Annotated in this window: 84 protein-coding genes, 2 pseudogenes and 1 riboswitch; of the genes and pseudogenes, 46 read left to right on the top strand and 40 right to left on the bottom strand. The window is 71.9% G+C overall.

Annotation, left to right across the window (positions count from 1 at the left end):
* The first annotated feature begins 174 nt into the window (after positions 1-174).
* From ACIP37_RS30785 to ACIP37_RS30770, 4 genes and pseudogenes are all read left to right on the top strand, one after another.
* Positions 175-1,026, top strand: coding sequence for a class II aldolase/adducin family protein (locus ACIP37_RS30785; RefSeq protein WP_363588931.1), 852 nt, complete (start codon positions 175-177; stop codon positions 1,024-1,026).
* A 127-nt stretch (positions 1,027-1,153) separates the two neighbouring features.
* Positions 1,154-2,143: pseudogene (speB, locus tag ACIP37_RS30780) on the top strand (agmatinase); the annotation flags it as partial.
* 95 nt (positions 2,144-2,238) lie between these two features.
* Positions 2,239-3,867 (top strand): thiamine pyrophosphate-binding protein, encoded by a 1,629-nt coding sequence (locus tag ACIP37_RS30775; protein ID WP_363588929.1) that lies wholly within the window; start codon positions 2,239-2,241, stop codon positions 3,865-3,867.
* 130 nt (positions 3,868-3,997) lie between these two features.
* Positions 3,998-4,612 carry a TetR/AcrR family transcriptional regulator gene (locus tag ACIP37_RS30770; RefSeq protein ID WP_400808715.1) on the top strand — a complete coding sequence of 205 codons (615 nt, stop codon included), beginning with the start codon at positions 3,998-4,000 and terminating at the stop codon, positions 4,610-4,612.
* Between the two features lie 91 nt (positions 4,613-4,703).
* On the opposite strand, the gene ACIP37_RS30765 is transcribed toward ACIP37_RS30770, so the two are convergent.
* Entirely contained in the window at positions 4,704-4,934 is a 231-nt protein-coding gene (locus tag ACIP37_RS30765; RefSeq protein WP_363587255.1) for a ferredoxin, read from the bottom strand.
* Positions 4,931-6,139, bottom strand: coding sequence for a cytochrome P450 (locus ACIP37_RS30760; protein WP_363587254.1), 1,209 nt, complete (start codon positions 6,137-6,139; stop codon positions 4,931-4,933). The genes ACIP37_RS30765 and ACIP37_RS30760 overlap by 4 nt, the downstream gene beginning before the upstream one ends.
* Before the next feature lie 390 nt (positions 6,140-6,529).
* Between ACIP37_RS30760 and ACIP37_RS30755 the strand changes: the two genes are divergently transcribed.
* Positions 6,530-7,579, top strand: a complete 1,050-nt coding sequence (locus ACIP37_RS30755; RefSeq protein WP_400808713.1) for a polyprenyl synthetase family protein — start codon at positions 6,530-6,532, stop codon at positions 7,577-7,579.
* Here ACIP37_RS30755 and ACIP37_RS30750 read toward each other — a convergent pair.
* The 4 genes from ACIP37_RS30750 to ACIP37_RS30735 all read right to left on the bottom strand — a co-directional run bounded on the left by ACIP37_RS30750 (position 7,563) and on the right by ACIP37_RS30735 (position 11,837).
* A complete protein-coding gene (locus tag ACIP37_RS30750; protein ID WP_400808710.1) occupies positions 7,563-9,272 on the bottom strand; it encodes an FAD-dependent oxidoreductase in 1,710 nt (569 codons plus the stop codon). The genes ACIP37_RS30755 and ACIP37_RS30750 overlap by 17 nt on opposite strands.
* A 231-nt stretch (positions 9,273-9,503) precedes the next feature.
* On the bottom strand, positions 9,504-10,247 hold the full coding sequence (locus tag ACIP37_RS30745) for a hypothetical protein (RefSeq protein WP_400808708.1): 744 nt from the start codon (positions 10,245-10,247) through the stop codon (positions 9,504-9,506).
* Positions 10,248-10,278: 31 nt separating this feature from the next.
* A complete protein-coding gene (locus ACIP37_RS30740) occupies positions 10,279-10,515 on the bottom strand; it encodes a hypothetical protein (RefSeq protein WP_400808706.1) in 237 nt (78 codons plus the stop codon).
* A 158-nt stretch (positions 10,516-10,673) separates the two neighbouring features.
* Positions 10,674-11,837, bottom strand: coding sequence for a protein-L-isoaspartate O-methyltransferase (locus ACIP37_RS30735; protein WP_400808703.1), 1,164 nt, complete (start codon positions 11,835-11,837; stop codon positions 10,674-10,676).
* Between the two features lie 1,317 nt (positions 11,838-13,154).
* Here ACIP37_RS30735 and ACIP37_RS30730 point away from each other — a divergent pair.
* Complete coding sequence (locus tag ACIP37_RS30730) at positions 13,155-14,816, top strand: hypothetical protein (RefSeq protein ID WP_400808701.1); 1,662 nt, start codon at positions 13,155-13,157, stop codon at positions 14,814-14,816.
* Between the two features lie 569 nt (positions 14,817-15,385).
* On the opposite strand, the gene ACIP37_RS30725 is transcribed toward ACIP37_RS30730, so the two are convergent.
* From ACIP37_RS30725 to ACIP37_RS30705, 5 genes are all read right to left on the bottom strand, one after another.
* On the bottom strand, positions 15,386-15,922 hold the full coding sequence (locus ACIP37_RS30725; RefSeq protein WP_363587247.1) for a nitroreductase/quinone reductase family protein: 537 nt from the start codon (positions 15,920-15,922) through the stop codon (positions 15,386-15,388).
* Positions 15,923-16,126: 204 nt separating this feature from the next.
* A complete protein-coding gene (locus tag ACIP37_RS30720; protein WP_363587246.1) occupies positions 16,127-17,323 on the bottom strand; it encodes an ABC transporter permease in 1,197 nt (398 codons plus the stop codon).
* A complete protein-coding gene (locus tag ACIP37_RS30715; RefSeq protein WP_400808694.1) occupies positions 17,320-18,030 on the bottom strand; it encodes an ABC transporter ATP-binding protein in 711 nt (236 codons plus the stop codon). The genes ACIP37_RS30720 and ACIP37_RS30715 overlap by 4 nt, the downstream gene beginning before the upstream one ends.
* Positions 18,027-19,118, bottom strand: coding sequence for an efflux RND transporter periplasmic adaptor subunit (locus ACIP37_RS30710; RefSeq protein ID WP_400808692.1), 1,092 nt, complete (start codon positions 19,116-19,118; stop codon positions 18,027-18,029). The genes ACIP37_RS30715 and ACIP37_RS30710 overlap by 4 nt, the downstream gene beginning before the upstream one ends.
* Complete coding sequence (locus tag ACIP37_RS30705; protein WP_400844834.1) at positions 19,108-19,599, bottom strand: hypothetical protein; 492 nt, start codon at positions 19,597-19,599, stop codon at positions 19,108-19,110. The genes ACIP37_RS30710 and ACIP37_RS30705 overlap by 11 nt, the downstream gene beginning before the upstream one ends.
* Positions 19,600-19,758: 159 nt before the next feature.
* On the opposite strand from ACIP37_RS30705, the gene ACIP37_RS30700 reads away from it, so the two are divergent.
* The 5 genes from ACIP37_RS30700 (at position 19,759) to ACIP37_RS30680 (ending at position 24,748) form a co-directional block, all read left to right on the top strand.
* Positions 19,759-20,424: a response regulator transcription factor gene (locus ACIP37_RS30700; protein WP_363620603.1), complete on the top strand. Its 666-nt coding sequence runs from the start codon at positions 19,759-19,761 to the stop codon at positions 20,422-20,424.
* Positions 20,425-20,513: 89 nt separating this feature from the next.
* Positions 20,514-21,686: an ATP-binding protein gene (locus ACIP37_RS30695; RefSeq protein ID WP_363587256.1), complete on the top strand. Its 1,173-nt coding sequence runs from the start codon at positions 20,514-20,516 to the stop codon at positions 21,684-21,686.
* 277 nt (positions 21,687-21,963) lie between these two features.
* Positions 21,964-22,659: a response regulator gene (locus ACIP37_RS30690; RefSeq protein WP_400808688.1), complete on the top strand. Its 696-nt coding sequence runs from the start codon at positions 21,964-21,966 to the stop codon at positions 22,657-22,659.
* On the top strand, positions 22,656-24,266 hold the full coding sequence (locus ACIP37_RS30685) for a sensor histidine kinase (RefSeq protein WP_400808685.1): 1,611 nt from the start codon (positions 22,656-22,658) through the stop codon (positions 24,264-24,266). Before ACIP37_RS30690 ends, ACIP37_RS30685 begins: the two co-directional genes overlap by 4 nt.
* On the top strand, positions 24,263-24,748 hold the full coding sequence (locus tag ACIP37_RS30680; RefSeq protein WP_400808683.1) for a GerMN domain-containing protein: 486 nt from the start codon (positions 24,263-24,265) through the stop codon (positions 24,746-24,748). The genes ACIP37_RS30685 and ACIP37_RS30680 overlap by 4 nt, the downstream gene beginning before the upstream one ends.
* 206 nt (positions 24,749-24,954) lie before the next feature.
* On the opposite strand, the gene ACIP37_RS30675 is transcribed toward ACIP37_RS30680, so the two are convergent.
* The 6 genes from ACIP37_RS30675 to ACIP37_RS30650 all read right to left on the bottom strand — a co-directional run bounded on the left by ACIP37_RS30675 (position 24,955) and on the right by ACIP37_RS30650 (position 32,087).
* Positions 24,955-26,235 (bottom strand): acyltransferase family protein, encoded by a 1,281-nt coding sequence (locus ACIP37_RS30675; protein ID WP_400808735.1) that lies wholly within the window; start codon positions 26,233-26,235, stop codon positions 24,955-24,957.
* Positions 26,236-26,248: 13 nt separating this feature from the next.
* A complete protein-coding gene (locus ACIP37_RS30670; protein ID WP_400808682.1) occupies positions 26,249-27,106 on the bottom strand; it encodes an SGNH/GDSL hydrolase family protein in 858 nt (285 codons plus the stop codon).
* A 353-nt stretch (positions 27,107-27,459) separates the two neighbouring features.
* On the bottom strand, positions 27,460-27,834 hold the full coding sequence (locus tag ACIP37_RS30665) for a transglycosylase SLT domain-containing protein (protein WP_363587236.1): 375 nt from the start codon (positions 27,832-27,834) through the stop codon (positions 27,460-27,462).
* Between the two features lie 735 nt (positions 27,835-28,569).
* The gene (locus ACIP37_RS30660) at positions 28,570-29,061 is read right to left on the bottom strand and encodes a signal peptide protein (protein WP_400808679.1); all 492 of its coding nucleotides are present in this window, start codon (positions 29,059-29,061) and stop codon (positions 28,570-28,572) included.
* Positions 29,062-29,655: 594 nt separating this feature from the next.
* Positions 29,656-30,576: a recombinase family protein gene (locus ACIP37_RS30655; RefSeq protein ID WP_400808676.1), complete on the bottom strand. Its 921-nt coding sequence runs from the start codon at positions 30,574-30,576 to the stop codon at positions 29,656-29,658.
* A gap of 392 nt (positions 30,577-30,968) precedes the next feature.
* Positions 30,969-32,087 (bottom strand): FAD-dependent oxidoreductase, encoded by a 1,119-nt coding sequence (locus ACIP37_RS30650; RefSeq protein ID WP_400808673.1) that lies wholly within the window; start codon positions 32,085-32,087, stop codon positions 30,969-30,971.
* 53 nt (positions 32,088-32,140) lie between these two features.
* Here ACIP37_RS30650 and ACIP37_RS30645 point away from each other — a divergent pair, with 53 nt between their 5' ends.
* Complete coding sequence (locus ACIP37_RS30645) at positions 32,141-32,833, top strand: TetR/AcrR family transcriptional regulator (RefSeq protein WP_363587232.1); 693 nt, start codon at positions 32,141-32,143, stop codon at positions 32,831-32,833.
* Between the two features lie 82 nt (positions 32,834-32,915).
* Here ACIP37_RS30645 and ACIP37_RS30640 read toward each other — a convergent pair whose 3' ends face one another.
* Positions 32,916-33,827, bottom strand: a complete 912-nt coding sequence (locus ACIP37_RS30640) for a Tn3 family transposase (protein WP_363587231.1) — start codon at positions 33,825-33,827, stop codon at positions 32,916-32,918.
* 79 nt (positions 33,828-33,906) lie between these two features.
* Positions 33,907-34,446: a hypothetical protein gene (locus tag ACIP37_RS30635; protein WP_363620614.1), complete on the bottom strand. Its 540-nt coding sequence runs from the start codon at positions 34,444-34,446 to the stop codon at positions 33,907-33,909.
* 300 nt (positions 34,447-34,746) lie between these two features.
* Here ACIP37_RS30635 and ACIP37_RS30630 point away from each other — a divergent pair, with 300 nt between their 5' ends.
* The 4 genes from ACIP37_RS30630 to ACIP37_RS30615 all read left to right on the top strand — a co-directional run bounded on the left by ACIP37_RS30630 (position 34,747) and on the right by ACIP37_RS30615 (position 38,638).
* Positions 34,747-36,516, top strand: a complete 1,770-nt coding sequence (locus tag ACIP37_RS30630; RefSeq protein ID WP_400808670.1) for an MOSC domain-containing protein — start codon at positions 34,747-34,749, stop codon at positions 36,514-36,516.
* Positions 36,517-36,708: 192 nt separating this feature from the next.
* A complete protein-coding gene (locus tag ACIP37_RS30625; RefSeq protein ID WP_400808668.1) occupies positions 36,709-37,404 on the top strand; it encodes a type 1 glutamine amidotransferase domain-containing protein in 696 nt (231 codons plus the stop codon).
* A gap of 85 nt (positions 37,405-37,489) precedes the next feature.
* Positions 37,490-37,870: a nuclear transport factor 2 family protein gene (locus tag ACIP37_RS30620; RefSeq protein WP_400808666.1), complete on the top strand. Its 381-nt coding sequence runs from the start codon at positions 37,490-37,492 to the stop codon at positions 37,868-37,870.
* Positions 37,871-38,230: 360 nt separating this feature from the next.
* Positions 38,231-38,638, top strand: a complete 408-nt coding sequence (locus tag ACIP37_RS30615) for a hypothetical protein (protein ID WP_400808664.1) — start codon at positions 38,231-38,233, stop codon at positions 38,636-38,638.
* Between the two features lie 91 nt (positions 38,639-38,729).
* Here the strand turns inward: ACIP37_RS30615 and ACIP37_RS30610 are convergent, their stop codons facing one another.
* A complete protein-coding gene (locus tag ACIP37_RS30610; protein WP_400808663.1) occupies positions 38,730-41,021 on the bottom strand; it encodes a hypothetical protein in 2,292 nt (763 codons plus the stop codon).
* A gap of 443 nt (positions 41,022-41,464) precedes the next feature.
* A complete protein-coding gene (locus tag ACIP37_RS30605) occupies positions 41,465-41,941 on the bottom strand; it encodes a GNAT family N-acetyltransferase (RefSeq protein ID WP_400808661.1) in 477 nt (158 codons plus the stop codon).
* A gap of 124 nt (positions 41,942-42,065) precedes the next feature.
* Between ACIP37_RS30605 and ACIP37_RS30600 the strand changes: the two genes are divergently transcribed.
* Together ACIP37_RS30600 and ACIP37_RS30595 are read left to right on the top strand one after the other, a co-directional pair.
* Positions 42,066-42,806, top strand: coding sequence for a winged helix-turn-helix domain-containing protein (locus ACIP37_RS30600; protein WP_363620630.1), 741 nt, complete (start codon positions 42,066-42,068; stop codon positions 42,804-42,806).
* Positions 42,807-43,572: 766 nt separating this feature from the next.
* Entirely contained in the window at positions 43,573-44,478 is a 906-nt protein-coding gene (locus tag ACIP37_RS30595) for a peptidase (protein ID WP_363587220.1), read from the top strand.
* Between the two features lie 303 nt (positions 44,479-44,781).
* On the opposite strand, the gene ACIP37_RS30590 is transcribed toward ACIP37_RS30595, so the two are convergent.
* The 6 genes from ACIP37_RS30590 to ACIP37_RS30565 form a co-directional block, all read right to left on the bottom strand.
* Positions 44,782-45,321: a GNAT family N-acetyltransferase gene (locus ACIP37_RS30590; protein ID WP_400808659.1), complete on the bottom strand. Its 540-nt coding sequence runs from the start codon at positions 45,319-45,321 to the stop codon at positions 44,782-44,784.
* Positions 45,322-45,689: 368 nt separating this feature from the next.
* Positions 45,690-47,828 carry a hypothetical protein gene (locus tag ACIP37_RS30585; RefSeq protein ID WP_400808657.1) on the bottom strand — a complete coding sequence of 713 codons (2,139 nt, stop codon included), beginning with the start codon at positions 47,826-47,828 and terminating at the stop codon, positions 45,690-45,692.
* A 205-nt stretch (positions 47,829-48,033) separates the two neighbouring features.
* A complete protein-coding gene (locus ACIP37_RS30580) occupies positions 48,034-48,420 on the bottom strand; it encodes a hypothetical protein (RefSeq protein ID WP_363587217.1) in 387 nt (128 codons plus the stop codon).
* 214 nt (positions 48,421-48,634) lie between these two features.
* Positions 48,635-50,023, bottom strand: coding sequence for a hypothetical protein (locus ACIP37_RS30575; protein WP_400808655.1), 1,389 nt, complete (start codon positions 50,021-50,023; stop codon positions 48,635-48,637).
* Positions 50,024-50,247: 224 nt separating this feature from the next.
* A complete protein-coding gene (locus tag ACIP37_RS30570) occupies positions 50,248-51,090 on the bottom strand; it encodes a siderophore-interacting protein (RefSeq protein WP_363587215.1) in 843 nt (280 codons plus the stop codon).
* A 403-nt stretch (positions 51,091-51,493) separates the two neighbouring features.
* Positions 51,494-51,988: a hypothetical protein gene (locus ACIP37_RS30565; RefSeq protein ID WP_363587214.1), complete on the bottom strand. Its 495-nt coding sequence runs from the start codon at positions 51,986-51,988 to the stop codon at positions 51,494-51,496.
* A 164-nt stretch (positions 51,989-52,152) separates the two neighbouring features.
* On the opposite strand from ACIP37_RS30565, the pseudogene ACIP37_RS30560 reads away from it, so the two are divergent.
* A pseudogene (locus ACIP37_RS30560) lies at positions 52,153-52,350 on the top strand (STAS domain-containing protein); the annotation flags it as partial.
* Positions 52,351-52,413: 63 nt separating this feature from the next.
* Here the strand turns inward: ACIP37_RS30560 and tkt are convergent.
* Entirely contained in the window at positions 52,414-54,642 is a 2,229-nt protein-coding gene (tkt, locus tag ACIP37_RS30555) for a transketolase (RefSeq protein ID WP_400808652.1), read from the bottom strand.
* Between the two features lie 549 nt (positions 54,643-55,191).
* Positions 55,192-55,397, top strand: a riboswitch (cobalamin riboswitch).
* A 121-nt stretch (positions 55,398-55,518) separates the two neighbouring features.
* On the opposite strand from tkt, the gene ACIP37_RS30550 reads away from it, so the two are divergent.
* The 5 genes from ACIP37_RS30550 to ACIP37_RS30530 are packed head-to-tail and all read left to right on the top strand — an operon-like array spanning position 55,519 to position 59,247.
* Entirely contained in the window at positions 55,519-56,463 is a 945-nt protein-coding gene (locus ACIP37_RS30550) for an ABC transporter substrate-binding protein (protein ID WP_400844831.1), read from the top strand.
* Positions 56,460-57,539 carry an iron chelate uptake ABC transporter family permease subunit gene (locus ACIP37_RS30545; RefSeq protein ID WP_363620648.1) on the top strand — a complete coding sequence of 360 codons (1,080 nt, stop codon included), beginning with the start codon at positions 56,460-56,462 and terminating at the stop codon, positions 57,537-57,539. Before ACIP37_RS30550 ends, ACIP37_RS30545 begins: the two co-directional genes overlap by 4 nt.
* A 41-nt stretch (positions 57,540-57,580) precedes the next feature.
* Entirely contained in the window at positions 57,581-58,354 is a 774-nt protein-coding gene (locus ACIP37_RS30540) for an ABC transporter ATP-binding protein (protein WP_363587966.1), read from the top strand.
* Positions 58,351-59,094, top strand: coding sequence for a (2Fe-2S) ferredoxin domain-containing protein (locus tag ACIP37_RS30535; RefSeq protein ID WP_363587964.1), 744 nt, complete (start codon positions 58,351-58,353; stop codon positions 59,092-59,094). Before ACIP37_RS30540 ends, ACIP37_RS30535 begins: the two co-directional genes overlap by 4 nt.
* A 21-nt stretch (positions 59,095-59,115) precedes the next feature.
* Complete coding sequence (locus tag ACIP37_RS30530; protein ID WP_400808645.1) at positions 59,116-59,247, top strand: hypothetical protein; 132 nt, start codon at positions 59,116-59,118, stop codon at positions 59,245-59,247.
* A 139-nt stretch (positions 59,248-59,386) separates the two neighbouring features.
* On the opposite strand, the gene ACIP37_RS30525 is transcribed toward ACIP37_RS30530, so the two are convergent.
* The 3 genes from ACIP37_RS30525 to ACIP37_RS30515 form a co-directional block, all read right to left on the bottom strand.
* Positions 59,387-60,112, bottom strand: a complete 726-nt coding sequence (locus ACIP37_RS30525; protein ID WP_400808642.1) for an alpha/beta fold hydrolase — start codon at positions 60,110-60,112, stop codon at positions 59,387-59,389.
* 216 nt (positions 60,113-60,328) lie between these two features.
* Positions 60,329-60,496, bottom strand: coding sequence for a hypothetical protein (locus ACIP37_RS30520; protein WP_363633178.1), 168 nt, complete (start codon positions 60,494-60,496; stop codon positions 60,329-60,331).
* A gap of 204 nt (positions 60,497-60,700) precedes the next feature.
* On the bottom strand, positions 60,701-61,330 hold the full coding sequence (locus ACIP37_RS30515; RefSeq protein ID WP_400844826.1) for a hypothetical protein: 630 nt from the start codon (positions 61,328-61,330) through the stop codon (positions 60,701-60,703).
* A 529-nt stretch (positions 61,331-61,859) separates the two neighbouring features.
* Between ACIP37_RS30515 and ACIP37_RS30510 the strand changes: the two genes are divergently transcribed.
* Positions 61,860-63,035 carry a protein-L-isoaspartate O-methyltransferase gene (locus ACIP37_RS30510; RefSeq protein WP_400844823.1) on the top strand — a complete coding sequence of 392 codons (1,176 nt, stop codon included), beginning with the start codon at positions 61,860-61,862 and terminating at the stop codon, positions 63,033-63,035.
* Positions 63,036-63,064: 29 nt separating this feature from the next.
* Here the strand turns inward: ACIP37_RS30510 and ACIP37_RS30505 are convergent, their stop codons facing one another.
* Positions 63,065-63,280: a hypothetical protein gene (locus tag ACIP37_RS30505; protein ID WP_363587952.1), complete on the bottom strand. Its 216-nt coding sequence runs from the start codon at positions 63,278-63,280 to the stop codon at positions 63,065-63,067.
* Between the two features lie 257 nt (positions 63,281-63,537).
* Between ACIP37_RS30505 and ACIP37_RS30500 the strand changes: the two genes are divergently transcribed.
* Positions 63,538-64,239 (top strand): hypothetical protein, encoded by a 702-nt coding sequence (locus ACIP37_RS30500; RefSeq protein WP_400808635.1) that lies wholly within the window; start codon positions 63,538-63,540, stop codon positions 64,237-64,239.
* Between the two features lie 270 nt (positions 64,240-64,509).
* Here the strand turns inward: ACIP37_RS30500 and ACIP37_RS30495 are convergent, their stop codons facing one another.
* Positions 64,510-65,562, bottom strand: a complete 1,053-nt coding sequence (locus ACIP37_RS30495) for an ATP-binding cassette domain-containing protein (protein ID WP_363633166.1) — start codon at positions 65,560-65,562, stop codon at positions 64,510-64,512.
* A gap of 363 nt (positions 65,563-65,925) precedes the next feature.
* Here ACIP37_RS30495 and ACIP37_RS30490 point away from each other — a divergent pair, with 363 nt between their 5' ends.
* The 4 genes from ACIP37_RS30490 (at position 65,926) to ACIP37_RS30475 (ending at position 72,145) form a co-directional block, all read left to right on the top strand.
* On the top strand, positions 65,926-66,369 hold the full coding sequence (locus tag ACIP37_RS30490) for a pyridoxamine 5'-phosphate oxidase family protein (RefSeq protein ID WP_363587946.1): 444 nt from the start codon (positions 65,926-65,928) through the stop codon (positions 66,367-66,369).
* A 44-nt stretch (positions 66,370-66,413) separates the two neighbouring features.
* Positions 66,414-69,500: an amino acid adenylation domain-containing protein gene (locus ACIP37_RS30485; protein WP_400808633.1), complete on the top strand. Its 3,087-nt coding sequence runs from the start codon at positions 66,414-66,416 to the stop codon at positions 69,498-69,500.
* Complete coding sequence (locus tag ACIP37_RS30480) at positions 69,497-70,735, top strand: cytochrome P450 (RefSeq protein ID WP_363587942.1); 1,239 nt, start codon at positions 69,497-69,499, stop codon at positions 70,733-70,735. The genes ACIP37_RS30485 and ACIP37_RS30480 overlap by 4 nt, the downstream gene beginning before the upstream one ends.
* 102 nt (positions 70,736-70,837) lie before the next feature.
* Positions 70,838-72,145: a cytochrome P450 gene (locus ACIP37_RS30475; protein ID WP_400808631.1), complete on the top strand. Its 1,308-nt coding sequence runs from the start codon at positions 70,838-70,840 to the stop codon at positions 72,143-72,145.
* A 273-nt stretch (positions 72,146-72,418) separates the two neighbouring features.
* Here the strand turns inward: ACIP37_RS30475 and ACIP37_RS30470 are convergent, their stop codons facing one another.
* Entirely contained in the window at positions 72,419-73,030 is a 612-nt protein-coding gene (locus tag ACIP37_RS30470) for a TetR/AcrR family transcriptional regulator (RefSeq protein WP_400808629.1), read from the bottom strand.
* 138 nt (positions 73,031-73,168) lie between these two features.
* Here ACIP37_RS30470 and ACIP37_RS30465 point away from each other — a divergent pair, with 138 nt between their 5' ends.
* The 5 genes from ACIP37_RS30465 to ACIP37_RS30445 all read left to right on the top strand — a co-directional run bounded on the left by ACIP37_RS30465 (position 73,169) and on the right by ACIP37_RS30445 (position 77,568).
* The gene (locus ACIP37_RS30465; RefSeq protein WP_400808627.1) at positions 73,169-74,350 is read left to right on the top strand and encodes an FAD-dependent monooxygenase; all 1,182 of its coding nucleotides are present in this window, start codon (positions 73,169-73,171) and stop codon (positions 74,348-74,350) included.
* A gap of 55 nt (positions 74,351-74,405) precedes the next feature.
* Positions 74,406-74,780, top strand: coding sequence for a transposase family protein (locus ACIP37_RS30460; protein WP_400808625.1), 375 nt, complete (start codon positions 74,406-74,408; stop codon positions 74,778-74,780).
* A gap of 96 nt (positions 74,781-74,876) precedes the next feature.
* Complete coding sequence (locus tag ACIP37_RS30455; protein WP_400808623.1) at positions 74,877-75,530, top strand: hypothetical protein; 654 nt, start codon at positions 74,877-74,879, stop codon at positions 75,528-75,530.
* Positions 75,416-76,084, top strand: coding sequence for an ATP-binding protein (locus tag ACIP37_RS30450; protein ID WP_400808732.1), 669 nt, complete (start codon positions 75,416-75,418; stop codon positions 76,082-76,084). The genes ACIP37_RS30455 and ACIP37_RS30450 overlap by 115 nt, the downstream gene beginning before the upstream one ends.
* Before the next feature lie 266 nt (positions 76,085-76,350).
* Complete coding sequence (locus tag ACIP37_RS30445; protein ID WP_363633516.1) at positions 76,351-77,568, top strand: alpha/beta hydrolase; 1,218 nt, start codon at positions 76,351-76,353, stop codon at positions 77,566-77,568.
* Positions 77,569-77,596: 28 nt separating this feature from the next.
* Here the strand turns inward: ACIP37_RS30445 and ACIP37_RS30440 are convergent, their stop codons facing one another.
* Positions 77,597-77,749 (bottom strand): hypothetical protein, encoded by a 153-nt coding sequence (locus tag ACIP37_RS30440; protein ID WP_363587930.1) that lies wholly within the window; start codon positions 77,747-77,749, stop codon positions 77,597-77,599.
* 178 nt (positions 77,750-77,927) lie between these two features.
* Between ACIP37_RS30440 and ACIP37_RS30435 the strand changes: the two genes are divergently transcribed.
* Together ACIP37_RS30435 and ACIP37_RS30430 are read left to right on the top strand one after the other, a co-directional pair.
* Positions 77,928-79,175, top strand: coding sequence for a sensor histidine kinase (locus tag ACIP37_RS30435; protein ID WP_400808619.1), 1,248 nt, complete (start codon positions 77,928-77,930; stop codon positions 79,173-79,175).
* A complete protein-coding gene (locus tag ACIP37_RS30430; protein WP_400808616.1) occupies positions 79,163-79,813 on the top strand; it encodes a response regulator in 651 nt (216 codons plus the stop codon). The genes ACIP37_RS30435 and ACIP37_RS30430 overlap by 13 nt, the downstream gene beginning before the upstream one ends.
* A gap of 410 nt (positions 79,814-80,223) precedes the next feature.
* On the opposite strand, the gene ACIP37_RS30425 is transcribed toward ACIP37_RS30430, so the two are convergent.
* Positions 80,224-82,506, bottom strand: coding sequence for a DPP IV N-terminal domain-containing protein (locus tag ACIP37_RS30425; protein ID WP_400808613.1), 2,283 nt, complete (start codon positions 82,504-82,506; stop codon positions 80,224-80,226).
* 89 nt (positions 82,507-82,595) lie between these two features.
* Here ACIP37_RS30425 and ACIP37_RS30420 point away from each other — a divergent pair, with 89 nt between their 5' ends.
* On the top strand, positions 82,596-83,264 hold the full coding sequence (locus ACIP37_RS30420) for a TetR/AcrR family transcriptional regulator (RefSeq protein ID WP_363587922.1): 669 nt from the start codon (positions 82,596-82,598) through the stop codon (positions 83,262-83,264).
* Positions 83,265-83,726: 462 nt separating this feature from the next.
* Here the strand turns inward: ACIP37_RS30420 and ACIP37_RS30415 are convergent, their stop codons facing one another.
* Together ACIP37_RS30415 and ACIP37_RS30410 are read right to left on the bottom strand one after the other, a co-directional pair.
* Positions 83,727-83,957, bottom strand: a complete 231-nt coding sequence (locus ACIP37_RS30415) for a hypothetical protein (protein ID WP_400808610.1) — start codon at positions 83,955-83,957, stop codon at positions 83,727-83,729.
* Position 83,958: 1 nt separating this feature from the next.
* Positions 83,959-84,225, bottom strand: a complete 267-nt coding sequence (locus tag ACIP37_RS30410) for a helix-turn-helix domain-containing protein (RefSeq protein WP_400808607.1) — start codon at positions 84,223-84,225, stop codon at positions 83,959-83,961.
* Between the two features lie 187 nt (positions 84,226-84,412).
* Between ACIP37_RS30410 and ACIP37_RS30405 the strand changes: the two genes are divergently transcribed.
* Positions 84,413-84,958 carry an NUDIX hydrolase gene (locus tag ACIP37_RS30405; protein ID WP_400808604.1) on the top strand — a complete coding sequence of 182 codons (546 nt, stop codon included), beginning with the start codon at positions 84,413-84,415 and terminating at the stop codon, positions 84,956-84,958.
* Positions 84,959-85,028: 70 nt separating this feature from the next.
* Entirely contained in the window at positions 85,029-85,283 is a 255-nt protein-coding gene (locus ACIP37_RS30400) for a hypothetical protein (RefSeq protein WP_400808602.1), read from the top strand.
* Between the two features lie 247 nt (positions 85,284-85,530).
* On the opposite strand, the gene ACIP37_RS30395 is transcribed toward ACIP37_RS30400, so the two are convergent.
* Positions 85,531-85,947 carry an ML domain-containing protein gene (locus ACIP37_RS30395; protein WP_363587912.1) on the bottom strand — a complete coding sequence of 139 codons (417 nt, stop codon included), beginning with the start codon at positions 85,945-85,947 and terminating at the stop codon, positions 85,531-85,533.
* A gap of 596 nt (positions 85,948-86,543) precedes the next feature.
* Here ACIP37_RS30395 and ACIP37_RS30390 point away from each other — a divergent pair.
* From ACIP37_RS30390 to ACIP37_RS30380, 3 genes are all read left to right on the top strand, one after another.
* Positions 86,544-87,176 (top strand): RNA polymerase sigma factor, encoded by a 633-nt coding sequence (locus ACIP37_RS30390; RefSeq protein ID WP_363587910.1) that lies wholly within the window; start codon positions 86,544-86,546, stop codon positions 87,174-87,176.
* The gene (locus ACIP37_RS30385) at positions 87,173-88,000 is read left to right on the top strand and encodes a hypothetical protein (RefSeq protein WP_400808598.1); all 828 of its coding nucleotides are present in this window, start codon (positions 87,173-87,175) and stop codon (positions 87,998-88,000) included. Before ACIP37_RS30390 ends, ACIP37_RS30385 begins: the two co-directional genes overlap by 4 nt.
* A 415-nt stretch (positions 88,001-88,415) precedes the next feature.
* On the top strand, positions 88,416-89,894 hold the full coding sequence (locus tag ACIP37_RS30380) for a purine-cytosine permease family protein (RefSeq protein ID WP_400808595.1): 1,479 nt from the start codon (positions 88,416-88,418) through the stop codon (positions 89,892-89,894).
* A 145-nt stretch (positions 89,895-90,039) separates the two neighbouring features.
* Here the strand turns inward: ACIP37_RS30380 and ACIP37_RS30375 are convergent, their stop codons facing one another.
* On the bottom strand, positions 90,040-90,630 hold the full coding sequence (locus ACIP37_RS30375; protein ID WP_363587904.1) for a helix-turn-helix domain-containing protein: 591 nt from the start codon (positions 90,628-90,630) through the stop codon (positions 90,040-90,042).
* A gap of 181 nt (positions 90,631-90,811) precedes the next feature.
* Here ACIP37_RS30375 and ACIP37_RS30370 point away from each other — a divergent pair, with 181 nt between their 5' ends.
* The 3 genes from ACIP37_RS30370 (at position 90,812) to ACIP37_RS30360 (ending at position 93,679) form a co-directional block, all read left to right on the top strand.
* Positions 90,812-91,543 carry an SDR family oxidoreductase gene (locus ACIP37_RS30370; RefSeq protein WP_363587902.1) on the top strand — a complete coding sequence of 244 codons (732 nt, stop codon included), beginning with the start codon at positions 90,812-90,814 and terminating at the stop codon, positions 91,541-91,543.
* A gap of 92 nt (positions 91,544-91,635) precedes the next feature.
* Positions 91,636-92,562 (top strand): LysR family transcriptional regulator, encoded by a 927-nt coding sequence (locus tag ACIP37_RS30365; RefSeq protein WP_363587900.1) that lies wholly within the window; start codon positions 91,636-91,638, stop codon positions 92,560-92,562.
* Between the two features lie 205 nt (positions 92,563-92,767).
* Positions 92,768-93,679, top strand: a complete 912-nt coding sequence (locus ACIP37_RS30360; protein ID WP_363620711.1) for an MBL fold metallo-hydrolase — start codon at positions 92,768-92,770, stop codon at positions 93,677-93,679.
* Positions 93,680-93,860: the final 181 nt, after the last annotated feature.

The following is a 93,860-nucleotide window of genomic DNA, read 5'->3' as shown; positions in this document are numbered from 1 at the left end:
CACCGCGACTACGAGGAACTGCCGGACCGGTCACGCTCGATGATCCACTGGGCCATGGTCAACTCCATGACCAACCGCCTGACCGCCAGTCCCGACAAAATCGGGCAATACCTCCGCCCGAAACCTCTCGCAGCAGCCTAAATCGGTATCGAACACCCTCTGAGAGGAAGCCTCATGGGCCTGCCCACCGCACCGACCGTCCCGACCGCACCGACCGTCACGTCCGGACCACCCGCCCCGCTCGGACCGTCCGGACCGTCCGGACCGACGGTGCCGCCCGCACCGACCGAGGCCCGGTTGCGCCGCGAACTCGCCGCCGTGTACCGGCTGGTCGCCCACTTCCGGATGACCGACCTGATCTTCACCCACATCTCGGTCCGCGTCCCCGGCCCCGAGCAGCACTTCCTGATCAACCCGTACGGCCTGCTGTTCGAGGAGATCACCGCCTCCGACCTGGTCAAGATCGACCTGGCCGGGAACCCGGTGGAGCCGACCCCCCATCCGGTCAACCCGGCCGGCTTCGTGATCCACAGCGCCGTCCACGCGGCCCGCCAGGACGCCCACTGCGTGCTGCACACGCACACCCGGGCGGGCTGCGCGGTCGCCGCCCAGCGGGACGGGCTGCTGCCCCTCAACCAGATCTCGATGGAGTTCCACGACCGGGTCGGCTACCACGACTACGAGGGCGTCGCGCTCAACCTGGCCGAGCAGGAGCGACTGGTCGCCGACCTCGGCGGGCACCCGGCACTGATCCTGCGCAACCACGGCCTGCTGACCGTCGGCCGCACCCCGGGCGAGGCCTTCCTGCGGATGTACTACCTGGACAAGGCGTGCGAGATCCAGATCGCCGCCCAGGCCGGCGGCGGCCCGCTCGTCCTGCCGTCCCGCGAGACCGCCGAGCTCACCGCCCGCCAGCTGACCGGCCAGGAGCACGGATCCGACCTCCAGGACGACCGGGCCGCCGAACTGGCCTGGGCCGCCCTCCTGCGCCTCGCCGACCGGATCGCCCCCGACCACGCGAACTGACCCCGTCGACCCGGCGCAACCCCCGCCCGCCGACGCCCCGACGCCGACGCCCCGCCCGCGGCTCCCCGACGCCGACTCCCCGACAACGCCCCGACAGCGCCCCGCCCGACCGACTCCAGGAGCTGCCATGAGCACCGCCCCCGACCCCCACGCCCCCCACAGCCCCCTCGGCCCCACCGACTCCTCCCGCGTACCGCGCTACGCCGGGCCCGCCACCTTCGCCCGCCTGCCCCGGATCGACCAGGTCCCGCGCGCGGACATCGCGGTCGTCGGCGTGCCCTTCGACACCGGCGTCTCCTACCGGCCCGGCGCCCGCTTCGGCGGCAACGCGATCCGCGAGGCCAGCCGGCTGCTGCGCCCCTACAACCCGGCCCAGGGCGCCTCGCCGTTCGCACTCGCGCAGGTCGCCGACGCCGGGGACATCGCCGCCAATCCGTTCGACATCCACGAGGCGGTCGACACCGTCGAGGCAGCCGCCGGCGAACTGCTGGACACCGGCGCCCGGCTGATGACCCTCGGCGGCGACCACACCATCGCGCTCCCGCTGCTGCGCGCCGTGGCCCGTCGACACGGGCCGGTCGCGCTGCTGCACTTCGACGCCCACCTGGACACCTGGGACACCTACTTCGGCGCCGAGTACACCCACGGCACACCGTTCCGCCGGGCCGTCGAGGAGGGAATCCTGGACACCTCCGCCCTCTCCCACGTCGGCACCCGCGGGCCGCTCTACGGCAAGCAGGACCTCACCGACGACGAGAAGCTCGGCTTCGGCATCGTCACCTCCGCCGACGTCCTGCGGCGCGGCGTGGACGAGGTCGCCCAGCAACTGCGCGAGCGGGTCGGCGACCGCCCCCTGTACATCTCCATCGACATCGACGTGCTCGACCCGGCGCACGCCCCCGGCACCGGCACCCCCGAGGCCGGCGGACTCACCTCGCGCGAGCTGCTGGAGATCCTGCGCGGCCTGAGCGGCTGCCACCTGGTCTCCGCCGACGTGGTCGAGGTCGCACCCGCCTACGACCACGCCGAGATCACCGCCGTGGCCGCCTCGCACACCGCCTACGAGCTGACGACGTTGATGGCCCGCCAGATCGCGAGCGAACGGACGGAGCAGGATCCGCGAGCCGGTGCGGGCGGCCGCACCGACGGACGCCCGGCCAGCCGCGCCGACGCCCGTACGGAGTCCCACGACGCCACCGGCGAGGTGCGCGCATGACGCACCTCCGCAACGGCGGCGACCTGGTGGTCGAGTCACTCGCCACCCTCGGCGCCCGCTGCGTCTTCGGCCTGCCCGGCCAGCACGCCCTCGGCCTGTTCGACGCGCTGCGCCGCTCCGACCTGCGTTACGTGGGACTGCGGGTGGAGAACAACGCCGGCTTCGCCGCCGACGGCTACGCCCGCACCGCCGGGACGGTCGCCCCGCTGTTCCTGTCCACCGGGCCCGGCGCGCTCACCTCGCTGGCCGCGCTCCAGGAGGCCGCCGCCGCCTCGGTGCCGGTGCTCGCCGTCTCCAGCCAGATCCCCTCGGCCGGACTGGGTGGACGGCGGCGCGGCTACCTGCACGAACTCGTCGACCAGCAGGCCAGCTTCCGCGACGTGGTGAAGTCCGTGCACACCGCCCGCACCCCCGCACAGATCCCCTCCGCGCTGGCCGCCGCCTGGGAGTCGGCGCTGAGCGCGCCGTACGGGCCGGTGTGGGTGGAGATCCCGCAGGACGTCCTGCTCGCGCCGGTGACCGTACCCCCGGTCACCGGGCTGCGCGCCGAACCCCGGCCGCCGGTCCCCCGCCCGGAGCTGGTCGCCGAGGCCGCGGTGCTGCTGGCCGAGGCCGAACGCCCGGTGATCCTGGCCGGAGGCGGCGTGGTCCGGGCCGGAGCCAGTGACGAACTGCTGCGGCTGGCCGAGCTGTTGCGGGCCCCGGTGGCCTGCACCTTCGGCGCCAAGGGGGCCTTCCCCTGGGAGCACCCGCTGTCGCTGCGGTCCTGGCTGGAGGACCGCCACACCACCGACCTGCTGGAGGACGCCGACGTCCTGCTCGTCGTCGGCTCCGGCCTGGGCGAACTGTCCAGCAACTACCACACCCTGGCGCCGCGCGGCCGGATCATCCAGATCGAGGCCGACGCGGGCAAGCTGGAGGCCAACCACCCGGCCTTCGGCATCCACGCCGACGCCCGCCTCGCCCTGGCCGCCCTCTCCGACTCGGTACCGGCCGCCACAGCGGACGGACGGGCCGAGGCGGTGACCGCCGAACTGCTCAAGCGCGTCCAGGAGCGGATCGACGGCCAGGGGCTGGAACTCGAACAGGACTTGCTGGCATCCGTTCGCCACGCGCTACCGGACGACTCCCCGGTCTTCTTCGACATGACGATCCTCGGCTACTGGGCCTGGTCCGCCTTCGACGCCCGCCGCCCCGGAGCGATGCACTCCGCCCAGGGCGCCGGCGGCCTCGGCTACGGCTACCCCGCCGCACTGGGCGCCGCCGTGGCCACGGGCGGCCGCCCGGTCCTCGCCGTCTCCGGCGACGGCGGCGCGATGTACTCGCTCGCCGAACTCGCCACCGCCCGCCAACTCGGCCTCAACGTCACCTGGCTGATCATCGACGACGGCGGCTACGGCATCCTGCGCGAGTACATGACGGGCGCCTTCGGCGAGGCCACCGCCACCGAACTGGCCCGCCCGGACTTCGTCCGCCTGGCCGAGTCCTTCGGCGTCCCGGCCGCCTTCACCACGCCCGACGACCTCGCACGGGACCTGGCCGCCGCACTCGCCGCCCCGGGCCCCAACGTGCTGGTCCTGCCCGCCCTGCTGCGGATGTTCGCACCCACCCACCTGGACGCCTGAACCACGGGGGGAGCGCGACGGCCCGGCCTTGCCCGCGCCCGGCGCGCTCCCCCCCGTCGACCTGATCGCACACCACCACGCGCCCCGGCCGTCCGACGCCGTTGCGCCGCCCCTTGGATAGGCTGCCGCAATGGCCCTCGACTCCCCCCGGCTACTGCGCGCCGACGCCGCCCGCAACGCGGAAAAGATCATCCGGGCAGCCCGGGAGGTCTTCACCGAACAAGGCCCCGACGCCCTCCTCGACGACGTGGCCCGCCGGGCCGGCGTCGGAGCCGCCACACTCTTCCGCCGTTTCCCCGACAAGGCCGCGCTCCTGCGAGCCGTACTCGACGAGCGCTTCGGCGAGAACGTCCGCCCCGTCATCCAGGCTGCCGCCCACGACCCCGACCCCGCCTCCGGACTGGCCCGCGTGCTGGAAGCGGCACTGGAATCGGTGGCCGGCGACTACAACGTCCTCGCCGCCGCCCGCTCCGCCGGCGTACTGACCCCGGCGACCGGACAGGAGTTCTTCGCCGCCCTCGACGCCCTCCTGGCACGCGGTCAGCACACAGGCGCGATCCGCGCCGACCTCGTACCCGACGACCTCCACCGCATCGTCGTCATGCTGGTCTCCGTGCTGTGGACGATGGAACCCCGCGAGGACGGCTGGCGCCGCTACCTGGCCCTCGTCCTCGACGGCCTCACCCCCACCGGGGCCCGCCCGCTGCCCTGCCCCGCCCCCGCACTGCACACCCGCACACCCTGACACCGAGGCGGATGCCGGCCACCCTCGCGCGGTGGGGGCGGCCGACACCACCGACCGCTAGACCTGTCCGGTCGATCCTGCCGGAGAGGGCCTAGCGCGCCGGGTGCACCCGGATCGCCGAGGCCGGGCACATGGCGGCTGCCTCGCGGGCCAGTTCCGCCGCCCGTGCGCCGGGCTCGGCAACGAGCACGAAGACCTGCCCGTCCTCGTCCTGGTCGAACACCAGCGGCGCGGTCACCGCGCACTGCCCCGACGACACGCACCGCGAGGTGTCCGCCTCCACCCGCGCGACCGGCCGCTCGCGAGGCTGCTCCCCGTTCACCACAGGACCGGAACCTCGCTGAGGCCGCCCGCCAGCCGTTCGGCGTGGTCGCGCAGGCTCCGCGCGTCCACCGCCAGCCGCAGGCCGGGGAAGCGCCGGAACAGCGCGGTCAGCGCGACCTGCATCTCGGTGCGTGCCAGCACGTTGCCGATGCAGTAGTGACCACCGTGCCCGAAGGCCAGGTGCGCGTTGGGGGAACGCGACGGGTCGAAGGTGTCCGGCTCCTCGAACACCCGCCCGTCCCGGTTCGCGGCGTTGATCGCCACCAGCACCGCCTCGCCCCGCGCGATCGCGGTCCCCGCGACGGTGACGTCCTCGCGGGCGTAGCGGGTCAGGCCCAGGCCACCGGGCGAGGCCATCCGCAGGACCTCCTCCACGGTGGCGCGGGCCAGCGTCTCGGGCTCGGCGGCGAAGCGGTCCCGCCGGCCGGTGTCGCTCAGCAGGAACAGGACTCCCAGGTCGATCCGGGCCGACGTCGTCTCGTGGCCCGCGAACAGCAGCCCCACCGCCAGCCGGGTCATCTCCCCCTCGGTGAACGAGGGGTCCTCCGCCTGCACGGCCAGGATGTCGCTGATCACGTCCTGTCCCGGCTTCTTCCGCTTCTCCTCGGCGATGCCGGCCACGTACGCCTCGAACTCGGCCATGGCCGCGGCGCCGTCGGCCCCGCCGTACAGCGCGGCGATCCGCTCCGACCAGCCGCGCAGCAGGCCCCGGTCCGCGACCGGCACACCCAGCAGCTCGCAGATCACCATCACCGGCAACGGGAACGACAGGTGGTCGTGCAGGTTGACGGCGCGTTCCGGCTCCCGTGAGCGCTCCTCCTCCATCGCGTCCAGGCAGGATGCGGCGAGCTCCCCGATCCGCTCGCCCAGCCGGCGCATCCGCGGCGCGCTGAACGCGGGCGCCAGCATCCGCCGCATCCGCGTGTGCTCGCGGTCCTCCTCCTCGGGCGTGGGGGCGGGGCGCGTGTGCAGCGCCGACTCCGAGATCCTCGGCGCGCCCTCGGAATCGGGGCGCAGCCGGGAGAACCGGGCGTCGCTCAGAACCTCCCGGGCCTCCTCGTAGCGGGTCACCAGCCAGGCCGGGTCGCCAGCGGGTGTCGTCACCCTCGTGATCGGACCTTCCTCGCGCAGACGCGCGAACAGCGGCGCCAGGTCCAGGGCGTCGGGGCGCTCGAAGGGTAACTGCGGTGCGGGGGCGGTCATGGTGGTCTCCTCACCGGCCAAAGGCCACAAGAGCAGCGAACGCTTGGCAGAACCGCCCTCTCCTGCACGTCCGGACCAGGGCGGATGAGCGGCGTCCCGGCCCAACAAGTGAGAGTCAGCTCTCTCTTCTCTCGGGAGCGTAACACCGTCGGCACGCACAGTCAGCCACCCGGCGAAATCAGCCCGTCCGGTGACCGGGCGGGGCCCCGGCTCGGTGAAGAACACCTGCGGCACGGCCCCCTCGGGGCATCAGCCGCGCCCGCACGCCGTCCGCTTCTGCCGGTCCTCGGCCGATCGCAGGACCGCCGGGCCACGCGGTCGCGTAGGCTCGCCCGGGTGCCGCGAAGGTGTGGGGCGGCGGCCGGGTCGGGAGGCAGGGGGTGGCGGGTGTTGTCGGATCGCGCGCGGGCCGAATCGGTCCTCAAGGACGCGGCTGCCACCTGTGAGGCGCACCTGCGGCGCTGGGTCGGACAGTTGGAGGGCGCGGTCGGGCAGGTGGCGGCCTACCAGTTCGGATGGACCCGCGACGGATCCCCTCACCGGCGGCACGGCGGCAAGAACGTTCGAGCGGCCCTGGCACTGGGCTGCGCCCGGGCGGTGGGAGGGGACCCGCAGCGGGCGGTGCCCGCCGCCGTGGTGGTGGAGATGGTGCACAACCTGTCGCTGCTGTACGACGACGTCCTGGACGGCGACGCGCTCCGTCGCCACCGGGCCTCCGCCTGGGAGGTGTTCGGGCCGGGCGCGGCGACCCGGTCGGCCGACGCACTGCTGATGCTGGCGTTCGAGGTGCTCGCAGGCCCCGACGGCGAAGCATTCGCCGGTGAAGCCGTCGCCGGTGAAGCGTCGACGGCCCTGCTGGACACGCTCATCCAGCTCGCGGTCGGTGAGAGCCTGGACGTGCTGTTCGAGGCCGCGCCCCGCGTCGAGCTGTCCGAGTGCCTGGAGATGGTGTCGGGCAAGACGGCGTCGCTGATCTCCTGCGCCTGTCGGCTGGGCGCCCTCTACGGCGGCGGCGGGCCGGCGCAGGTCGAGACCCTGGCCGCGTTCGGACACGACCTGGGCATGGCGTTCCAGCTGGTGGACGACCTGCTGGGGATCTGGGGCGACGAAGCGGTCACGGGCAAACCGGTCTTCGCGGACCTGCGGGCCCGCAAGCTCTCGGTGCCGGTGGTGGCCGCGATGGCCTCGAACACCGCGGCGGGCGACGAACTGGCCCGCCGCTACGCGCTGTCGGCCGGCCCTGGCCGGGCCGGGGAGGCGGAGCTGGCCCGGCTGGTGGAGGAGGCCGGCGGCCGGCGCTGGACGGTGGAGCGCGCCGCCGAGCACGCGGACGGGGCCCGACGCCGTCTGCGGAGCCTCGCCGACGGCCCCGGCGCGGTGGCCGGTGCCGTCGCCGACCTCGACGCGCTCTGCGAACTGATCGTCAACCGGTCGCACTGAACCGGTCGCCCCCGGCGCGGGAGGACCAGGGCGCCGGGGTGTCGAGGATGTGCGCACGACCCTGCCGGTAGAGCGCGGCGTCCACCTCCTTCAGGCGGCGCAGTTCCTGCGGCTCGTACAGGGCATGGACCACGGCCGGCTCGGCCCCGTGCCCGGCGGCCTCCAGCAGCGCGTTCGCCGCCGCCCGGCCGCTCTGGTTCGCGCCCTCCATGGTGGCCAGGTTCACCGGGCAGCGGACGAAGTCCCCGGCCATGAACAGGTTCACCGCGGCCGTCCGCGCCCGCGGGCGCAGCGTCCACGAGCCGGTGGTGTTGATCAGCAGGGCCTCGTCGTTGGTGGCGGGACCGGGGCCGTCGAGGTTCTTGACGGCCGGGTCCAGGTGCCAGGAGTGGAGCAGGCCGTCGTGGAGGGTCCGGCGGCGGCCGTCGTTGAGGGCGTCGGCGAGCTGGGCCCAGACCTCGGCGACGACCTCGGCCCGGGTGCAGTCGCGGGCCGGCTTGCCGTAGAGGATTCCGGGGGTGTCCCAGGAGGAGATGTCGACCGACAGGCAGTCGGCCACCGTCCCGTCGCCGTAGGTGGCGCGGAAGTCGGTGTCCCAGAACTGCGCCTGGCTGATGGAGGTCAGGGCCCACGGGGAGTCCTGGTAGATGACGTGGCCGCGGGTGATCGGGGTGGGCTCGGTGAGGTAGAACTGCAGGCCGACCATCCAGTCGGTGCGCAGGTCCGCCGTCTTCTTCAGCTCCGGGTCCGCCTCGGTCAGGCCGCGCTCCAGCAGCGTCCCGATCCGGTCGACCGGGAGCGCGCACACGTACCAGTCGGCGGCCGCTTCCCGCCGCCGGCCGCCCGGGCCGCGCAGGACGGCGCCGGCGACAGCGCGGCCCCGCACCGTCAGGCGCTCCACCTGCCAACCGAGTTCGAGCCGCACCCCCAGCCGCTCCAGGTGCCGCACCCAGGGGTCGATCCAGGCGGTGCTGGTCGGGGCGTTCAGGACCCGGTCGGCGGCCTGGGCCTCGCCCCGGCCGAGGAAGCCGTAACCGAAGGCCTCCAGGAACCCCCCGACGGTGTGCGCGCTGCACACCTCCGCCCTGGCCGCCACGACCGTACGGGTCGCCCCGACGACGCACACCTTCCGGTACTCCTCGGAGGCGCCGTCGGCGGCGGTGAAGTCCCACCACGACATCTGCTCCCACTGCCCAAGCCGCCGCTGCGCGCTGCTGGTCATGTAGACGAGCAGCCGGTTGGCGAAGTACAGCAGTTCCTCGTTCAGCTCTCCCCCGGCGCCCAGCTTCATGCCCCGGGCCCGCAGGATCTGCAGGGGCGTCCTCGGACCGGCGGCCAGGGACACGTCGGAGACCGTCTCCCCGATCCTCCCCGACCGGGCGGACAGCATCTGCGGTGCCTCCCGCAGGTTGCCTTCCACGCCCGAGGGCGATCCCGGGAGGGGGATCCGCCGCATCGTGTCCGGCAGGCTCCGGTAGAAGCCGGGGAAGAACCGGAACCCGTGCTCGCTGGGCAGGTCGAGCCGCCCGCCGGTACCCGTCCCCGGAACCGAGGCACTACGGGCCTTCCCGCCCCACCCGGAGGGCTCCACCACGGTCACCTCGAAGCCGCGCTCCGCCAGCTCCATGGCCGCCGTCAGCCCGGCCACCCCACCGCCCAACACCGTGACCGTCCGGCCCGAACGCCCCGACACCGCACACCCCCTCCCCGGCCCACGGCCGCTCACCCGTCCCACCTGTCCCACCTGTCCCACCCGATCCGTACGGGAACGATAGAGCAGGTCGTGGCCGTCACCCCGGCGAAGCCCCTCCCCGCGACCCCCGGCACCCCGCGGCCGCGTTGTCGGCCCGAGCCGCCGGGCCGGCATCGACCTCGACATGTGGATCGACACGCAGGGCCGCACCCGCTACAGCGGGTCGGCCGGCTACGGCCACGGGTAGCCCACTTGCTCTGGCCTGTAGCCTCCGCAGAGCTCGGCGGTGGCACGGGGATCGCCTGCGGTCAGCTGTGCTTCAAGGTGCTCGGCCTGGTCCGACGGGTCGTCCGCGGAGATCGGGAGGGTCATCAGGAACTGGGCCCAAGGCAGATCCGCCTCGTCCCGGCCAGGGGGATGCCTCAGGACGACGTCGATCCGATCGGGTTCCCCTCGAAAGGCCCAGACGGCCTCCAACTCGCACTCCCACCTGGCGAGCCAGTCCTCGCGCCCCCTCAGCCCCGCCTCAAGCAGCGTCGCAACCACTGCTGCCGGCCACTCCCAGCTGCGGTCCTCCTCAGCTCGCAGGACCTCGGCCTCGTACTGATCCGCGGCGAACCGAAACTCCGGCAGGTCGAAGCCCCGCTCGGCCGGGTCGCGCCAGCTCGCCCAGACGACATGCTCCTCGTCGCGCGTGACCGTCACGTACAGAGCACTGCAGCACCGCTCGAAGCCGCATCCGGATCGAGCGAGCCGAACCTCGTGGGGCGTTCCAGTGGCATGCAACGGCCCGCCCCGGCCCAGGAGATACCGGGGGCCTGATCCCACGAACGGGGGGCCGCCTGATTCCCTGTTACGGAGGGACAGGTCGGCCAGGAGATCCCGGCCGCTGACGAACGGGCGGACCTCCACGCCGCCCTCGCCGGGCGGTGGGCAGACGATGCTCAGACTGAGAAGGTTCGGTTCTACGGCCATCGGCAAAGGATCACGGAGCCGGCCGCAGCTGTCATGTGAATTTGCGTGGCCTCCGCTCAGGGCGGAAGTTCGGGCCGCTCCTGGGCACGCCGGCCTCCGGACACCCCACCCGCAGGAGGCGGGCCGTCACCGGCACGTCCAGTTCGCGTGGTGTCGGGCCGGCCGGAGTGGGTGTGTCGGCGAGGCGGTCGAGTAGCCGGTGCATGGCTGCCTGGCCGTCCTCGACGGCTGCCTGCTCGTCGTCGGTCAGCGGGATGGACACGATCATCTTCCGCAAGTCGCCTTCAGCTTGCAGGAGTTGAGATCGCGCGGATTCCTTTGGGCTGTCCACGGGGAACGGAGGCCGTCGCCCGGGGGACGCCGGACGCGCCGTCGCCGAGCAGGCCCTCGGGGCGCTGCGACGGTGTCCCCACCGCGCCGCCCCGGTCAGCGTCCGGCCGGGGCTGCCTGCGCGATGGGCCAGCGGGGGCCGCCCGGGCCGCCCTGCCATGCCCACTGCTCCTCAGGGGTGACGGTGATCCCGTAGTCGTAGCGGCCCGGCCGGCCGTGTTCCTCCCACCGGGTCCAGGCGGCGACCACCTCGTCCCCGAGGCGGCGCGGTCCGCCCTGAAGAAGCAGCGGCGCCTCGCCGTCACCGCGCGCGGTCACCGTCGCCCACGACCGGGTGCCGTCGTGGATCCAGGCGTTGAGGCCGTCGTCGTCCCGGGCGGTGAGCACCACAGCGTCCGGCACGGCCACCCGCAGGGCGAACCGCAGGTCCCAGTCGTCCAGCAGTTGCGAGTCACGGTCCAGCGCCTGGCGGGTCTCGGGCTCGGTACCGCCGCGCACCTGCGCGAAGGCGGCGCTGCCGGTGCTCGGCTGTGCCGGGCCGTGCCGGTCGCCCATGAACTGGGCCAGGCCCTGGACCCATCCTGTGGCGGACCGTCCGTCGTCGGCCACGGTCAGGGCGACGTGGCCCAGCCGCCCCCAGGGATAGACGATCCGTCCGCCCGGCCGTACCGCCGCCACCCAGGACCAGGGGACGGTCTCCACGGCGTAGGTGGCGTGGAGCCGGTCGACCGGGACGCCGCCGGGCGGGCCGCTGCGGGTGCCGTTGCCCAGGGTGACCTCGGCGTCGAGTCCGGCGGCCGCGAGGCGGGCGCGCGCGGATTCGGCCAGGTACCCGTCCACCTCGGTGGTCACGACCAGGCCGGGCCCGGCCCGCCAGGCGGCCAGCGCCGCCGTCCAGCCCTGGCCGGTGCCGACGTCCCACACCCGGTGCCCCGGCTCCACCCTGAGGCTGTCCAGCATGTCCGCCACCACCGAGGGCGCGGACAGCGACGAGGACGGCCGGCCGCCGTCGAGCTGGGTGACGGCCGCGGAGTAGACGCCGGAGTACAACTCGGCCGCCCAGCCGTCCGGATCCGCCGAGCGGTCGAGCGGCACGTAGGCCCGGTTGTCCCACCGCCACAGCCGGTCCGGCGCGAACGCGTCGCGCGGCAGCGCGGTGAAGGCGCCACGCAGCCACGGCGAAGCGGCCGGCCACGCCCCGCTCCGCTCCATCTCCGCGTCCAGGCGCGCCCGGCGCCCGGCCAAGTCCTCGTCAGCCACGGTTCTACTTGCGGTGCTTGCCGTCGGACGGCGGAGCCGGGGGGACCTCGCCGTCGGCGTTGTTGGGAGGCGGCGTGCCCTTCTGAGGATCCGGCGGCGGCTTCTCGTGCTCACCCATTTTGCTGCCCCTTCGGTCGTGTGCCGGACACGGTCGGCCGCCCATCCTCGCGCACCTCCACGCCACGCGGTAGACGGCGTGCAGGAGCACCCACGGGGCGCGCACGAGAGCGTCCGCCGCGCCCACGGGTCTTGGGTTCCAGCGGTCGACGCTCAGTCCTCCGAATCGGCGCTGCTCCGGTCGGCGTCCCGACGGAGGTCGGGCATCCCGAGGTGGACGGTAGACGGTTGCGCTGCACGCTCGCACATGGCCTCCAGCTTCTGCGCGGCGGCGGCCAGGGTGTCTCGATGGCGGCGACCTCGCCGAACCATCCCTGCTCCTTTGCCCCCTGGAGGCGGTCGACGAGGTTGGCGTGGATCTCCTGAAGGCGTGGCATCTGGGCTGGGTCCACCAGAAGTAGGGGCATCCGATACAGGCGTTTTGGGCCTCACTGCTTTCCACCACGGCTCCAGCGCGGGGCAGTTGGGCCCGACCTTCCATCTCGGCCGGGCCGGCCTGCTCGTCCGCGCAGACGTTGGCGATCCAGTGCCGCAGCTTGTCGCCTTCGCGGTTGGTCGTGATGATCACGAAGGTGCGGACGCGACCGGCGGCGGCCGTGAGCCCGGGTGAACGGGCGAGCAGTGCTTTCAGCTGCTGCTGGTCATCCTCGCGCAGGTGGCCGGGGTGGCCCATGATCCAGCGGGTGGCTTCGCGGGGCGAGGGAGGCCGTGCCGTCGGGGGTGTGGTCGCCCCGGACCGGCGGCCGGGATGCGGTGGAAGGACGTAGTCGCGCAGGGTGCGGCGGCGTGCGCCACGTTCGCCGAGCTCACCGAGCTCACCGTGGAGTCGGGAGAGGTCCGTGCAGCCCTCGACTGCGCGGGCGACCTCTGCCTCACTGGACTCGCCTCCTGATCAACGCCACTCAACGACGCACTGTAGAGCAGCACTTGGCCGGAACCCGGTGAAGGAGAACGAGCGGGCAGGCCGGAACGGGCCTGGCCGGTTCCGGCCTGCCCAAGGTCCTTTCGAGGCTCCTGACCGGTGGTGAGACTGGTGACCGCCGCCAGGGAGCACCTGCCCGGGGCAGCACACCGGACCAGGTGTCACCGACCGCTGCTCCTGCAGGGCAGCCGTCACCTCCCGGTGTGCGCTCAGCGCCACGCACGGCCCGATCCCACCCCTTCCTCCCTGCTGGAGCTGTCATGCCTGCTGGAGCTGTCATGCCTTCGAACGCCTCCAAGCTGCTGCGCGTCACGCTCGCCGCCGCCATCGCCGCCTCCGGTGCCGTGGTCGTCACGGCCGTCACCGCCGGGAGTTCGTACGCGGCGACGACCTCCTCGGTCGGCGGCCAGATCACCCGATCGGAGATCCTCGCCCGTGCCCAGTACTGGTACGGCAAGTCCATCGGCTACGACCAGGGCGGCTCGTACCCGGACTCCTCCGGCCGCTCCTACCGCACGGATTGCTCGGGCTATGTCTCGATGGCCTGGCACCTCGGCACCAGCGCCAACACGCAGGGCCTCGCGGACAGCTTCACCTACCAGATCAGCCGCAGCGATCTGATGCCGGGCGACATCCTGAACTCGTACTACGACCACGTCATCCTCTTCGAGAAGTGGGACGACGCCGCCCGCACCACCTTCTCGTACTACTCCTTCGGCAGCACACCGGTGAAGCACCGGACCGGGGTCTCGATCAACGCCGCGTCCCTCGACTCGCACCCGAACGGCGACTACAAGGCACTGCGCTACAAGAACGTCGTCAACGACCCGGCGCCGGGTTCGGCGTGGGTGCCGGCGGTTGGTGACGGTAGTTCGGTGAGTGGTGTCGACGGCACGGCCTACACCTTCACCCGCAGCGTCGACGGTCATCTTCAGGGGACTGCCAGGTATCCGACCGACAAGTGGGCGACCGTCGACCTCACCAATGTCGTGGGCACTCCGATTTCGGCGGGTGGCGCGCCGAGTGCGTTCGCGATGAAGAACGGTGTCACCGGCGTGGCCAGTGCCAACGCCGCCAACGGCCACCTGCAGATCACGTATCGCGACGCCGCCGACAAGTGGGCCACCAGCGACCTCACCAACCAGGTCGGTACGCCGGTCACCGGGGGTGCGGTCCGTGCCACGACGGATCCCGATGGCACTCTCGCGATCTATTCCCGTGGTTCGAACGATGGCGGGCATCTGAGTCTCACCGCTCTCCAGCCGAACGGGAGTTGGGCCACCGTCGACCTCACCAACGTCGTCGGCACCCCGATATCGGCGGGTGGGGCGCCCGCGACCTTCACCCAGAAGAACGGGACCGTCGGTGTGGCCAGCGCGAATGCCGCCAACGGCCACCTGCAGATCACCTACAAGGACGCCGCCGGCCAGTGGGCGACCACCGACCTCGCCAACCAGGCCGGCACACCGGCCACCGACGGCGCGCTCAGTGCCACGACCGACTCCGACGGCACCCTCATGATCTACTCCCGCAGTGTCGACGGTCATCTCCAGGGGACCGCCAGGTATGCGAACGGCCAGTGGGCAACGGTCGACCTCACGAACGTCGTCGGTACCCCGGTCTCGGCGGGTGGCGCGCCCAGTGCTTTCACCATGAAGAACGGTGTCACCGGCGTGGTCAGTGCCAACGCCGCCAACGGCCACCTGCAGATCACCTACAAGGACACCGCCAACCACTGGGCCACCACCGACCTCACCAACAAAGTCGGCACCCCGGTAACCGACGGCGCCCTCAGCGCCACCACCGACCCCGACGGCACCCTCGCCATCTACTCCCACGGCTCGACCGACGGCGGACACCTCAACCTCACCGCCCTCCAACCCAACGGCCAATGGGCCACCGTCGACCTCACCAACATCGTCGGCACCCCCACCAGCTGACCCACCACCCGAACCGAGATCGCAACGGCCCGACCCTCCTCATGAAGGCCGGGCCGTTCGGCGTGGACGGGCGGAACCCCGCCCGCAGAGCAAGGCGTCGGCGGCGGAATCGAGCCAGGAATTCCGGCTGCCCCCCCCGCGCGAGAGGGCATTGTGCTGGGCCGTTGCCGTTGGTACGGCTTCCCGGACCCGCTCGGGGGTTCGAGCCCGGGAAGCCTCCCTCCACGGTGCCGGTAGCGGCCGCCGACAGCGCGCGGGGCTACGCCATGACGTCGACGGCCGGTGGGGTGGTCTGTTCCGGCGGCGAGGGCTCGGCTGCGCCGGTGGGTCCGCGCAGCAGGGAGGGAGGGAGGGAAGGAAGGAGCGGGAGGCGGCCACCGCCCCGAAGTGGCCGGCGGGTCGCAGGTAGCGCCGACCGGACTCCCGTCCGCGTTATCGCCGCAGGGAAAAACACCCCAGCCGGTATTTTCGAAGACCCTCGCAGGTACGACGATTCGGCACGGCAGGTCGAAGGGCTCGGGCGGGTGGGCGATTTCTGACCGTCCGGGTCCCGCCCGAGCCGTTCGGGGTCAACGGCCGGCGGTCTCCGGCTCCAACACGAAGACAGGGACCACCCGGTCCGTCTTCGTCTGGTATTCGGCGTAGTCCGGCCAGACCTCGACCGCGCGGGACCACCACAGCTCCCGCTCCGCGCCCTCGACCTCGCGGGCCGTCATGTCCTGGCGCACGCCGCCGCCCTGGAGCTCGACCCGCGGATGCGCGACCAGGTTGTGGTACCAGGTCGGATTCTTGGGCGCGCCGACGCGACGGACGAGGCCGCGCCGCTCCAGCACCTGGACCTGGACCTGTCGCGTGACGTGCGGGCCGACCACCGTGATCCAGCACTCTCCGTATCCACCCTGCGCGGCAGCAGCCGGGCGGCAGGATTCCTCGCGGCTTTCGACCGGCTGCCCGCGCGGCCATCGAGGCTGGTCAGGGGGCTTCTCGGGTGGTGGGGCAGCCCAGCGACGAGTTCTGCCCGCCCGTGCTCTGGTCCTTCTCAAGGATCGCGCCCTTGACCAGTTGCCCACGGATCGACTCGTCGGCGTGCAGGACGGCGTCGGCATCGAGTCCTCGGTGGCGCAGTAACAGAGGTCAAGTAACAGAGGTCAACTGACCCGATGGGGCCGGTCGGATCGAAGCTGTGCCGGTCCGGCCGGCCTCATTGTTTTGCAGAACGTGTCCGGCCCCGACGGAGACGTCGGGGCCGGACACGTTCTGGGCAGGTCGGGTGGATCGGCTCCCAGGAGCACCCCACGCCGTGCCGCCCGCTAGCCGGCGTGGAGGGCGAGGGTCGGGGAGAGTCGGGAGGCCCGGACGGCCGGGTAGAGGCCTGCGACCGTACCGATGAGCAAGGTGGCGGCGAAGCCCCCGGTGACGGCCCACAAGGGGATCACCCAGGGCAGGCCGCCCGAGGCGGCGAAGGCGTAGGTGGCGGTCGCGCCCAGGGCCACGCCGGCCAGCCCGCCCAGTCCGGAGAGCAGGAGGGACTCCGTCACGAACTGGAGACGGATCTGGCCCCTGGTGGCGCCCAGGGAGCGGCGCAGTCCGATCTCGTGGCGCCTCTCCAGCACTGAGATGATCATCGTGTTGGCGACCCCGACGCCGCCGACCAGGAGTGCCACCCCGCCCAGTCCGAGCAGGAGGTCGGTGAACGCCCCCTCGGTGGCGGCCTTGGCCTGGAGTGCCGCGGAGGGGTCGGTGACCTGCACGTTGTGCGGGTTCTGCGGGTCGACGGTGCGTGGGATCAGCGCGCGGACGGCGCCGACCGTCTGGTCCGTCGACCGTTCGTAGATCTGGGTCGGGTGGCCGTCGAAGCCCAGCAGCGCGCCGGCGCCGTCCCAGCCGACCAGGGCGGCCCGTTCGATCTCGGGAGCCAGCGGCAGCGGGTCGAGGATGCCGATGACGGTGAAGTACTGGCCGCCGATGTGGACCTGCTGGCCCGGGGCGGCGATGCCCAGGCGCCGGGCCGCGACGTGTCCGAGAACCGTCGACGGGTAGCGCCCGTTGGCCTCGTTGAGCCAGGTGCCCGAGCCGACCGCGCCGCGCACGACGTCCAGCAGTCCTTCGGTGGCGGCCTTCACGGTGATGCCGCCGGTTTCGTCGTTGGGGATCTTCTCACTGCGTCTGACGGACTGCGCCAGGTCCCCGGTCGCGCCGACCTGCTCGACCCCGGGGACGCGGCTCAGCATGCCGATCGACTCCTCGGGCAGCTTCACCTTCTCGCCGAACAGCCCCTGCCCAGGGGATGCCACCAGCAGGTTGGTTCCCAACTGGTCGAGCTGCCTGAGGAGTTGGGCCTTACTGGAGGAGGAGATGCCGACCACCGCGATCATGGTGGCGATGCCGATGGCGATGCCCAGCGCGGACAGCACCACCCGCAGCGGCCGGGTGCGCAGGCCGGCCGAGCCGACGTGGAGGACGTCGCGGGGGCCGAGCCGGGCCGGGGAGAGCCGTGTGCGACTCATCGCTCCCCACCCCGATCGGCCGGGTCTGCGGCGCCGGTGCGCAGATCCGCCACGACGCGGCCGTCGCGGATGCGGACCCGGCGTGGCAGGCTGTCGGCGATCTCGCCGTCGTGGGTGATCACCGCGATGGTGGCACCCTCGGCGTTGAGGTCGTACAGCAGCTCCATCACCGCTTCGCTCGAGGCGGAGTCCAGCGCGCCGGTCGGCTCGTCGGCCAGCAGCAGGTCCGGTTCGCCGACCACCGCCCGGGCGATGGCCACCCGCTGCCGCTGGCCGCCCGACAGCTCGTGCGGACGGTGGTGCATCCGGTCCGCGAGCCCGACCCGCTCCAGGGCCAGGGCCGCGCGCCTGCGGCGCTGGGCGCGCGGCAGGCCCGAGTAGAGCAGGCCCTCGGCGACGTTGTCCCGGGCGCTGACCCCGGCCACCAGGTGGAAGGACTGGAAGACGAAGCCGATGTGCCGGGCGCGCAGGGCGGACAGCCTGCGGTCGGAGAGGGCGGCGACGTCGTGGCCCGCCAGGGTGACGGATCCGGCGCTGGGCCGGTCCAGGGTGCCGACGATGTGCAGCAGGGTGGACTTGCCCGACCCCGAAGGGCCGACGATGGCGAGCAGTTCGCCGCGTCCGATGCGCAGGTCCACTCCGTGCAGCGCCGTGACCCCGCCCGGATACTCCTTGGTGACCTGGTTCAACTCGACCACCGCGCTCATGACTTGGGCACCCCGACCTTCATCCCCTCGGTCAGCTCGGTCCCGCTGACCTCGACCCGGCCCTGTCCGAACATGCCGAGCTGGACCGGGACTTCGCGCACCTTCCCGTTCTCCACGACCTGGACGCCGAAGCCCCCGCCGGACAGCGCGAGCAGTGCGTTGACCGGTACGGTCAGCACGTCCTTGTGGACCTCGCCTTCGAGCTCGACGGTGACGGGCGCCTGGTCGAAGCCCTCCGCCTGCCCCGGGTCGTCGAAGACCACCCGGGCGGTGATCTTGGCGGGCTTGTCCGGGGAGCCCTGCTCCTTGCCGTCCTCACCGATGGTGCGGTCCACGGAGGCGACCTTGCCCTTGGCCCTGGCGCCGCCGGGCAGGTCGACCTCGACCCGGGTGCCGGGCTTGGCGAGGTCGGCCCGGGAGACCTCGATCTTGATCTGCACCTGCCGTTCGGAACCGGTGGCGGTGAGGACCGGCTTGCCGGGAGCTGCCTGGTCGCCGACGGCCGCGTCGTTCTTCTTGATCCGCACCGGAGCGGGCGAGAAGGCGATCTGCTCGGGGCCGATCTCGCCGGTCTGGGCCAGGCCGTGGGCCTTCTGCCAGCGCTTGACCGCTTCCGCCGTACCGGCGGTGAACTTCTCGTCCGCGGCCAGCCCCTTGCCGTAGCCCAGGTCGCGGAGGTTCTCCTTCAGCTGTCTGACGTCCGGCCCCTCGTCGCCGGCCTTCAGCGTCCGGTACATCGGGCGCTCGCCGACCATGAGCCGGACCTTCCGGCCGTCGACCTCATAGAGAACCCCGTCGCGTTTCACCACCGCGCCGGCCTCCGGGAGCCAGGTGAGGGTGCCCGGCACACCGGCGTTGATCCGGCGCTCCTCGGCGTAACCGAGGACCCCGTCCACCCTGGTCCGACTGCTCAGGTCCTGCCGCTCCACCGAGCCCGTGCTCGGCGGCAGCCCGTCCGTGCGGTCCACGCCGGCGTTGCCGCCGCCTCCGGTCTGCGAGAGGGCCGTGACCCCGCCCGCCAGCGTGACCGAGGTGGCCAGCACGGCGATCAGGTACGTCCGGCGGCTGCGCCCGCGCTCACTGCGCATTCTGACCACTGCACGCCTTGTTCGCCTGGTCGAACCTGTCCTTTTCGGCGCCCTCCGGGATCTTCATCGCCGATCCCGACATCGCCGAGTCGCCGTCGAACTTCGGGTCCGGCATGTCCACACCGTTACCGCGCATGCACCGGGCGAATTCGAGGGCCTTGTCCTTGTCGGCCTGGGACATCTTCGCGCCACCCGCGCCACCGACTCCCCCGCAGGCCTTGAGGGCTTCCGCCATCTTGTCCTGGCCGCCCTCCAGGACCATGGCCCGCGGGTCCTGGCCCGGCTCGGGCTCCTTCACCTGGGCGCCGTGTTCGCGCAGACACTTACGGTGCTCGTAGGCCTGGTCCGCCGCCGCGCCCGTGCCCGACGAGTCCGAGCCGCCGCCCCCGCCGGAGCCCGTGGCGCCTCCGCCGCAGGCCGTGGCGAACAGCGCGATCCCCGCCACCAGCGCGGCCGCCGCGCCGTACCTGTGGTTCCGCATGTGGTTCCGCATGGAATTCCTCCGTGTCCGATGACCAGTGGCCGATGACGAGTGGCCGACCACTCCGGCCACGCAGAGGCTGGCACGCACCCGCATTTCGCCGCTGTCAGCCGAGACCTTTACGGCGACGAAAGGTGGGTCTCAGGTACACCTGGTGTCATGCGTGTACTGATCGTGGAGGACGAGGAATTCCTGGCGGACATGATCGCCGAGGGATTGCGGCGCGACGCCCTGGCCGTCGACGTCGTGTACAACGGCGCCGACGCGCTGGAGCGGCTGAGGCTCACCGACTACGCCGTGCTCGTACTCGACCGCGACCTGCCCGGGGCGCACGGCGACGAGGTGTGCCAGAGCGTCGTCGAGCAGCGGCTGCTGACCCGGGTGCTGATGCTCACCGCCTCCGGTACCGTCCGCGACCGCGTCGACGGCCTGGACCTGGGCGCGGACGACTACCTCACCAAGCCGTTCGCCTACGAGGAACTGCTGGCCCGGGTCCTGGCGCTCGGCCGCCGCACCCACCCCGCCCTTCCGCCGGTCATCGAACGTGCGGGCATCACCCTCGACACCGCTCGCCGCCAGGCCTTCCGGGAGGGCCGCTACCTCGCCCTGTCCCGCAAGGAGTTCGGCGTCCTGGAGGTGCTGATGCAGGCCGAGGGCGCCGTGGTCTGCGGCGAGGACCTGATCGAGCAGGTGTGGGAGCGGAACATGGGATACCGCACCAACGCGGTCCGGGTCGTCCTCAGCAAACTCCGCGCCAAGCTCGGCGAGCCCTCGGTCATCGACACCGTGCCCGGCCACGGCTACCGCATCGGCGTCCCGGCATGAGGCGCTTCGCCGCGGTCGGCCTGAACCGGCCTCCGCTGCCCGGCCGACCACGCCCGCGGCTGCCGGGCGGGGAACGGGGCCGGCTGACCATGCTCTACGGCGGGCTGCTCGTCCTCGCCGGGGCCATGCTCATCTTCCTGGTCAACTTCCTGGTCCGGGAGGGCCTGTACACCTCGATCAGCACGGCCGTCGCCGTCGAACCGCGACTGGCCACACTGGCGACCCCGGACCCCGCCGCGGCGAAATCCCTCACGATGGGAACCGCTTCACCCGCGAACGCTCCACCCGGAACCGCCCCCGCCGACGGCGGACAGTCCCACTTCCAGGCCGTCAAGGTCGTCACCCAGGCCGCCGAGCAGGCAGCCCAGAACCAGCTGCTGACCGTCTCCCTGATCGCTCTGGCCGCCTTCGCCGTCATCTCGGTGGCGCTCGCCTGGTGGATGTCGGGGCGGGTGCTGCGCCCGGTGGCGGTGATCACCAACACGGCGCGGCGGCTCTCGGGTGAGAACCTGCACGAGCGGATCGCCCTCGACGCACCCCCGGGCGAGCTCAAACAGCTCGCCGACACCTTCGACGCCATGCTCGACCGCATGGAACAACTGGTGGGTGCGCAGCAGCGGTTCGCGGCCAACGCCGCGCACGAACTGCGGACTCCGCTCGCGGTGCAGCGGGCCGCGGCCGAAATCGGGCTGGCCACCGAGGATCCGGCCGCCGTCGCCCGGGTCCGCCGCAAACTGATCGAGGTCTCCGAGAGCAGCGAACGGCTCATCGAGGGCCTGCTGTTGCTGTCCGTCTCCGACCAGAGGCTGGACCGGCGCGAACCGGTCGCACTGGACGAGCTGGCCCGCGCGGTGGCCGCCGAGTGCGACGCCTCGCAGGAAGCCCGGGAGAACCGCGTCACCGTCCGGACCGACACCGCCCCCGTGTCCGTCGAGGGTGATCCGGTGCTGCTGGCACACCTCGTGCGCAACCTGGTCGGCAACGCCCTGCGCTACAACCACGACGGCGGCCGGGTCGAGGTCGGCGTGCACGACGGTGTCCTGGAGGTCGCCAACACCGGTCCCCAGGTGCCGCCGGAGACCGTCCCCTATCTCTTCGAGCCCTTCCGCCGCCTCCGGGAGCGTCGGCACAGCCCGGGTGAGGGCGCGGGCCTGGGCCTGTCCATCGTCGCCTCCATCGCGCGCGCCCATCACGCCGTCGTCACCGCCGTCCCCGCCGGCACGGGCGGACTGCGGGTCCGGGTCGAGTTCCCCACGACCTGATCCGCCGGCCCGGGGGCCCGGGGGCCCGGGCGCGGAGCAGCAGATCCGCAGGGCGGGGGCACTGCTCGGGGAAGCTGAAGGTGTAGCCGTTGGACGTGGGGTTCCTCACGCGTTGGCGGGGGTGGCGACTGTTCGGCGGCGTCGGCCACGGCGACGGAACCACCGTCCGTCGCGCGGTTTCCGGGCCTGTGAGCTGCGTATGAGCGTTTCGCAACAACCTCGCCGATCCCTGCCCCACGGCCCCCTGCGCAGGTCGGAGGGCCGGATACTGGTGGATATGTCACGGGTACTGCTGATCGAGGACGACGCGTCGGTGCGCGAGGCACTGGCCCTGGGCCTGCGCCGCCAGGGCCACGAGGTGCGGATGGCCGCCACCGGCGAGGACGGCCTGGAGCAGGTGTTCCGGGAGCCTCCGGAGATCGTGGTGCTGGATCTGATGCTGCCCGGGATCGACGGCTTCGAGGTGTGCCGGCGGCTGCGCACGCACGGGAGTGTCCCGGTGATCATGCTGACCGCGCGAGGGGACGACATCGACACCGTCCTCGGCCTGGAGTACGGGGCCGACGACTACGTGGTCAAGCCCGTGCAGTCCAGGGTCCTCGACGCCCGGATCAAGGCCGTCCTGCGCCGCACCACCAACGTGTCCCCCGCGCCCGGGGTGGCCGAGGCGGTGCGGGAGGTGCACGGCGACCTGGTGCTGGACCGGGCCGCGCTGACCGTCGCCAAACGCGGCACCCCGCTGCCCCTGGCACCCGGCGAGCTGCGCCTGCTGCTGGAGCTGTCCGCCGCGCCGGGCCGGGTCTTCAGCCGGGAGCAGCTGCTGGACTCCGTCTGGGGCCTGGGCCGCCAGGAGGACATCCGCCTGGTCGACGCCGGGGTGAACCGGCTGCGCGCGAAGCTGGAGGACGACCCCTCCGCGCCCCGCTACCTCCAGACCGTGCGCGGTTTCGGCTACCGATTCGGACCCCTGTGACCACCCCGCCGCACACACCGGAGCACCCCTCGGCCGAAACCCGGACGCGCGATGCCGCGAACGGCACCGCCCGTGCCGACGACCGGCCGGACCGCGCCGACGCCTCCCGCTTCCTCCGGTGGCGCCGGGCCGTCCTGGGGCTGCGTCCGCGGATGCTCGCCGCGTTCGTCGCCACCGCCGCCGTCAGCGCCCTGGCCACCTCCGCACTCACCTACCAGGCCGCCACCGGCTCCACCCTCGACCTGACCCAGGACACCGCCCTGGACGAGCTGCGCCGCCGCGTCGACGTCCTGGCCCCCGCCCTGCCCTTCCCCCCGACCCAGGCCGAACTCGACCGCCTGTCCCTCCGGCTCTCGGGCACCGGCGGCTTCCGCGACTGGCACGTCCTGGCCCGCTACGGCGCCGCCCACTCCGAGTGGACCGCCGCCGTCACCATCCCGGCCGCCCTCCAGGACACCGTCGGCTCGGGCCACGGCGCCTTCCAGCGATTCACCGCCGACGGGCACTCCTGGCTCGCGGTCGGCGTCCCCGTCACCCACACCACCCACACCACCGCCGGCCCCGCCAGCCCCGCCAGCCCCGCCAGCCCCGCCGCAAGAGCCGGCGACCTGTCCGGGCTGACCGTCTACGCCCTCCTGCCCCTGGACCGCGAACAGGAGGCCACCAGCACGCTGCTGGCCGCCGCCACCGGCGCCGGCGTGTTCGCCGCCGTACTGGCCGCCGGCCTCGCCCTGCTCGCCACCCGCCAGGTCCTGCGCCCCGTCCGCGCCTTGGGCGACGCCGCCCAGGCCCTCGCCCAGGGACGGCTCGACACCCGCCTCGCCGTCTCCGGTCACGACGAACTCGCCCAGCTGTCCAAGACGTTCAACCACACCGCCCGCACCCTCCAGGGCACCATCGAGGAGCTTCGGGCGGTCGAGAGCCAGGGCCGCCGGTTCGCCGCCGACGTCTCCCACGAACTGCGCACCCCGCTGGCCGCCATGGCCGCCGTCACCGACATCCTCGACGAGGACGCCGAACACCTGCCCGCCGACACCGCGACCGCCCTGCGCATGATCAGCAACGAGACCGGCCGCCTCACCCGCCTGGTCAACGACCTCATCGAGATCTCCCGCATGGACGCCGGCGCCGCCCCGCTGCGCACCGAGGACGTGGACGCCGCGGAAGCCGTACGCGCCACCCTCGACCTGCGCGGCTGGAGCGACCGGATCGAGCTGGACCTGCCCGCCGCCCTGCCCGTCCGCCTCGACGCGCGCCGCTTCGACGTCATCGTCGCCAATCTGGCCGGCAACGCCCTGCGCCACGGCCGCCCGCCCGTACGCCTCACCCTCACCACCCGTGGCCCGCGGCCGGGATCCGACCTGGTGCTGACCGTCACCGACCGCGGCCCGGGCATCCCGCCCGCCGAACTCCCGCACCTGTTCGACCGCTTCTACAAGGCCGACAGGGCCCGCACCCGCTCCGAGGGCAGCGGGCTCGGCCTGGCCATCGCCCAGGAGAACGCCCGCCTGCACGGCGGCTTCATCGAGGCCGCCAACGCCCCCGGCAGCGGCGCGGTGTTCACCCTCGTCCTGCCCCGCGGACCCCTGACGAAGGACGCCCCATGACCATCCGCCTCCGCTCGACCGCCGCAGCGGCGCTGCTCCTCACGGCCTGCGGCTGCACGATCCCCGACACGGCGGGCGCGGTGAAGTCGGGCAAGCCCGCCACCGGGATCGAGTCCGGCACCCGGCTGTACTTCCTCAGCCCCCAGGGAATCCGCCTGACGATCAGGCCGGGCACCGAACGCGAGGGCCTCCAGCAGACCCTGGACGCCCTCATGGCAGGCCCCACCCGGACGGAGCAGCCCACCGGTCTCGGCACCGCCCTGCCCGCCTCCGGCAAGGTCACCGCCACCGGCGAGGACGGCACCGTCACCCTGCGCCTGTCCTGGCCGACCTCCGCGCTGAGCCCCTACGCCATCCAGCAACTGGTCTGCACCGCCGAGGACGCCCCCGCGACCACCGCGACCGCCCCCCGGATCGCCGTGGTCAGCAGCGACGCCCCCGGACCGGTCTTCGCGCAGTGCGACCTCCACCACACCGGCTGAGTCCGACGGAACCCGACCCGGAAGGTGGCACGAGGCCTCGCCACGCGCCTCGGTAAGGACGCCCGCCCGCCCGGGCCCAGCGGAGCCGGATCACCGGCACCGGCTGCCTACCTGTCTGCCTGCCCGCCCGCCCGCGACGGTCTGGGACAGGTCCCGAAGCCCGGCCCGAACGCACGCAGGCACAGCGCGGATCCGGCCACCGCGCCTCAGGGAAGGGACAGTTGGGTGACGTCCACGACGGCACCCGGCGCCGTCGGCGCGATCAGCGGCAGCACCAGCCACAGTGCGGCGAGCGCGCCCAGGGTGCTCACGGCCGCCAGGACCCCGGGGCGGCCGCGGGCCCAGCGGGCCCGGTAGCGGACGGGGTCCTCCAGCAGTGCCTTCGACGATGCCGCGACCGCCACCGCCAGCCCGCCCAGCCACAGGGTCCGAACCCAGCCGTCCAGGCGGGGACCAGCGTGGTCCAGGAGCAGGATCAGCGGCCAGTGCCACAGGTACAGGCCGTACGAGAGCCCGCCCAGTACCGTCAGCGGGCGCCAGCTCAGCACCCTGCCCAGCGGGGACGCCGGGACGTGCGCGAGCAGGGCGATCAGCGCGGCCGCCGCCGCCGAGTGCAACAGCAACCCGCCGCGGAACAGGACGAGCTGCCCCGTCCCCGAGGCCAGCGCCCACCCGGCGGCCAGCAGGCCCGCCGGGATCAGCGCCAGCCGGCCCGCGGCGGGCCCCGGCAACCGCGCCACCCGCAGCCGCACCGCCGGAGTGGCCGCGAGCGCGCCGAGCAGCAGGGCGAACACCCGGGTGTCGGTGCCCTCGTAGACCCGGGTGGTGTCCATCGGGTCGACGAGCAGCGCCATCAGCGCCGCGGACACCAGCGCACCGACCAGCGCCACGCCGGCCACCGCGACGGCACCCGCGGTCCGGCGCAGCCGCAACAGAAGCAGCACCAGCGGTGGCCACAGCAGGTAGAACTGCTCCTCCACCGCGATGCTCCACAGGTGGGTGAACACCCGGGTCGGGTTCGCCTGGAAGTAACCGACCTGCGCGTCGATGAAATGCCAGTTCGCGAGGTTGGCCACCACCCAGGGGGCGTCCTGGTGCGCGAAGCGGGCCATGGCCGCCGTGCCCAGCACGGAGGCCAGCACCATCGCCGAGCCCAGGGCCAGGGCGAGGGCGGGCATCAGCCGCCTGGCCCGGCGGCCCCAGAAGGCCGCCAGGTCGATCCGGCCGCCGTTCTCCCCGGCCTCCCGCAGCAACAGCCCCGTGATGAGGAAGCCGGAGAGCACGAAGAACAGGTCGACCCCCAGGAACCCGCCGGGGAAGTCCCCGAGGTGGAACAGGAGGACCCCGAGGACGGCCAGCCCGCGCAGGCCGTCCAGGGCCGGGACGTGGGAGCGGCGGGAGCCGGAGCGCGCGGCCGTCCCCGGGCCCGGCCGGCGGCGGGACACGCGCGCGTTCCACCGCCGGGCCGCCGGCGAGACGGTCTTCATCTCGGACACCGGCTCAGGCGCAGTTCAGCTGGGCGAACACATCCGACTTGGTCCAGTCGCCGTTGGCCCAGCTCTTGGGATCGGCGGGCGAGAACCCGGCCAGCTTGCCCACCTCGGTGGTGAACCACTGCGCGAACTTCGCCGTGCCCTGCTGGCAGGAGTGCGTCCTGTCGTTCGAACGCTGCGCCTGCGGGGCCTTGAAGTCGGTGCCCCACAAGGCGGAGGCGTCGAGGAAGAAGGCATCGCCGGGGTGCGCGGCGACGGCCGCCTTCGCCGCCCCCGGAGCGGACTCGATGTCGGCCCTGTGCGGGGCGTAGAAGTCATCGCCCGTGTCGAACGGCGGAGTGGTGACGATCACCAGACGGGCACCCGCGGCCTTGACCGTGTCGATCAGCTTCTCGTACGCCTGCTGCTGCGCCTGCGGGCCGCCCCAGTCGTAGGTGGTGATCTGGTAGGCCACCAGCTCGGGGCGGACCGACGCGAGCCGGGAGGCGACGTCGCCGCTGGACATCGCCACCGGTCCGACCGCTGCGCCGCCGCCGTCGGCGGCGACGGAGGTGAGCTCGATGCCGGTGGACTTGAGCGCGGCGGCCAGCGGCAGCGCCTCCCCGACGGCGATGGAGTCCCCCATCCACAGGATCCTTGAGGGCTTCTTCAACCCTCCGGCGCCGGGCACCGACGACGGCCGCTCCGCGCCGGCCCCGGCCTTCGCCGGCCCCGGGCCACCCCCGTCCTCGGCCGGGGAGCTTCCGCAGGAGGTCAGGGCGAGGGCGCCGGCGAGGACGGCAGCGCAGAGGATGCCACCCCGGCGCAGGCCGCGGCCAACGGCGTGGGTGTCGTGGTCATGGGACGTTCGGTGTTCGTAGGTCATGCGGAAGAAGCTAGGAGACCTCTTTTCGCGCCGTTTGACCGTTGTGTCACCGCGGTTCGACGGCCTCATGAGCATCCCGTAACCGACGTCCCCGAGGGGCGGGTCCAACGCGTCCACACGGCGTGGCCGGTGCCGATGACGAACACCTCCCGGCAGCCGTCACGGAAGTGGTACGTCGCCGTGCCGCCACGGCAGGCGCCGGCACAGGTGCGCTGCTGCCGATCGTGTGTTTCGAACGGCCCGGAGACGGCACGAGGGCCTGTTCCCGCGCAGATGCGCGGGAACAGGCCCTCGTGGGTCACTCCGGTTGCCCCTGTCCGGCCCCCGGGGTGAGGGGAAGCCGAGTGGTCGGCTTAGTACCAGTGGTTGGCCTGCCAGAAGTTCCAGGCCGCGTTCGGGCTGCCGTAGCGGGTGTTCATGTAGTCCAGCGACCACTTGATCTGGGTGGACGGGTTGGTCTTCCAGTCCGCGCCGGCCGAGGCCATCTTGGAGGCCGGCAGCGCCTGGCCCAGACCGTACGAGCCCGAGCTCGGGTTGGTCGCCGTGACGTTCCAGCCCGACTCGTGGGAGATGATCTGGCTGAACGAGGCCAGCTGGTCCGCCGGCACGATCTGCGCGGCGATGGCCTGCGGGGAGGCGTCCGCGGCCGAGGCGACGGCGGGGACCACGGCGGCACCCAGGGCGGTCACACCGGCGGCACCGGCAAGAATCACGGCAGTGGTACGCATACGGAACTTGAAAGCGGGCATATAGAGCAAGACCTCAATCAGTTGGGCCGGCGTCACTCCCCGCCTCGACCGTGGCCGGACAGGGGCCGAACGGTCGCGGGGTGTGACTCGGCGGTAAGCCGTTCACCGGTGGGACAGGAGCCGGTGTGGCTGGCGATGAATGCCAAGTTGCCAGACCGGATCGGCGCTCGCCAAGACCCCTCCGCTACGATCCGCCGTCGTAGCGAAGCGACCGGCACTGGTTCGAGAGGCGGGCCGCCCGGAGCGCGCCGACCCCGCTCCGCCTGCGCAAACACCCCTCAATAACCCACCAAACAGTTGCAAAATAGTGCAAAACGGACACCACTATCCGTCGTCGTACGCCGCATTCGCATGTGAGCGCACTCACGGCCCCAGCCCCGGCGCCATCACCGACCGGCCCGCCGCCACCACGCCGAGTCACCGCCGATCGGCCGCCATTGAGACCGCCACCACACCCGGCCGACGCGGGAACGGCACCACAGGGCGTCGCCACAGCTGGCGGCCCCCTGGCCGGCAGGGCGGCGGTCCGGCAGGGCGCGAAGCCGTCACGGGATCCCGGCCGGGCCACCGAGACGCCCGTCCCGCCCGCATACCCCGCTCCGAAGACGCCCCGGCGTCGTTCGTGGCCGGGTGTGAGTCGCCGGGCATCTCGCATCTCGACGCGGCCCATGCGGCCCATGCGGCTGGCGGAGCCCCGAGGGAGCCCCGAGGGCTTCAGGCGTACAGCGCGATCCTGGGCTGGACCGTGCCCGGGCCGGCCTTGACGACGGTGAGCCGGTACCGCTGGGTGAGGGTGTGATGACTGTGGAGGACCAGTTTCGCCCGGGTGAGGTCCGTGTACAGCGTTCCGGTCTGGCTGGCCAGCCGCACGGTCCTCCAGTGGCCGCCGGTCAGGACCTCGAGCTTGATGTCCGTCGGGGCGAGGAAGGGCCCGTCGTCCGGTGACTCGACGAGGATCTGCGGGGCGACGGTCCGGTCCGCCGACGAGTCGTTGCGGTAGGTGACAGTCATCGGGTGCGCCGCGTGGTCGGACGGCAGCGGCCGGTCGGGCAGGCCGACGAACGAGACCGGCGCGACAGCGGCCACCACCTGCGGGGCGAGGGCCCCCGTGGCGAGCGCCGGCGACGGCATCGTGAACGGCGCGGCCAACACGGCGGCGAGGGCGGTCGGGGCCAGAGCCCGGCGGAGGACCTTCCAGGTGGGCATGGTGTCTCCTTCGGTCATCGACGGCGCTCCCGGGAAGTTCACCGGCGGCCGGGCGATCACCCGCCCACCGAGCGCATCCACGGCTGGACGGACTGCCGCCGCCGGGCAGCCCGGACCGTACCCATCCACCCTGCACACCAATGGCCCAACGCGCATCCGCACCGGGCCGGCGGCCCCGCCCAGGGCGCTCCAGGAGCGAGCACTGCAAGCAGGCCAGGTCACACCTTCGGGCCCCTCACCGGACGGCAAGAAGCACCGGCCACCGCGCGGGTGGCCGGTGCTTCGCCCCGCCGGACCCCGGGTTGCTCCACCAGTGCTCGCGGTGGTCGCAGCGCAGGTCGTACCCCGGCGGGAAGGGCGTCACTGCGGGTGCAGGTGACGTGCCCCGGTCACCGGTGACGACGGCACCGCCCGTGGCCCTGTTGAACACGGCCACCGGCCACTGACGGCTGACCCCGTACCACGGCAGATCGCCCTGTCCACGAGTACGGGCGCTCATCCGCAGGTTCACCTCTCCTCACAACAAGGGGTAGCGCCGAGGTAAGCCCAGAAGCCGCCAGTACTTGATCTTGGTGGGTGTGGTGCTCGGTCCGTTCAACGCAGGCTGGCAACCGGGAGCGCGTTGACACGGTTCTCGTACTCGCGGCGGGCCTTGCGCTGGGCCGGGACCGCCGTGGTGCCGTCGAGGGACTGGCAGCGGTCGAGGAGTTGGCGGTGGACCGCGGGCACGGCAGTGACGCGAAGGGTGTAGCCCTGGCCGCGCCGTACGGTCACGCCCTGGTCGAGCGTGACGCGCTCGACGGGCTCCAACTCGGCGGCGCGGAGGAAGTCGGCGACCTTGCCCGGCATGTCGAGGACGATCGGCAGTTCCGGGGCCGGGGCGCCTGGGTCGGCGGGTGTGTACTCGGGCAGGAGGTCCACGACGGCAGTGCGGATGGCGCCGCGGCTGACATCATGCTCGCGGGCGAGGGCCGCGATGGACCGGCGTTCCAGGTACGCGGTGCGTACGGCGTCGGTCTTCGCGGCCGGGACGGCGGGGCGGCGCCCGCCCTTGTTGCCCTTCGCCTCGGCGGCCCGCAGCCCGTCGTGGGTCAGTTCGCGCTGAAGGTCGCGCTGGAGTTCGCCGGCGGCGGCGAGGGTCTGCACCATGAATTTCACGGTGGACAGCAGCTCGCCGGTACGCGGGTGGCGGGCGGTGAGGTCCATCGCGGAGAACGCGCCATCGTGGATGCGCAGGGCGAGGCGGTCGCGGTGCAGGACGTCGAGCACGTCGAGGATGTGCCCGGTGCCGCGCACCAGGCGGAACATCTCGGAGATGTGCACAGCGTCGCCTGGCCGCGCGTACGCGAGCAGCTCGCCGAACTTCGGCCGCTCCAGCGGATGAAGGCGGCTGGAGGTCCCGGCCTGTTCCTCGAAGACAACCGGGGCCTCGATCCCGGCCTCGTCCAGCACCAGGTTCTGGCGGTCGGTCGACTGCTGGTCGGTCGACACCCGCTTGTAGACCAGGTTGGCCATGCTGCTCCCCATTGTGGTGGTCGCATTCGACCCTAGCTGTCAGCAAACCCTGTCATCATCCGTCATCGGATCTGATTGGATCTGCGCCGCCGCCGGGCCCCGGAAAGCCCGGGTTCATTGGACGTCCGCCGCGCCTGTCGCCATTCGATCCTTTGACGACACGGAGGACGGACAGGACGTCCCGGCCGGAGCCCATCACTCTTCGCGCACCTGGTAGTTATGTGTGCGAGGAGGATCGGACCGGATTCGCGGTAGCGGGCTGAGGGCTGCGTTCGGTACAGGCGTCCGTGCGTTCGTCTAACGGTGGTTTTGCCGGAAGGGACCGCGACGGTGCCGTACCTTCCCGTGAAGCCGTGGCGAGCTATTGATACTGGTGCTCTCGCGCTTGGCAGTCAGGATGGCTGGACTTGGTCGAAGAGGACGAGGGCTTCGGCAGGGTCCGGGCTCACGAGGCGTTCCAGACCGGCCGTCGTGATCTTCGCCCACCTGCCGGCCCGTGCCCACATCTGTTCCTCGAAGGCGCGGACGGCCTCGTCCAGATCTCGAGGGCCGGTGGCGATGGACTCGGCGAGTTCGGCGCCTTCCAGCATCGCGAGGTTCGCGCCCGCCCCCAAGGGGGGCATCAGGTGGGCGGCGTCGCCCAGGAGCGTCACCCCGGGCACGTGGACCCAGGTGTGGGACACGGGTAGGACGTAGAGGGGGCGGTGGACGAAAGCGGTGCCGTGGCGGAGGAGGTCGAGGACGGGAGCGGCCCAGCCGTCGAACAGAGCCAGCAGGCTCGATCGCACGGCGTCGACGTCGGCCAGGTCCAGGTTCGTGTGCCAGTCCAGCGGCGCGCGGAACTGGGCGTACACCTTGACGTGGCCGCCGCTGTTGCGCTGGGCGACGAGAGCTCGGTTCACACCGTACACAGCCACGGAACCGTCGCCGATCAACCGGGCGAGGTCAGGGTGGCGGGTGTCGACGTCGTCGAGGAAGGTCTCGACCGAGGTGACGCCGGTGTAGTGCGGCGTCACCGACGAGACCGCCGGACGGATCCGGGACCAGGCGCCGTCCGCGCCGACCACGAGGTCGAACGTCTCCTGCCGCCCGTCCGCGAAATGGACCAGTACGCCATCCCGGGTCCCCGGCACCACCTCCGTCACGCCCCGCCCCCACTGAACGTCCAGAGGCCCGAGCAGCAGGTCACGAAGTTGCCCGCGGTCGATCTCGGGATTGGCCCGGTCATCTGGACGGGGTTGCCAGTCGCGCAGGACGGTCCCGTCCGTGTCCAGGATGCGCATGGCCTGTCCCTCGGGACGGGACAGCTCCTGGAACTCCGCCAGCAGCCCCGCCTTGTCCAGCGCGAGCTGGCCCAGCCCTTCGTGCAGGTCCAGGGTGCCGCCCGGGGGGCGGGCGTCGGGGGCGGGATCGCGTTCGAGGACGGTGACGGGGTGGCCATGGCGGTGCAGGACGCGGGCGAAGGTAAGGCCGGCGGGGCCGCTCCCGACCACAGCGATACGATGTCTCATATCGATACACTGTATTTGCTCATTACGATGCATCGCAACAGTTCGGAGTGACCATGACCGTGTGGGACCGGCCGGAGCCGCCGACTCGCCCCGTGCCGCTCGACCGGGAGCGGATCGTCGCCGCCGCCATCGCGCTGGCCGACGAGGGCGGCCTTGCGGCGGTGTCGTTGCGCAAGGTCGCCGCCCGGCTGGAGGCCGGCCCGATGCGGCTGTACGGATATATCTCCACCAAGGAGGAGCTGTTCGACCTCATGGTGGACGAGGTCCAGGCCGAGATTCTCCCCGAGGAACAGCCCGGTGACTGGCGGGAGGCGCTGGGCGTCCTCGCCCACCGCACCAGGCAGGCCGCCCTCCGTCACGAATGGCTGGCCGACCTGCTCGGCGGCCGCCCGGCCTTCGGCCCGAACGGCCTCGCCGTGGCCGAGTCCACCCTGTCCGCCCTTGACGGCCTCGCCGACATCGACACCGTCATGCGCGCCGTGGAGACGGTCAGCGCCTACTTCACGGGCGCGATCAGGCGCGAGATCACGAATCTGCGGGCCGAGCGCGCCACGGGCCTGTCCAAGCACGACTGGCAGCGCGCCCGCGGCCCGCACCTGACGAGAATGCTGGCCACGGGCCGCTTCCCGGCGCTGACCAAGGCCGTGTACGAGGGCACGGACGTGGACGCCGAGGCATCCTTCGCGACCGGCCTGGACTGGGTCCTCGACGCCGTGGCCGCCAAACTCGCCCGGCCGCCGGCGTGACGCTCAGCTCCTGCCGAATGCGAGCGAGGCGGAGGGCCGTACTGCTCAACGGGCATGACAGGGTCCTTCACAGAGGTGACGGTCAGGCGGCTGTGCTGAAGCCGGAGGCGGCCGGGTCCTGGTCCCGAAGCTGGGTGAAGTCGACGTCGAGTTTCGGGTCGTACGCCTCGGGCTGGATACCGAGTTCGTGGGTGGAGTACTCGCCGAATCGTTTGATGTGCTCGGTCAGGTACGGCGAGATGTGGGCCAGGTCCTCCGGGTCGATCTCCCAGCCCTCCTCCAGGAGCTGGCGGATGATCTCCGCGATATCCAGGGCGTTGTGGAAGATCACCGCGTTCGTGAGCAGGGCGTTGAACTTCATCGCCTTCTCCTGCTCGATGGGGTCGTTGTCGGCGAGGACGCCCTGATTGCCGAAGCCGACCCACTGGGAGAACCGGTTGAACGACTCGACCTTGTTGGTCGCCGCGGTCACCCGCCGGCGAAGCGGCGCGTCCGAGAGGTAGCGCAGCAGCTGCACCGTGCGGATCACGCGGCCGACCTCGCGGAAGGCGGTGTAGGTGGAGTTCTTGTGCGAGCCCGACCGCAGCCGCTTGAGCAGCGTCGAGGACGAGATGGCGCCCTCCCGCACGGACACGGCCACCTTCATCAGGTGCCGGAACTGGGACTCGATCAGATCCCAGTCGATGACGTTCTTGCCCGGCTCGCCGAACAGGGAGTCGATGTGGACGTATTCGCTTTGCTTGGACGGACGGTAGAAGGTCAGGCCCTTCCAGTTCCTGATCCTGGGCATCAGATCGAAGCCCAGCAGATGCGCCAGGGCGAAAACGGGCACGCTCTGGCCCTGGGTGTCGGCGTGCACGGTGGTCGGCTTGACCTCGGAGGTGTTCTTGAGGAGGCCCTCGATGATGTAGACGGCCTCCCACACCCCGCACGGGATGAAGTGCGTGAACAGCGCGATATTGATCAGGTCGGATCCTGGGTCACACCTCGCCATGGTCGCGATGTGTACCGTCATCATGCCCGGACCCGGCCACCACCTCGCCGACCAGCACCAGCATCGGCCGGATCGCGAACTACAGCTGTCGTGAGAACACGGAAACCCTGCTCAGCAACCAGAAAGCGCTGCTGGTGCCAAGGCCGTAGGCGAGGTGGGCGGTCAGATCATCACCCAGCGTCTTGGCGTCGTATGTCCAGATGGGTTTGTAGAGTCCCGCGATCGGAAGCACCACGTATCCGCTGAGCCACACGAGCGCACCGTACGGGAGCCCGTAGAGGACGTGGGGCTTGCGCAGCGAGGCGCTGACGGCGCCGTAGAAGGCCGCGTTGCCCACTCCGTAAGCCCAGTGCATGAACGTGCTGACGGGGAACGCCGCGCTGTCCGGCAGCTCGCGCCGGGTGAAGGCCTCGACCAGGCGCTTTCCGACCTGCCCTGGGTCCGGCGCCTCCTGCCAGGTGCGGACCGGGGCGAACTCCCAGTGCAGGGCGTTGCGTTCGCCACCGGCCCGGCGCTGGCGCAGGAACCGCGCGGCGTCCATGCAGACGGTGCCGACCACTCCCGCCGCCAGGCCCGCACCGACAGCGCCAAGCGGGGTCAGCTGCTTGCGAGTGCGCATAGGTCGATCGCTCCCGATCCCGGTTCTTTCAGAAGCCGGCGCTCTGGCCGCCGTCGACGCACAGGATCTCGCCGGTGACGAACGGGGCCTGTTCGAGGTGCATGATCGTCGAGGTTCATGATCGCCTCGACGACGGCGGCGTACCCGCGCCTGCGGCACACGTCCGGCGGCGGCGCCCACCGGTTTTCACTCTACTCGTCGCCGCGCCCCGGCGCCGCGCAGAGTTCTTCGGGTGCGGCCGGCGGCCGACCGTACGACGCTGGAGGAACCGGCCTGTCGAGCGCGGGAGGAGCACAGGTCATGGCCGTTCTGATCGCCGTGAACGTCGGCATGCCCAAGGACGTCCCCTGGCAGGGCAGGACCACCCGCACCGGCATCTGGAAGCACCCCGTCGCCGGGCCCGTGATGGCGCGCCGGCTCAACCTGGACGGCGACGGGCAGGGTGACCTCACCGGGCACGGTGGCGAGCAACGTGCCGTACTGGTCTACCAGTTGAGCTCCTACCGCCATTGGCAGGAGCACCTGAAACGGGACGACTTCACGTACGGCCAGTTCGGCGAGAACCTCACCGTGGACGGACTCGCCGACGACGAGGTGTGCATCGGTGACCGCTACGGGATCGGCGGTGCGGTCTTCGAGGTCACCCAACCCCGCGTGACGTGCTACCGCGTGGGGTTGCGGCTCGGCGAGCCGCAGATGGCCGCCCTGCTGGTGTCCCATCGCCGCCCAGGCTTCTACATGCGGGTGCTGACCGAAGGGCGGGTGCGGGCCGGGGACGAGATCGTGAAGATCGCCTCGGGCCCCGAGGAGATGACCGTCGCGGAGATCGACGCGCTGCTCTACCTGCCCGGCCACGCCCGGCCACAGCTCGAACGGGCCCTGCGCATCACCGCGTTGAGCCCCGGCTGGAAGACGTCGCTGCGAGCCCTGCTCGACGACGCGGACCGCGGCTCCGGCGCCGCGGGTGGAAACCGCGGGCTGACCACCAGCAGCCCGCCGCCGGCCTGGCCCGGGTTCCGTCGGCTCGAAGTCTCCCGCATCGAGCCGGAGAGCGCGGGCATCTTCTCGCTCACTCTGGCGGCGGTCGACGGCGAGCCCCTCCCCGCCGCTCTGCCGGGGCAGTTCCTCACGGTCCGCCTGCGGCTGAACCCCCAGGCCTCCCCGGTCATCCGCAACTACTCGCTCTCCGGCGGACCGGGCGCCGAGACGTACCGCATCAGTGTCAAGCAGGAGCCGAACGGTGTCGCCAGCACCTACCTGCGCCAGCACGTGAAGGTGGGTGACGTCCTCGATGTCGCCGCCCCGCGCGGCACGTTCCTGCTCGCGGACGCGGACACTCCGGTCCTGCTGCTGTCCGCCGGTGTCGGCGCCACCCCGGTCCTGGCCATGCTGCACGCCCTGGCCGCGGAGCACTCGCAGCGCGCGGTGTGGTGGCTGCACGCGGCCCGGGACGGCGAGAACCACCCGTTCGCCGACGAAGTGCGCGCACTGCTCGCCCAGTTGCCCGCAGGCCGGTCGTTCGTCTCCTACAGCCGTCCGTCCGGCGCCGACCGCCCGGGTGTCGACTACACGGTCAGCGGGCGGTTCAGTCCCGAGCGGATCCGCGGCCTGGGGCCGCCTCCGGACGCCGACGCCTACATCTGCGGACCGAACGCGTTCATGCGGGACATGACCGGAGCCCTTCAGGCCTGCGGCCTGCCGTCCTCCCGGATCCACACCGAGGTCTTCGGGGCCACGTCCGCCGTCACCCCCGGTGTGCTGACCGGACCCGCCCGGGCACCGCACCAACCGGCCGCTCCTCCCGCCGGCCGCCCGGGACCGTCCGTAGCCTTCGCGCGCACCGGGCTGATCGTCCCCTGGCACCCTGACTACGGCACGCTGCTCGGACTCGCCGAGGCGTGCGACGTGCCCGTACGCTGGTCCTGCCGCACCGGAATCTGCCACACCTGCGAGACCGCGCTCCTCTCCGGCCACGTCGAGTACGCCCCGCAGCCCCTGGAGCCCCCCGCCACGGGAAGCGCGCTCATCTGCTGCTCGACGCCCCCGGCCGACGTGGTCCTGGACATGTGACCGGAGGTGTCCGTGACCGGGGGCGCTACCGCCGACGGAGCACCGGGTTGCGCGCGGTCGGCGCAGCTGCCTAGCGTGGTTGCGTGGGGCGAGGGGCGAAAACCGGCGGGGCGGGTCGGTTGCGTGGGACATCCCGTCGTGGGGACCCCGCCGAACCCACTCCTGGCATGTGTCCGAGAGGGGATCTCTGCCATGGCAACGGTGCTTTTCATCGTCAGCGGAGCCACCTACTGGGTGTTGAAGGACGGCACGCGGCACGCGACCGGCTACTGGGCCGAGGAGTTCGCGAACCCGTACAAGATCCTCACGGACGCCGGTAACGAGGTCGTCGTCGCGACGCCGAACGGTGTGACGCCGACCGTCGACATGATGAGTCTGCGCCCCGAGATGGTCGGTGGGAACGACAGCGCCCTGGAGCTGGAGGCCGTCATCCGTTCCGCGGAGGTGCTGCGTCGACCGCTACAGCTGTCGGACGTGCGCCTGGAGGACTACGACGCGGTCTACCTGCCGGGCGGTCACGGTCCGATGGCGGACCTGGCGTGGGACGCCGACGTGGGGCGGCTGCTGACCCGGCAACTGGCCTCGGGCAGGCCGCTGTTCATCGTCTGTCACGGTCCCGCCGCGATGCTGGCCACCAGGATCCACGGCGAGTCGCCGTTCAAGGGCTACCACATCACCTGCTTCACCGACGAGGAGGAGGACGGCGTCGGACTGGCCTCCAGGGCACCATGGCTGCTGGAGACCGACGTGAAGGCGAAGGTCGGGGTCGACTTCAGCCGCGGTCCGGTCTGGGAGCCCTACATGGTCGAGGACCGCAACCTGGTGACCGGACAGAATCCGGCCTCGGCCGCGGTCCTCGGGAACCGGATGCTGGAGATCCTCAAGTGACCAGTCCTGGGGCGATCCGGCCCAGGCACGCGCCCGCGTCGCAGGACATCGGACGCGTGGTGTTCCGAGCGAAGGAGCCATGACGGTGGAAGCGACGGTTGCCCGGGCCCTGCTGGACCGGCACTGGGCCGCATCGAACAGCGGCGACGCGGACGCGGAACACGACATCTACGCCGACGACGTCATCGTCGAGTACCCGCAGTCCGGCGAGGTCATCCGCGGCAGGAGCAACATCCAGGCACTGCGCACCCAACATCCCGCGGTCCGGACCTTCACCGTGCGCAGGATCCTCGGATCCGGCGACCTCTGGGTGACCGAGTTCGTGCTCACCTATGACGGCAAACCCACGCAGACCGTGAGCATCATGGAGTTCTCGGCAGGCCGCGTGGTGCGGGAGACGCAGTACTTCGCCGACCCGTTCGACCCGCCGGCCTGGCGGTCGCAGTGGGTCAAACCTGGGGAGTGATCCGCCGCTGGTCCGCGGCCGCGACCTCGAACACACCCGAACTCGCCGAGCGCGCCGAGGCAGTAGCGGGCAGCGTGGGCAGCCCGCTTGGGAGGGGCCGCGCGGGCGGAGGGCGGGTTCAGCGCCGACCGCCGAGGTCAGGTGGAGTGACGCCTCGATTTTGATCAATTGCCCGGCCAGGGTTGATAGATGATGTACAGTCAAGTCTTTTCAGGTAGTGCCTTGACGCTGCCGGTGGTGCCGGTGGTGCCGGTCCCGGCGTATCACCCCGGGGAAGGACTCCGGGATCGACTTGCCGTCCGGCCGGTCCGTACCGTCGTCGACGGTGTGGGAGCAGCGATCGGCGTTGGAAGGGACATCATGAACGGCAGGATCGTGACTGTGCTCGGCGTACCCGCACTGCTCGCGGGGGCGGTGCTCGGTGCGGCCCCGGCGCACGCCGGCACCGGGGTGCGGGTCGACGGCGCGACCGTTTCCGGTGGCGCCTCGGCGACGGTGAACGTCACCATCGCGTACTCCTGCGTCGCCGGCGGTCTCGTCGCGTCCGCGACCGTGACCGCCGAGGACCGTACGTCCGGCGCCCTTGGCTACGCCCGTTTCACCCCGAACTGCACGGGCGCGAATGTCCAAGTGACCGTCCCGGTCACGACTTTGAACCAGAGCCGCTACGTCGCGGGTGACACGGCGGCCGTCCGGGCCTCGCTGCTCGACGCGACCGACACCGAGGTGGTCGGGACCATCACCCGGCTCACCGTCGGCACCGCGTAGCCGGGCCGACGGCGGGCGGCGGGCCGCACGGGCCGGGGAGCGCTCGTGCGGCCCGCCGCCGCGGTACGGGGTGCGCGGTACGGGGTGCGGGCTACTTCTTGGCCGGTGCCTTCGGGACGGCGTTGTACGGGTTGTGGTGGTGGTCGCCGATGTGCAGCTGCTCCTCCGGCGCGCCGGCGAGCTTGGGCAGGACGTGGGTGCCGGTCGGGTCGGTGATGACGATGGCGTCGCCGTCGCGGCGCACGTCGTGCGGGGAGCCCTTGGCGTAGGAGGCGAGCTCCGCGCCCGGGCCGGTGGGGGTCGAATCGGCCACCGTACCGAACACGTTCGTGGGCAGCGTCAGTGCGGTCGCCGTCGCGCCGAGCGTGGTGTTCGCGGACTGCTCGCCGCCGTACGCGGCGCCGAAGGTGGCGCCGCCGGTGACGGTGGTGCCGGCGGGCACGGTGACCGGCACGGCGGTGCCGGAGGTCCCTTGGATGGTGACCACGCCGCCCTGGATGTAGCCGGTGGCCGAGCCCGTGTTCTGGGCGTGCTGCCAGCCGGCCTGCTGCTGGAGGACCGTCCCGGAGTCGGTGAGGGTCTGGTTGACCACCGGGGTGTCCGCGGTGAACCAGGTGCGGTAGGTGGACAGGATGCCGGTGAGGGTCTGCAGGGCCAGCTTGTCGTCGGTCAGGTTGGACTGGTGCATGAAGAAGGGCCGCGGGTCGTTGGAGAGCACGTACCCGAGGGTGATCCTGACCTGCAGCGGCAGGACGTAGCTCGACCAGGCGGTGTTCGGGTCCAGCGGTGCGATGCAGGTCGTGGTGGCCGGGTTGGCCTCGCAGTTGCCGCTGCCGCCGTTCGCCTTGGAGGTGTAGAGCCAGTTGTACTCGCTCACCTCGTCGGCCTGGGTGGAGACGTTGTAGAACACGTTGACCGGGTGGCGCGGGGTGCCGAGCGCGGAGGCGATCTGACGCTGCCCGCTCTCTCGGGAGGCGTCGACGCCGAGCCACTGGATGTTGTCGGCACTCAGCGCGGCTAGGAAGTTCGGGTTGTCGTCGGGCTGCTGCGGCAGCATCACGGTGCCGGAGTGCTCGCCCGCGACCAGCTCGTTCGGCCGGAACGGGAGGCCGTTGGCCTGGGCGAACTGGATGTTCTGGGTGATCTGGGAGCTGATGGTGGGCTGGTCGACGTATTCGATGGCACCCGAGGCGTCGGTCTGGCACCGCCAGGGGATCACCGAGAAGTCCTGCACGCAGCCCAGGAACGGGTGGTCGTAGGTGTGGTTGACCCACCGGAAGCTGTTCTTGTTCGCCAGCAGCGCGTCGCTCAGCGGGTCGTCGCCGCCCTGCTCCTGCTGGTACTCGACACCCGGTCCGGCGTTGAACAGGAAGTCCAGGGTGTAGCCGTTCTGCTGCTGCCAGTTCACCGTGTCGGTGACGTCGGAGGCGGCCATCCGGATGGGTGTGGTGTCCGGTACGCCGGCGGCGCAGTCGCCTTCGCCCGGGGTGCACTTGCCGCTCTGGCTCCACCGGGAGTTGGCGTTGAACAGGTCGTCGATGTGTGCCGAGAAGTAGTTGCGCCAGTAGCCCAGGTGGACGCCCCGCGTCACCCAGTCGACGATTCCGTGTGCGAGCAGCCGGAACTGCTGCTGGTCGTAGTTGTACGCGAAGGTGAGGACCAACTGCTGGCGGCCGCCGCTGGTGTAGACGCCCGCGAGCACGCCCTGCGTCGAGGTGCCGGGCACCGTCTCGGTGAGGAACGGTTCGAAGTGCGAGCCGGTGGTCGGGTTGTCGGGCACCGGCGTGGCCAGCGCGCCGTACGAGCCGCTGCCGCCCGCGGTGCCCTCGAACGGCACCGGGCCGTTGAGGTAGCGGAAGGCGTCGGTCCGGGCGGAGGAGGACGCGGTGGCGGTGGTCGCGTCGAGCGAACCGGTCCACGAGGGCGTGCTCAGACCGGTGTTGGCGCCCGGCCACACGTAGGAGTCGACCTGTCGGACGTGGTAGGTCTGCTCGTAGCCGGTGAGGGCGGAGAGTTCGGCGGCGGAGAGCTGGCTCGGCGCGTCGTTGGGCAGGACGACGCCCTCGAAGTGGCCGTGCGGTGTGCCGTCGGCCAGGGCGTCGGCGAGGAAGGACGCCGTGAGGGTCGCGCGGTTGCTGCTGGTGAGGTCGACCACGGTGGTCGGCACGCCCTCGGAGACCAGTTGCTTGTGGATGCCCTCGACCCACGGGTTGCCGTCGGTGACGACGAGGACGTTCAGGTCGACCCGGGAGGTCGCGGCCGCGGCCGGGACGACCGTACCGAGGGATATCACCGCGCCGGCCACGACCAGCGCGATCAGCGGCAGCGCGCGGAACGGCGTCCGGCCCGCGCGCGGGGCAAGGCGGGGTTTCAGGAGTCTCATGGCGCCCACCCTGGCGCAGCGGGCGGTCGCTACGGCCGCGTTCCGCCAGACCTTGACCGATCGATGGCGGGGTTTTTGGAAACGGTTCCCGTTTCGGAAGCTTCCCCGTAACCGGCCTGCACGCCTGCGGCCCTGCGGCTCGGTCAGAACCGGCCGCGCCGGGCGGGCCGCGGCACCGGGGGTTGTCTGCGGCGGTGCGTATCGTCCGGGGCAACAGGTGCCACAGGAGTGAGAAGGAAGGGGCGGGAATGGACGAGGTCAGGCCAGGGACGCGTGAGTACCTCGACGGACGGAGGCGACCTGACGGCAGGCCCCCGCCGCCGCTCTGCCGGCCGCGGGGGCCAGCCCGTCGGCTGCTCGGGGCAGGGGCCGCATGCTCACCCGCCACCGCGGTCCTTGAGGAGCGGGCAGAACACGGCATGCAGCACCGCGGTGCTGCGGATTCAGGCGGCTGACGGCGGGTCGAGGTCCTTTGTCATGAAGACCCTGCTGGTGCCCGGCGGGTCGCACGGGACTTCGCCCAGGGGTCGCCAGCCGTGCTTCGCGTAGAAGCCGGGAGCCTGGAAGCTGATCGTGTACAGGACCGCCGTGCGGCAGCCGCGTGCGCGGGCTTCGCTTTCGGCCCGGCGCAGGATCTCACTGCCCAGGCCACCGTGGCGCAACTCGGCCGGCAGGAAGAACAGGTCGAGGAAGAACAGCCCGAGTGAGGTGCGACCGGTCAGGCCACCGATCACCTGGGAGGTCACGCAGTCACGTACCAGGACGGCCAGTGGGCGGCGGTCGTCGACGGATGTCGAGTCGGTGTTGAACCGGTCCAGGGCGTCGGAGATGAGCGATACGTCGGCGGGCTTCGGGGCGTCGGTGACCGTGAGGCCGATGCCGGGCCGGGGGTTCGATGGCGTGTTGTCGGTGGCAGGCATGGGGCTCCCAGGTCGGTTGGCGGCAGGCGTGCGGGCGCAGGGCGCGGTGGCCTCGGCCGGTACGGGACGTTAGGGCGTGGACGCTTCGGCCGGGCCCGAAGCGAGATCGACGACAATCGGGGACATGGACCATCAGCGCGAGGGCCGGGACGTCGGCGTGGACCTGGCCGCCGTGGCCAGGCTGCTGGCCGACGGCACCAGGGCGGACTTCTGCCTGGCCCTGCTGGACGGCCGGGCCTGGACGGCCACGGAACTGGCCCGCCATGCCGGTGTCGCGGCCTCGTCCGCGACCGAGCACCTGAACGTGCTCGTACGTGGCGGACTCCTCGCCGAGGAACGCCACGGACGCCACCGTTACCTGCGGATGGCCGATCCGCGCGTGATGGCCCTGATCGAGAGCCTCGCCGCACTCGCGCCGCGCCACGCCCCCAGGCCGCGTTCGCTGTCGGGCTCAGGGCGGCAGCGGGCCCTGGCCCGCGCGCGGCTCTGCTACGACCACCTGGCCGGAGAACTGGGCCTGGCCGTCACCGACTCGATGGCCGGCCTCGGCCTGTTGGCGTGGGGAGCCGATCCGTCGCTCACCGCCGAAGGGGCGGCCTGGCTCCACGACCTGGGCATCGCACTGCCCGACGCCTCCCGCAGACCGCTGGTACGCGCCTGCCTGGACTGGACCGAACGGCGCCCGCACCTGGGCGGGGCCGTCGGCGCCGCCATCTGCGGGCACGCCCTGGCCGCCGGGTGGCTGACCCGGATCGGAACCACCCGTGCCCTCGCCCTCACGGATCTGGGCAGGCACGAACTGCGCGACCACCTCGGACAGCCTGCGACCACCAAGCTGCCGCCCTGGGACCAAGAGGCGGATTGACGGCCATGGGATGAACGGTCCCGGTGCTGGTGGGGCCGTGGCGGTGGAAGGGCCGTACGGGTTGGGTGAGTTGCGAGGCCTGGTCCCCGACCGCTCCGCACGACGCCCGGCCCGCCGCCGCCGCCGGACAAACACCGGACTCGTCCTCGCCCGCGTCGCCGTTTGCTGCTCACCCACCGGTCGAACCGCCCGCCGACCTTCCGCTCAGGGGCGACCGACAGCTCGTACTGGTAGTAGGCCCGGAACTCCTCGGCGTACCGGTACCTCGGATCGGTGCCGGTGAACTCCCGCTCGCACCAGTCCCCGATCCGGTCCGCGAGGTCGGCCCCGAGCTCCAGCGGTGCCGGGTACGCCGTCACCACCTCCGGGTGCAGCACGCACGGCTCGGGCACGTAGTCGCCGTCATTCTCCACGTCAGCCGGCAGCGGCGGATCGGTCAGCAGCGCGTCGACCTGCGCGGAGGAGCCCCACACCACCCTGACCGCGGGCAACCACGACGGCTCGTGGTTCAGCGGACACCACAGCACCTGCAGCAGGTCCGCGCCCTCAGGGCACGGCAGCAAGGGAATCGCGTGCGCGTAGAGCTGGGCCACCGGCAGCAGGGGCGGCATCGGCGGGCCGAGGACGGTGATCACCGCGTTGGGCCGCGGTCGCCGACGCCGGTCGCCGCGCCGGCCATTGACACGTTGTTGACTCGTTGTTGACATGCCGCCTCCAAGCTGACGGGACAGCAGACAGCACACCCCACAGCGAAGGAAGGACAACCATGCGCATGCGCGGTCTCCTCGCAGCAGTCGTGGCATCGGTGGCAGCCCTCGGCATGGCCGTGCCGGCCTCGTCCGCCGCACCGGCCACGGACGCCAAGCCGATCGAGCGGGTCAGCGGCAAGAGCCACGTCTTGATCAACCCGGCGAATGCCGGCAGTACGAGCTGGGCGCCCGAGAAGGAGAGCTCCCTCGACGGCCAGCCGCTGACGATCCACGCGACCGAACCGACCGTCAGCCCGAACGGAGGCGCCAAGGCCAACGCCGACGCGATGGCCGGCGCCAAGGCCAGCGTCTGGGGCACCACGGGGCGGCTGCTCACCGGGGACGGCGTGTGCACCGCCAACGTCGTCTCCAGCGCCAACCGCGATGTCATCGCCACCGCCCGGCACTGCGTGGAGGGCGGGCACGACTTCAAGTTCGCTCCCGGCTACGACGCGGGGAACGCCCCCTACGGCTGGTGGACCTGGCGGGCGGCCGGCTGGGTCGACGCCCCCGCTCCGCAGGGCGACATCGCCTTCCTCGTGCTGAACACGCTGAACGGCCGACACATCGCGGATGTCGTCGGGGCCACCGGCATCGGGTTCAACCGGGACATCAACAACTACGCGCACATCATCGGCATCCCCGGAGTGGTCCCCGCCGAGCGGGAGCACATGCTCTGGTGCGGCGGCCAGCCGGTGGCCGGCCCCGAGCAGCCTCCCACCGCGCGGATCGACAACTGCATCGGACTGGGCGGAGGTGCCAGCGGCGGGCCGTTCTTCGTGAACTACGACCAGAACGACGGCTCGGCCGTTCAGACCGGCGACTTCGTCACGGGCAACAGCTGGCAGGGCAAGTGGTGGGCGGTGAGCGCCTACTACCGTGACGACGCCTACAACGTCTTCAACGGGGCGCAGAACGCCTGATCGCGCGCGCGGTACCGGTCCCCTGTCCCGGTACTCCAGCCGGACCTCGATGCCGAGCCTGCTGGAGTGCCGGGACAGGGGGCCGGTGCTGCTCCGCGCCAGTTCGCGGACGGCGCACCCGTCGCGACGGCCACTACCGACACGCGCGCGCCGGGCCCATGCCCGCCTGGACGCGCGAGAGGCGCCCCTCCCCGCCACGAGAGAAGGCCAGGTGCGCCGACTCCTGACGGCGTCCGGCCGAGAACCCACGGGTCCCTCCCGCGCGCAGGTGGGCGGGTGCTCCCCGGCGGTTGCGTCGCAGACTCAACCGGACGACGTGGCCGGGGAGCGCATGCCGAGCCACTGCTCGGCGCCCCAGGCCTCGAACCGCTCCACCTCGGTGAACCCCAGCTTCGCCGCCAGGCGCATCGAGCCCGCGTTGGCGCTCTGGGTGGTGAGCACCACCGGCTCGCCGGGAAGCGCGCCGGCGAGCCAGCCGAGTGCCGCCGCGCACGCCTCGGCGGCGTACCCGAATCCCCACGCCCGCGGCAGGAACAGGTAGCCGAGATCGATCTTCCCCGCGGCAGCCGGACGGCGGTGCCCCGTCGCCCTCCTGAGCAGGATCTGGCCGATCATCGACCCGTCGAGGTCGACGACGAAACTCCCGGGCCATCGCTCGGGCGCCCCGGGCATCTCGCGCTCAAGCTCGTCACGCGGCCGGGGGCCACCGAGGTAGGCGTGCACCTCCGGCGAGGCGAGCAGCTCGATGAACGCCGCACGGTCCCGGATCTCGGACGCACGGAGCACGAGCCTCCCGGTCCTGACCGGCTCAGGCGGCCACACCACAGCTCCCAGATCTTCCATTCGCGCACGCTAACAGGTGGTCAACCCGACCGACCCGACACCCCGGGACACCGCGCCCCAGGGCGGCGGGCACCGCCGGGACGGCCGGCGGCAGGCCGGTGGCGGGCCGGCGGCGGGCCGGGGTCGTTCGCCCGTCCGGCTTCCCGCACGAGGTGGTGTTCCGCCGCCACCCGTCCTGCCAGCAGCTCAGCATCGTGCGCGAGGAGGACTTCGTCTGCGTCCTCTGCGCCGAGGCCCCGCCGCAGAGGTGGAACGTCGACCGGCCCGGACGCCAGACGAAGCGCTGCGTGAACGCGGTGCGGGAAGACGCCGACCGGGAAGACGCCGAGCGGGAAGGGGACGCGAGGGCCGGAGGTGGCGAGGTATCGTCAGTCGTTTTCCTGGTCGGACACGGGCTCGGTGAGCCCCTTGCGGCAGTGGCCGTGCCCGGGGTGCTTGTGGCAGTAGGAGTCCTTCTCCTCCCCCACGGTGATGGTGGCCTTGGCGGGTTCGCTGACGATCGGGTTCCCGTGCGGATCGGTGGCCGCCGCGAACGCCACGTTGGTGAGGTCGCAGCCCTTCTCGGCGCCGCCGCGGTGGTGGGCCGCCTTACAGGCTTCGATGTCGGCCAGGGTGATCGTGTAGGTGCCGTGGCAGGTGGTGCTGGCCCCGGGCGTCAACGTGGTCGCCTCGCAGCTGACGCCGGCGATGCGGTCGTCGTTGACCAGCACGCCGTGCAGGTCGGTGCTGCCGGTGTTGGTGACCGTGTAGGAGTACTCCACCGTGTCGCCGACGGCGTAGGGGCCGCGCGAGAGCACCCGCTTCTTCAGGGTGAGGTGCGGCGCCCCGATCGGCAGCGTCAGCTGGGTTTGCGGGGACGTGACCGGCTGGCCGTTCGCCGTACCGGTGGCGGTGGCGGTGTTGGTGACGGAGCCGGCCGCAGCGTCGTTCTCGGTGATCGTGTACGTGCCGTGGCAGGTGGTGCGGTCGCCCGGGCTCTCCGCCGGGGCGAGCGTGGTCGAGGCACAGGTGATGTCGGCGACGTGGTCGTCGGTCACGTGGACGCCGGTCAGCTCGGCGCCCCCGGTGTTCTGGACGGTGTAGCGGAAGGTGACCGTCTGCCCGACCGTGTAGGGGCCGGGCGTCTGCACCTGCTTCTCGATGGCGAGGCCGGGCGGCCGTTCGATCGGCACGCTCTGCGAGGACGGCGGCGAGGAGACCGGCCGGCCGCCCGAAGTGCCGGTCGCGGTGGCCGTGTTGTCGATGGAACCGTGGGTCACGTCGGCGGTGGTGACGGTGTGGGTGGCAGTGCAGGTGACCGTATGACCGCTCGCGAGCGTCGTCGTGGGACACGTGACCGGGCCGACCTTCGGGTCGTTGACGGCGAGGCCGGTGATGTCCGTGGCACCGGAGTTGGTGACCACGAAGTCGTACGGCACCCGCGTCCCGGCCACCAGGTCACCGGGCAGCGGCTGCCGGACCTGCTTGACGAGGTTCAACTGCGGCAGCGGCTGGTTGCTGCTCACCACCACGTTGCGGATGAGGTGCACGTCGGTGAACAGACCGGTGGAGGCCGCGAACCCGAACTTGTAGGTGGCGGGCACCGGTTGCGGGGCGGGTGTGCTGAGCACCTGGTGGGAGCCGGTGCCGTCGTTGAAGTCGACCGACACGGTGAGCACCGGGTCGGGCGTCGGGGTGAGCTCGACATGGACCCGGCGGCGCGAGGGTTCGAGCGCGGTCTCGGCCTGGACGGGGGTGGCACCCGGGGGCAGCGCGGTGAGCGGCCCTTGCAGGATGCCCGGGAGCGTCGACGGCCAGGGTGCGGTGGTGCTGAAGTTGCTGGTGGTGGCGGTCAGGAAGCAGTAGCCCTCGATCCCGTCGCCCGGGCCGCGCACCGTGACCATGTTGGCCCCGGGGCCTGGGACGCGGAACGCCGTCCCGGCGGGCGAGCGGGTGGGACAGCCGTTGCCGCGGTGCTCCCAGTCGCCGAAGTAGTTCCCGAGGACATCGAGCCCCACGCCCAGGTAGCCGCGGTCCACACCGGGCAGGAAGGTGGCGGTGGGATCGTCGTCGGGAAGCTTCTGCGCGTACCCGAGGCTGCCGCCGAAGGCGCCAGGATGGGTCAGCGCGCCGTCGCCGTTCGCCAGGAAGAACGAGATGCCGTCAGCGGGGTTGGCCGGGGTCGTGCTCCCGTACTGCCACTGGTCGAAGGTGACATCGAGGCCCTGGTTGGCGGGCAGCGCGTTGTTGTAGAGGACCGCGCCGGCCTGGTCGTTGGACGCGTCCGTCAGCCGCAGATAGCCGTGCGGCGCTCCGTCGGGGGGCGGCACCTGGCCCACGCCGCCCGGGCAGCCGCCGAGCGGATGGTCCCCGGGGCCGGGCGCGGCGGCAGCCGGCGCGCCGGTGAGACAGGCCGACCCCACGCCGGTGAACTCCGGGGCGGCGGCCTGGGTGAACGTCTCGCTGACCAGGGGCGAGCCGCCGGCCCGAGGCTGCGCCTGGGTCCCGATGTCCAGGCACAGGGGCATTCCGGCGCCCACGATCAGGGCCAGGGCCCCTGCGGCGAGCCGGGCCGTCCGGACGCGCCGCGGGCGCTGTCCGGGAGGGGCTGAGTGCTGTTCATGTGTCATGTCCCCACATATAGCAGTCACTCTGAGTATTCATCGCAAAGACAAGCTGTTACGAAATTGCCCTTCGGTGACTTCGCTGCCTACTGCGGGGGGTCCGGGCCCGCTATCGCACGACGAGAATCTCCGGCATCGGCAGGCACCACTCGCCCAGCATCCCGATGAGGATCCGGCGGGCCAGTTCCCGGGCTTCGATCCACCCTGGATCGACCGTCAGAGCCTCCCTGTCCCACCGGTCCGAGTTCTCCCGGCCGCTCATCCCGGCGAAGATCGCATCGATCGCTCGAAGGTCACGTAGCGCCTCGCGGCTGAGATCCCCGTCCTCGACCAGGCCCTCGGCCATGCGGAAGGCGTGGTCGAAGTCCAGGGCGACCTCATCCGTCGAGACGCCCTGCTCGTCCACCCAGGTCAGCTGAGCCGAGGGATCGGCCGCCAGCACGGCCAGCGCCTCGACAAACAGGCGTTCACGGAAAGGAGCATCAGGGACTCTCACCTGGGAATCGTTGCACGGCTCAGCGGGGTAGGTTCCGAGGCCTGGACATTGAGGACCAGGACATGGTCATGCTCGACGCTGACACCGCCGGCTACGCTTCCCGCACCCCCAAGGGCCCTCGCCGAACCGCCCCGAGGCGGCCTGATGAGATTGGTGGGGGCGTTCGAGAGAGCTCTTCCGGCGATCAACGACGAGTACGTGGACGATCGCGGGGTCACTGGGCGAGTTCGGGTACCAGTTCGGCGGCTGCTTCGATGCGGTCGAGGACGTTCCGAGCGGAGTCCGACAGCGGGTAGCGGCCGGCGTCGGCGCGGGTGGCGCGCGATCGGTCGGCGTCCGCGCGGGAGAGCGACGACAGCCGTCTGGCCAGCAGGTTCAGGGGGTGGTCGAGGTCGAGGACCACGGTGGAGTAGAAGCCGTCGGCGCTGTCGCGGGTCGGCGGGAACAGGCCGCCCTCGTAGACGGCGAGCCTGCCGTACGGTGCTGACTCGAAGTGCCCGATGCCGGTGTCGAGGGAGCCCAGGAAGGGCGGCGAGGTCCGGCTGTCCAGGGACGTCTGGTCGTAGAAGAAGTTCTCGTTGCCGCCGTCCCCGATCAGGAGGTCCCAGGCGGGCACGGGGCTGAGCCTGTGCAGGGCCCTGGGTGGTGGGAACGAGGCGGGGTGCAGCGGGCGCAGGCGGTCGCCGACCACCTGCCACCGCTGCAGGCCACGGTCCAGGCCGGCCGTGACCAGGGAGTCGGCGGTGAACGCGATGGCGCTGATCGGTCCGTGGCCGAGGTGGTCGTCCGCGGCGAACTCGTGCATCGGTTCGAGCCTGCTGTCGGTGATCAGGATCCGGAACCCGTCGGCGAACGCGATCCGGGTGCCGGAGGGGTCGACGGCGAACAGGTCGGCGCGGTTGAAGCCGAACTCCGCCAGGTCGAGCCGCAGCTCCTGGCCGCCGGAGAACCCGAGCGCCGCCCTGACCAGCCTCAGGCCCGTCACGAAACCGTCGGCCGTCGCCTCCACCCGTGCTCCGAGCAGCGCCGTGCCGCCGGCCAGGACCGTCTCCCCGCCGGGTGTGTACTCGACGAGTTCCGCGTTCCGGAGGTGGCCGTCGCCGGCGAAGTCGCGCAGGGCGACCACGGTACCCGCGTCCACGCAGCACAGCGACACGTGGTTCGTCGGGCCTTCGTAGAACTCGTTCAGGACGCCGGTGCGGTCCACCGTCACGATCCGGCACCGGTGGAGGTCCTCGCCGATCAGGTTGATCGCGGCCAGCGGCAGCTGATGGCAGAAGCCGACCGGGCCGGCGGCGTTGAGGGCGGACGGCAGCACCCGCGACGCCGACGCGTGGACCGACTCGCCGACCCGTGCCACCTCACGACGGTCGGTCTCGGCCAGCAGCTGGGCCAGCTGGCGCTCCGCCATTCCCTGGGGCTGCCACCGCGATGGCTTCAGGTGGGCGGCTGCCGCCGCGGCCTGCGGGAAGGGGAGGGACAGCACCAGCTTCCACAGACCGCCCCAGGCCCCCTGCCGGGCCAGTGACCTGGCCAGCTCCTGCGTACTCCCGCTTCCCTCGTCTCCCCTGCCGCCGCCCCGCCCGCCGAAGAGCCTCGACATCGCCCAACCCCCTGTCGACTGCGCCGAATTGGCCTTCTGGAATTCTCCCTCAGTGATCATGAAACCGGTACTGGGCCGGAGGCATGCGCGGTGAGGACAACGATTCCGTGTACAGCGTCGACGGAGGCGGGAGTGCGGGCGGCGGGGGGCCGCGGGGGGCGGGCGGCGGGGGGCCGCCGGGGGCGGGCAGAGGCCGGGGAGGGGCGGCTGCCCGGCCGCGTAGATCAGCCGGCCGACTCCTGCTCGGCCTCCACCTGGGCGTTCCACTCGCGCTTGGCCGCCCGCCAGGCCTCGTCACTCTGACCGGACCGCCAGTAGCCCGAGACCGACAGCCGCTCGCGCGGGATGCCTCGCTCCACGCGCAGCAGGCGCCGCAGTTCCTTCACGAAGCCCGCCTCACCGTGCACGAACGCGGATGCCGTGCCGGCGGGGAATTCCAGCGCGCCCACCGCCTCGACCAGCGCCTCGCCCACCGGGCGGGCGCCGCGGTGCAGCCAGCTGATCTCGGCCCCGGAGGGCGAGACGATCTTCTGCTCCTCCGCGGCGTCCGCGACCTCGACGAAGGCGTGCACCACGGCATCGGCCGGCATCCGCTCCAGCGCCGCGGCGATCGCGGGCAGCGCGCTCTCGTCGCCCACCAGCAGGTGCCAGTCGGCGCTCGCGTCGGGGGCGTAGCCGCCGCCGGGGCCCAGGAAGCGCACCGTCTCGCCGGGCTGTGCGCGGGCCGCCCACGGCCCGGCCAGGCCCTCGTCACCGTGCACCACGAAGTCGATGGTCAGCTCGCGCAGGGCCGGGTCCCAGGCCCGCACGGTGTACGTCCGGGTGATCGGCCGCTGCTCGGGCGGGAACTCCTCGCGGATCCGCGCCATGTCGAAGGGCTCCGGGTAGCTCACGCCCTCGGGTGCGAAGAGCACCTTGACGTAGTGGTCGGTGAACTCGGTGGCGTCGAAGTCCTCCAACCCCGCACCGCCGAGGACCAGGCGCACCATGTGCGGTGTGATCCGCTCGGTGCGCAGCACCTGTGCTTCACGGGCCTGCGGTGTCCGGCGGGTCGGTTGGTCTGCCATGGTGCCCCCCTGGGCTGTGTGGTCGCGCTTCTTGGTTAGGCTTGCCTAAGTTAGCACCCTTGAGGCGGTGCTCGACCCAGGGACGGCAGCCGATCCCCATTCCGCCCACGACCGGGAACGTGACGCCCCGGCAGCCCTGCTGCGGCTCGCGGACGCGACAAGGTCGCACGGAGCCCCCGCGACCGGTTCGGCGCAGCCAGACCGCGCCGCGCGCCGCCCGGGAGCCGACGACCGAGGTCGCCGCCTGCAGAGCGGCCGCGCCGCACTCCCCGGACCGATCCGGCACCGCAACCCGCTCGGGAGGATAGGGAGCGGGCGGCCGGTCAGGACGCCGGTACGATTTCGGCCGCCCTGCCGGAGGCACTCGTGGTTCAGGTGGCGGGCGACCGGGTGGGGTCGGGCCTCAGGCGCGCCGCACCACGAAGGTGACCTCCGCGTTGTTCCCCCCGCCGCCGATCACCTGGCAGGTGAGACCCGCACCGACAGTGCACTCGTTGACGTTCGACCCGGCGTAGGGGTTGCTCCAGTGGATCAACCCGCTCCAGGTGTCCACGCCGAAGCCGATCTGCCCCTCGGTGCCCGTCAGGAACCCGCACGACTCGGTCTTCCAGCTGGGGGCCACGTTCGGCAGGATGTAGCTCGGGGGCAGAGGACTGCCGGCGCTCCAGCACCCGTGGGCCAGGGTGGCCGAGCCGAGGTAGAGCATGCTGCCGGTCTGGTTCGACAGGGTGACCTGGGTGCTGCGCACCGCGTAGGCGGCGGACGCCACTGGGGCGGCCGACCGCGTCGTTCCGGCGGAGGGGCCGGCGGCCTGCGCCGCGGGAGCCAGGGCCAAGCCGGCGCTCAGCGCCAGGACGGCGGTCAGTACGGAGGACTGGACAACACGCTTGGAGGTCATGGCAGCCAACTCTCTATCGGAGGATGGTCAGGTACATGCCTCAACGGGATGGCGGACCTCGTTGGTTCACCAACCGCCACGACGTGCGGGAATGAGGGCTTGTGTGAGGTTGCGACCAGTCCTGTGGTTCCACCCTCCTCCGAGGGCGGAACAGCGAGACCGGTCTGGAGTTCTGCGACTCCAGCGGCATCACCGCTCTGCTGGCCGTCCGCAACGTGGCCGCCGAACAGGGCGCCGACATGGCCTTGGCCGCGGTCCCGGCCAACACCATCAGGATTCTGCACATCGTCGGACTGGACCGGGTCTTCGCCCTCCACCCCGACGTCTCGGCGGCCACCGCCACCAGCCCCACGGCACTCTGATCACAAGGAGCGTGCCAACGGTGCCGGGCCGCGCGAAGCGGACATCGGCCTCCTGCCCACCGTTCAAGTGTCGGAGCGGCTGAGGTCCCCGGTGCCACCTGTGGTCGGGGTGGAGGTCTGCTGGTGGCCGCCGGGACGCGGTGCCCGCCGGGTGTCGAGGATGCTGTCGCGGGCGGCTGCGGCGACCGCCTGGGGGGTGATGCCGAACTCGGTGTACAGGCGCTGGTAGTCGGCGGACGCGCCGTAGTGCTCCAGGCTGACGATCCGTCCGGCGTCGCCCACCATCTCCCGCCAGCCCTGTCCGATGGCGGCCTCGACGCTCACCCGAGCCCGTACGTCCAGGGGCAGGACCTGGTCCTGGTAGTCCTGGGGCTGGGCGGCGAACCACTCCCGGCAGGGCATCGACACCACCCGCACCGCGAGTCCCCCGGCCGCCAGCAGGGTGCGGGCCTCCAGGGCGAGGTGCACCTCGGAGCCCGTCGCGATGAGGATGACGTCCGGCGTCGCGCCGCCCGGAGCCTCGGCCAGGACGTACCCGCCCCGAGCCGCTTCCCGTGCGGGGGCGAACTCGCCGCTGTCGCGGTCGAGGACGGGCAGGTTCTGGCGACTGAGGACCAGTCCGGCCGGGCGGTCGCGGTGTTCGAGGATGGTGCGCCAGCACGCGGTGGTTTCGTTGGCGTCGGCTGGGCGCACGACGTCCAGACCGGGGATGGCACGCAGTGCGGCCAGGTGTTCGACGGGCTGGTGGGTGGGGCCGTCCTCGCCCAGGCCGATGGAGTCGTGGGTCCAGACGTACGTGACCGGCAGTCGCATCAGAGCGGCCAGCCGGACGGCGGGGCGCATGTAGTCGGAGAAGGTCAGGAACGTGCCGCCGTAGGGGCGGGTCAGACCCTGCAGGGCGATGCCGTTGAGGATCGCGCCCATGGCGTGTTCACGGATGCCGAAGTGCAGGGTGCGCCCGTAGGGGCCGCCCTTCCAGTTCTTTGTCTGGCGGTCGGTGGGGACGAAGGACGGCTGGCCGACCATGGTGGTGATGTTGCTGCCGGCCAGGTCGGCGGAGCCGCCCCACAGCTCGGGCAGGACCGGGGCCAGTGCGGTGAGGACCTCGCCCGAGGCGGCGCGGGTGGCCATGCCCTTGGCGTCGGGGGGAAAGGTCGGCAGGACGTCCGCCCAACCGTCGGGCAGCCGCTGCTCCCGCAGTCGGTCCAGCAGGACGGCGCGCTCGGGGTTCGCCGTGCGCCAGGCCGCGAACCTCTCGTCCCACTCGGCGTGCACCTGCCGGCCGCGGTCGGCGGCCTCGCGTGTGCGGCCCAGGACGTCCTCCTCGACGATGAAGTGCTCTTCGGGGTCGAAGCCCAGCAGCCGCTTGGTGGCGGCGACCTCGTCCTCGCCCAGCGCGGATCCGTGGGCCTTGCCGCTGTCCTGCTTGGTCGGGGCGGGCCAGCCGATCACGGTGCGCAGCATGATCAGCGAAGGGCGGCCGGTCTCCTGCCGGGCGGCGCGGGTGGCCGCCAGGAGCACGTCGACGTCCTCGACGTAGCGGCCGGTGCGCGTCCAGTCCACGGTCTGCACGTGCCAGCCGTAGGCGGCGTAGCGGGCCGGGACGTCCTCGCTGAAGGAGATGTCGGTGTCGTCCTCGATGGAGATGTGGTTGGAGTCGTAGAAGACGATGAGGTCGCCGAGTTCCTGGTGCCCTGCCAGGGAGGCGGCCTCGCCGGTGACGCCTTCCATCATGTCTCCGTCGGAGGCGATCACGTAGACGTGATGGTCGAAGAGGCTGGTGCCCGCTTCGGCGTCCGGGTCGAGGAGACCACGTTCGCGGCGGGCGGCCATCGCCATGCCCACCGCGCTGGCCAGGCCCTGGCCCAGCGGGCCGGTGGTGATCTCCACGCCGGGGGTGTGCCGGTGTTCGGGGTGCCCGGGGGTGGCGGAGCCCCAGGTCCGGTAAGCCTGCAGGTCCGAGAGTTCCAGGCCGTAGCCGGCCAGGTAGAGCTGGATGTAGAGGGTCAGGCTGGAGTGGCCGCAGGAGAGCACGAAGCGGTCCCGTCCCAGCCACCGGTCGTCGCCGGGGTCGTGGCGCATGACGTTCTGGAACAGCAGGTACGCCAGTGGGGCCAGGCTCATCGCGGTGCCCGGATGGCCGTTGCCGACCTTCTGCACCGCGTCGGCGGCCAGCAGCCGCACGGTGTCCACCGCCCGCGCGTCGACCTCGTCCCACCCTGTCCGCCCTGCCACCGGATCCGCGAGGGATTCGTCGCGCCGCGCGGTAGCGTCGTTCTGGTCGTTCGCCATGCCGTTGCTCCTTCGTCTCGGCTTGTCGTCCATCGTTCCTCCGGCACTGGGCGGGCACGACCGCCGGGCCGTCGCCCGCGTGATTGCTGGTGATGTACGAACTATCCCCAGGGGTGGCGCTCTGTCCGGCACGACACACCCTTTCGGTGAGCCGCTCCGCCTCGTCGCTTGCCCCCGAAGTGGGGGAACACACCCCTGACCACCCGTCGCAGGTCCGCGGGAGGGCGTGCGCGGGCCCCCCTTCGACGGCCCGGTGCCTCCGCCGCCGAGCAGGGTCGGTGACGGCATGCTCGATCCGCTCGACGCCGACGACCAGCCGCGTCTCCGCCCGCCGGCCGAGTGGCGGCGCCCTACTTCCCCGTCACGTGCCCGGACGAGGTCCTGGACCACCACCTGCGGCACTACGCCGTCGAGTTCAGGAACTGGATCGTCGCCGCCGCCCGCACCTGAGACCCCCGACCGGGCCCCGTGGCCGATCCCTCCCGCAACCCCGGGAACGGTCCAGACGATCATCCCACGGGCTGGCCAGCACCGACCTGACCACGCCTGATACCTTGCCATCGCCGTGGTGTACGGGAAACCGGTCTGAGTCCGGTGCGGCCCTCGCCACTGTTGCCGCGGAGTTCCGCGGCCCTCGCTGACCGGCTTTTCCAGCGGTCAGGGCCACTGGGCGGGTTGGAAGAGCCGTCCGGGAAGGTCGGCCGCGGCGCGTTGATGCGGAAGCCAGGAGACCGGCCACGGCGCTACATGTTCCACGAGGGTTTTGGAGAACACGTGCCCAGCGGTCTGCCGTATCCGTTCCGTTCCATATGTTCCGTACGTCCCACAGGTCCGATACGTGTCGGCCGGGCGGTCGCGGCCTTCCTGTTCATCGGCATGCTCGGAGCTTGCACGGGCGCCCCCGCGCCCACCACGTCCGGCGGGACGACCGGAACTGCCGCGCCGGTCAGCGTCGACAATTGCGGGACCACCGTGACGGTCGGCGCGCCGCCCGACCGGCTGGTGACGCTCAACGAGGGTGCCACCGAGGTGGCCCTGGCCCTCGACCTGCAGTCCCGCATGGCCGGTACCGCCTACCTCGACGATTCCATCCCGGAGAAGTGGAAGGCTGCCTACGACTCCGTCCCGGTGCTCTCCAAGGACTACCCGACGAAGGAGAAGCTCCTCGCGGCCCGTCCCGACTTCCTGTACGCCTCCTACTCCAGCGCGTTCACCGACAAGGTCGCGGGCACCCGGGGGGAACTGCGCGGCCAGGGCATCCCGTCGTACCTGTCCCCGTTCGGCTGCTCGGACAAGAGCCAGGTGCCGCCGACGACCTGGCAGGCGGTGTGGGGCGAACTGAACGACGTCGCCAAGGTCTTCGGTGTCACGGAGCGGGCCGCCGCGATCCAGCAGCAACAGGAGCAGCAGCTGGCCGAGTTCACGGCGACGGCCGCGGGCAAGGGCTTGAAGGTCCTGTGGTACGACTCGGACACCAAGGCGCCGTTCGTCGGGGCCGGCCACGGCGGACCTCAACTCGTTCTCGATGCCGTGGGCGCCCGCAACGTCTTCGGGGACCTGTCCGGTGGCTGGCAGAACGTGAGCTGGGAGAAGGTCGTCGCGGCGGACCCGGACGCCATCGTGGTCGCGGACGCCGGCTGGGACACGGCCCAGTCCAAGATCGACTACTTGGAGAACGACCCGGTGCTGAGCAAGCTCACCGCCGTACAGCGCAAGGCTTTCGTGGTGGTGCCGTTCTCGGAGTCGACTCCCGGCGTGCTGCTCGCCGACGGTGCCGCCCGGGTGTCCGCGGGACTGGGCCGACTGCACCCGGGTTCATGACCGCGCCCCACCCCGCCGTCGCGCGGCCCCCTGGTCCGGGCCGCGCGACGGCGGCCCTGGCCATCGGTGCGGCCCTGCTCCTGGCCACCGTGCTCCTCGGCCTCGCCGTGGGCTCGCAACACGAGCCGGTCCGGACGGTGATCGACGTCGTGGTGCGCCGTCTCGGGCTGGGCAACCCGCACGTGACGCTGCTGGACGACCAGATCGTCTGGCAGTTGCGGCTGCCCCGGGTTCTGGGAGCGGCTGCCACCGGCGCCGGCCTCGCGGTCTGCGGTGCGGTGTTGCAGACGCTGACCGGGAACGACCTGGCCGATCCCTTCCTGCTCGGGATCTCGGACGGAGCCGCCGCCGGCGCGGTCACCGTGATCGTCCTCGGCGTCGGCGTGTCCGGCGCCGTGGGCACCGGCGCGGTGTCCACGGCGGCCTTCGCCGGTGCCCTGCTAGCCGCCGTCGTCGTCCTGGCACTGGCCGGCGCGCGCACCCGGTCGCTACCGACCACCCGGACCGTGCTCGCCGGCATCGCGGTGGGACAGATGTGCGGGGCCTACACCTCGTTCGTCGTGCTGGTCCTCGGGGACCGCAACGCGGCGCGCGGTGTCATGGAGTGGACGCTGGGCTCGGTCGCCGGCGTGCGGTGGCCCACCGCCGTCTTCCTGACCGCGGTCGCGCTGGCCGGTGTCACGGTCCTGGCCTCCTCGGCCCGCGACCTGGACGCCTTCGCGTTCGGCGAGACCGCCGCCCGCTCCCTCGGCGTCCACGTCGAGCGCACCCGTTGGGTCCTCGTCGCCACCGCCGCGCTGGTAACCGCGTGCCTGGTCGCCCACACCGGCGTCATCGGGTTCCTCGGCCTGGTCGTACCGCATGTCGTCCGTCTCGTCTGCGGCCCGCGCCACGCCCTCCTGCTGCCCGTGTCGGCACTGGTGGGCGCTTCCCTCCTGGTGGGCAGCGACATCGTGGCGCGCTCGGTCCTCCCCGACCGGGAGATCCCCGTCGGCGTCATCACGGCCGGGCTCGGAGCGCCCTTCTTCGCCTGGCTGCTGTGGCGCCAGGGGCGGGCCGACGGGAGGGGGCAGTGACGGTGACGCCCCCCGCCGAGCTGCGCACGGAGGGACTTCGTGTGAGCATCGGCGGAGCCACGCTGCTGGACGCGGTCTCGCTCGCGTTCGCCCCCGGCCGGATCACGGGCCTGCTCGGACCCAACGGCGCCGGGAAGACCACCTTGCTGCGCGCGGTCGCCGGACTGACCCGGCCGAGCGAGGGTCGGGTCCTCCTGGACGGAGAGGATCTCCACGCACTCACGGCCCGCCGACGAGCACGACAGGTGGCCTTCATGGAGCAGCAGGCGGACACCCGGCTGTCGCTGCCGGTCCGTCAGGTCATCGATCTCGGCCGCACGCCGCACCGCAGCCGCTGGCCCGTGCCGGCGAACTCCGCCACCGACGCCCACGAGCGGTCCGTGTTCGCCGCAGCCGTGGCCGCAGCCGACGTCGGCCACCTGCTCGACCGGTCCTGGCCGACGCTGTCGGGTGGCGAGCGGCAGCGGGTCCAGCTCGCGCGGGCACTGGTGCAGGAGCCCGGCGTGCTCCTGCTCGACGAGCCCACCAACCACCTCGACCTACGCCACCAACTCGGCTTCCTCGGCACCGTACGCGGGCTGGGCATCACCACGGTAGCCGCGCTGCACGACCTCGAACTCGCCGCCGCCTACTGCGACGAGGTCGCCGTCCTGCTCGACGGCCGACTGGTCGCCCACGGGCCCAGCTCCGACGTGCTCACCTCGCCGACGATCGCGCACGTCTACGGCGTCGACGTCACCGTGGAACGACACCCCCGGCACGACAGACCGCACATCCGGTGGAACGGACTGCTCCCCGAAGGGACAACACCATGACCCGCCCCGTCCCGGGCGCGCTCGCCCGCCGCAGTGCCACGCTCCTGGTCGGCATGTCGATGGGGGAAGCCGTCCGCCGTGACGAACTCCTCCGGACAGCGGCGTCGCACCAGGCCTCGATCGCGTTCCTGCAGCAGGCAGACCCTTCCCTGTCGGCCGAGCTGACCAGGCTGGCCGACGCGGGCGCCGAGACCGTGGTCGTGATCGGCGTCCGCCTCGCGGCGTCCGGCCCGGCCCAGTCCTGGCTACGGCGGATCGCGGCGTACTGGTGGCGCGAGCGCGCGGGCCACCGTCCCGAACTCCTCGTCGCGACCCGCCTCGCCGACTCGCCGGACGCGGTCCCCGCGGTGGCCGCGGTGACGAGGGCCATCACCGGCCAGGAGCCCGGCCTCACGTCCGCGGCCTGGGAGGAAGTCCCCGGCCACCGGCACCAGGTCCTGGTGTGCCGCGGCCCGCGTTGCGCGGCCAAGGGCGCGGAGGAGGGACTACGCGCCCTGGTACAGAAACTGACCGAGCACGGCCTCGGCGACGACGACGTGCTCGTCACCCAGACGGGGTGCCAGTTCCCCTGCAACCAGGCCCCCGTCGCCAGCGTGCAGCCGGACGACATCTGGTACGGGAAGATCGACCCGGCTGTCGCCGGCCGCATCGTCACCGAGCACCTCGCCGGCGGACGACCGGTCGAGTCCCACCGACTCCCACGCCACAGGAAGGAGCAGGCGGACCACCACGACGGCTGATCGCGACCACGAGGCTCAAGCTTGAGCCCGTGCCCCGCCCCGCTGCCGACAGCACCAAGCGGCGGCATCGAAGCCACCCTCCACCCCTACCGCAACCAGATCAGGGCCATCGACGAGCAGATGACCGAAGCCCTCAAGGACGACCAGCAGTAGACCCACAGCGAGCTTGACCTGCGACGAAGCCCCACCCGCGCGGCCGGCTCACCACGGAGTTGCCCGATCTCCCCCGGATCCACGCCGACCCGATGCCCGACCCGCAGACCGAGATCACCTCCGGTCAACGATGTACTACTCAGGCGAGCTTGAGGAGCAGTTCACTCAGTTCCCTCGGCATGGTGATCATGCAGTCGTGGCCGGTCGGCAGCTCCCAGACCTGCGCGGCGGAGCCGTTGGGCTGGATCGGGGGGACGGGGCGGCGGGTGATGCCCGGCGGCGTGGGGCCGACGTTGTGGATGTGCGTGCGCGGGATCGCGTCCGCAGCCGGGTTGTCCAGTCGCACGGATTGCCGAAGGCAGCGCACCGTCTGGTCCGTGAGCGTCTCACGCAGCCAGGCCACGTCCGCCGGGTCCGTGACGCCGAACAGGCCTAGGGGCGCGGGCAGCTCGGGCATCGGGGGGACGCGCCAGCCGCTCTCGGACTTCTCGGCGAGCTCGATCATCCGCCGCCCCACGGGTTGGACGTCGACCGCGGACTCGCCGTCCTGCGGGACCAGCGCGTCGAGGTAGACGAGGTGTGCGATGCGCTCCGGGATCCGGTTGGCCACGGAGGAGATCACCAGCCCCGCGTAGCTGTGGCCGACGAGGGCGACGTCGTCGAGGTCCTGCTCGGCGACCAGCCCGACCACGTCGTCGACGTGCGTGTCGAGTCCCACCTCCGGTCCGAGCAGGTGCGCCTTGTCCCCGCAGCCGGTCAGGGACGGCGCGAACACCCGGTGCCCGTACGCCTCCAGCAGCGGCACCACCCGCTCCCAGCAGCGCCCGCTGTGCCAACTACCGTGTATCAGAAGGAATGTGGACATGAGTGAGAGCCCTTTCCCCTTTCGCGCCCCGGTACAGTCCGAGCACGAAAGACATGCTGCTGCACCCGACGAGGTACAGGCAACAGGACACTTCTCGGCGCCGTTGCTCACCCGGCCGGTGGTCACGTACTGCCCCATCGAGGACTACCGGGACGTGCTGCGCTCGGTACGGCCGACGGCACTGCTCTGGCCACCGCGGTTCTACGAGAAGGTGAGTCAGTCCCACCACAGCACGACAAGGAGGCGCCTCCGGGCCGCTTCCTCGTAGAACCCGCGTAGCGCGCCGAAGTGGGCCAGCAGGTACTCCGTCGGATCGCCGATGAACCCGTGGCCGAATGTGGAGCCCGCACCACTGTCCACGACCGAACGGAGGATCGCTTGCATGTCGATCTCCCCGAGCCGCGTCGACACCTGGGCGACGTCGGCTGGGTGGAGGGCTGTCGGAGTGGAGTTGCTGAAGAAGGCAATCGCATGCTGGTTCGATCGGTGCGACGGATGATCCGGTTGCCGATCATCCTGAGATTGTGTCGCAGTGGCCGCCAACGCGACCCTGAAACGGGTTCACGCTGACCGGGGCCGGGACAGGCCTCAGGGGCCGTCCCGCCCGTCGCCCGGCGCTGCTGGTGGCGTCGGAGGAGGGCTGGGCGAAGCGGTAGGAGGGACGGTCGCCGGACCGCGGGCGATGCGGGCGCGGCCGTCGTACGGCAGGACGACGAGGTACTGCTGGTCGGTGTCCTCGACGCGGGCCAGCGTGAGGGAGGTGCCGGCCGCCGCGAGTGCCTCGGCGGCCGGGCCGGCCTCCTCCGTCATCTGGTCGAGCCGCGCGTAGGACCGAGTGAGGTCGCGTGCCGGGCCGGTGCCCCAGTATGCGATCCGCGCGCCCCGGCGCAGCGCGGCCAGCAGGTCCGTCCGCAGCGGCCCGTCGTCGGCTTCCTGGAGGAGCAGGTCGTGCAGGCGTTCCTGCCCGCACGGCCGCGTCGGCGCCGCCTCGGCCAGCGCCCGGCACTTCCGGCACGAGGCCAGGTCCTGCGGCTGGAAGTGGTGCAGGAAGAACGACAGGTACCGGCCACGAATCCCGCACAGGGTCCGCCCCCTGTCCCCGGCGTGCCAGACACCGGGCACACCGTGGACCCCGGCGGCGGGGAACTCGGCCGGCTCACGCGCCGCCGCGAACGACCAGGCCCCACCCGGCGCTTCGGTAGCAGGAGAGTCGATCATGCCAGGCAGCATCCCACGCGGCCGGCGATCTGAGCGAGAGCCGGTCCCGAACCCGGACTGGAGGATGCCGCCGCACACCGGGCACCAGTCCCGCTGCCCAGCGAGGCCACCGTTCCTCGCGGGCCTGTTCCGCCAGCAGCATGAGAGCGATGACAGGTGCGGCCCACTGCCGCTGACGACTTGCCGCAACCCGGCGGGCTCCGTCGCCGTACTTCCGGTGCGGCGAGGCGCCCGGCGGGAGCTGTCTGCGGCACGGCGGGCTCCGGTTCTGCCCGTACCTGGCCGCGCTCCCGGGATGCGCGCGCCCGAGACCCGCACGCCCTCGAAGTGCGACCGCACGCCGTCTACCGGCCGGCGCCGGGCTGCGCCAGGATGGTCGGCCAGTCAGCGTGTACGCGGAAGGAAGGGGGAGCAGCATGGGCGATCACCAGAAGCCGCCGGCGCCGCTTGAGAAGGGGAGCCCGCCGCCGGGCAACCAGGACGGGCAGGTGCCTCCCGCGCCGCCGTCGGGCGGGAAGCACAAGAAGTCGTGAGCCCCGACGCCGATCTGGTGGAGCGTCGGGTGCGCATGGACGCGGCGATGGAGCAAGGCGGGGCGTGGCCCCAGGACTCGCCGTGGTTGCGGGAGGCCATGGCCGCGCTGCCGCGCGACCTGTTCGCACCGGATCGGCTGTGGCGCTGGGACGATCGCGCCTACGTGGCGATGGACCGCGCCACTGATCCGGGCGGGTGGGCCGACGAGCTGTACGGCGACGTCAACGCCGCGGCGATCACCCAGGTCACCGACGGTCTGCCGTCCTCCAGCCTGTCCGCGCCCGGCGTGGTGGCGGACATGCTGGACAGCCTCATGCTGGAGCCCGGGCACACGGTGTGGGACGTCGGCGGCGGGCAGGGCTGGACCTGTGCTCTGGCGGCCTGGCAGGCCGGACCCGGCCGGGTGGTGTCGACCGAGGTCGACGAGCAGCTGGCGGCGTTCGCCCGCGAGCGCCTGGCGGCCGCGGGGGTCGGCGCCGAGGTGCTGGCCGGCGACGCCACCCACGCGGGGCCGCTCGGCGGCGCCAGGGTCGACCGGCTCCACGCCACCTACGCCGTCGAGGCCGTCCCGTGGGACTGGGTGGAGGCGACGAAGCCGGGCGGCCGGATCGTCTACCCCTGGGGCAGGCTCGGCCACGTCGCCCTCACCGTTGCCGACGACGGACGCAGCGCGACGGGCTGGGTGCAGGGCCTGGCGCAGTTCATGGCCGACCGGTGCGGGCCGGCTCCGACGCGCGGTGACCACGCCACGTACACGGCGGTGCGCGGTGGTGGCGAGCCCGAGGTGCGGCGGGTGGTGGAACGCGATCCGGCGCCGCTGGCCGACGACTGGCACCTGCGCTTCGCGGTGCGCGTCGCCGTCCCGGACGCCGTCGTTCTGACGGGACGGGACGAGGACGGTGTCAACGTCTGGTTCCACGACGGCGACCGCTCGTGGGCGGCGCTGTCCACGGACGGTGGTGGGGGCGCGGTGCTGTTCCAGGGCGGGCCGCGGCGGATCGGCGACGAGGTGATGACCGCCTGGTCCCAGTGGGAGGCGCTCGGGTCGCCGGACCTGTACGACTACGGGATCACCGTCACCCCCGAGGAACAGTGGGCGTGGCAGGGCGGCCCGGGCGGCCCCCGCTGGCCTGTCGCGCAGGTCTCCCCGGTCGTCCCGGTCAGACGCTGACCGGGGAGGCCGGCCGAGCGGTCAGTCGTTCAGTGGTACAGGCTGGTGTCCATGGACACCGCCTCGACAAGTGAACCGGCCGAAGACCTCAGCGTGTTGACGTACACCTCGGCGGTACCAGCACCCGGACCGGCGCAATCACCGCGGTCGCCGTCACCCCGGACGGGAAGACTCTCCCGCCCGGCGCCGAGGACAAGATCGTCAACGTCAACGACCTCGGCGCACTCGACGAACTGCGTAACCACGCCCGTACGCTGGCGTGCACACGGGCGGGCGGGGGGTCTCTCCGCCCCGGGCTGGAGGACCTACGTCCCGGGTTTGAGCTACCGACAGACCCCGCCCCCGGCCGGGCTCCCGGCCCATGCGGCCGGGAGCCGTTCGTCGGCACCCTGGCATATTCCGTGGACTTCGGCTGATACTGCCAATCGTCGGGCACCCGTGGCGCACCTCTGTCAGCCTGCGGATCGCCCGGTTCGCGTACGGGTCCGCAGAAAGGCGCATCGTGACTGACACCCCGACAGTTCCGCTGTCCACCGGGCTTCCTGGTGACCCTGATCGGCTGCACCTCACCATAACCTGCGAGATCGGCCCGGTCCTGGCAGCCGGTGAACGCTCGCAGACCCACCGATTGCTCGCCCGCTACCCGCAGGAACGGGATGCCGCCGAGATCCGGCGTCCCCCGAACGACGGTCTCAGCCAAGTCGCCCTATTGGGTCTCTGCCAGATCCCCATGGACAGCGGGTCGGTGAGCACGGCGCTCCTGGCCGACCTGGAGAACACGATCCCGCGCGGGTCGGAGGTGATCAGCGCGGTTCACCGGGATGCGCTCACAAACCAGAACGACCGGTCCGAGTTCACCACGGTGCTGCGCAAGATGCTCGGACAAGGGCCGTACGGCGACCTCGGAAACCTCCTCATCGTCAACGAGTTCACGTTCGACGACGGCTGGGACGATCCCGGTCTCGGCGTGCTGCTGCTGGGCGAGCTCGTGGCACGCGCTGGCAGCGGGCCCTGCGTGGTGGCCACCGCGCCGAAATTCCTGAACGGCGCCCAGGGATACCAGCGGACCCTCGCCGTGCTGAGCGCCGCAGGCTTCCGCCCGCTGCGCGGGCACACGACGATCGTCGAGCCGTCCGGCCTTCCGGCGTTCTCCGGACCGGCCGGGACGGCGTTGATCCGCCTCCGCCGCGCCTCGGGCGGCTGATCGTCGGCGCCGGCTGATCGCTTCCCGGCCAGCAGGCCGCGGATCCAGGCCGTGAAGTGGGACCACCACAGGCTCCTCCCCCGGTCCTCTCGCCTCCTCCCCCGGCGCGGACCGGCGCAACCAGCTCTGCGGCCACGGCTTCACGTTCGTAGTCGTCCGCGAGTTCGGCGGCCGCAGCCTGTCTCTCGGCTTCCACGGCGACCTTCCCATCCAGCTGTCCCGTGGTTTCCACTCCCTTGACCATCACTGCTTCGACCATCACTGGAGTTACTACTTCCGGTGGGAGCGCCGAAGCCCCCGCCGGGAGTTCCCACGGGCGTTCCGTGCCCACCGGCGCCGCCCGGCCCCGGAAGCCGTCCGAGGCGGCTTCCCCAGCTCGTTCTCCTCGGCCGCGTGGCCGGTGAGGAAGAGAAAGACGTCGTCGAGGGTGGGCCTGCGCAGGCCGATGTCGTCGATGAGGACGCCCAGCCCATCCAGCTCGCGGATGACGTCGGCGAGCACCCGGGCGCCCCCGTCCACCGGCACGAGGATTCGCCGGGTGTGCTGCTCCACGCTGAGCGGGCCCCCACCGTACGGGGTGAGCGCCGCGACGGCCGCACCGATCTGCTCGCGGTCGTGGACCACCACCTCCACCCGCTCGCCGCCGGTCCTGGTCTTGAGGTCGTCGGCGGATCCGCGTGCGATCACCCGGCCGTGGTCGACCACGACGATGTCGTGCGCCAGCCGGTCGGCCTCCTCCAGGTACTGGGTGGTGAGCAGCAGGGTGGTGCCCTCCGCCGCCAGCATCTCAATGACCTCCCACAGCGCCAGCCGGTTGCGCGGGTCCAGACCGGTGGTGGGCTCGTCGAGGAACATCACCGGGGGCCGCACCACCAGCGCGGCCGCCAGGTCGAGCCGGCGGCGCATGCCACCGGAGTAGGTCCTGGCCGGCCGGTCGGCCGCCTCGTCGAGGTCGAACCACTCCAGCAGCTCCCGGGCGCGCGCCTTGGCGTCCCTGCTCCGCATCTGGTAGAGCTCGCCGACCATCTGGAGGTTCTCCCGGCCGGTGAGGTACTCGTCGACCGCCGCGTACTGGCCGCAGAGGCCCAGCAGGCTGCGGACCCGGCCGGGGTGCTTGAGCACGTCCACCCCCGCCACGTGGGCGCTGCCCGCGTCGGGCCGCACCAGGGTGGTGAGCACCCGTACCGTGGTGCTCTTGCCGGCGCCGTTGGGGCCGAGCAGGCCCAGCACCGTCCCCTCCGGCACGTCCAGGTCGACCCCGTCCAGGGCCCGTACGTCGCCGAAGTCCTTCACCAGGCCCTCGGCCCGGATGGCCGCCCTCATGTGCCCCTCCTTCTCCTGGAACCAGCCGGGAACCACCTGACGGCCGACACTGGCAGGATCCCCCCGGAGCACCCGCCGTGCTCTTCGGCGGGGGAGCGGAGGCACCGCGTGCGCGGCCGCCGGGATGCGAGCCACCCGGGTGTGGTGGAAATGTGGAAGGGAGAGCCCGGCCCGGCCCGGCCCTGGCCGCCCCACCGGGTTCCCGAGGGCCGTGTGCACCCGACGAGAAGGACCGAGGACCCGCACGGACCTGCGGCGGTCACACGCCGGCCGCCCCGAGGCCCCGCCGGCTCACGCTCCCTTGCGCGAATCGATACCGGATGCGGCTCCTGCCGAATCGAGGCGGTACCAGTGGATCTCAGGATGTCGGTCGAAGCCCGGGAGGCGTTCCTCGCAAGCCCGCACGTGGGAATCCTGGGGGTGGACGACGCGCGCGACGGCGGCGGACCGCTGCTCGTCCCGCTCTGGTACTCCTACCGGCCCGGCGGGCTGGTGACGATCCAGACCGGGCGGACGACGCTGAAGGCCCGGCTCATCCGCAGCGCGGGCCGGTTCAGCCTCTGCGCGCAGGTCGAGTCGGCGCCCTACCGCTACGTCAGCGTGGAGGGGCCGGTGGTGGCCGTCGAGGACCCGCTGCCGCCGGCCGCACGCGAGGAGCTGGCCTGCCGGTATCTGGACGCGGACACGGCGGCGGCGTACCTGGACGCCAACCGGCGGCAGCTGGCCGACGACGTCCTCATCCGCATGAGGCCCGAGAGATGGCGGACCGCCGACTTCGCCGCCTTCGCCAAGGAGTTCGAACCGTAGCCACCCGCGCGCGGTCCGTGTGCGGCAGAGAGCGTGACGTCCCGATGAACACCCGAACAACGACGCATCAGGAGACGGCCGAGCACGCCGCGGCGGTGCCGTATCCACGCGATCGCTGCCTCCACGAGCTGTTCGACGCCCGGGCGGTGCACCGCCCGCGGGCCATCGCCTCCGTACAGCACGGCCGCGGCATCAGCTACGGCGAACTCAAGCTCCGCTCCGACGCGGTGGCGGCCCGGCTGCACGACTCCGGCGTGCGGTACGGCGACACGGTCGGGGTGTGCGGGGCCCGCTCTCCGGAGGCGCTGGTCGCGTTCCTGGGCATCCTCAAGACCGGTGCGGCCTACGTCCCGCTCGACGACGCCTCACCACCCGCGCGCCTGCAGGCGATGGCCGAGGACGCGGGGGTGCACACCGTCGTCACGCTGCCCGGCAGCTCCCGCCGTATCCGGCGCGTGCGTTCCCGCATCGACCTGGGTGGCCTGGCCCCGACCGCCCCGGCCGCGGTGCCGCAGGCCCGGGTGCTCCCCGCGGACTGCGCCTACGTGATGTTCACCTCCGGCTCGACCGGCCGCCCCAAACCCGTGGCGATCCCGCACCGCGGAATCGTCCGGCTGGCCGCCTCCGACCTGGTCCGGCAGCGGCCGCGGCCCGGTGAGCGGGTTCTGCACGCCTACGACCTCTCCTCGGACGCCTCCACGATCGAGATCTGGCCCGCGCTGCTCGCCGGCGCCTGCATCGTGATCGCCGACCAGGAGGAACTGCTGTCGCCGACCGCCCTGGAATCGCTGCTGCTCTCCGAGCGGGTCAGCATCGCCTACCTGACCACCGGGGTGTTCCACCACATCGCGCGCACCAGGCCCTCGGCGCTGCGGTCCCTGCGGTTCGCCTCGGCCGGAGGCGAGGCGATGGACGCGGAACTGGCCCGCGCGATACTGGCCGCCTGCCCGGACACCACCGTGGTCAACTTCTACGGCCCGACCGAGAACAGCGTGGTGTCCACCGCACACGCGCTGCACGACCTGCCTCCCGAGGCGACGGCCGTGCCGATCGGCCTCCCCCTGGAGAACTCCACCTGCCACGTGCTGTGCCCGGACGGCACGCTCGCCGACACCGGCGAGGAAGGCGAGCTCCTCGTCGGCGGGGACGGGCTCGCCCTGGGGTACCTCGGCGACCCCGGGCTGACCGCCGAGCGCTTCGTCGACGACCTCGTCGAGCCCGGTACGCGCCTCTACCGCACCGGTGACCGCGTGGTCCGGCGCCCGGACGGCGTACTGGAGTACCGGGCCCGGGTGGACCGGCAGATCAAACTGCGCGGGCACCGCATCGAGCCGGACGAGGTGGAGGCGCGGCTGCGCGCGGACGACGCGGTGGGCGAGGCCGTCGTCGAACGGGAGGGCGACGCCCTGATCGGGTACGTGACCCCGGCCCGCCCCGGCCAGGCACTGACCCTGGACCGCATCCGCAGCGGTCTCGCCGCCTGGCTGCCCGCACCCGCGGTGCCCGCGCGGCTGGTGGAACTCGCGCGCTTCCCGGTGACGGCCGGGGGCAAGGTCGACCGCGCCCGGCTGCGCAGCCTGGCGGCGACCGGGCAGGCGGCCGTCCCGGCGACGGTGAACGGCACCGCGTCCGGCCCGCAGGACACGGTGGCCCGGATCTGGCAGGTGGTGCTGGGTGTGCACCCGGCGCCGGGCGACAGCTTCTTCGACATCGGCGGCGACTCCCTGCTGGCAGCCGAGGCCGTCACCCGTACGCTGGCCGCCTTCGGCCTCGACGCCCGGCACGGCCGCACCCTCGTCCACAGCCTGCTGCGCTCCCCGACACTGGAGGACTTCACCGCCGCCGTCGCCGCCGTCCAGGGCCCGCCCGGCAGGGTGAACGCCGACGCGGGCCCGGTGGACTTCCGCGCCGAGGCACGGCTGGGCTTCACCCTCCCGCAACCGCGCGGGCCGGAGCCGGACTGGCACCACCCCGCGGAGGTGCTGCTCACCGGCGCCTCCGGCTTCGTCGGCGCCTTCCTTCTGGACGCGCTACTGCGCCGCACCGACGCCCGGGTGTGCTGCCCGGTGCGAAGCCGGGCCCCCGCCCACGCCCGGCAGAAGGTGATGCGCAACCTCGCCCGCTTCGGCCTCGCCACCCCCGAAGCCGCCGACCGCGTCGTGTGCCTCCCCGCCGACCTCGCCGAGCCCGGCCTCGGACTGGAGCCGGGCCGCGCCGACGAACTCGCCGACACCGTCGACCTGGTGATCCACTCGGCCGCGCAGGTCAACTTCATCTATCCGTACGACGCGCTGCGCCGCACCAACGTGGAAGGCACCAGGGAGCTCATCCGACTGGCGGCCGGGCGCCGGGTGCCGGTGCACTTCCTCTCCACCATCGCGGTGCTCGCCGGCTTCGGAACCGCCGGCGTACGGCACGTCGACGAGGACCTGCCGCTCGACCACGCCGACGGGCTCACCATGGGCTACGCCGAGAGCAAGTGGGTCGCCGAGGAGGTGCTGCGCGACGCCGCGGACCAGGACCAGGGCCTGCCGGTGGCGGTCTACCGTCCGTACGAGATCACCGGCGACCGGCACACCGGCGCGTGCAACACCGACACCGCGATCTGCTCGCTGTTCAAGACCATCAGCGAGACCGGGCTCGCCCCCGACATCCGGCTGCCGCTGGACTTCGTCCCGGTGGACTTCCTCTCCGACGCCCTGGTGCACATCGCCACCACCCACCGCGCCACCCGCCGGACCTACCACATGACCAACCCCCGCGCCGCGAGCCTGTGCGACATGCTCGACCGGATGGACAGGGCCGGCCACCGGATCTCCCGCCTCCCCTACGAGGAGTGGGTGGGCGAGCTCGTCCGCCACGTCGCGCAGCACCCCACGAGCCCCACGGCCCCGTTCGTCTCGCTGTGCGTGGACCGCTGCAAGCAGGCCGACATGTCCGTCAAGGAGATGTACTTCGAGGGCACCTTCCCGACCGTCGGGCGGGCCAACGTCGAGCACGACCTGGCCACCTCGGGCCTGCACTGCCCTCCCGTCGACGCGGAGCTGCTGGACCGCTACCTGGAGTACTTCTACACCACCGGTTACATCGAACGCCCCTGCCCCCGCCACCCGGAAGGGGCGCACTCATGAGCGCACGGCCGCCCGGTGCGCGGGGGCCCGGCGCCGAGCCGGACGTCCTGGACTTCCCGCTCCCGCCGCCGGGCACCATGGGGCCGCCCGAGGAGTCCGCGCGGCTGCGCGAGAACTGCCCCCTGGCTAGGGTCAGGCTGCCGATGGACGCGACCGCCTGGTACGCCACCCGGCACGAGGACGTCCGGATGCTCTTCGCGGACCCCCGGCTGATCAGGCCGACCATCAACGACTGGCCGCCGCGTCCCGGGCAACCCGCGGACGACGGGCCGCGCCTGGTCACGATCGCCGAGCTCGACGGCCCCCGGCACGCGGCCCTGCGCCGGGCGCTGGCCGAGCCGTTCAGCTCCCGGGCCGTGCGCGACCACCTGCCGCGCATCCGCGGGCTGGCCGGGCGACTGCTGCGGGCGTTCGAGGACGACGGCCCGCCCGGCGACCTGGTCGCCGGCTTCACCGACCCCTTCCCCCTGCTCGTGCTCTGCGACCTGGTCGGCATCCCCTTCGAGGACCGGGACCGGTTCCTCCCGGTGCTGGACGCGGCCCTCGGCGGCATGGTGACCTCGCAGGAGGGGCGCCGGGTCACCGGCCTGCTGCGCGAGTACGTCGCCGCACTGATCGCCCGGAAGCGGGACCGGCCCGGCGACGACGTCCTGACCCGGCTGGTCCGCCGGTGCGACGACGGCGAGCTGACCCACGACGACGTGATGGCCTTCGGGCTGTCCATGCTCACCGTCGGCTTCGGCATCAGCAGCTTCTTCCTGGCCGACACCGTGCACACCCTGCTCGACCGGCCGGGCCTGTGGGCCCGCCTGCGCGACGACCGGGAGCTGATGCCCGGCGCGGTGGAGGAGTTCCTGCGCTACATGCCGGTGATGAACGGCACCGTGATCCTCCTGGCGACCGAGGACATCGAACTGCACGGGCGGACGATCCGCGAGGGCGACGCCGTCATCCCCGTACCGGCCTCCGCCAACCGCGACGAGCGGGTGTTCGCCGACGCCGACCGGCTCGACCTGGACCGGGCCGGCGCGACCACGGGCCGCGGGGGCCACCTCGCCTTCGGACGAGGAGCCCACAACTGCCTCGGCGCCCACCTGGCCCGCGCCGAACTGTCCGCGGGAGTCGAGGCGTTGCTCGACCACTTCCCGCGGCTGCGCCTCGCCGAAGGACAGGAACCCGCCTGGGACGACGAATCCGTGACCAAGTCACCGCTGACCCTACCGGTCAGCTGGTGAGACCCGACCGGCCACCTCGCACGCGATCACCTCGCACGCGACCACCTCCCACGCGACCACCTCGTACGCGACCACCTCGTACGCGACCAGGGAGCACCGCCAGTGAGCAGCTCACCGCCGCAACCCGCCGCCGACCCGCCCGCCATCAACCTGCCCGCCATCGACCTGCCCCTCCCGCCGCCGGGCACCATGGGCCCGCCCACGCAGTACGGGTGGCTGCGCCGGGAGTGCCCGCTCACGGAGGTCCGGCTGCCGATCGGCGCCACCGCCTGGTACGCCACCCGCTACGAGGACGTCCGGGACCTGATCGCGGACCCCCGGCTGATCCGGCCGACCATCAACGACTGGCCGCCCCGACCTGACCGGGCCGCCGACGACGACGAGCCGGGCCTGATCACGATGATGGAACTGAACGGCCCCCGCCACGAGGCCCTGCGCCGCGCTCTGGCCGAGCCGTTCAGCGTCCGTTCCGTCCGGCGCCGGCTGCCGCGACTGCGCCGGTCGGCCGATGGGCTGCTGGACGACTTCACGGCCGCCGGGCAGCCCGGCGACCTGGTCGGCGGCTTCCTGGAGCCCTTCCCGCTGCTGGCCATGTGCGAGCTGGTGGGCATCCCCTACGAGGACCGCGAGTACTTCCTGCCCAGGGCGGACGCCGCCCTCGGGGCGATGGTCACCCTGGACGAGGGCCGCGAGGTCACCTCCGAACTGCGCGAGTACATCGCGTCACTGCTCGACCGCAAGCGGCGCGAGCCCGCCGACGACGTCCTCACCGGGCTGGTCCACGCGTGCGGGCCCGGCACCCTGGACGGGGAGAGCGCGGTGACCTTCGGGCTCTCGATGCTGGTCGCCGGCTACCGCACGAGCACCATGTTCCTGGCCGACGCCGTGGTGGCCCTGCTGACCGCGCCCGACCGGTACGCCCGGCTCCGCGACGACCGCGGCCTCATACCCGGCGCGGTGGAGGAACTCCTGCGGTACATACCGGTCATGAACGGCGTCGTGGTCCTCCAGGCCGTCGAGGACATCGAGTTGCACGACCGCAGGATCCGCGCGGGCGACGCCGTTCTGCCCGTCCTCGCCTCGGCCAACCGCGACGAGCGGGTGTTCATCGACGCCGACCGGCTCGACCTGTGCCGGGCGGAGAACCCGCACCTCACCTTCGGCCGGGGTGCGCACAACTGCATCGGCGCGCACCTGGCCCGGGCCCAGATGGCCGTGGGACTGGAAGCCCTGCTCGACCGCTTCCCGCGACTGCGCCTCGCCGAAGGACAGGAACCCGCCTGGGACGACGAATCCCCGAGCAAGTCACCACTCACCCTCCCCGTCAGCTGGCACGTCACCACCGCTGCCGCTCAAGGGGTCGGCGATCCACCGGAACGACCGCGAAGCCACCGGCCCCCACCGCCGTGACGACACCGCCGAGCGTTGCCCTCACCGCCGTGGTCTGCGGCATCACCCAGTCAGGGCAGAAGATCGCAAGGAGCCCATCGAGCTTGGGCTCGAAGGCGACCTCCCGACCGGGCCGGTCCGGGATCATCTCCAGTGCCATTCGCACCCCCGCACCCCTCTGCCGTTCATTCAGCTCATGGGACTCGATCGAAGATCCTCGCCTCACGCTAGCCTTTGGGCCGCTGCCGTGGTTCAGGGATCTTGCGTCCGCGACGGTCGATCGGTCCCGGCCGGTCAGGCCCGGTCGAGCAGTCCCCGGTCGAGCAGTGCGGCGAGGTAGCGTGCGACCTCGCCGCGCAGTTCCTCCGGTGTCGGCACGTGCCAGTGCCCGCTGCCCGCTGCGCCGTTGAACAGCAGCCCGTCGCACCAGCGGATCAGCCGTTGGGCGTCGGCCACGGGGTCGGCCGAGCCGCTCCGCGCCAGCAGGGCGGCAGCGGTGTCGGTGAAGCGCGCACCCAGCCGGTCGTAGCCGGCGCGCAGTTCGGGCCGGCGGGTGGCTTCCAGGGCGAGTTCGAGGCGGGCCAGCGTGAGGCTGCGCCCGGTGGTGAGCGCCTCGTGCAGCAACTCGGCCACTCCCTGGGCGAGCAGGTTGCGCGGGCAGGCGTCCGGCGGGGGCCCGCCGGCCATGAGCGGGTGGCCTCCGGTCTCGCGTTCGACGATGCGGGTGAGGGCGAGGTCGAGCAGGGCGGCCCTGGTCCGGGCGAGGTTCGAGGTCGAGCCGGCGGGCAGTCCGGCCTCCTCGTCCACCGCGCGGTGGGTCAGCCCGCGCAGGCCGCGCTCGGCGATCAGGGCGATGGCGGCGTCGGCGATCAGCGTCGGGCGCGGCGGTGTCATGGATCCGATCACGACCTCTCTCCTCAGGGGGTCTCGACCCGGGGCGGGCCCGAACCCCATTCACGTCAACACTAGCCCATCCCAACTACAGGTGTAGTACGGTGCGGGAAGTGGTCACTACAGCCGTAGTGTCGGGAGAGGGGTTCACTCATGGACGCGTATCAGGCGATCGTCATCGGCGGCGGCATCGGCGGACTCTCCGCCGCCCTCGCCCTCCACCGCCAGGGCATCCCCGTGACCGTCCACGAGCGCGCCGCCTCGCTCGAACCCGTCGGCGCCGGACTCGCCCTCGCCCCCAACGCCCTGCGCGCCCTCGACCGGCTCGGCGTCGGCGAACGCCTGCGCGCCCTCGCCACCCCGCATCCCGCCATCGGCCTGCGCCACCCCTCCGGACGCTGGCTCGCCCGCACCGACACCGCCACCTTCGAGGCCCGCTTCGGCGAGACGATCACCGCCGTCGCCCGCGCCGACGTCATCGCCGCCCTGGTCGACGCCCTTCCGGACGGCACCGTCCGCACCAACTCGCCCGCCGCCCTCGTCACCCCCGGAGGCACCACCGAACCAGCCGTCGTCTCGACCCCCGACGGGAACCGGCCCGCCGCCCTGGTGGTCGCCGCCGACGGCCTCCGCTCCGCCACCCGCGCGCAGCTCTTCCCGCAGCACCCCGGCCCCCGCTACAGCGGCTTCACCACCTGGCGCACCATCGTGTCCCCCACCCGCCGGCCGGATGCCGTGGGCGAGGTCTGGGGACGCGGACAGCTCGCCGGCGTCGTCCCGCTCGCCGACGGCCGGGTCTACGTGTACGGCGCCGCCCTCGCCCCGGCCGGCGCCCGCGCCGCCGACGGCGACGAGAAGGCCGAGCTCCTGCGCAGGTACGGCACCTGGTGCGCGCCCGTGCCCCAACTCCTCGCGCTCGCGGAACCCGGGCGCGTCCTGCGCCACGACGTCTGGGACCTCTCCGACCCCCTGCCCGCCTACCACCAGGGCCGGGTCGCCCTCCTCGGCGACGCCGCCCACGCCATGTGCCCCTTCCAGGGCCAGGGCGCCTGCCAGGCCGTCGAGGACGCCGTCGTCCTCGCCTCCGCCCTGACCCCCGCCGCGGACCCGGCCACCAGCCTCCCCGCCTACACCGCCGCACGCCTCCCGCGCACCACCGCCATCGTCACCGGCTCCCGCCGCATCGGCGGCCTCGTCGCCCTCCGCACCCCCGCCGCCACCCGCCTGCGCGACGCCGCCCTCACCCTCGCCGGCCTCCTCCCGGCCCGCACCCTGCTCAACCGCTCCGCCCGGACGTACAACTGGCAGCCCCCGGCCCTCGACGCGACCGCCTGAGCACGGATCGCCCTCCACTGCCCGGGGTCGGCCGTCCGCACCGGGGGACGATCCGGTGCCGTGCCCGATGTGCGGACGGCCGACGGGGCAGGTGCACGCCTTCCACGGGCGGGTGGTCGCGGACGTGCCGGTGGACGGGCGGCGGGCCGTCGCAGCCGTGCGGGTCCGGCGCACGGTCTGCCCGGGCCGGGGCTGCCCGCGGCAGACGTTCCACGAGCAGCTTCCCGGCCTGATCGAGCGCTATCAGCAGCGCACGCGCCGTCTCGCCGACCAACTTCGACTCGCTGGCCGGCCGTCGCGCCGGCCGGGCCGTCGGCTACCCGCGGTTCGAGAAGAAGGGCCGGGCCCGGGCAGAGAAGGTGGGTGTTTTTACCGGGGTGAAATAGAGCCACGGCTTCGGGGTGAATGGGAGCCAGGGGTTCTCCGGTGAGATCGGGAGCCAACCGATGTGATGGTGTGGAGCATGCCGCTTTCGGAGTAATCGTGGAGGCTTGCGCCGTCTGGCCGTCACGCTGCGCTGGAGCCGGTGAAGGGCTCTATCGACGCGATGCTGCGCGAGGACCTGGACGCTCCGGCGAAGCAGAAGCACACGATCCCGCGGATCATGGAGCGTCTGGCTGCGGAGCACGACTTCGAGTTGGCCCGTTCGACCACGGTCTGGGACTACGTGTCCAAGCGACGCCCGCAGATCCGCGCGGAGGCTCTGGAGGGCCGGCGGCATCTCGATGGCATGGTGCCGCAGGCGAAGAGGCCGTGCGAGGAGGCGGAGGTCGCCTTCGCGGACTTCTGGCTGGACCTGGCCGGGCAGCGGCGCAAGTGCGTGCTGTTCACGCTGCGGCTTTCCTACTCGGGCAAGGCGGTGCACCGGGTCTACGCGACAGCGTCCCAGGAGGCGTTCCTGGAAGGCCACGTCGAGGCGTTCACCGTGCTGGGCGGGGTGCCGTCGGTGCACATCCGCTACGACAACTTGAAGCCGGCGGTCAAGCAGGTGCTGTTCGGCCGCGCCAGGCTGGAGTCGGCGCGGTGGGCGTCGTTCAAGTCCTGGTACCAGTTCTCCGCGTTCTACTGTGCGCCCGGCGAGGACGGTGCCCACGAGAAGGGCGGGGGGAGCACGAGGGCGGGCGGTTCCGCCGCAAACACCTGGTCCCGCCTCCTGCGGTCGAACCGCAGGCGGAGCTGAACGAGCGTCTAGCCGCGATCGACTTCTCCAAGAACCCGAACATCACCCCCGAGGTCGTCGCGGACCTGAAGTCCCCGACCTGGGTCCGCGAAGGCCGGCCTCTGGTGTTGATCGGCGACTCCGGCACCGGCAAGTCCCACCTGCTGATCGGCATCGGCACCGCCATCGCCGAGACCGGCCTGTCGGTGCGCTACACCACCACCAGCGCGCTGGTGAACGAGCTCGCCGAAGCCGACGCCAGCCGCCGCCTGTCCTCTGTCATCGCCCGCTACAGCAAGATCGACCTTTTGTGCCTGGACGAGTTCGGCTACCTCAACCTTGACCGCAAGGGAGCCAAACTGCTGTTCCAGATCTTCACCGAGCGTGAGGAGCGCAAGGCCACCGCGGTCGCCACGAACTCACCCTTCACCGAATGGGACAAGACCTTCGGCGACGCCCGCCTCTGCGCGGCCATCGCCGACCGGATCACCTTCCGCTGCACCCTGATCCAGACCGGCACCGAGTCCTACCGCTACCAGGCCACCCAGGAATCCCTCTTCCCAGCCCCGAACTGACGCACTGTTGGACGAATCTCTGCGTGAGCACGTAGGCGGGGTCGGCGTCACCGGGGGTGGACATGAGGGTGGGCAGGGGCTGGGTGGGCAGCGGTCGACAACATCGCCTGACAGTCCCTCATCGCCACCTTCACCCAGGAGAACGGCATCGTCGACGCGCTTCTCTTGTCCGACTACAGAATCAGCAACCGTGGCACTGGTGCCACCATGGATTCGGGTGCCAGGCTCATGGCAGACCCCCGTCGAGGTGTCCTAGCGTCGATCCCATGAAACGCAATCGCCGTATCAGCGCTGTCGCGGTGCTGACGCTCGCCGCCCTCATCACCGGAACCGGCGCCGGGTTCGCCGCCACGACCACACCGTCGGCCACACCGGTGGCCACGCACGCGTTCGACACCGCACCGGCCACGGCCACGGCCACGGCCACCGCGTCCACGCCGTCCTTCCACGGCACGCTCCCCGCGCCGACCGGCCCCTACGCCGCCGGCGAGGACATCATCCACCTCACCGACACGAGCCGCCTCGACCCGTGGGTGCCGTCGTCCGGCCCCCGCCAACTGACCGTCACGATGGTCTACCCGGCCGTCCCCGGGACCGGGACTCCGGCCCCTTACATGACCCTCGCCGAGGCAGCCGGAATCACCGAGCGCCGGAAGATACCGGCGAGCTACGGCGTCACCCCGCAGACCCTTTCCAGCGTCACCACTCACGCCTTCGACGGCGCGCGGCCGCAACGCGGCAAGCATCCGCTGGTGGTCCTCTCAGCCGCGGCCGAGAACCCGCGCATGATGCTCACCTCGCTCGCGACCGACCTGGCCAGTCACGGCTACGTCGTCGCGCTCATCGGCCACACCTACGAGGACAGCGGCGAGACGCTGGCGAACGGCCAGACGCCGCCGTGCGCGATCTGCGATCACCCGGAAACGATCGACTTCGACGCCGAAGCTGTCAGCCGCGGGCGGGACGTGTCCTTCGTGATCGACCAGTTGACGCACGGCAACACCGCGTGGCGCCTGGCACACCTCATCGACAAGCACGAGATCGGCATGGCCGGACACTCCCTCGGCGGAGCGGCGGCGGCCGCCACGATGATCGCCGACCCGCGAGTACGGGCCGGAGTGGACATGGACGGCGCCTTCCACCCGGTCCCGATGCCCGGCCAGATCAACCGGCCCTTCCTCATGCTGGGTAGCGACGGCCACACGCCCGGCAGCGGCGACGGCATCGCGGGGCGGGCCTGGGCCGCCCTCGGCGGCTACAAGAAGTGGCTGACGGTCGTCGGCGCCGACCACTTCAGCTTCTCCGACCTGGACGTGCTTCAGGAGCAGGCCGGGCTCCCGACGGGGCCCCTCTCCCCGGAACGCGGGGTGGCGATCACCCGCGAGTACGTGACGGCGTTCTTCGACCAGACGCTGAAGGGGATCCACAGTCCGCTGCTGGACGGCCCCTCGCCGAACAATCCGGAAGTAGCCTTCCAGTCCTAGTCCAGCGCCGCGTTGATCCTTCGGGGGTTCATGCGGCTTTGAGCGGGCTGCCGTCGTAGGTCCGGCGGTAGGGCTTGGCGTCGTGTTCGTCGTAGGCCAAGACGAAGGTGTCGATGGCCTCGGCCAGTTCGTCGCGGGAGGCGAACTGGCGCTGATCACCAGCGCGTTCGCACCGGGGCATAGTACCTGTTCCACCGGGCCCGCTCTACCTGCCGGCGGCCAGCAGAAGCCGACCTGCCGACCCGAGATCCTGTCCGCCCACAGGCCGAGATCAAGATCTACAGCTGGTACTAGGTTCACCATGAGATCGGGTACAGGTTTCATGGCACCGTCCTCGTGCGGTGCCCTAGCGTCGTGCCATGACGATTCCAGCTCGACTGAGACGCACGGTCCTCCGGGCGCGGCGGGACACCTGCTTTCTTGCCGCTGGTGTGCTGCCGCACCTGGCGCTGGTGCCCGTGTGGGCCTGGGCGGCGGCGACTACCGCCAGGACGGGGAACTGGCTCCTTACGGTTTCCATGTCGGCCGCCCTGGTCCTGCTCGGAACCCCGGTGCTGACGGCCGTTCAGCGGGCTCGCTACCGGGTGCTCATCGGTGTGGACGTCCCCCGGCTCACCCCCACCGCGCCGGAACAATGGACGTGGGCCTCGACCGCCCGGTGGCTCGCGGCGACGCGGCCTTGGCGCAAGATCGGCTACCACCTCCTGCTGGGCCCGCTGCTCGCGCTGCTGGAGCTGCTGGTGCTCGCGGTGGCAGCGGCGTGCCTGGCGGGCGTCATCGCCTACGCCTGGTCATGGGCGCTGCCAACCGGAATCCGCCAGGACTGGTTCGGCTACCTGACCCAGCTGCCGGCCTACACAGCGGCTGGACTCCTCCTCCTGTGCGCCCTGCCCTGGACCGCGCGGGCAGTAGCCCGGGCCGAGGCGCGGCTGGCGTTGGGCCTGCTCGGGCCCAGCCGGGCGCAGCGGCTCCAGGAGCGGGTCGATCAGCTGGCCGTGAGCCGGACCGACTTGATCGAGGCCGTTGACACGGAGCGCCGCCGGATCGAGCGCGACCTGCACGACGGCACCCAGCAGCGGTTGGTGTCTCTCGCGGTCAACCTGGGTCTGGCCCTTGCCACCCGCCCGGACCTGCCGAGTGATGACCGCGAGGTGATCGCGAGAGCGCACCTGGAGGCGAAGGAGGCGATCGCCGAACTCAATGATCTGGTGCGGGGGCTGCACCCGGCCGTGCTCGAAGACCGAGGTCTGGACGCGGCGTTGTCCGGGCTGGCTGCCCGCACGCCCCTGCCGGTGCGGCTGCGGGTCAATCTGGAGGAGCGGGTGGCGCCCAGCGTGGAGTCGGTCGCGTACTTCGTGATCTCTGAGGCGCTGACCAATGCGACGAAGCACGCCAACGCGATGCATGCGGAGGTGATAGTCCGTCAGGTCGGCGAGGTGCTGCGAGTGCGCGTTACCGACGACGGGCTGGGCGGTGCCGACGCCGCCGCCGGCACGGGGCTGACCGGGCTGGCCAAGCGGGTCGGCTCCCTCGACGGGGCCTTCCACGTCAGCAGCCCCGTTGGCGGGCCCACCACCGTCACCGCGGAGCTGCCGTGCGCGCGGTGATCGCCGAGGATTCGGTGTTGTTGCGGGTCGGCCTGATCAAGGTGCTGGAGATGGGCGGGTTCCAGGTCGCCGCCGAAGCCGGCGACGCGGAGGGGCTGTTGGCGGCGGTGGCGGAGCACCGGCCCGAACTCGCCTTGATCGATGTCCGGATGCCGCCCGGCTTCACCGACGAGGGGGTGCGGGCGGCGATGGAGATCCGTCGGCGCTGGCCGGGGACGGCGGTGGTGCTGCTTTCGCAGTACGTGGAGGAGCGGTACGCGGCTGACCTGCTGTCTGCGAACACCAGCGGTGTGGGCTACCTGCTCAAGCAGCGGGTTGCCGATGTCGCCGACTTCGTGGCGGCGGTCCGGCGAGTGGCGGACGGGGGCACGGCCCTGGACCCGCAGGTCGTCGCCCAGTTGCTGCTGCGGCGCGACAGCGACCCGCTCGCGCGGCTGACCCCCCGCGAACGGGAGGTGCTCGGCTTGATGGCCGAGGGGCGCTCCAATGCCGGCATCGCGCAGGCGCTGGTGGTCAGCGAGAGCGCCGTGGCGAAGCACATCAACAACATCTTCGCCAAGCTCGACCTGCCCGTGGTCGACGCGGACCACCGCCGCGTCCTGGCCGTGCTGCGATTCCTCGGAACGTCCCGGGCCTGACCGTCCCATCCGTGATCACGATCTACGGCTGGAGTACTAACCCCAGAAGAACGAATCTCACTGTCCAATTTGCTGCCACAGCCGGAAGGGCTGGACCCCACGGGTCCAGCCCTTCCGCATATCCAGGGTGAGGCCCCGGCCGCGACTTGTCAGGGAGGCGACCTGGGCCCGCAATCACACCCTACCGACGCCACCACCCCCCATGGACACTCCAGCCGGGCCCAACAGGTCACCCGATCAGTGGCTCCCAATCTCGCCGGAACGGCTCCCGAATTCGCCGAAGAACACCCACCGGGGTCGAGTACATCACCGCCACGAATGGCCTACACCTGGCTCCCGTTCACACCGGAGCAGTGGCTCCCATATGACCCGACAAAATCAAGGTGGGCATGGGGAAGGTCCTTTCCACGTCAGCTGAAGAGGACTTCGAGCCGTTCCAGGGAGAGCGGGACGTCCGCCAGTCGGTAGCCGGCCGGCGGTTCGCGGTGCATGAGGTGGCGCACCAGGTAGTCCCAGCGGCGGCGGGCGACGTAGCCGTTGCGGCCGAGGAAGCTGTGCTCGACGCCGGGGACTATCAGCAGGTCGAAGTCCTTGTTCGCGTCGATCAGCGCGTCGACCAGCCGCATCGTCAGATGCGGTGTCACGTTGTCGTCCATGTCGCCGTGGACGAGCAGTAGTTTGCCGACCAGGTTCCCGGCCAGCTCGGTGTTGGACAGCCGGGCCCCGGCGTCCGGGTCGAACGGTCCGTCGTAGGTCTCGGCCCACAGCGCGTGGTAGTGGCGGTTGTCGTGGTTGCCGGCCTCGGCCACGCCGACCTTGTAGAAGTCGGGGAACGCCAGGAGGGCGCGGGCGGTGGTGAACCCCCCGCCGGAGAGGCCGAAGACACCGACCCGGTCCAGGTCCAGCCACGGACGCGTTTCCGCGAGTTGGCGCAGCGCCGCGACATGGTCTTCGAGTGCGCCCGCGCTGCCCATGTTGCGGTGGGCGTGATCGTGGAAGGCCTTGTCCCGGCCGGGCGTTCCGCGGCCGTCGACGGCCAGCACCGCGAAGCCCAGCGCCGCCACCGCCTCGGCGTCGTAGCCGTAGGCGCCCGGGTCGAAGGAGGCCGCCACCCGGTGGGTCTGCGGGCCCGGGTAGGGGTGGTCGATCACCGGGTAGCGCTGCGCGGCGTCGAAGCCGTGGGGCTTGTAGAGGACGCCGTAGATCTCGGTGACGCCGTCGGCGGCCAGGGTCCTGACCCGCTCCGGCGGCGTCCAGCCGGCGGCCAGCAGCGGTGTGATGTCGGCCTGTTCCAGCTCGACCAGCACGGCTCCGCCCCGGTCACGCACGGTGATCCTCGGTGGGGTGTCGACGGTCGACGCGGAGTCGACGAACCAGCGGCCGTGTTCCGGCGCGGTGATCACGTGGTCCAGATCGTCGTCGGTGAGCTTGGCGGTCCCGCCGCCGTCCAGGCCGACCCGGAGCAGCGACCGTCGGTACGGGTCGGCCTGGACCAGTCCTGAGACGACGACGTACGCGGCCCGTTCCGCCTCGTCGACGTGCACGATCTCCTGCACCGCGAACGGCCCTCGGGTGAGCTGTTCGACCAGCGCCCCGTCCTCGTAGCGGTACAGGTGCCCCCAGCCGTCTCGTTGGGAGTACCACAGCGTCTCGCGGCCGCCGGCGAGCACGTGCACGATCGGCTTCTGGGCGACCTCCTGCGCGGCCTCCACCCGCGTGTCGCCGTGCTCCTCGACCAGGGTGCGCACCTCGCCGGTCGCCGGGTCGAGTGCGTGCAGCCGCAGCGTCCGGAGGTCACGGGGCTGATCCAGGTAGTAGACGGCCGCGCTGTCCTTGGCCCACCACGCCTTCTTCAGCGTGACAGGTGACAGGTAGGGCAGCAGGAACGGGTCGGTCCTGGCGGGTGTCGCGGTCCGGGACGCGATGTCGAAGACGATCCACTCGCCGCGGGCCATCGGCTCGCCGGGGACCGGGTAGTGGTAGCTGCGCAGGCGCGGCCGGCCGCCGTCCGGCGGGACGGCTTCGACCAGGTGCATCAGGGCGACATCGCTCTGGTCGGTGCGGTGGGTGAGGACGCGCGCCGAGTCCGGCGACCACAGCAGCGCCGGCGGCATGTCCGCAAGACCGAGCTTGCCGAGCAGGTGCGTGGGGACCGCCGCGTCGGGTTGGGCCGCATAGCTGCGATCCGCGGTGCCGTCGGCGGTGAGCGCGAACTCCTCGCCCGTCTCGACCGAACGCACCCACAGGTCGTGGTCGCGGAGGAACGCCGCCCACTTCTTGTCCGGCGAGACGACTTCCAGCGGTGCGGGTTGGACGTGCTTCTCGTCCCGCGCGCACCGGTAGTCGGCCAGCCGGCAGGTCCAGCGCGCGTCGAACGCGTCGAACGCGACCGTCCCGTCCGCCAACTCGATCGCCCGGAACGGCAGCGCGTACGGCTGGACCGGCTGGCCGGCGGCGGACGCCAGCGCGGCGGCGAGCCGTTCGGGGTCGAACGCCGGCCCCCGGGTCCCGGCGGCGGGGTCGACCAGCACGAACTCGCCGCCCCGCTCGGTCTCGACCCGGTACCAGAACCTCTCGCCGCCGCCGATCCAGACGGGCTTCGCCTTGGCCCGCAGGGCGAGCCGGGACCGGTTGTGCAGCAGCATCCGCTCAGCTCGGTCGTAGGCAGTGGCGGGGAGTGCATGTGTGGACATCCGACCTCCTGGAATCAGTCTCGATCCAGGAACAGTACAGCGTACGGTACAGTAATGGAACTGCGGTCCCGAACGAATCAGGAACCCCGATGCCATCGCCCAGGCGCAAGACAACGCCCGCTCGCGCACCCCGCGGCACCCTCAGCCCCGAGGCCATCGTCCACGCGGCGATCGAACTGATCGACCGCGACGGACTGGACGCGGTGACCATCCGTCGGCTCGCCGACCAACTGGGCGTCCGCCCGATGTCGCTCTACACGCACTTCCGCGACAAGGACGCGATCCTCCTCGCCGTCACCGCGGAGCTGCTGAGCCGATTCCGGTGGCCCGACCCCGGCCTCGACGACGTCGAATGGCTCCGGCAGGTGATGCACGCCTACTTCGAACTGTTCATCACGCACCCTGTCCTCCTGCAGATCAACACCCCCTCCGACGGAGTCGGCGAGATCGAGGCCCGCATGTCCGAGCAGATCTACGCCCGCCTGGAGCGACTGCGGGTCGACCACCGGACGGCGATCGGCCTGCTGGCCACGCTGATCCGCTTCGTCCTCGGCTGCGCCACGCTCTACCCCGTCCGCCGGGCCTGGGACGAGGACCCGCAGCACTGGGAACGGGTCCGCCAACAGTGGGCCCGCCTCCCGGCCGAGGTGTACCCGGCGATGCACGCCACCACCGTCGACTTCCCGACCTTCACCCAGCGGGACGTCTTCGAGTTCGGCCTCGACGCCATCCTCGCATCGCTCCCACGATCGCCCTGACGGCCCTGCGCTCGCACAGCTACGGCGAAGTGACAAGTAGCTCTCTGTAGCGTGCGACACGAGGTCGCACCATGTAAGGAAGGCCGGCCACGTGAGGGAGGTGTCGATCGGCTGAACTTCGGGCCAGTGTCCAAGGCCCGTCCCCGTGCTCCCATGCGTCGCTGGTAACGGCGGGGTGTGAAGCGGAGCGTTCAAGCTCAAGGGTGCCCTGGCCATCGGGACGCTACAGGCGAGGGGAAGGCCGGACGGGCGAACGAAAGTGAACCCCTGATGATGCCCCGTCAAGCTGAAGTCGCGCGATGGCAGGAAAGCGGCGGCTGAAGGACCCGGTGCTGCAAGGCACCAGGCGACCTCCAGTTAGCTCAGGCTGGAGGGTGGACACCGTCGGTCCCGGGGTAGAGGGGGCGCCCACCCCGGCCGCGTCTTACTGGTGCGGAACCGGTTGCCGGGCTCCTGGGGCGGTCACCGTACGGCGTGGCGCATGTCGGTGAGGGCGGAGGCGGCGTGCAGCTCGCGCAGTGCGAAGTCGCGCACCGCCCGGCCGCCTGCTGTCCGGTCCCAGTGCTCCAGCACGCTGGTGCGCTCGGTGATCGCGGTGACATCGCCCCTGCGCAGGCGGGAGAGTGGCCGGGCGGGTGGCAGCATGGCGGCCAGTGCGACCGCGAGAACGTCTCGGCGGTTCGAGGAACTCACCTCATCGTGGTGATCGTGGTGGTGGACTTGCTTGGCGACCCAGGCCCAGCTCGGCCGCTGTCCCCGCTCCCAGGACCAGGCAGAGGGCTTGCCGGTAGTGCTCGTGCGGCCAGGTGATGAGGCCACGTTCTATGCGCGAGACGTAGCCGGCGTCAAACGACGATTCCCGCTCGGTCGCCTCTTCGACCAGCCCTCGCACCCGCTCGGCGACCTGGCGCTGTGTCAGATTCCGGGAGAGCCGCGCGCGCCTGAACAGCGCGTTCACCATGACGCTCCACCCCCAACTCTCGGTTCAGGGAGACGATTCAGCGTATCGGCCAAGCCATGGACTGCCCACTGAAATGCCCTCGCACTGTCACTCGATCCGGTGGTCTCCTGGACATGCCCCACCCGCCGTCAGGAACCGGAGGCGGAAAGGGCAACCCGCACCCGGCCAGAGTCGTACAGTCCTGGCCATGACGACCGACATCACCACCGCGTCGTGGCGCGAGATCGAACGCACCACCGTCTTCAGCAAGTTCGGCCGATCCGTCGACCGTGTCGACTTCGAACTGCCCGACGGCAGGAAAGAGGAGTTCTACCTCAAGAGCGAGCGCCCGGCCGGCGCGGTGCTCGCCCTCACCCCCGACCAGCGCGTCATCCTCGCCCGCCAGTACCGGCCCGGCCCCGGCCGCGTGCTGTTCGAACTGCCCGGCGGCTTCATCGAACCCGGGGAGCAAGCGGCCGACGCCGTCGCCCGGGAACTGCTGGAGGAGACCGGCTACCAGGGCGAGGTCCAGGTGGTCGGGCCGTACTGGCACGACGCCTACTCCGACACCCGCCGCTTCGTCTTCGTCGCCACCGGCTGCACCAAGGTCGCCGAACCGACCCCAGAACGCACCGAGTTCATCGACGTCGCCACCCTCGCCTTGGCCCAGTTCCGCACCCGCGTGCTCCGCACGGGCGAGATGACCGACACCGCCGCGGCCTACCTCGCCCTGGACCACCTCCGGCTCCTGTAACCCGGGGGACACGGCGGGGCGGGCAGGTCGGCGACCTCGCGCTCACCCGCCCACCCCCGGGAGGACACCCGTGACCGAACGGAGCACCACCGACACCACCGCCCCGTACTACAGCAGCACGCTCGTCTCGCTGCCCGCCCACGCCGTCGCCCTGGTCCTGAAGGTGGCCCGGGACCTGCTGCCCCACCTCGAGCACTCCATCACCTCGATCGCCAAGATGCTCGGCGTCAGCCCCGGCACCCTCTACAACCACATCCTCGACCTGCGCGAACTGCGCGCCGGCCGCACCGGCATCCCTGCCCAGCTCGAAGCGAGCACCCGGTGATCCCCGGCGAGCACCGACGAGCACCGGCTCAAGGGCGGCGCGCCGCTGCTCGGCGCCGAGGCCCACGGCGAGCCCGGCCCGTTCGGCACCTGGACCGACGAGCGCGACCAGGAGCACGACGACGGGTCGGCCGACCGGTCCGAAGACGAGCTGCGGTGCTGGCGGCGGTGCGACCTTGGCGCGTGGCCGCCCGCCACACGGGGCGTGTGGCGGGCGGTGTTCGGGACCGGTTCGGCGGGCGTACGGGCTACCGGCGGCGGAAGTCGATGCGCAGGTTGAGGTCCATGAAGTCCTTCTCCTCCCCGCCCCCGGTGTACGACTGGAGGTAGATCCGGACGTCCCCCATCGGGATCTCCCGGGGAAGCGTGAAGGTCCAGGTCTGCTTCCACTTCCCGGCGGGCGGCCGGGTGGCCCCCTCCAACTCCGCCCCCAGCATCTTCAGCACCTCGGGCAGCGTGGCCGTTTTCCGCAGCAGCGTCACGAGTCCCAGCTTCACCTGGACCTGGCACTGCACCTGGGTCAGATCGACCTGCTCCTTGAGTCGGCCGGCCATCTCCCACCGCAGTTCCTTCCCCGGTTCGGGAGAGGAGGGCGTCAGGGTGATGTCCTGGATTTCGAGGACGTAGGAGTCGTCACTGCGGTCTTCGATCAGATCGGTAAGCATGGACCAAGCGTACTCACGCAACTACTCTCCGCATCCGGTATTCGATGATCAGACACAGTCGGAGGCCCCGGCCAGGACCGAAGCGCCGGGCGTCAAAAGTTCTGACAGCAACCCGGACTTTCCGTTCCCACCGGGACCCCTTCTCCACCAGGCCGCCTCGCTCGAACCGATGCTCACAATGCTGCGGATCGGATCCGGACGCTCGGGAAGATGCTTGCCGAGGCCGAGCATCGCGGACACAGGCGCATGATCCGGCTGCTGACCTGCCCGGCGCACGGGGTGATCACCTTCGCCGGGGCGACCTATCGGATTGACATGCGGTTCTGCTCGGGGCGGTGCCGGTCCCGGGCGTACCGTCTGCGCGCCGCTCGCCGGGCGAGGCTCGCAGCGTGACGTGAAGCCGTTGCGCTACCGACGGTATGACACCTCTACGTCACGCTATTGGCCCCGAAAGGCGATTGCAGAGAGTTGCGATAGCCACTCTGGGCTACTTGTCACTTCGCCGTAGCTGTGCGAGCTCGGAGCCGTGACGCAGGTCATAGGAACCCGGGCGGGCGGGGCACCAGATAGGGGGCGTGGACTCTTCAGATCGAGAAGTGCGCGCGAGGGTGCGGGCCGGTGACCGGGACGCGTTCGGGCAGCTCTTCGACACGTATGCGCGCGCGGTGTACAACCACGTGTTCCGGCTCACCGGGGACTGGTCGACGGCGGAGGACGTGATGTCGTTGACGTTCCTGGAGGCCTGGCGCCGGCACGACCGGGTCGAGGCGGAGGGCGGGTCGCTGCGGCCCTGGCTGCTGGGCATCGCCACGAAGCTGGTCAGCAACCAGCGCCGGGCCGCCCGGCGGCACTGGCAGGTACTGGCGCAGCTCCCGCCGGCCCGCGAGGACGTTCCCGACTTCGCGCAGGAGGTGGCCGGGCGGATCGACGACGCGGCGCGGATCGCGGCCCTGCAGCAGTCGCTGGCGCGGTTGCGCCGCCCGGACCGCGAGGTGCTGGCCCTGTGCGTGTGGGCGGGCCTGGACTACCAGGAGGCCGCCGAGGCCCTGGGCGTACCGGTGGGCACCGTACGCTCACGCCTGTCCCGGGCCCGGACCCGGCTGCACCGTCTCGCAGAGACGGCCCAGCGCCGGGCGCAGCGGAAAAAAGTGGAACCCGGCCGTGGCCGGAACCAGATCCAGGGTGGGTCCGCGAGTGCGGCCCCGTCCCCGAAGGAGGTACACCAGTGAACGCCGGACAGCGGCCGGAGCCGGTCGAGCGCGCGGAACTGCTCGGGCAGGTGCCCGTGCCGGCCGAGCGCGACCTCCCCGCAGGACGCCACGCCCTACACCGGGAGCGCCTGATGCGCCAGATCGACCTCGACACCTCCACCCCCACCACGGCCCCCACCCCGGCCCCGGCCCCCGCCAGGCCGCGCTTTCGGCGGCGGCTGGCCGTCACCCTCGCCGGTGCGCTCGTCGTGGGTACGGCCGTGGCCGTGGCCGTGGCGCAGTCCTCGCGGGGCGGCGTCAGCGGGCCGCTGAGCTCTGCGGAACTGGCCAGCTGGACCGGCGTCCCGACACCGCTGGCCGCTTCGACCGGCCCGGGCGCCACCGCCGAGAAGTGGTGCCTGGACCGGATGGCCGGCGGCCCGGGCGCCGGGGCACCCGTCAAGATCACCAACGCGGACCTGCGGGGCAAGGTCGCCTCCATGGTCGTCAACCGCGGCGGCAAGACCATGCTCTGCTACGTCGCCTCGGAGACCAGCGGCCTGTGGGAGGCGATCGACCCGGTGAAGAACGTGGCGGCCGATGCGGTCACGTACGACACGGGCGGCTCCCACGGTGACGGGGACGCCATGTTCAACTACGCGCAGGGCTCCGCGGGGGCCGGTGTGAAGGCGATCACCATGCAGGTCGCCGGACGCACCTTCCAGGTCACCGTGGCGGACGGCCGCTGGACCGCCTGGTGGCCCGGGACCATGTCACACCGCGCCGTCCCCGACACGGTCACCGTCACCCTCGCCGACGGCACCACCCGCGTCGTCAGCGGCAGTTCGCTGTTCGCCAGGTGAGACCCCCCGGGTGCGCGCTGAGCGCCTGGATCAGGCGGCGCCTGGTCGGGCCTGCGCGCTCCCGGGCCGGCGGCGCATCCCGGTCGCGATCTCCTCCTCGGCGGCGCCGCGAGCGCGTCGGGCCTGGCCGTGGGCCGGGCCCGCCGTTCGCGGCGTTCGAGGCGTTCGCGGCATTTCCGGTGTTCAAGGCGGTCAAGGCGTTCACGGCGTCTGCGGCGTCTGCGGCGTCTGCGGCGTCTGCGGCGTCTGCGGAGGGGGCGCGGGCGGGGGTGGCGCCCTCCCCTCCGATACCGGGCCGACCTGGAACCGAAGCGGACAAAGTAGGATGGCTCAACTCCCGCGCTACGCGCGAAGAGTTCCATAAATGCCCCATTTGTTCGATTTATCTCCGCTTCACACGCACGGAGCCACCCTCATGGACAACCCGTCGAACGCCGAGACCGGCGGCGCGATAGAAACCCGCGGCATCGAACCCGTCCCCGACCACGAGCGCGGGGGCAGAGTCCGCGAGCTCTTCCCGACCTGGGTCGCCGCGAACATCAGCGTTCTGCTGCTCACCATGGGCGCCGCCCTGGTGGTGTTCAACCAGTTGAACTTCTGGCAGGTCCTGATCGTCGCGGCGAGCGCCGCGCTCATCTCGTTCGGCCTGGTCGGCGTGCTGTCGGTCTCCGGCAAGTGGGGCGGGGCGCCGGGCGCGACCCTCTCGCGGGCCACCTTCGGGGTGCGCGGCAACCTCTTCCCCGGCGCCGTGCTCTGGATCGCCCGGTTCGGCTGGGAGACGATCAACGCCGTCACCGGCGCCTACGCCGTACTGACCGTCCTCGACCTGCTCTTCGGCGTCAAGACCAACACCGCGCTGATCGTCATCACGCTCTTCGCCTTCGTCGCCTGCACCTTCCTGGTCTCCGGCATGGGACGTAAGGCGCTGAACGTCTGCAACACCTGGTCGACGTACCTCTTCGGTGTCTTCAGCGTGCTGGTACTGGGCTACCTGGTCGCCACCATGCACTGGAGCGAGGTCTTCGCCAAGCCCGCGGGCACCACCGCGATGATGATCGCCGGCATCGGGACCATCGCCGCCGGCGGCATCAGCTGGGTCCCCACCGGCCCGGACTTCGCCCGCTACCTCCCGCACGCCGCCTCCGGCAGGAAGATCGTCGGCGTGACGGTCTCCGGCGCCGGCCTGGTGATGGTGCCCATGGTGCTCATGGGCGCCGTGATGGCGGTGGCCTCGCCCGGCCTGGCCCAGGCCGCCGACCCGGTCTCCTTCCTCGGCGACCTGCTGCCGACCTGGCTGGCCGTGCCCTACCTGCTGACCGCGATCGTGGGCATGCTGCTGATCAACAGCCTCTCCATGTACTCGGCCGGCTTCACCGCACAGACCATGGGCGTCAAGCTGCCGCGCGCCACGGCCGTCAGCATCAACGCCGTGATCTCACTGGTCGGCGGCCTGCTGCTGATGCTGGTCGCCAAGAGCTTCCTGGGCTCCTTCATCACCTTCCTCATCCTGCTCGCCGTCTCCTTCTCGGCCTGGATCGGCGTCTACGCGGTGGACATGTTCCGGCGCCGCTCACGCGCGGTGCGCTACGACGCCGCCGGGCTCATGGACACCAGCAGGAACAGCCGCTACTGGTACACGGGCGGCTTCTGCTGGCAGGCCATGGTGTCCTGGGTGCTCGCCCTGCTGCTGGGGCTCGCCTTCACCAAGTGCGACTGGTTCGCCGGCCCGCTCTCCGACACCCCGGTCGGCAGGTACGGGCTCGCCTGGGCAGCGACCATCGTGATCTCCGCCGCGATCATGGCCGCACTCCCCGCCCCCCGGGAGAACACCCCCGCCACCACCGGACAGCCCGCCGACCGCCAGGCGGAGCAGCCCGAACGAGCCGCTGCCTGACCCCGAGGCACGGCCCACCGCCCGCCCCGACCCACCCCGACACACCCCGACCGCCCGGTCGCCGCCTCACCCGAGCCGGCGACCGGGCGGTCCCGTTCCGCCACCACACCCGGGCACCGGCCGAGGTGACGTCCGGGTTCTGTCGTCAGTGTCCGGGCAGCTGGGGCGGCGCGGATTTCAGCCCGTCCAGGGTGAGGTCGAGGAGGCGTTCGGCCTGCTCGCGCTGCTCGGGTTTGGCCGAGGTGAGGGCGATTCCGGCGAGGGCGGCGAACATGTCGGTCGGACGGATGTCGGAGCGGATCGTTCCGGCGGCGGCACCGGCCTCCATCAGGGAGTTGAGGGCGCCCTGAATCATCTCGTGACTGTCGGCGTAGGGGTTGCTGCCCGAGGCGACGACGGCTCGCAGGGCGTCGGCCATGCCGTATTTGGCGGTGGCGTAGTCGATGAAGCGGCGAGTCCACACCCGCAGGGCCTCGGCGGGCGGCATCGTCGCCAGGAGGCCGGCGGCGGCCTCGCACAGCCGGGCCACTTCGTTGCGGTACGCCGCCTCGATCAGCGCCTCTCGGGTCGGGAAGTTGCGGTAGAGCGTGCCCGTTCCCACGCCCGCTTCCCTGGCGATGCGCTCGAAGTGGGCGTCGAGCCCCTCCTCGCTGAACACGCGCACCGCGGCGGCCAGGATCTTGTCCCGGTTGCGCTGCGCGTCGGCCCTCAGCGGGCGCCCTGCCTCTCGGGTCATCGGCGGCTCGTTCCCTTCTCCGTTGCTAAGTGGAGGCTCCGCCACTTAACCTGGGCGAAGTGGCGGAGCCTCCACTTTCACTCTAGGGCATGGTCCGACCTGCCCGGACGCCCCCTCTGCTCCGCACTCCACACTCCACACACCGCAATCCGCAATCCGCACTCTGGAAGGACAGGCGAGCATGCCGGGAATCGAAGGCAAGGTCGTGGCGATCACGGGCGCCAGCAGCGGCATCGGCGAGGCGACCGCGCTTCTGCTGGCCGAGCGAGGCGCGAAGGTCGTCCTCGGGGCACGCCGTCCGGAGCGTCTCGCGGCCCTGGCCGCCCGCATCGAACAGGCCGGTGGCGAGGCTGCCTGGATCCGCACGGACGTGACGCGGCGCGAGGACCTCCCCGGCCTCGTCAAGCTGGCATGCGAGCGCTACGGCAAGCTCGACGTCCTCGTCAGCAACGCCGGGATCGGCCTGATCTCCCCCCTCGACGACCTGCGCGTCGAGGACTGGGAGCAGATGATCGACGTCAACCTCAAAGGGGTCCTGTACGGAATCGCCGCGGCCCTTCCCCTCTTCCGGGAGCAGGGATTCGGGCACTTCGTCAACACCGTGTCCACCGCCGGACTGCGCATCGTCCCGCTCCAGTCGGTGTACGCCGCCACCAAGAACGCCGTGCGCACCGTCTCCGAGGGCCTGCGCCAGGAGGCGGGCGCCAACCTGCGCGTGACCGTCGTCTCACCCGGCGCTGTCCGCACCGACTTCGCGGAGCACATGGACCCGGCTGCGAAGGCCCAGATCGACAAGCTGATGGAGATCGCCCTCCCGCCGGCCGCAGTGGCCCGCGCCATCGCCTTCGCCATCGAGCAGCCGGACGGTGTCGACGTCGGCGACATCGTCGTTCGCCCCACCGCCCAGGGATAGGCCCCCCGGGACCGGGTGGGGTGAGCGGTCGGACCGGGGCGCTGGTGCTTGCCGTAGCCTGGCGGTGCCCTGCTCCCGGTTCGGTCGAGGTCATGGAATTTCGTCAGTTGCGGTACTTCGTGGCGGTGGCGGAGGAGTTGCACTTCGGTCGCGCAGCCGAGCGGTTGATGATCGTGCAGTCGGCCGTCAGCCAGCAGATCGGCCGGCTGGAGCGCGAGCTGGGCGTCGAGTTGTTCGACCGCTCGGGGCGCCGCGTGCGGCTGAGTGCCGCGGGGGCGGCGTTCCTGCCCGGCGCCCGTGAGGTGTTGGCGGCCGGACAGCGGGCCCTGGACCTGGTCGGCGGCTTCGTCGCCGAGCGGGAGAGCGTGCTGCGCGTCGGGACGAGCCGGGGAATGGGCGTGCGGTTGGAACGGGTGCTGGAGGCGCTGGAGCGAATCGCGCCCGGCACCCGGGTGGAGTTGGCCTCGGCGGCGCCGGAGGAACGCCTGCGGCGGGTCGCCGACCGGGAGTGGGACGCGGCCTTCGTACGCGGGGAGGTGGCGGCGCCGCAGGGCGTGCGGCTGATCCCGGTGTGGCGGGAGGAACTCGTGGTCGCCCTGCCGGCCCGCCACCCGCTGGCCGGGGCGGACGCGGTCGACCTCGCCCGGCTCTCGGAGCTACCGCTTCACCTGACGGAACGCCGGAGCAACCCGCCGCTGGTCGATCTGGTCACGGCTGCCTGCCGGGACGCCGGGTTCGAGCCCGCGCCCGGACCACCGCACAGCTCGCTCCAGGACACCCTTGCGGCGCTGGGCGCGGGTGTTGCCGGCTGGACGGTGGTGTACGCGGCGCACGCCCACCAGCTGCGCGCCGGCCAGGTGGCCTTCCTGCCGGTGCGCTCCCCGGCCGGGGCGCGGAGCGCAGAGGCGGCGCTCTCCCTGCCCACCGTGTTGGCGGTGCACCGAGCCGCCGCCCCCGAGCGCGTGCGCTTCCTGCTGGAGGCCTGTCGGGAGGCGGCGCGCGACGATCGCGATTCGTGATCGCCGCGAACTCGAAGTGCTGCTGGATCGCGAGCTCCAACCGGAGTGAACTGGACACCCGCGGGTCACCGCCGCCGACGCGGCCGGTACCGCCGACCACGGTTGCCCACTCGATCCGCGGGCCGTGCCCTGCCCGGCACACCCGCCACCGGGCCGGCGCCGCACCCGGTCCTCCCGGACCGCCAACCGTTCTTAAGGAGCGACCATGACGGACACCACGACGGAACAGGGCACGGACCGGACGCCGTTGGCCGAGCGACTGCGGCGACCGGCGCTGACACGATCACTGCGACTCGGCGACACGAAAGTGACCTACGTGCCGGACGGGGCGGTGGAACTCAGCGCGCGCGGCTGGTTCCCCCGCAGCACGGACGAGGACTGGGCCGCCCACCCCGAGTACCTCGACGACTCCGGCAACCTGGCGGCGGGCATCGGCGCGCTGCTGGTGGAGCACGGCGACCGTGCGCTGCTGATCGACACGGGCTTCGGCCCGCAGTCGATTCCGGCGCAGCCGGGCAATCCGCGCGGGGCCATCCACGGCGGTGCGCTGCTCGACAACCTGGCCGCACTGGGCCGTCCGCCGGCCACGATCGAGGCCGTCGCCATCACCCACCTGCACCTCGACCACATCGGCTGGGCCTGGCACCCCGCCCCGGACCGCGACCTGCCCGCGTTCGCCGGCCGCGACCTCCTGGTCGCCGCACCCGAATGGGCACACCGCCACCTCCTGGCGGCGCGCGGCATCACCGACGAGATCCTCCAGGCCATGGCACCACAGGTGCGCACCGTCCTCGACGGCGACGAGATCTTCCCCGGCGTGCACGTGCTGCTCACCCCCGGTCACACCGCCGGGCACGCGTCCTACGTCATCACCGGGGGCGGCGAGCGGCTGATCGCCTTCGGCGACGCCATGCACTCGCCGGTCCAGGTGGACCACCCCGACTGGTCGGCCGCCGCCGACCTCGACCCCGACCGGGCCGCGCGGGAACGCCGGCGCCTGGTCGCCGAGTTGGCCCGACCGGGCACGATCGGCTTCGGCGTCCATTTCGCGGACGTGGTGTTCGGCCGGGTCCACCTCGACGGGGACGGCCCCGCCTGGCGAGCCGTCGCCGGCTGACCGCCCCCGACGGCCCCCGGCTTCGCAGGGCCGCTGGGGAGGCGGCGCTCCGGTCCCGCGAGTCGCGGGGGGGGGGGGGGGGGGGGGGGGGGGGCGCGCGCCCCCCCGGGCCCCCGGGGGCCGCCCCCCCCGGGCGTCACACAAGCAGGGGCGGACGGCGGGGGGGGGGGGGGGTGAGTTT

This window comes from Kitasatospora sp. NPDC088861, from assembly GCF_044750105.1.
Taxonomy (GTDB): Bacteria; Actinomycetota; Actinomycetes; order Streptomycetales; family Streptomycetaceae; genus Kitasatospora.
The sequence above is the reverse complement of the archived record's forward strand: the minus strand, read 5'-3'. Positions and strand labels throughout refer to the sequence as shown.

What these genes read in the sequence shown, in the direction of transcription:
- ACIP37_RS30405 (WP_400808604.1), top strand. Translation starts at nt 84,413, where the DNA reads ATGACGACCGACATCACCACCGCGTCGTGGCGCGAGATCGAACGCACC.
- ACIP37_RS30725 (WP_363587247.1), bottom strand. Translation starts at nt 15,922, where the DNA reads ATGCCGACGCCGTCCTGCACGCCGACGAGTCGATCCGTGGGCAACTGG.
- ACIP37_RS30590 (WP_400808659.1), bottom strand. Translation starts at nt 45,321, where the DNA reads ATGGAAGATCTGGGAGCTGTGGTGTGGCCGCCTGAGCCGGTCAGGACC.
- ACIP37_RS30435 (WP_400808619.1), top strand. Translation starts at nt 77,928, where the DNA reads ATGACGATTCCAGCTCGACTGAGACGCACGGTCCTCCGGGCGCGGCGG.
- ACIP37_RS30670 (WP_400808682.1), bottom strand. Translation starts at nt 27,106, where the DNA reads ATGACCTACGAACACCGAACGTCCCATGACCACGACACCCACGCCGTT.
- ACIP37_RS30570 (WP_363587215.1), bottom strand. Translation starts at nt 51,090, where the DNA reads ATGGCAGACCAACCGACCCGCCGGACACCGCAGGCCCGTGAAGCACAG.
- ACIP37_RS30465 (WP_400808627.1), top strand. Translation starts at nt 73,169, where the DNA reads ATGGACGCGTATCAGGCGATCGTCATCGGCGGCGGCATCGGCGGACTC.
- ACIP37_RS30425 (WP_400808613.1), bottom strand. Translation starts at nt 82,506, where the DNA reads ATGTCCACACATGCACTCCCCGCCACTGCCTACGACCGAGCTGAGCGG.
- ACIP37_RS30380 (WP_400808595.1), top strand. Translation starts at nt 88,416, where the DNA reads ATGGACAACCCGTCGAACGCCGAGACCGGCGGCGCGATAGAAACCCGC.
- ACIP37_RS30690 (WP_400808688.1), top strand. Translation starts at nt 21,964, where the DNA reads ATGTCACGGGTACTGCTGATCGAGGACGACGCGTCGGTGCGCGAGGCA.
- ACIP37_RS30775 (WP_363588929.1), top strand. Translation starts at nt 2,239, where the DNA reads ATGACGCACCTCCGCAACGGCGGCGACCTGGTGGTCGAGTCACTCGCC.
- ACIP37_RS30575 (WP_400808655.1), bottom strand. Translation starts at nt 50,023, where the DNA reads ATGTCGAGGCTCTTCGGCGGGCGGGGCGGCGGCAGGGGAGACGAGGGA.
- ACIP37_RS30480 (WP_363587942.1), top strand. Translation starts at nt 69,497, where the DNA reads ATGAGCGCACGGCCGCCCGGTGCGCGGGGGCCCGGCGCCGAGCCGGAC.
- ACIP37_RS30410 (WP_400808607.1), bottom strand. Translation starts at nt 84,225, where the DNA reads ATGGTGAACGCGCTGTTCAGGCGCGCGCGGCTCTCCCGGAATCTGACA.
- ACIP37_RS30660 (WP_400808679.1), bottom strand. Translation starts at nt 29,061, where the DNA reads ATGCCCACCTGGAAGGTCCTCCGCCGGGCTCTGGCCCCGACCGCCCTC.
- ACIP37_RS30680 (WP_400808683.1), top strand. Translation starts at nt 24,263, where the DNA reads ATGACCATCCGCCTCCGCTCGACCGCCGCAGCGGCGCTGCTCCTCACG.
- ACIP37_RS30635 (WP_363620614.1), bottom strand. Translation starts at nt 34,446, where the DNA reads ATGCGCACTCGCAAGCAGCTGACCCCGCTTGGCGCTGTCGGTGCGGGC.
- ACIP37_RS30565 (WP_363587214.1), bottom strand. Translation starts at nt 51,988, where the DNA reads ATGACCTCCAAGCGTGTTGTCCAGTCCTCCGTACTGACCGCCGTCCTG.
- ACIP37_RS30605 (WP_400808661.1), bottom strand. Translation starts at nt 41,941, where the DNA reads ATGCCTGCCACCGACAACACGCCATCGAACCCCCGGCCCGGCATCGGC.
- ACIP37_RS30700 (WP_363620603.1), top strand. Translation starts at nt 19,759, where the DNA reads ATGCGTGTACTGATCGTGGAGGACGAGGAATTCCTGGCGGACATGATC.
- ACIP37_RS30655 (WP_400808676.1), bottom strand. Translation starts at nt 30,576, where the DNA reads ATGGCCAACCTGGTCTACAAGCGGGTGTCGACCGACCAGCAGTCGACC.
- ACIP37_RS30360 (WP_363620711.1), top strand. Translation starts at nt 92,768, where the DNA reads ATGACGGACACCACGACGGAACAGGGCACGGACCGGACGCCGTTGGCC.
- ACIP37_RS30720 (WP_363587246.1), bottom strand. Translation starts at nt 17,323, where the DNA reads ATGAGTCGCACACGGCTCTCCCCGGCCCGGCTCGGCCCCCGCGACGTC.
- ACIP37_RS30485 (WP_400808633.1), top strand. Translation starts at nt 66,414, where the DNA reads ATGAACACCCGAACAACGACGCATCAGGAGACGGCCGAGCACGCCGCG.
- ACIP37_RS30395 (WP_363587912.1), bottom strand. Translation starts at nt 85,947, where the DNA reads ATGCTTACCGATCTGATCGAAGACCGCAGTGACGACTCCTACGTCCTC.
- ACIP37_RS30640 (WP_363587231.1), bottom strand. Translation starts at nt 33,827, where the DNA reads ATGGCGAGGTGTGACCCAGGATCCGACCTGATCAATATCGCGCTGTTC.
- ACIP37_RS30495 (WP_363633166.1), bottom strand. Translation starts at nt 65,562, where the DNA reads ATGAGGGCGGCCATCCGGGCCGAGGGCCTGGTGAAGGACTTCGGCGAC.
- ACIP37_RS30610 (WP_400808663.1), bottom strand. Translation starts at nt 41,021, where the DNA reads ATGAGACTCCTGAAACCCCGCCTTGCCCCGCGCGCGGGCCGGACGCCG.
- ACIP37_RS30520 (WP_363633178.1), bottom strand. Translation starts at nt 60,496, where the DNA reads ATGCAAGCGATCCTCCGTTCGGTCGTGGACAGTGGTGCGGGCTCCACA.
- ACIP37_RS30365 (WP_363587900.1), top strand. Translation starts at nt 91,636, where the DNA reads ATGGAATTTCGTCAGTTGCGGTACTTCGTGGCGGTGGCGGAGGAGTTG.
- tkt (WP_400808652.1), bottom strand. Translation starts at nt 54,642, where the DNA reads ATGGCGAACGACCAGAACGACGCTACCGCGCGGCGCGACGAATCCCTC.
- ACIP37_RS30630 (WP_400808670.1), top strand. Translation starts at nt 34,747, where the DNA reads ATGGCCGTTCTGATCGCCGTGAACGTCGGCATGCCCAAGGACGTCCCC.
- ACIP37_RS30370 (WP_363587902.1), top strand. Translation starts at nt 90,812, where the DNA reads ATGCCGGGAATCGAAGGCAAGGTCGTGGCGATCACGGGCGCCAGCAGC.
- ACIP37_RS30625 (WP_400808668.1), top strand. Translation starts at nt 36,709, where the DNA reads ATGGCAACGGTGCTTTTCATCGTCAGCGGAGCCACCTACTGGGTGTTG.
- ACIP37_RS30490 (WP_363587946.1), top strand. Translation starts at nt 65,926, where the DNA reads ATGTCGGTCGAAGCCCGGGAGGCGTTCCTCGCAAGCCCGCACGTGGGA.
- ACIP37_RS30770 (WP_400808715.1), top strand. Translation starts at nt 3,998, where the DNA reads ATGGCCCTCGACTCCCCCCGGCTACTGCGCGCCGACGCCGCCCGCAAC.
- ACIP37_RS30375 (WP_363587904.1), bottom strand. Translation starts at nt 90,630, where the DNA reads ATGACCCGAGAGGCAGGGCGCCCGCTGAGGGCCGACGCGCAGCGCAAC.
- ACIP37_RS30585 (WP_400808657.1), bottom strand. Translation starts at nt 47,828, where the DNA reads ATGCCCCTGTGCCTGGACATCGGGACCCAGGCGCAGCCTCGGGCCGGC.
- ACIP37_RS30740 (WP_400808706.1), bottom strand. Translation starts at nt 10,515, where the DNA reads ATGATCGTGTCCATCCCGCTGACCGACGACGAGCAGGCAGCCGTCGAG.
- ACIP37_RS30675 (WP_400808735.1), bottom strand. Translation starts at nt 26,235, where the DNA reads ATGAAGACCGTCTCGCCGGCGGCCCGGCGGTGGAACGCGCGCGTGTCC.
- ACIP37_RS30615 (WP_400808664.1), top strand. Translation starts at nt 38,231, where the DNA reads ATGAACGGCAGGATCGTGACTGTGCTCGGCGTACCCGCACTGCTCGCG.
- ACIP37_RS30650 (WP_400808673.1), bottom strand. Translation starts at nt 32,087, where the DNA reads ATGAGACATCGTATCGCTGTGGTCGGGAGCGGCCCCGCCGGCCTTACC.
- ACIP37_RS30730 (WP_400808701.1), top strand. Translation starts at nt 13,155, where the DNA reads ATGCCTTCGAACGCCTCCAAGCTGCTGCGCGTCACGCTCGCCGCCGCC.
- ACIP37_RS30760 (WP_363587254.1), bottom strand. Translation starts at nt 6,139, where the DNA reads ATGACCGCCCCCGCACCGCAGTTACCCTTCGAGCGCCCCGACGCCCTG.
- ACIP37_RS30420 (WP_363587922.1), top strand. Translation starts at nt 82,596, where the DNA reads ATGCCATCGCCCAGGCGCAAGACAACGCCCGCTCGCGCACCCCGCGGC.
- ACIP37_RS30545 (WP_363620648.1), top strand. Translation starts at nt 56,460, where the DNA reads ATGACCGCGCCCCACCCCGCCGTCGCGCGGCCCCCTGGTCCGGGCCGC.
- ACIP37_RS30645 (WP_363587232.1), top strand. Translation starts at nt 32,141, where the DNA reads ATGACCGTGTGGGACCGGCCGGAGCCGCCGACTCGCCCCGTGCCGCTC.
- ACIP37_RS30525 (WP_400808642.1), bottom strand. Translation starts at nt 60,112, where the DNA reads ATGTCCACATTCCTTCTGATACACGGTAGTTGGCACAGCGGGCGCTGC.
- ACIP37_RS30550 (WP_400844831.1), top strand. Translation starts at nt 55,519, where the DNA reads ATGCTCGGAGCTTGCACGGGCGCCCCCGCGCCCACCACGTCCGGCGGG.
- ACIP37_RS30705 (WP_400844834.1), bottom strand. Translation starts at nt 19,599, where the DNA reads ATGCGGAACCACAGGTACGGCGCGGCGGCCGCGCTGGTGGCGGGGATC.
- ACIP37_RS30535 (WP_363587964.1), top strand. Translation starts at nt 58,351, where the DNA reads ATGACCCGCCCCGTCCCGGGCGCGCTCGCCCGCCGCAGTGCCACGCTC.
- ACIP37_RS30785 (WP_363588931.1), top strand. Translation starts at nt 175, where the DNA reads ATGGGCCTGCCCACCGCACCGACCGTCCCGACCGCACCGACCGTCACG.
- ACIP37_RS30600 (WP_363620630.1), top strand. Translation starts at nt 42,066, where the DNA reads ATGGACCATCAGCGCGAGGGCCGGGACGTCGGCGTGGACCTGGCCGCC.
- ACIP37_RS30440 (WP_363587930.1), bottom strand. Translation starts at nt 77,749, where the DNA reads ATGCCCCGGTGCGAACGCGCTGGTGATCAGCGCCAGTTCGCCTCCCGC.
- ACIP37_RS30445 (WP_363633516.1), top strand. Translation starts at nt 76,351, where the DNA reads ATGAAACGCAATCGCCGTATCAGCGCTGTCGCGGTGCTGACGCTCGCC.
- ACIP37_RS30665 (WP_363587236.1), bottom strand. Translation starts at nt 27,834, where the DNA reads ATGCGTACCACTGCCGTGATTCTTGCCGGTGCCGCCGGTGTGACCGCC.
- ACIP37_RS30715 (WP_400808694.1), bottom strand. Translation starts at nt 18,030, where the DNA reads ATGAGCGCGGTGGTCGAGTTGAACCAGGTCACCAAGGAGTATCCGGGC.
- ACIP37_RS30745 (WP_400808708.1), bottom strand. Translation starts at nt 10,247, where the DNA reads ATGGCCGTAGAACCGAACCTTCTCAGTCTGAGCATCGTCTGCCCACCG.
- ACIP37_RS30515 (WP_400844826.1), bottom strand. Translation starts at nt 61,330, where the DNA reads ATGATCGACTCTCCTGCTACCGAAGCGCCGGGTGGGGCCTGGTCGTTC.
- ACIP37_RS30710 (WP_400808692.1), bottom strand. Translation starts at nt 19,118, where the DNA reads ATGCGCAGTGAGCGCGGGCGCAGCCGCCGGACGTACCTGATCGCCGTG.
- ACIP37_RS30695 (WP_363587256.1), top strand. Translation starts at nt 20,514, where the DNA reads ATGCTCTACGGCGGGCTGCTCGTCCTCGCCGGGGCCATGCTCATCTTC.
- ACIP37_RS30595 (WP_363587220.1), top strand. Translation starts at nt 43,573, where the DNA reads ATGCGCATGCGCGGTCTCCTCGCAGCAGTCGTGGCATCGGTGGCAGCC.